The following is a 112,421-nucleotide window of genomic DNA, read 5'->3' as shown; positions in this document are numbered from 1 at the left end:
GACTTCAACTATGACGGTGTGACGTTCGCGACGGAAGGGACGCTCGACCCGCGCGGCTTCCAAGGCGTCGAAGGGGTCCGGACTTATTTCGAGAACGTGCACGTCAACATCGTGCTCGACACGACCGAGTCGGATGAACGGATCGAGGCGCTACAAAAAGGCGTCGAGGCCCGGTGCCCGATCCATAACTTGATGCATGCGGCCGACGTCGACATCACGGCGACATGGACACGAAAATAATGAGAGGATGGGGCAACCCATCCTTTTTCTTTGGTCAGAGACAGGGAAACACCAACTGTGGCACGAACAAGAACAGATGCGAGAAAGGGGGGAGGTTATGCACATTCGACCGATGACACGAGAAAACGCCCGCGCAATCCAAGCGTGGACGTATGAAGCACCCTATGATTTTTATAATCAGGACCCTTCGGCTGAAGGGTTAGACGAGTTAATGACTTATCATGCGATTCACGACGATGAAGGGTTGTTCGGTTTTTATTGCCTCGGACCGTACGCGCAAGTTCCGAACCCGACATACGCGTACGATGCCATCCATCTCGATATCGGATTGGGCATGCGCCCGGACCGCACCGGTAAAGGACAAGGTCGTTCGTTCGTCGAGACGGTGCTTGGCGCAGCAGAGCGCGAGGAGAAACCGCTGCGCTTGACCGTGGCCGCATTCAACGAGCGGGCCATCCATTTGTATGAACAGGTCGGGTTCCGTCAAGTCGCCGCGTTCGTCAAAGGGCAGACGAACTTCATCGTCATGGTCCGTTGATTAGCCAAATTGTTTTTGATGGGCTTTCTTTCGCTTCAAATAATCCTTGTCCGCTCGGATCTGGTCCCAGCGCTCTTTGAAGATGCGGGCCGACTCGGCTTTCTCTTCATCGATTTGGCGGTCATGGATGTCCCCGTCGTCTTTATACTTGCGGCCACCTTTATAGTTGGCGTAACGACGGGCCCGGGTATGACCCATCTGGATGAACTTCCGCGCCATGTCCATGCCGACGAAATCGTCGTTTGCCCGATACGCTTCAAACAGCTCCATGATCTCATCGGCGGACTGTTTGGCGATGGCAGGTGTCTTAAAGCGCCAGTGCGGTAAAATCTCACTCTTATACGGTTCGACGAGCAGGACGCCTTGTTCACCTCGTCCGACGCGATACAGCTCGGGCTGCTCGCGAAAATCAATCGTTTCAAAATCTAAGTCGTAATCAAACGGCATCGTCATCCCTCCTCTGTTCCGTTGTTCCCGGAACGGAGGCGAGGGAAACGAGCGAAGGAGCAGCTGACATGATTCAATTAGACACAGAACGGCTACGGCTCAGAGCGTTTCAGCTCGATGACGCCGAAGCGATGCATCGCTATGCGAAGAATAAGCGGGTCGGACCGATGGCGGGCTGGGCCCCGCACGAGTCCGTCGACGAGACGCGGGACGTCATCCGTATGTTCCAGCAAGATCAAGACGTCTGGGCGATCACGTTGAAAGCGACCGGCGAACTGATCGGCAGCATCGGTTTGCACGACCGGCGACCAGACCCGGATATCCAACACGACAACCAGCGCGAAATCGGCTACGTGCTCAGTCCGGATCATTGGGGGAGAGGCTACGTCCCGGAAGCGGTGCGTGAGCTGCTTCGTCACGGATTTGTCGACCTAGGCCTCGAACGAATTTGGTGCGGTTATTTCGATTTCAATGACCGGTCGCGTCGTGTCGTCGAGAAGTGCGGTTTCACGTATGCGTTCACGACGACGCAAGAGCTGACCCGGTTGGACGGGCGGACCGTTCGAAGTTTGGTCTATGTCATCACGCGTGATGATTATGACAACCGTTCATCTCTTAATGGAGGAATCTGAAAAACGTAAAATGACCAGGAGAACAGGAGCGTCTTCCTTGATGGGAGGGCGCTCCTGTTCTCATAATTCTTAGCTGATACAGATTAATTTTAAAAAATAGTTGATATGTAACCGGTTACACATTATGCTTGTTTTGTAAGCGTTACCAAAAAGGAGGTTCGAGATGGCGACAATCAAACAAGTGGCCAAACGAGCGAACGTTTCTGTCGCGACCGTGTCCCGTGTCATGAACAATAACGGATACGTAAGTGCAGAAGCGCGGGAAGCCGTCGAGCGGGCCATCGCCGAACTTGACTATGCCCCGAACCGAGTCGCGCGTTCATTATTTAAAAAGACATCGGGCTTGATCGGCTTGATTATGCCGGATATTACAAATCCGTTCTTTCCACAATTAGCCCGAGCGATTGAAGACGTGGCCAACCAGCACGGCTATCAGGTCGTACTTTGCAACACGGATGAGCAACTTTCAAAAGAGCAGACGTATTTGGTCGCTCTTCAGACGATGCATGTCGATGGACTGATTATTACGACGAACCATTCGGATAACCCGAACTATGAAAAGTTAGAACTACCGATGGTGGCGTTAGATCGTATCGTCAAGCCGGGGATTGATGCCGTCATCTCGAACGGGTATGAAGGTGGACGCCTCGCAGCGGAGACGCTGTTGAGCTGTGGGGCAACAAAGCTTGCTCACATCGCTGGGCCTAAGCACCTCCTAACGGTGAGACGACGGACAGATGGTTTTCTCGACGTGGCGGGTGACCGGCTCGTCGGGATGACACATTCTAGTTTTGCATTCAAAGAGGCGCTCACGGCGGCACAAACATTATTTGACGAGTATTGGCCGTTCGATGGTGTGTTTGCCGCCAATGACGTCATCGCCGCCGCAGTATTGCAGGAAGCGGTGCGTCGCAACGTCCGGGTGCCTGAAGACTTACAAGTCATCGGGTATGATGGCATCGAGTTAGGTGAGATGACGTCTCCGCCACTCACGACGATTGCTCAACCGATCTATGAGATGGGGCGACTAGCGACCGAGCGGCTTCTTGATTTGATTGAAAAGAAAGAGACCGCTGCAAAAGAAATTTTATTGCCTGTCACACTGACAGAGCGACAGACGACGAAACGAAAGGGGCATGACGCATGAACCGAATTGTTGTCATCGGGAGTGTATCTATGGATTTGGTTGTCACGACAAATAAACGTCCGCAGGCTGGAGAGACGGTCATCGGGAATACATTTCAGACGGTACCCGGGGGAAAAGGCGCCAACCAAGCAGTGGCTGCCGCTCGACTAGGTGGTCAGGTCGAGATGGTCGGTTGCGTCGGATCCGATGAATTTGGGAATATAATCCGTCAAAATTTTAAACAGAACCAGGTCGGGACGCGTCATCTGCGAACGATTGGCGAAGAAGTGACAGGGACGGCGCATATCGTATTAGCAGACGGCGATAACTCAATCGTCGTCGTTCAATCCGCGAACAAGCATGTACGCTTCACCGACGTGGAGTTGGAGCAACTGCTTGATGACCAGACGCTCGTCTTGTTGCAACTAGAAATTCCGATTGAAACCGTCGAACAAGTGAGTACGTACTGTCATCAGCGAAACATTCCAGTCCTGTTAAATCCGGCGCCGTCTCAAGCGCTCACGAGTGAGTTACTTGAAAAGGTGACCTACGTGACGCCGAACGAGCACGAATGCCGCGATCTATTCGGCGACTTGCCGATTGAAGACGTATTGCGCCGTTACCCAAACAAATTGATTGTGACAGAAGGAGTAAGAGGTGTTCGTTTCTTCGACGGGAAGACGATTCAACATATCCCAGCCATCCTGGCGAATGTCGTCGATACGACCGGGGCGGGAGATACATTCAATGGCGCTCTCGCCGTTTCCCTCGTGGAAGGAAACAATTTAGAAGAAGCCGCGCGTTTTGCCGTCGTAGCTTCGGGCATGAGCGTGGAAGGATTCGGGGCTCAAGGCGGGATGCCGAACCGAGCCGACGTGATGAGACGATTGGAGCGAGTGTGATGAAAAAACATGGGATTCTCAATAGTCATTTGGCAAAAGTCTTTGCTGACCTGGGACATACGGATACAGTCGTCATCGCCGATTGCGGACTGCCGATCCCTAAAGGAGTAAAGCGAGTCGATTTAGCACTACGTCTAGGCGAACCGTCATTTCTTGATGTGTTGAATGCGGTTGAGGCTGACATGGTCATCGAACAGATTACGGTGGCGGACGAAGTGTTCACCGAGAACGAGCCGATTGCCAAAGCGTTGACCGAACGATTCGAAACGGTCAAGACATGCTCGCATGAAGCGTTCAAGCGTGAAGTCGAGCAGGCGAAAGTCGTCATTCGTACAGGTGAAGCGACACCGTATGCGAACGTCATTTTACACGCCGGCGTTTTATTTTAAGGAGGGGTTCGATGCACATCCAGTTGAAACGCATCCATAAGTCTTTCGGTCCGGTGAGTGTATTGAGAGGTGTGGACTTTGAATTGTTGCCTGGTGAAATTCACGCGTTGATGGGTGAGAACGGGGCCGGCAAATCAACGCTTATGAAAGTGATGACCGGACTTCACGCGCAAGACGAAGGGGAGGTCCAAATCGATGGTGCCGTGCGGCAGTTCAAACATCCGAAAGAAGCCGAACGAGCCGGCATCGCCTTCATCCATCAAGAGTTGAATATTTTGCCAGAATTGACGGTGATGGAAAACTTGTTCCTCGGTCGGGAGTTGACCGGTCCGTTCGGTGTCATCAAGCAACAAGAGATGAAGCGTCGCGCCCGAGAATATTTGGCCGAGCTGAACGTATTCATGGAAGTCGATGAGCTTGCTAAAAACTTGTCCGTCGGTCAACAACAGATGATTGAGATCGCGAAAGCGCTCATGACAGACGCGAAAGTCATCGTCATGGACGAACCGACGGCCGCCTTGACCGACCGTGAGATTCGGGCGTTGTTCTCGGTATCGCGTGCATTACGTGACCAAGGCGTGTCCATCATTTATATCTCCCATCGGATGGAAGAAATTTTTGAACTGTGTGACCGCATCACCGTTCTCCGTGATGGGGTGTCGATCGGGACGCATCCTATCGCCGAGACGTCATTTGAAGAAATCGTCAAAGAGATGGTCGGACGCGAGATCGGGGAACGTTACCCGGACCGGACCGCCACGATTGGCGACGTCGTCCTCGAAGTTGATAGTTTGATAGGTAACCGGTTCCACAACGTCTCGTTCGATGTACGGGCGGGTGAAATCGTCGGTTTCTCAGGATTGATGGGAGCCGGTCGGACCGAGGTGATGCGCGCCTTGTTCGGCGCCGACCGCACAAGAGGCGGTGTCGTCAAACTGAATGGAAAAGAAATAAAGATCAGACGGCCGGCTGATGCGATTCGTCACGGTATCGCGTTTTTGACAGAAGACCGAAAAGGCGAAGGGTTGCTCCTCGACTTCTCGTTACGAGAAAACTTGTCGCTACCAACGCTCGATAAACGGGCGAAGGGAACAATCATCTCGAGACAAGACGAGGAGCGCTTCGCGGACGGATATTTGAAGAAGCTCCGTGTCAAACATCATTCGATGGAACAAAAAGTGAAGTCGCTTTCTGGCGGGAACCAACAAAAAGTCGTTCTAGGAAAGTGGCTTGGCGTCGAACCAGATGTGCTCATCCTCGACGAACCGACACGAGGAGTCGATGTCGGGGCGAAAAAAGAAATTTACACGATTATGAGTGAGTTGGCAGAGGCAGGTGTCGCAATCATCATGGTATCTTCGGATTTACCCGAGGTGCTCGGGATGAGTGATCGAATCGTCGTCATGCGAGAAGGCGTCGTCACAGGGACGTTAGCAAAAGACGAGGCGACGCAAGAAAAAGTCATGACATATGCGACAGGAGGACAATGATATGGAATTGAAAGCAACGGCTGCGCTAGGGCGACCGCAAAAGCTCGGATGGGGGCAAAAACTCGGTCCACTGTTCGGATTACTTGCTATCATCGTTGTGGTGACGGCTCTCGAACCAGGATTTCTCTCGTTGAACAACATCTTTAACGTCTTGCGGCAAGTTTCCATCAACGCCTTGATTGCGTTCGGGATGACGTTCGTCATTTTGACAGGCGGAATTGATTTATCAGTCGGGTCGATTCTCGCGCTCTCTTCGGCATTCGTCGCCGGGATGATGGTCGATGGTCAACACGCTGTCATGGCGATCGCGCTCGGATTGATTGCAGGTGCCGTGCTCGGTGCGTTTAACGGAGCCGTCATCACATACGGAAAAGTCGCGCCGTTCATTGCGACGCTGGCGACAATGACCATCTACCGAGGGCTGACGCTCGTATACACGGATGGCCGGCCGATCACCGGTTTAGGGGACTCAACTTGGTTTGAAATGTTAGGGCGTGGCTACTTATGGATTATTCCGGTGCCGGCGGTCACGATGTTGATTGCGTTCGGCATACTCTACTTCATCTTGAAAAAAACGACGTTCGGACGCCATACGTATGCGATTGGCGGTAATGAGGAAGCCTCTAAACTGATGGGGATTGGCGTTAATAAAGTCAAAGTGATGATTTACTCGTTGTCAGGCATGTTGGCAGCGTTAGCAGGAATCATTTTAACGTCACGTCTCAATTCGGCTCAGCCGACGGCAGGTACTTCATACGAGCTTGATGCGATTGCGGCTGTTGTTCTCGGGGGAACAAGTTTAGCCGGGGGACGTGGTTGGATTGTCGGAACATTGATTGGCGCTCTAATTATCGGCACGTTGAATAACGGCTTGAATCTTCTCGGCGTCTCGTCGTTCTTCCAACTCGTCGTCAAAGGGGCCGTCATCTTATTCGCGGTGCTACTTGATCGCAAACAAAACGCGTAATCATCGAAAGGGGAAACAGAAGATGAAAAAATGGACAGCTTGGCTACTCGTACTGACAATGGTCATGATGGCGGCTTGTTCGACGGAACAACCGGGAACAAGTTCGGAACAAGAACCAAAAGATGGGGACTTTAAGATCGGACTCTCCATCTCTACATTGAACAACCCGTTCTTCGTTGCTTTGAAAGATGGAGCTGAAGAAGAGGCGAAGCAACTCGATGCGACACTCACTGTGGCTGACGCACAAAACGATGCGGCGAAACAAGTGAGCGACGTCGAAGATATGATTCAAAAAGGCATGGATTTGATTTTGATTAACCCGACGGATTCCGAAGCGGTCGGAGCCGCTGTTCAAAGCGCGAACGATGCTGGTATCCCTGTCATCACGGTCGACCGGAACGCAGAATCGGGAGAAGTCGTCGCCCACGTCGCGTCAGACAACGCAGCTGGCGGGAAGCTCGCTGGTGAGTACATGGTTGAACTCGTCGGGGAAGGCGGGAAAGTCGTTGAATTAGAAGGTATTCCAGGAGCATCGGCCACACGCGATCGCGGTCAAGGCTTCAACGAGGCAATCGATGGAAAACTCGACGTCGTGGCCAAACAATCGGCAAACTTTGACCGGGCCCAAGGCTTAACGGTCATGGAAAACATTCTCCAAGACAATAAAGATATCGTCGCGGTGTTCGCGCACAATGACGAAATGGCACTCGGTGCGGTCCAAGCGTTGAGCAGTGCCGGATTGAGCGATGTCAAAGTCATCGGTTTCGATGCGACGGATGACGCGGTCAAGGCTGTTGAAGACGGAACGATGGCCGCAACGGTGGCGCAAAAACCGACAGAGATCGGAAAACTCGGTGTCGAAGCAGCCGTCAACTACTTGAAAGGTGAGACCGTGGAAGAAAACATTCCGGTCGACCTCGAGTTGGTTAAATGAAAAAGAGTCAGCGTGTTGATCGAAAAACACGCTGACTCTTTTTCAATGTTTATTGTTAAGATGCTATTCGCATTTGTATGCGTCGAGCTAATACAAGGTAAAATCCGAATAAGATAACTCCGAAGAGTGTAAGCCCGGTCGTGAGTGTGAAGAACGGCGGACGATACGTCAACGCGACCTCGTTGCGACCTTCGTCGAGTGAAACGGCGCTCCAAGCATAGTTTGCTTGCAAGACGTCGCGTCGCTCTCCGTTCACAGTCGCCTTCCACCCTCGTTCATACGGAACAGGGAGGACGGCATATGTCCCTTCGATTGCGTCTTCAACCGTGAAGTCGATGTCAGGTCCGTCCCAAACGACCGGAATATCCGGGATAGAAGCCGATTCTTCAAGGGCGTCTTCGAGTGTCGCATAATCTTCCCACTCGATCGTCACGTCTTCAAGTACATACGTTCCTTCCGGTAGACGGAGCGGTACGTTTTTCTTGAGAGGTGTCCGGAGCGTCATCGAAGTGAGATTGGTCCGATAAATCGACGCTTCTGGTTTTCGAGTCGTCCGGTAATTCCCAAGCCGGATGAAGAAACCGTCACCTTCAAGCTTGCGAATCTTGAACGAGACGTACAAATCACCCGTCGCCGAGTCTGGGACGTCCGGAATAAAGTCGACTCCTCCTTCTTCAGCGGTGACTTGGAGTGTCTCATCTTCCCATACCGCATTGACAGACGCACTCACAAACGTAATCGTTTGCGCTGGGGACGGTGCTGCGGTTCCCTGTTCTAAGATGACACCGGACAGCATCGCTTGCTCACGCGTCAATATTGAGACATCTTTAAGCGCTTCACGACTGTACGTGTTTGATGTCGTCCGGACGAACGGCAAGCGGGTCTCGCTTTCATAAACGGCGTAACGTTCTGTTTCGGCAAGCAGTTGGAAGCCGTACGGCGCTTCGCTCGCGATTGTTTTATCACGCATCCAATAAGGAGTCGACAGCACATGATGTAAGTTCGAACGGTTGCCGAGTGTCCCGTAACGGCTGACACTTTCCCGTCTCATATCAATTTCAAGGTCGCTCCAATAGAATGTGAGCAAGTGTCCGTTCAAAATACTCGAGTATAGACTCGTCCCAAGGAATGACTGGACGATTGGTGTGTTGTTGCGAAGTGGCACCATCCAATCCATACGCTCGAGTGGACCGGCCTCTTCACGGACGACATCGATGAGTTCCCGTTGTTCAGCGCTGTTGTACTGCTCGCTCGTAACGAACGTCGCGTTCGTGTTGACGATCGCCATATCGTGAAGCACCAACTTCGTGTAACCGTTGAACACGATGAGACAAGACGCGATGATGAGGTACGGAGCCAACAATGGTTTAAGCCAAAACGATAAGACGGTTAAAATCATGAGGGCAAACATACCGAACACGATTGGCCATGGCGCGTTACCGAATAGCCCAAAACCGAGATAAGCCAAAACGGTTACGACGGCTGCCTTGAAAAATGATGTTTTTTCGAAGCGCCAATGCGTCAAGCCGACAGCAACCATGCCGCCGATCGTGAAGCTCGCCAAATACTCCCAGCGATATTGCGGTGCCGAGAAGCCGTTGAAGAAGCTACCGACATGCGGACTGAAATGGAGTAGGGTCAACAGTAGACTCATGCTCACAAATAATCGGAACGTGACGTGACGGTAGAGCGGACGATAAAGAGCGAACAGTAGGAAGACGGCCGGTAGGATCAGCAGACTGCTATCGTATAACAAATTGTCGAGCTGAATCCAACGAATCTCATGCTCAAGCGATGGTCGCTCATTTTGCAAAAAGCCATAAGTCGCCGGAATGAACGCAAACGAACTCAGAAGTAGGGCAATGACGCCAGATCCGCTATAGAGCAACCATTGCTGTTTACGACTGACCTGATCTTCGGGTAGGTGAATGAATTGTCGGAACAAGACATAGACGAGAACGAAGACTAAATTGATGTAGGCAAAGTAAAAGTTATTGATCAGCATGATGGCACTAACGATGATAAAGAAGTCGGCGCGACCGTTTCGGATGATGCGTTCGAGACCGATGACAAGGAGCGGGACCCACAAAAAGCCGTCCGCAAAAAACTCCCAAAACGTCACGTGACGGATGTACATGACCGACACACCATAAATGACGGCACCGACGAAAGCGTGGAGTGTGCGGACGTTAAACAACTGATACGCATACGTCGCGAACACGATGACGACAGCGAGCCGGATGACGCTCACAATCAAGGCGAGACGCAACCACATGTCCAAGTCAGGTGTGACGAGTCCGAGCACATCAAATAAGGAAACGACGGCGACCGAGAGCCAAAATACGACTGACGTTGAAAAGTAGTAAGCGAGTTGTGTGAGGATACCGCCGCCGAAGCCGAAGTCCTCGGCATAGACGAGATTCCCTTTATGGAACGTTTCGTAAAGGAAATGCTTGAACGGGACCATTTGCGATAAGCCGTCATTCGGTCCGGCGATGAAGCCACCCTGTGATTGATAGTAGATGAAAAAAGCGTGGGCGATGGTCGACACGAGCAACGCAACACTGATGAGTTTGAACTGTCTCATATTGTCGATTGCTCACGTTTCAAAATTTTACTCGTGACGATGAACGTCGCCGGCACAGCGATAAAGATGGCGAACAACGGGGCCAACGTCGTCGAGACGTTCAGTTGTTCGACGAGCAAATAAATACACACCGTCGTGACTGTGAAGTTGACGACTTGCGTCAACGGAAACTGCAAAAATTTCCGTAGCGTCGGTTTGACTTTGAACGTGAAATAACTGTTCAAAAAGAAAGAGGCGATCATGCTGAGCGTGAATGCCACCACATGAGAGACCCCATAGCCGGTGTTCCATAGATGATGAAACAACATATAAATCAAATAGTAGTTAAGAGTATTAATTCCCCCAATGGCGACGAATCTTATAAACTCGGCCTTTCTCTTGTTCATTCGCACTCTTCCTTTGTATGTTAGTTTCTTGAATCAAGTAGGCCGGACGGCGTTTCGTCTCAAAATAGATGCGACCGACGTACTCACCGATGATCCCGAGGCTGACGAGCTGGATTCCACCAAGTAACAGGATGGCTGAGATGAGCGTGAAATAGCCTGGTGTGTCGATACCGTCTTGAATGATGTCAAACAGTGTCAACAGAATATAGAGCATCGACAGTAGTAAAATCAATACGCCTGAGTAAAAGCAAAAGCGCAGCGGTTTCGAATTGAAAGAGATCAACCCATCGACACCGTAATTGAATAGTTGGCTAAACGACCATTTTGTCTCGCCGTTTTGACGGAGTACATTTTGATAAGTAATCGTCTTTTGTTCCATGCCAATCCACGAGAATAAGCCTTTTGAGAACCGTTGATGCTCGTTCATTCGTAAGAGAGCGTCGACAGCCTCGCGGCTTAGCAGACGGAAGTCACCGACACCGTCCTCGAGTTCGACGTCGACGATTTTGTTGATAAGCTTGTAATACGTCCGAGAGGCCAGTTTTCGAGTCCTGCTTTCGCCGGCTCGGTCGCGCTTGGCGATGACTTGATCAAATCCTTGCTCGAAACCGGCAACCATGTCCGGAATCAGGGACGGCGGATGCTGTAAATCGGTATCCATCAAGATTGTCGCATCCCCCGTCGCGTGTTGTAACCCGGCCAGGATGGCTGCTTCCTTCCCGAAATTTCGCGAGAATGAGATGTAACGCACTTCAGGATGACGCTTAGCCAAATATTTAATTACATCAAGTGTACGATCCGAACTTGCATCATTCACGAATAAGATTTCATAAGAATAAGGAGTGCCGTCAAACTGTTCATGGATGGCGTCGAAGATGAGAGGAATGTTTTTTTCTTCGTTATAGGCAGGTAATACCATAGAAATCGTCTTCATAAAAAACACTCCTTTCTACACACTTCCGATGATTATCCATTCCCGAACAGTTGCAAACTCAAGCGTCAATGGTTCCTTTCACATAAAACAAAAACATCCACACCGTCAAAATGGAGTGGATGTAAGATCAGTTAGTCAATCGAGCGAAGCAATGCGCGCACCGGGCTACCGTCACCTTCCACGATTGGAAGCGGGACGGCGTTCAATTCGTAATCTCCGGGCGCGATCGCATCGAGGACGAGCCCTTCGAGGATGTGGACGCCGTTCCGCGCGAGCGCGTGGTGGGCGTCCATGTCTTTACTGTCGATGGCGTCGACCGATGGCAGGTCGAGACCGATCAAATAAATACCGAGCTGTCCCAACCGCTCGGCGAGGGATGGCGTAAGTTCCGGGATCTGGCTTGGAAATTCAGCTTTGTTCGGCCATCCGTCCGTCTTCAGGATGAGGCGCTCGACACCGGTCAAGTCGAATCCGTCCAAATCACTTGCTTCAATCTTTTGTCGCCCGGGCAAATGAATGACCCGGACCGGTCCGATGTAGAGCCCGGGGTCGAGGTCGATCACCCGCTTGCCGGCAGCGTCGAAATGGAACGGGGCGTCGATATGTGTGCCTGTATGTAGACTCATCGTCACTTTGCCGACGTTGACGGAGCCACTGTCCGCCATCGGCCAAGCGATCTCGTAGTTGAACTTTGTGTCGCCCGGCCATGTCGTGATCGAGTCGTCGAGCGGCTGTGATACGTCAATCCATTGTGTCATCGTTATGTCTCCTCACAATTTTGTCCGGACGGTCCATAGTTCAGGGAAGAAACGGTGGTCGAGGACGCGGCGCAAGTAGTTCACGCCGGACGATCCACCCGTGCCCATTTTTTGACCGATGATCCGTTCGACCGTGCTCATATGATTGAAACGCCACATCTGTTGTTGGTTGCCGATGTCGAGCAACTTCTCTCCGAGTTCATACAAGTCCCAGTACGTGTTGACGTCCCGGTACACGGCGGCCCAAGCGTTCTCGACGCTCTCGTTCCACTCCCAGTCCTGCGTCACGTCCCGGTCGAGCACGTCCGCGTCGATATGCAGTCCGCGGCGGTGCATCTCACGGGCGGTCACGTCATAGATGCTCGGTGCTTGGAGTGATGCCTCGAGGAGCGGATAGAGTGCCTCGTCATGGGCATAGACACTGAGCGTCCGTGCGTTTTTAAAGCCGAGCGCGAATTCAATCTGGCGGTTCTGGTACGATTGGAAACCAGATGACGAGCCGAGCTCGTCACGGAACTCTAAATATTCGGCCGGTGTGAGCGTCGCGAGGACGCTCCACGATTGGATGAGCTGTTGTTGGATTTTCGAGACGCGGGCGAGCATTTTGAACGATCGTTCGAGCTCACCCGTTTCAATGGCGGTCACGGCCGCAGTCAACTCATGCAAGATCAACTTCATCCACAGCTCACTCGTCTGGTGGATGATGATGAACAGCATCTCGTCGTGGTGGTCCGACAGGCGATGTTGACTCGATAAGATCGGGTCGAGCTGTAAATAGTCGCCATACGACATGTCTTTTGAAAAGTCAGTTTGAATCGATTGCTCGACTTTATGTTCGATACGTTCACTCATCGTTAATCTCCTTAAGCTACGACTTCACGGACGTTCTCGAACGCCTCGTATTCTTTATTGTCCATTATTTCTTTCAAGATCATGACGACGTCGTACACGTCGGTGAACGTGTTGTAGAGCGCGACCGGTGCGAGGCGGATGATGTTCGGCGCTCGGAAATCAGGAATGACACGGTGTTGTTTGAGCGCTTTACAGATACGAGCCGCTTCCGGATGCTCGAGGCTCAAGTGGGCACCGCGACGTTTTTCATCGCGCGGGCTGCCGATGACGAAGCCGTGCGGTGCGAGCAGTTCATCGATCAATTCGGTCATATACGTCGTTAAAGCGAGCGACTTCTCACGAATCGCTTCCATGCCGACCTCATTGAACATCTCGAGCGCGCCGAGTTGTGGCGCGAGGCTCATGACGTGCGGTGTCCCGATTTGGAACGCACCGGCATGTTCAGCCGGTGTCATCGTGTGGTCCATGTCGAACTGCTTGTCTTTTCGTGATCCGAACCAACCGGCAAGACCTGGCGTCGTCCCGAAATGACGCTCGTGGACGAACAGCCCACCGACACTTCCCGGTCCGCCGTTCAAATGCTTGTAGTTGCACCAGTAGGCGAAGTCGACGCCCCAATCATGAAACGCGTGCGGGATGGCGCCGACCGAGTGGCATGCATCAAAGCCGATCAATATGTCGCGTTCGTGTGCGGCTTTGGCGAGACGGGCCATATCAAGAATCTGACCGCTCCGGTATAACACCGTCGGCAAGACGATGAGCGCGATATCGTCGGTCATGGCGGCGATGATGTCATCCTCATTTAAATAACGACCGTCACGACTCGGCACTTGGACGAGATGTTCGGCCGGATCGAGGTCGCGTAGCAAGAGTTGGCTTTGGAGTGCGTAAATGTCCGACGGGAACGTCAGCGCATCGGCGAGAATCTTCGTCCGTTTGCCGACCGGTTTAAAGAACGTGGCGGCGAGCTGATGCAAGTTGACGGTCGTCGATCCGGTGACCATGACTTCATTGGTGCTCGCACCGATGAGCGGCGCGTTGAGTGCGGCCAGCTCTTCTGACAGATTGAACCACGGATGGCGCCCCGACATCCAGCCGTCGATTCCGAGTTCTTTCCAATCACTGAGCGATTCGAGCAACGTCTTCTCGGCTCGTTTCGATAACAGACCGAGCGAATTCCCGTCCATGTAGATCCCGTCCTGCGGCAAGTAAAACTCTCCCCGGTAGCGTGCGAGTGGGTCGCTTGCGTCTCGCGTCTCCGCATAACCGCGTGTGAAATCTTGAACCATATCATTTCCCCCTTTGACTATCGTGCCATGCTGACAAAAGCGTAGCAATCGGACGCATACGTGTCAACACGGACCGACGCATCGAGACAGCAATAGAGCCGCCATGAAATCGGCGGCTCAGACAAACTCATTTGATTTTTTTGATGTTCTCTTGACGCAACAAGCTGAACAGCGTGTACACCATCAAGATTAGAATGATCGTGAACGGCAGGGCCGAGATCAAGGAAGCGGTCTGTAGCCCCTCGAGTCCGCTCGCGATGAGCAGGACAGCGGCGATGCCACCGAGCAAGATACCCCAGACGATGCGGACGGAAAGCGGCGGGTTCAAGCTTCCGTTCGTTGTCATACTGCTGATGATGTACGTCGCCGAGTCGGCCGACGTGATCAAGAACGTGAGAATCAATAAAATCGACAAGATAGACAGGATGAAACTGAACGGTAGCTCGGCAAACGTGACGAACAAGGCGCTCGTGACGTCGGCATCGACTGCCTGGGCGATCGATGTCCCTTCAAACAAGTCGAGATGAAGGGCGGTTCCGCCGAACACAGCGATCCACATGAGCGCGATGAACGGTGGTACGACGAGCACACCGACGATGAATTCGCGAATCGTACGGCCTCGTGAGACACGAGCGACGAACGCTCCGACGAATGGCGACCAGGCGATGGCCCATGCCCAGTAGAAAATCGTCCAGTCCCGTACCCACGTCCCTTGTTGATAAGGTTGGAGACGGAGACTATAGCGGATAAAGTTTTGCAAATAGTCGCCAAGCCCGAGCGTGAACGTCTCTAAGATGAAGATGGTCGGACCGGCGAAGAAGACGAACACCATCAATACGAGTGCCGTTCCAAGGTTGATGTTACTGAGCCATTTGATCCCGCGATCGAGACCGGTCGTCGTCGACGTCAAGAACAAAGCGGTCAATACGACGATGATGAGGACTTGGACGAGTGCCGTGTTTGGCAACCCGAAGACGCTATTCAGTCCGCCATTGATTTGCAGGACGCCGAGCCCGAGCGACGTCGCGACACCCATGACCGTCGCGATGACGGCAAAAATGTCGATTGTTTGGTTGAGCGGTTGTTTGTAAGGCCGCTCTTTGATGAGCGGAGATAAACTTGTCGAAATCCGTCCATCTGTATTCCGGCGAAACTGGAAGTAGGCGATGATCAATCCGACGATGGCGAAGACGGACCATTGACTGACGCCCCAGTGAAAGAACGAATAGGCCATGGCGAGTCGGGCTCCCTCGACTGTCAGTTCAGTCGTATCCGCATATGGGGGCGTGATGAAGTGACTCATCGGTTCAGCAACGCCCCAAAAGACGAGCCCGACCCCAAAACCAGCTGAAAATAACATTCCGATCCAAGTGAAGAACGGGTATTGTGGTCGGTCGCTGTCTGCCCCGAGACGAATCTTTCCGTACTTGCTGAAAGCGAGGAAGATTAAGAAGAGGACGAAAAAGAAGACGGCTAGTAAGTAGAACCAACCGAACGACCGGGTCGTGAAGTTGAAGATACTGCCGGCGATGTCAGCAAATAATGTCGGGCGAATCGCACCGAATAAGACGAGCAGGGCAATGATGCTCGCAGAGATGTAAAACACACGATTCAAACGCGGCTTTCCAGGTGAGATGTTCATAAAGAACTCCTTTCCGAACGGACAAATATTATTGAGAACTAATAATAAATTCCCTATTTTTGAAAGTGGGAAACCGGAGTTTTCATTTACTGTGCAATCTGACAGTTGAGACTGAGCAAATCAGGGAATTAGAATGGAGACAAACATGCTGAAAGGAGAGAATTAAATGAAATTGATTGCCATCGACTTAGACGGGACGTTATTGTCGCGCACCGGTGTCATCACGGAAGCGAACCAACAAGCAATCCGGCGACGCCAGGAGCGCGGTGATTTGGTCGCCATCTCGTCAGGACGCTCAATCCATGATATCGAGGAAATTTTGAAGCGGAGCGAGTTGACGTGCCCGATCCTTTCCGGGAACGGGGCGATCGCATTTTATGAAAATGAACGTATTTACTATCACGCCCTCCCGAAACAAGTCGTTCAGGAGTTATGGGACGTGGCGCATGAGCATGATACGTACGTCGAGTTTTATACGAACGCCGGTGTCAAAGTGTTGCGCACGGGTACCGACTTGTTAAAAGGCGAATTAGATGAGGTGTTGCCGCACGACCAGTCGTTCACCCGAGAGTGGGGCGAGCGGGAGATCGAGATTCAAAATGAACAGTTCGGCCTGACGTACGTCGATACGATTGATGAGATTGATTTTGAAGCCGATGAAGTGTACAAAGTGTTCATCTATTCGTTCGATCGTCGTAAGCTGCATAAGCTACGGAAGCTTTACGAGCCGCGGACTGATATTTTGATCACGACGGCGGGATGGACGAAGATTGAAATTGGACATCCGAAGGCGAGTAAAGGCATGGCGCTGAAGCAGCTCGCCGAGCATCATCAGATCCCGCAAGAAGAGATCGTTGCGATCGGGGACAACTTGAATGATATCTCGATGTTCGAGGTGGCGGAGACGAGAATTGCGATGGGCAACGCGGTCGATCCGCTAAAAGACATCAGTACCCATATTACGAAAGACGCCGAGGCGGATGGAGTCGCGTATGCGCTTGATCGTTATGTATGAGCTGAAATTTTGAAGAAATGGTGAACTAGGGTTCGTCGCTGGGCAGAACGGCTATTGTATTAATGTAGTCCTCATTCAACGTGTTGAGCTGAAAGGGGACAACGAATGAAACAAAGATTCAGTCGTTGTTTGGCCGAGGCCGGCTCGGTGAAACGAGAGACAGCATGTCAGAAAAATCGACCTGTGTGACCGTCCTTCATATCCGATCTGTCGTCCACCTTGCGTATGTTAAAATGGCAAGGGGCAGACAAACATGATGCTTTGGGGAAGCAGACGTCAACAGGTATCGATTTTTCTGGAAACAGAGGTGAGCAGGACGAGGTTCGTGACAGATTTCATTTTTCACAGTCGAAGTGTCGCTAACATGCCAATCCGGAACCGATTTTTTGCTTCTGTGCCAGGCTATATCGACCTCTAGACGAACGTACGCTCAGAAATCATTGCGTGAATCGCGTCGATTTTCTAGCACGTATTTGACCAATCCGCTGGGACGGTCGATCGAGATGTTTCTCGATCGGGTGAAAGTCCGCTTTTTTAGAAAATGCTCACCGTTAAGCGCCACACGTGTGGCGCTTTTTCTTAGGTGATGAATGAAGGGGTGAATCTATGCCGAAATTGTACTGGCTCGGCACATTCGTGAGCGGACTGCTGCTCATGTCAATCGGAGAGGCGAGCGCGGTGCCGCGCGTCGTCCCGTATTTTTTGATGGCGGTCGGTGTGACCGGCTTTTTAGTCCAATCCTGGTTCGAACAAAAACGACGCCGTTGACACGGCGTCGTTCGTCGTTAAATCGATTCAAGCAACTGATTGAGCAGCGTATCGATGTCAGCTTGGAGCGCATCGGCTTGTCGTTGCAGCGTCATCAGTTCCTCGACGTCGTTCGTGTCGTTCATTTGAGTGAGTAGACTCTGATGATCATCTTCGAGCTGGTTCAATCGTGCCTCGTCGGCCGCGGTATCGACGGGCCGTTGCGGTTTGGCTATTTTGGCTTTCGGTTGCGAGACGGGTTCAGCGATGTGAGGTTCAACCCGTTTTTCAAGCGCGTAGGCGACATTTCCCGGGAAACGGGTGATTGTTCCATCGAGCCAATACGTGATTGGGAACAGTTTGTTCAAGAAGTACCGGTCATGGGAAACGACGACGAGCGTTCCGGTGAAGCGGTCGAGTGCTTCTTCGAGCGCCTCGCGCGCTTCGATGTCGAGATGGTTCGTCGGTTCGTCGAGAACGAGCACGTTCATGTCCTCGTGCATGAGGACCGCGAGCATGAGCCGCATCTTTTCACCGCCGCTCAAATTGCCGACCGGTTTGAACACGCTCGCTCCATAAAACAAGAACTGGGCGAGCAACTGTCGTGCCTTGCCCTCGTCGACGGCGATCCGGTCTCGGAACGCCTCGATCAATCGATGCCCGTCGTCGAACTGGACGTGCTGGGACAAGTAGCCGATTCGGGCCCGTTCCGCCCGGCGAACATCTCCGGAAGTCGGCTCGAGCTCGCCTAGCAATAGCTTCAAGAGCGTCGACTTGCCGCTGCCATTCGGTCCAACGATGGCAATCCGTTCCCCGTGACCGGCGTAGAACGAGACGTTTTGAAACACGGTCTGATCATACGTGACAGAAGCGTCTGTCACTTCAAACACATCACGCCCGGTTCGCCCGCTCGCGGAGAACGTGATGTCGGGCTGAATCGCCTCGAGTCGCGGTTTTTTGATCGTCTCGATCCGAGCGAGCGCCTTTTCCATCGATTTGGCGCGGCGGTAGAACTTTTCGTTCGGGGGATTGCCCTCGTTCGCCCATTGCCGCAACTGCCGGATCGTCTCTTTCATCTTCTTGATTTTCTTTTGTTGCTCGGTGTAGGCATGGAATTGGTCGAGCAACAGCTTCTCTTTTTGAGCGACGAACGAGCTGTAATTGCCGTCAAAACTCGTCAACTCACCGTCCTCGCATTCGACGATTCGTGTGGCGACGGCATCGAGGAAGACCCGGTCGTGCGAGACGAGCAGGAGCGTCGACGGGCTGTCCCGTAAGAACGACTCGAGCCAAGCCATCGCTTCTAAGTCTAAGTGGTTCGTCGGCTCATCGAGGATGAGCAGTTCCGGTTCTTGCAGCAGTGCCAAAGCGAGCCCGACCTTCGTCCGCTCGCCGCCGCTTAACGTGTCGAACGGGCGGTCGACAAACCGCGTGAGGCGGAGCCCGTCGATCATAGCGTTCACTTTTGAGTCGATTACATAGCCGCCGCTCTGCTCGTATCGGGTTTGGAGCGCTCCGTACTTATCTAATAACAGTTCAAGTTTATCGCTTGACGCCATCTCTGCCTCGAGCGCATGCATCGCCTCGCCGAGCCGAATCAGTTCGGCGAACGCGGTGTAGAGCACGTCGCGCCCGCTCTTGTCCGGATAGGCGGGCAATTGTGCCAAATAACCGATGTTGAGCCGTTGTTTTCGATAAATCGTGCCATCGTCCGGCGCCTCGGTGCCGACGATCAAATGGAGCAACGTCGTTTTACCGCTGCCGTTCCGTCCGACGAGTCCGATCCGCTCGCCTGCGTTCACGTGAAGATTGGCATCAACTAAGACGGCGTGGCCACCGAATTGTTTTTGAATATGTTGCATGTCGATCAACATGTAAGTTCCTCCTAAAGTCGAGGCCTATCAAAAAAACCGAGCGCAAACAAGCGCTCGGTAAGGAAGAGAGGCGCTTCGTCGTATTTTCAACAATGTCTAAAACAGGACAGACGGGTCCTATGGTTAAGCAACATCGTGAAAAATCGCACGCAAAATGTACAAATGTTCAGTTGACCAGTGCGTACGTCCGACAAAGTTCACCTTTCTCCCTCCTTTCAATCATCGATACAACTAGTGTAAGCGATTTCTTGAATTTCGACAACGGTTGAAAAACAGGAGTTCATTCGATGGACGTCGTATTAGTTAGGAATCAAAGGAGGGATGAAGATGCGCAAGGAATGGCTCGGTGCCATCAGTTTGGCGCTCGCCGCTAGCATTTGGGGCGGGATGTACGTCGTCAGTAAGTATGCGCTCGGGTTCATCGAGCCGTTCACGCTCGTCTGGATGCGCTACGCCGTAGCGTTCATCGTCTTGTTCGCGGCATGGTCGTTGTTCGGTCGTGAACAAGTGAGGCGCGAGGATTTGAAATGGATCACGCTCGTCGGTGTGATCGGTTACGTCGCCTCGATCTCATTCCAATTCATCGGCACGAAGCTGTCCGATGCCCACACCGGTTCACTCGTGACAGCAGCGACGCCGGCGTTCATGGTGTTGTTCGCCCGGTTGATTTTGAAAGAGCAGCTCACACCTGTCAAAATTGGGTCACTCGTCTTAGCGACGCTCGGCGTCATCATCGTCGTCGGCTGGCACGTCGATGGGACGTATTTGCTTGGCAGCCTCGTCTTGGTCGGTGCCGCCATCACCTGGGCGCTCATGTCCGTGTATGTCAAAGTCGCCTCGCAAACGGTCTCGTCTCTGACGATCACGACGTTCGCGATTGGGATCGCCTTCGTCTTGATGACACCACTCATGGGGCTAGAAGTCGTGCAGTCTGGCGTTCCAGACATGACGAGCGTCCTTTGGCTCAGCGTTTTATACGTCGGCATCATCTCGACGGCCGGGGCGTTCTTCTTTTGGAACAAAGGACTCGAACTGATGGATGCGAGCGTCGGGTCGTTGTTCTTCTTCTTTCAGCCGCTCGTCGGAGGTTATCTCGGTTGGCTCGTTCTCGGCGAACAGCTCGACCGAAACTTTTTCATCGGCGCTGCCTGTATCGTCACGGCCGTCACCTGGTCGACACTCGTCGAACGGCGCCAAAAGCGTCGCCTCGACGTGACGGCTTCATACGAACGAAACATTTTATAACACGAACGGTCGGCCCAATGAAGGGTCGACCGTCTTTTTAAAATCCGTGGTCATCCAATTTGTCCTGGTCGCGCTTCATCTCGAGTTCGAGCCGCTGGATTGCCAGCTTTTCTTGCTCGACTTTGAGCCGCAGCTCCTCGATGCGGGCTTTGCGCGTCTTGATGATTGTGTCCGAGGCGATGGCGATGACGGCGATGATCATGATGTAGAAAAAGAAATCCATCTGATTTTTCCTCCTCTCAGCGTCTGCTGAACAAGTCTGTGACTAGTTGTTGCGTGAGCAACGCCTCGCGTCCGTCCGTCAAAATCGGGGTATCGTCAGTCAGCGCCGTGATGAAGTGATCGATTGCTCCTTGGAAGCCGCGTTGCGTGAGCAACGTATCCCACGAACCGAACGTCTCGGTCGAATGCGAGCCGTGTTCGAAGCGATGGAGCGTCACCATTTCATCGACCGTCAACCGAAGTCCGTCCTTGATGGCGACGAGTCCTTCGTGATTGACGCCCGCCTTGCGGTGCATCGACGTCGTATGCAGGCCGTTTTCATCTTGCCAGACGTGACGTGCGAAATGGAGTCCGTTCGATGCGGTCGTCTCGATTTGTCCCGTCACGAGCCGTAAGTCGCTTCCGGCAAAATAGCGGAGCGTATCGACGACGTGCAAGTAATCGTCGAGTAACGTGAACCGGTAATCGTGTCCGCGCAATCCGTCCCCCCGGTGCTTGACGAAGTCGAGCGAGTGGAACGGGGCCGCTGCCTTCACTTGATTATACATCGGGGCGAAGCGACGGTTAAAGCCGACCATCAGCTTGCGGTTCGTACGTTCTGCCGTTTCGACGAGCCGTTCGGCCTGTTCGACGGTTGCGGCGAGCGGCTTGTCGACGTACACGTCGACGCCTTGCGCGAGTAAGTAGGAAACGATCTCGTAATGCGTCTCGGTCGAACTATGGACGAACGCTGCATCGACGGACGAGGCGAGCGAATCGAGTCCCGTGAACGATTCCATCCGATATGCCCGACAAATTTCATCCCGTTTAGCCTGTGTCGGAGAGTAGGCGCCGACGAGTTCGAACGAGGTGCTGTTCGTCAAGATGGGCAAATACGCTTTTTGGGCGATGCCGCCGAGGCCGACGACACCGATTTTCGGTTTTCTCATATGTACCACTCCTTTCTCTCATCATAACGAAAAAAGAACCGGATGACACCTACGCTTCACGCGTAAAGTCATCCGGTTCTATGTCAGAGACTGGCACTTAACACGATGTCGCCCTCGGGTGTTTGATTGCCCCGTTCAGGCTCTTTCGTGACGGCGACCGTGTCCCAATCTGTCGCTGACTCGGTCGAGTCGAGCGTATAGATGACGGTACCGTTGCCTTTATCGTCTGTGACGAACGCACCGGTCGGAATCGGAGATTCGTCCTTGAGCAACCAGACTTGATACACTTCGTTCGCCTCGAGCGGTGCGAGGCCGTTCGTCTGGACGATGAGTTGGCGATCGCCGTCTTGTTCGGCCAAGTAGGCGACCCCTTCTGATTCGCCTTCGAGTGGCACCGTATCGGTCAAGGTAATCGCGGTCGGCTCGTCTTGATTCATCAACAGATAGCCGTTACCGACGAGTGAGAGGACGAGTGCGGCCGCGAGTGCGAGCGCTCCCCACGAAGACTTCTGCTTCTTACGGGTTTCCGTGAACGGTGTGACGGGAGCCGGTTCGGCTTTGACGAGCTTCGGTTCAGTTGTGTCTTCGGCAAAGACGTTGTCGAGGATGCGAGCCTTCATGCCGCTCGGTGGTTCGGTCGGCTCAGAGAGGAACGCGACGCCTCCGACGAGTGCCTCGAGTTGTTCGAGTTCTTCTTGGCACGTTTGGCATGTTGCTAAATGTGCCTCGAAGCGAATCCGTTCGTCTTCCGTTAAATGTTGGTTGAAATAGTCGATCAATTGGTCACAGGCGTTCATCGTTCCACCTCCTTATCTATATCGTCATGGGATAGATGTTTTCGTAACTGTTTCAGCGCTAATCGAATCCTTCCTTTTACGGTACCGAGCGGGATGTCGCACGCATCGGCAATTTTCTGCTGGCTGAGACCTTGGAAATACATGAGCCGGACGACTTTTTGTTGCTCGACCGGCAACTCGGCCATCGCCGTCTCGATTTGGGCCCGTTCTTCTTGCCACTCGACCTCGGTCTCGACAGAAGGGGACGGGGAAGGAATCGCTTCAGCATATGATTCATCGAGCTGTAAATCGGGTTTGCGTTTTCGAATCAAGTCGATCGTGACGTGTCGGCTCATCGTGAACAGCCACGATTTGAACTTGCCTTTCGACTCGTCGTACACACCGCCGCCGCGCCACAGCTTGATGAAGACTTCTTGCATCGCTTCTTCGGCGAGATCGCGGTCTTTCGTCAGTTGCATGACGAACGCGTACAAGATTCGTTCGTAGCGGTCATATAGTGTTTCGAGCGCTTGCTTGTCTTTTTTCCTGACGCGCTCATACAATTCAATATCAGTCATGGCGTTCTCCTTTACAGAATTTGCGAACGGGAAAGCCCAATCCTTTAGTGGTGGGATGAACGTGAGCTTGATTTCGGAGTCCCGCTAGTCGGAATTTCAGAAATCAACAAGTATGATCTTATCCCAAGAAAATGTATCACTCTAATAAAATTAATGATACGATAAACGTATGAACAATTACAGAAGAACCAAAACCACCGTGTCGATGATCCAATATCATTTCGTGTTCTGCCCGAGGTATCGCCGAAAATTATTCGATGACGATACGTTCGAGCAACGATTCAAAGAGATCGTCCGTGACGTCTGCGAAGAGCTCGACATTCGACTCATCGCCATCGCGTGTGATCGGGACCACACACATCTATTCTTGTCGGCGTTGCCATCCCTCAGCCCGTCTGACATCATGGCGCGCATCAAAGGCGTCTCGTCGAAGCGACTACGAGAGGAATTTCCCCATCTCACACATCTCACAAGCCTTTGGACGAGATCTTTCTTCGTGTCGACGGAGGGAAGCGTCTCCAGTGAGACCATCAAGCGTTATGTCGAGGAACAAAAAACAAGGGGGTGACACCGTGTCGCAGACATTGACGGTGAACATCAAACTTCGTCCGACAAAAGAGCAACAATCGATCTTAAAGCGGATGATGCGCACCTACATCGGCACGACGAACCAGCTCGTCTCGGACATGGTGCAGGCTCGAGAAAACTTAAAGCTGACGAGCAAAAACGTGAGTTCCGATCTGCCGAGCGCCGTCAAGAATCAGGCCATCCAGGATGCGAAGAGCATGTTCAAAAAGGCGAAGAAGAAGGGCTTCCAGGTCGTCCCTGTCCTCAAGAAGCCGTACTGCACCTGGAACAACCAAAACTACTCGTTCGACTTCGAGTCGATCTCCTTCCCGGTCATGATCGACGGAAAGGTCAAGAAGACGGCGATCCGCGCCGAGATGGTCGACCCGGACAACCGGAACGCCACGCTCCTCGCCAACAAGCTCGGGACGCTCCGCATCATCAAGAAGTCGAACAAGTGGATCGCCCAGATCGCCGTCACGATCCCCACGACGGAGAAGGGGGGCACCAACGTGCTCGGGGTCGACCTCGGCCTGAAAGTCCCCGCCGTCGCATCGACAGATCGTGACAAGGCGCGGTTCTTCGGGAACGGGCGTGAGAACAAGTATATGAAGCGCAAGTTTCGTGCGAAACGGAAAGAGCTCGGTCAACAGAAGAAACTGGATGCGATCAAGAAGCTGAACAACAAAGAACAGCGCTGGATGAAAGACAAAGATCACAAGGTGAGCCGTGAGATCGTCGACTTCGCGAAAGAGAACAAGATTTCTGTCATCCGCCTCGAAAGATTGGCGAACATCCGACAGACGGCAAGAACAAGCCGTAAACACAACAAGAACCTGCACACCTGGTCGTTCTATCGCTTGGCATTGTTCATCGAGTACAAGGCAAAGCTCGAAGGGATCAAGGTCGAATATGTCAATCCGGCCTATACCTCTCAAACCTGTCCTTCCTGCGGCGAACGAAACAAAGCGAAAGACCGGACGTACGCCTGTCCGTGTGGATTCAAAAAACACAGAGATCTAGTCGGTGCGATGAACATCCGATACGCACCTGTGGTCGATGGTGACAGTCGACCAGCCTGAGAACCTATAGGGTCTGTCTCAGGAGGGGTGATGGCACACCCTCATCTGAAGGCTCGGACAAAACAGAAATGGACTGCGTTCGCACAAGCACTTCGGAATCCCACTCATCCTGAAGGGATGGGCTTGCGGCTTTAGCCGTGGGAGTGTCAATCATGAAGGGAGTCCCTTGTATTGATCTAACGGATGAAACCGTAAAATGGATGCCTATTTGATATGACTATTTTGTGAACAGTCGTATGTAACCATCGTGTTCAACGTGAACACGTGGAAGTTGCATCCCCGATTTGACGGAAGAGTCGTAAATTCAAGTAGGTGAGCAGCTGATGTGTCGCGTAGCTGAAGAGCGCCGCCGTGACGAGTGTCATGACAAGCGCGGGCCCGTTTGACAGCGACTGATGCCAGAACGGATACGTCCGCACGCCGGACAAAAAGGCGAAGACGAGGGCGAAACCGATCAGGATTCCGCTATACTGACAGTAGTACCGACTTAATCGATTTTTCATGTCGCTCATTCCTTTCGTCCTTTTACTATACGAGATGGGGTATGACGACACAAGGAGGATGACCATGAAACGATTTACGAACGAGGGGCGGACGCTCGTCTGTTTTGATTTCGACGAGACGTATTTCCCGCATGCGTGTACGGCTGAACAGCTCGAGCACTTGCGGCGGCTTGAAGATTTTCTCGAGCAGCACTCCCATCGGTTTTCGACGATGTGGGTGACGGGGAGCTCGCTTGAGACGATTGCTGAGAAGGTGAGGCGGGCCGACATGCGCTACTTTCCGCATCGGATCGCCTCGAGCCTCGGGACAGAGTTATACCATGTCACAACTGCAGGAGAACTCGAGCTAGACTCGAACTTCCAGTCACTGTTCCCGTCTGATTTCTCTCGCCGTGTCGAACAGGTCGTGACTCACCATGCGCTCACGATTGAGCCGCAGACGAACATGGGGACGAACGCGTGGATGCACAACTATTATTACTTCGGTGAAGATGAAGTCGAGCTAGAGCGTATCCAAACGGCCGCTCGTGATTTTGGGATCGCGGTCAACGTCAGTCGCTGCAATCCGCTCGCCGGAGATCCCATCGGGGCGTATGATATCGACTTCATCCCACGCGGAGCCGGGAAGACCGCCGCGGTCGATTACGTCTGTACCCGCTGTGCATTTCAAGTAGGCGAAGCGTATGCGTTCGGTGACAGTGGGAACGACTTGGCGATGTTGAAGCACGTCGGTAACGGATACGTCCTCGGCAACGGGACGGAGCAAGCCATGTCTGAGCACGATCGTGTGACCGCGGGAAGTTATGCGGAAGGAATACTAGAGGTGTTGATGCGGTTTGTGCAGGAGACACGGTCGCACTAGTTCACTTCATGCACTTTAAGCGAAACGGAGTGCCGATTGTTGCGCGCTCGCGAGCAAATGGGACCGAACCGTTCTCGTGGAAAAATCAAATGAGACGTGACTGTGCCAAAGTTCGGTGAACACGGTCACGAGGGCGGCTTCCGCCAAGTCAGGGCGTGTAGTCAAACGCAGTGTGACGGCGTATAATATGCGTTCGTAACGGTCGTATAGGAGTTCTAAAGCGAGGGCGTCTTTTTGTTGGATGCGTTCGTACAATTCGCGGTCGGTAATAAATGACATTGTAAACTCCTTCAGAGGGTCCAGTTCTCTCATGTTTTGGTCGCGGTGGTCAATCGGCTAAATAAGTAATGGTTATATTTCACTAATCACCGTGCCGTAAACGGTTACTTTGACCGCGGAGCACATTCAAAAACACCCGAAGAACCGTTTGTGCGGGTCTTCGGGTGTTTTAGGTCAAAATGAATGATAGCAGTGGGGGCAAGTTTGGCTACTGCCCGGTGCCCGTTTGAACGTCTGTTTACAGTTCGGGCACGTGACGGTCTTGCTCTCTTGACCGAACAAGCTTCCGCGGTTGAATAAGACGTCTTTCAAGTTCGGCAACGCCTTGGCGGCAAAAATCATGGAAATAAATAAGAAGATGGCCAAAACGGCCAACATGACGTATGTCATGACGGGCGTACCCCTTTCACAAAAGATTCGTTTCTTCTAGCATACGGGAAATTACTCAAACGTACACCTTTAGATTAGAAATAAGAACAAACGTTCTGTATAATGAATGTAACAAAGGAGGGGGCAGGATGAAGGATGAAGTGACGCGTTGGATGCGGATGGGCCGGGTCGTCGAATTGATGTATGTGGATCGTCACGGGATCATCTCGAAGCGACGGGTCAAGTTGATGAAGCTACAAGGGGAACAAGTAATCGCATGGGACATCATGAAGCAAGCCCGGCGGACGTTTTGCATCGAGCGCATCCTCGCCTGCCTCCCGATGGTCGACCGGAAATTTGGAGGAGAAGAGGGAGTCGGATGACGCCACTCCCCAAATGTTCGGCGCCGGCAGAACGCGCACTGCCGCCTCTACTGATACGCTCGAACAACTCACGGCTTATCCGAGAATGAAGATCGCCGTGATGCATGGTGTCGGACCGAGTGTGTTTCGATTGTTAAAGAGTGCTTTCGCTGAACAAGGACTTCGGTTCACGGATAGCGAAATGAATTCCTAGTCCCGTTATGGGCTAGGAATTTTCTAGTTAGACGTATGTTTTCCTATGAAAGAGGGAAGTAATATATTTGTCATCTCTATTTCAGCCTAAAATCTAGTACCATGACGATAAGGTTTGTTAACCTAGCGACACCCATGAGAAAGGAAGTACACAGCATGAGGACGAAACATTTATCCGCCATTCTAGGAAATGAGATGGATGATATCGAATGTGATCCATGGGTGACCGGAATTGAAACAGATTCCAGAAAGGTCAGTCCAGGGAATTTGTTTATATGCATCCGTGGTTATACGGTGGACGGACATGAATTCGCCGAAGACGCTGTCTCTAAAGGAGCAAGCGCGGTGATTTCTGAATCTCCGCTTGACCTCGAGGTGCCAAACATTGTCGTTGCCGATACGAAACGAACGGCCGGAGTGGTGGCGAGCGCGTTTTACGACCACCCGTCCCATCGGATGCGAATTTACGGCGTCACCGGTACGAACGGGAAGACGACGACTGCTACGTTAACATATGATTTATTTCGTTTATCAGGACGTCCGGTCGGGATTGTCAGTACGATTGGAGCCCGTTATAAAGATAAGAAGTTAAAGACGCCTAACACGACGCCAGAAGCCGTCGTCTTGCACCGCATCTTGGCCGAAATGGCAGATGCCGGGGTGACCGACTGTGTCGTCGAAGTATCGTCGCACGCCATGATGGAAGGGCGCGTCGAAGGAGTCCGCTTCCATGCGGCGGCGTTTACGAACTTGACGCACGACCACCTCGACTACCACCGTTCAATGGATGAATACGCACGGGCGAAAGCGCGTCTATTCGAACAAGTTGAAACGACGGACGGCGACGCCATCATCTTGAACGCGGAAGACCCGGCGAGCGAGACGATGGCCGCATTCGCACCGACGCGGCGGAAAGTCATGTACAGTACGCACGCAGACGTCCCGGCCGATATTCAAGTCATCTGGCTAGGTCACACCGTCCGCATCAAAATGAACGCGATGACAATCGAAGCACCTGTTCACTTTATGGGATCGTTCAACGCTGCCAACTTGGCCGCGGCCATCGGTCTCGTCTCGACGTCGGAGCTCATGCTTCGCGCGATTATCGATAATGTTCCAGGGCTCACACTTCCGAAAGGTCGTCTCGAGCGGCTTGACACGGAAGATGCGGAGATTTATATCGACTACGCCCATACACCGGACGGGCTTGAAAAATGTCTGTCCACTTTACAAAAAGGGGAGCGGCAGCTCGTCGTCGTCTTGAGCGCGGCCGGAGACCGTGACCCGACGAAACGGGCTGAGATGGGACGCATCGCGAGCCGCTATTCGGACGATTTGATTGTGACGGTACACGATGTCCGAACCGAAAATCCGAAGCAGATCATCGACGGGCTGCTCGAAGGGGTCGACGCGGACACGCATTATGTGACGTTTGAAGCACGAAGAGACGCGTTGCACCACGCGGCCGTGCAAGCGCTCGACGGCAAGCGCATCGTCGTCGTCGGAAAAGGGCACGACCATGTCGAACGTGTCGGCAGCGAAGCGATCCCGTTCAATGAATCGGATATCTTGTTAGAAGAACTGAAAAAATTAAAAGGCCAAGAACCGGCCGTTTGAATTTCATTACCAAGCATACAGAAGAAGGGCTGAATCGTTGGATTCAGCCCTTCTTTGACGTTTAGTCGTTCATGCGGACGACGGTCCGGCCACTCAGCTCACCGCGCATCATCGCCTCGGCTTGACGCGGGACGTCATGGAGCGGGATCTCGTGCACCATCTGGTTGAGTACGTGCGGTTCGATCAGCTCGTGTAGACGCTCCCACGCCGTCACTCGTCTTGCGATCGGCTGCATGACCGAATCGATGCCGACGAGACGGACGCCTCGCAGGATGAACGGGTAGACGGTCGCAGGAAGTTCGTGCCCTCCAACTAGTCCACAAGCGGCGACGGTTCCTTCGTATCGGGTTTGGCTTAAAATATTTGCGAGTGTGTTACCACCGATCGAGTCGATCGCAGCATCGAACCGTTGGCGAGCGAGTGGTCGGGGGGTTCCTTCCAATTCACTGCGTGGTATTGTCTGTTCAGCACCGAGATCAGTTAAATAAGATGAATCTGTTTTTCCAGTCGAGGCAATGGCGTGATAGCCGAGTTTATGGAGCAAGGCAATCGAGAAACTTCCAACTCCTCCGGATGCTCCCGTGACGAGCACTTCTTGACCGGGATGAACGCCTTCGTGTTCGAGTGCCTCAATCGCGAACATGGCGGTCAGTCCGGGTGTCCCGATCGTGATGGCATCTCGCATGTTCATGCCTTTCGGTAATTTCACGAGCCAATTTCCTGGAACTTGTGCAAACTGGCTGAAGCCACCGAAATGACGCTCACCAATGCCAAAGCCGGTCGCGATGACTTCGTCCCCAGGCTTGAAATCAAGATGATCAGATTCGGTGACTTTCCCGACAAATTCGCAGCCTGGGATGAACGGATAATGGCTGACGATTTTGCCCGATCCGGTCAATCCAAGGGCGTCTTTGTAGTTGAGTGCCGAATAATGGACCTCGACGAGGACGTTGCCGTCCTCTTCTTTAGGTAGTGAGTCGAGCTCGACCTCAGTCACCTCGGAATGGAGTCGGTCGTCACGCTTGTCGAGCACGAGTGCTTGAAATGAGTCGTTCATTGTAAATTGGCCCCTTTCTGTATGGCAAATCTGTTCCCTTTGTATCATTACCCACTCTGGAAAATATATACGCGAATGTTTCGTTATAACGAGGTGTGGAATGGTACAATGTAGTAGATTCAATTAGAGTGAGGAGGAATGAAGCATGCGGCACGACGACTATGAGTTTGATGAAGAAGTAGAAGTAGAAGAAGGCGAATTGTTCAACGTATACGACATTCTGCCACCAGATGGAACTATTCTCGAAATGGCGACTGCCGAAGAGATGGTCCGCGCGGCGGAGCTTGAAGCGACACATAACGCGCTCGAGCGAATCCAAGAATCAAACTTCCAGTTGTCAGGAGTAACGTTTAAAGAGTTACTGACAGAGTTCGAACGATACGAGCAAGAATCGATGGAATTCTGGACGGGCGTATATAGCCGACTGCGCATTCCATGGGCATGGACGATTCGAATCGATGTGGCCAATGGCCCGATTCACGTCGTCAATGATCGTGACATCTTTATCGATGAGGCAGACTTCGAAGAGTACGATTTTGAAGAGTTTGCCGATGATGACTTTGAAGATGAGACCGATAACCAAAACTGAATCCAAAACGTCTTTCCCTTATTCAGAAGGGAAAGACGTTTTTTTGACTTCGCTCATGTCCATACGCATACGCATCACTTCCGTGGCACCGAACCAGAGTCCGACGCTACACAGCAGGGACACACCGCTCACCAACGCTCCGACGATCGCGATATCTCCAATCATCGTGAACGATAGCACGAGGCTGAATATCCCGAAAAACAGCAATCCTCCCGCTATAGTCTTCATACATCACGCCACCCTTTCTCATTTGATTTGACTCTAGTGTAGCCGGTCAAACGAGACAGGGTTGGTCTATTTTTATACCTGGTTGAAAATTAGATGAGGTCGTGGATGGTATACGTTTTTCCATTGACAAACGGCTTGTCGATCAACTGCTCGACGAGGACGCGGCCGACCGTCTCAGGCGAGCGGAGTTTTCCTTCCGTCTCGTAAGCTTGAAACTGTTCGACATCTTGAAACGCTTCTCGTGAAGACGCGCGGATCGTCTGTTGCATGGATGTGTCCATCACGCCCGGGTTGAACAAGGCGAGGCGATGTCTCGTTCCTTCTAGTTCGAGCGCGACGGTCTCACTAAAGTGGTCGAGTCCAGCTTTCGTGCCGCAGTAGGCGCTCCACCCCGAGATCGGACGTTTGGCGGCACCTGACGTCACGTGGATGAGCGAGACGGGCACATCGTAAGCGAGGACGGCGTTCGTGATCAGCATCGGGGCGAGCAGATTCGCCTGAACGTGAGCGGTGAGCTGCTCCGTGTCGAGGTGGCCGGCCCGATGAATCGGTTCGATCAACGCCGCATTTTGGATGATGAGTAGCGACGTGGCGTCAGCGATGTACGGATTGATTTGGTCAAGGGCTCGAAGTGTACTCGATACGTCGGATAAATCGACTTCGATATGTTTGAACGTTAAATCGCGTGATTGCGAGCGTGATAGGTTGATGACGTCGTAGTTTCGTCTCGACAGTTCTTCGGCGACAGCACGGCCGAGACCGCGTGACGCACCGGTGACAAGGGCAAGTTTCAAATAAATTCTCTCCTATTCGTGAATCGTTTTTCGAAAACCGTAGAAGGGGCGGAAGTTCAAGCGTTCATAATACGTATGCGAGGAAGCGCTCGCGAGCATCTCGAGTCGTGTCTCAGGATAGAGTGCATGGACGTGTGTCAATAACCGTTCCCCGAGGCCAAGCCGGCGGTGCGAAGCAGCGATGAGCAACTCGCACACGTAAAGGCTGACTTTTGTGTCGGTCAAACCGCGAAGATAGGCGATCACGTGTCCCGTTTCAGACTCGATGACGAAAGCGATGTTCGAGCGGCGCCATGCTTCTTTTGTCAACTCATCTTGACGAACGAGCTGGTGCCAGCTCTCAGCTTCGTTCAACGCTTGAATCTGTTCAAAATCTCGTTCATCGTAAAGACGGATGATCATCAAGACGCACCCACTTTCACTTCAATCGCTTTCATCACATCAAACGCCCCCTCTGACTCGTTCGAACAGACGACAGAAGTGACTTCTAAAGCAGGGTAATAGGCGGAATGGAAGCTGACACCGGGATCGTAGCCCATCACGTGATATTTGAATACCTCTTCGTTAGGTTCGAGTTGGATCCAGGCGCCATACCCGTAATGTCCGCCCCGGTCATTGACGGTCACGTGAGGTGTCAATAACCGCGTTGTCATCTGTTGACCGAGAAGACGATGCCTGAGCAACGCGTCCCATAGTTTGGCCATGTCGGCCACCGTCACGAACGCCCCTCCGTCCGAACCGCCTTTGACGGGAATAGAGTACTGATTTGTCCGCCATGAACCGTCCGGATTGTTGATATAGCCGAGCGCCGTATCGGCAGGCAGGGCGTCAAGCGAGAAGTAACCGGAGTCGGTCATGCCGGCCGGTGTGAAGACGAACTGTTCGATGTAATCCGAGAACGTCAATCCGCTCGCTTGTTCGACAATGAGACCGAGCAAAATGTAACCGGCGTTATTATAGTGGAATTCGCCGATTTCATGTTTCATTGACTGTTGCTGGAACATGGGCAAAAAGTCGCTCAATCGTCTTAGCTGATACATCGGACGTTGTTGCCATAACTCTTCAAAGTCGTCCATGACGGATTCATCAAAATAGTCCGGGATGCCTGACGTATGAGTGAGCAACGTTTCGACTGTCACACGTGTATCAAACTTAGGTAAATCAAGGGATAGACAGTCTCGGAGCAGCGAAGTGAACGCCAGCTTCCCTTGTTCGACGAGCTGACAGATGGCGATCGCCGTGAACAACTTACAGCCAGAGGCGATCCCGAACCGAGTCACGTCACGGTTTGGCAGTCGTTCGGAACGATTCGCATATCCTTGTTGTCGTTCAATTAATAGGTCGTGCTTTCGGACAGCGAGACATGTGCCTGAAAAAGCGGATGAGATTTCAAAATCTGACCAATTAGTATTCATGAGTGGACCTCCGACGTTTGGCTGTTCCTTTCCGTTTCTAAGTATGTAAATCATACCATTACACATTAACCTAAATAATGGAAAAATGATAGGTGTCATTCTTATGGTGAGGCGATTTTGCAGATGAAAAAACACCGTTCGAACTGATTCATTTCAGCAGGAACGGTGTTTTTGTAAAGAGGCAGGTCACCCGCCGCTCGCTTTTTCTTCGAGCTCGGTTTCGGTCGTTCCAAGGTTGTTCAAGTACACCTCGTATCTCGGGAGCCAGTACCGGTACGATACCCAGACGAGACCGCTCGTCGCGGCGAACAATGTCAGCGTCGCTGGCCAGAACCAGCCCGAGACGATCCCGTCCGCATAGGCGAGACCGATCGGAGAGAAGACGAAGTAGACGAACACCATCGAGGCGACGAGGATGATTGACGTCGAGATCGCATGACGCCAAGGTTTCACCCGACCGAGGTCGATCCGGATCGGCTTGATTTGTTGCATCGGACGCAGTTTGGCGAACAACAACATGATACTCGTCTCGATGACGAACAAGATGCCGTAGATGTGGATGAAGTTGATGCCAAGGTCAAATCCGAACCACTGTTTCATACCCCAGACTAAGAAGTAGTACGTGATGACGTGGAAGCCGATGACGATTTTAGCGGCGATCGGCGGCACGCGCTTGACGAGCATGCCAATCAAGACGACGACGAGAATCGGGATGTTGAAGAAACCGGTGAAACGGCGAATCAAGTCCCAAAGACCGTCCGGCGCGTACATCAAGTTCGGTGCGACGAAGAACGAGACGAGCGCGACGAACGTCCCGAACCATTTGCTGACCCGGATCAAATCTTTGTCCGAGGCATCGGGTTTGAACTTCGGTTTATAAATGTCGAGCACGAACAGTGTGGCGATACTGTTCAGCAATGAGTTGAACGAGCTGAACACCGCGCCGAGCAAGACGGCGAGGAAGAAGCCCATGAGCCACGTCGGTAACAAATCGGCGATCAAACTCGGATAGGCGAGGTCTGCCTTGTCCATGTTCGTGCCGTATAAGTGAAACGCGATGATGCCTGGAAGCAGCATAAAGATCGGAACGAGCAACTTCAAATAACCGGTGAAGAGGACACCTTTTTGTCCTTCGGCGAGGTTTTTAGCCCCAAGAGCCCGTTGAATGACATATTGATTCAACGCCCAGTAGAACAAGTTCGCGAAAATCATTCCGGTGAAGATGGATAGGAATGGCACCGAGTCGTTCGATGACCCGATCGCGTTCAACTTTTCAGGGTTCGACGTCGCGATCGTCTTCATCCCTTCGACGACGCTGCCGTCACCGAGTGCGATAAAGCCGAGCGTCGGGACGAGGAAGCCGATGATGATGAGCCCGATGCCGTTGAGTGTATCCGACACCGCAACGGCGCGGAGGCCGCCGAAAATGGCGTAGATAGCGCCGATGATACCGATGAACCAAATGACGAGCCAAAGTGACTGTTCAAAGCTGATTCCGAGCAGTTCGGGCACGTCGAAGAGCTGAAGGACCGCGAGGCCGCCGGAATAGAGCATCGACGGAATCGTGACGCACATGTAACCGAACAAGAACAAGAGGACGGTCAAGCGCCGGACGTCCTCGTCATAGCGTTGACTTAAAAACTCAGGAATCGTCGTGATCCCGATGCCGAGAAAGCGTGGCAGTAGGAATAGTGCCATGATGATGGCGGCAATCCCGGCCGTCACTTCCCATGCCATCGCCGACATGTTGCCGGCGAACGACTGCCCGTTCAAGCCGATCAACTGCTCGGCCGATAAGTTTGTGAGCAGGAGTGACCCGGCGATGAAGAGACCGGTCAGCCCGCGACCAGCCAAGAAATAATCATCGGCGCTGTCGACTTTTCCTTTTGTCAGGCGATAGGATACGTAAGCGACGAGTCCCATGAATAAGGCTCCGGTCACTAATATGTATATAACTTGTTGAATCGTCACTATTTATCCCTCCTTGTATTACTTCTTATCTATAAGTACTTTTCGTAATTACCCGCCTGGCACGATAATTATTTCCCATCATCGCTTTTGTAAACAAACCGTAACAAAGCTCACACGAAAAAAGACACCTGAAACGTCAGGTGTCAGAAAAAGCGAAGCAATGAAGTGGCGACAGTGAAGTAGATGATCAATCCGAGATTGTCCACGACCGTCGTGATGAATGGACCCGAGGCCACGGCCGGATCGAGTTTCAGGCGGTTGATCAAGAGCGGGACGAGTGTACCGACAATCGTGGCAACGCTCAGTGAGGCGAAAATCGACAAGCCGACGATCATGCCGATCAAGGCGCTATCGTACAGGACCGTGATGACCCCGAAAATAACGACCATACAGGCGAGTCCAAGCAGGACACCGGTTCCGAACTCCCGGCGAATCATCTTGGCGACATTTTTCCGATTGATCGTGCCGAGCGCAATCGAACGTACGGCGACGACGAGCGACTGGGTGGCGGCGTTTCCGGCCGATCCCATGACGAGTGGCATGAAGACGGCGAGCAAAACGATCGTCTCGAGCGTATCTTCAAATCCACCGATCGTCGATGCGGTGATCATCCCGAGGAACATGAGGCTGATGATCCAAGGGGCACGTTTTTTCGCTGCCTCGACCGGGCCCATGTTGATGTCAGACGAGCCTTTCGTCGCGGACAGCTCTTCAAAGTCTTCGGTCGTCTCGCGTTCGATGACGTCCATGACGTCGTCGACGGTGATGATGCCGAGCAGGTGATCATCGCTATCGATGACCGGGAGCGCGAGCAAGTCATACTTTTGGACGGTTCGGGCCAAGTCTTCTTGATCGGCCATGACGTGGGCCGAAACGACCCGCCGCCCCATGATGTCAGCGATGAGATGGTCGAGCGGGGAAACGATCAAATCACGGAGCGACACAACGCCGACGAGACGTCGGTCTACATCGATTACATATAAATAGTAAATTGTCTCAGCTTCAGGACCGAGATCACGCAACTCTTCGAGTGTCGCCCCGATCGTTTTGTCGGCCTGTAACACGATGAACTCGGTCGTCATGATGGCACCGGCCGTATCATCTGGATAGCGCATCAAGTCTTTGACCTCGGTCGCCTCGGTCTCGTCCATCTGTTCGAACAGTTCGTTCATGAAATCGTCCGGAAGTTCGGTCATGAGGTCGGCGGCATTATCCGAGAACATATCGTTTAAGACGCTGACCGCATACGGGCGTGGCATTTCTTGGATGAACTGCTGTTGTTCATCGAGCTCTAATTTTTCAAATAAATCGGTGTACTCTTCAGGTGATAAAGCGCTGTATACAAACGCTCGATCGGGTTGGTTAAGTTCGATGAAGATGTCGGCCTGTTCACCCGGGTGAAGTGTTAAAAACACGTCGCGGAAATCGACCGGATCCCCTTTTTGGATGAGCGCTGTCACTTGGGCTTCATGACGCGCGCGTTCTGTACGTTCGATGGCCATCGACTCACTTCCTTTTCTAAAGTCATTTTTCGTATCCTGTCGTTATCGTACCTTAATTTGAAAAGAAAAAATAATGGATTTTATTCACAGTTCATACATCGTGTATCCATCCCAACCGTTGCTCTCTCCTTGTTCATTGATTCACAACCGTTTGTTCATTCAGTTTGACTTATATTGTATCCATTTTTTTGTGGAATCGACCACAATCAGAACGTCGGAATTACCCGCCTCGGAATCGGGTAAGTTGATAATGTAAGGGTAGAAACACACCCGAATCACTAGGAGGAAGCGAGATGATATCGATGACGGATCAATTGACCGCACGGGATACAACGCTGAAACATCCGATTCACGTGTATTCAGAAATTGGTGAACTAAGGACTGTACTATTGAAGCGTCCAGGACGCGAACTTGAAAATTTGACGCCGGAGTATTTGGAACGACTCTTGTTCGACGACATTCCACATTTGCCGGTCATTCAAAAAGAGCACGACTACTTTGCGAGCGTGCTACAAAACCGGGGCGTCGAGGTGCTCTATTTAGAAAACTTGATGGCAGAGACACTATCGCTGCCTGGCGTACGTGAACGATTCGTCGCCGACATTCTTTCGGAATCAAAATCGAATATTAACGGTTCATACGAGACGCTCAAAGAGTATTTACTCGCTTATGATAACGAACAGTTGATCGAGACGGTCATGGCCGGTATCCGTAAAACCGAGATCAAGCGCGAAAAGCGCCGTCATCTGCACGAGATGATCGAGGACACGTATCCGTTCTTTCTCGACCCGATGCCGAACCTGTACTTCACGCGCGACCCGGCCGCGGCGATTGGGAACGGCTTGTCGATCAATCGCATGAAAGAACCGGCGCGTCGCCGCGAATCACTGTTCACGCAATATATTATGAGATACCATCCACGCTTTGCGAAGCATGATATCCCGATCTGGTCGGATCGTGACTATCGGTTCGCGATGGAAGGCGGGGACGAACTCGTCCTATCAAAAGAAGTCGTCGCCATCGGGATATCGGAACGGACGACCGCCCAAGGAATCGAGCGCGTTGCCCTCAACTTGCTCGCGAACGGGGGCACGTTCAAGAAAGTCATCGCCATCGAGATTCCGAAGTCGCGTGCGTTCATGCACCTTGATACCGTCTTCACGATGGTCGACCACGATAAGTTCACGATCCATCCGTTCATCCAAGGACCGGGCGGCAAGATGAACATCTTCGAGCTGACGTTGAACGCGGAAGGTGAGCTGCACATCACGCAACACACTGATTTGTTGAAAGTGTTGAAATCGGCTCTCGGCCTAGAGGAAATCGTGTTGATCCCATGTGGTGGGGGCGACCCGATCGCTGCGGCGCGCGAGCAATGGAACGATGGGTCGAACACGCTCGCAATCGCCCCAGGTGTCGTCGTTACGTATGACCGGAACTACGTTTCGAACGAGCTGCTCCGTTCAGAAGGGGTCGAAGTCATCGAAATCATGTCGAGTGAGTTATCACGAGGCCGTGGAGGCCCACGTTGTATGAGTTGTCCAATTATCCGTGAAGATATTTAACGAGGAGGAGACACACATGTCCACAACGTTCAACTTTGATTTGAAAGGTCGTCATTTTTTATCGCTTAACGAGTTTTCGCGGGACGAACTGAACTACTTGATCGACTTATCAGCAGCGTTCAAACGTCAAAAGAAACAAGGGATTCCCCACCGGATTTGTGAAGGCAAGAACGTGGCGCTCTTGTTTGAAAAACCGTCGACACGGACGCGCTGTGCGTTCACAGTTGCGGCAATCGACCTCGGCATGCATCCTGAATACCTCGGGAAATCGGATATCCAGTTCGGAAAAAAAGAATCGGTCCGTGATACGGCGATCGTGCTTGGACGCATGTTCGACGGCATCCAATTCCGTGGCTTCGCTCACGAAACGGTGGAAGGTCTTGCACGGGATGGCGGGGTCCCGGTTTGGAACGGTTTGACGGACTTGTATCATCCGACGCAAATTTTGGCCGACTTCTTGACCGTCAAAGAACAAAAAGGTGATTTGGCTGGCATTCGTTTCGTCTACGTTGGAGATGGACGCAACAATATGGGCAACACGCTGTTGATCGGTGGTGCCAAAGTCGGCATGGACATGCGAATCTGTGCGCCGAAATCGCTCTGGCCGTCTGACGAGGTCGTCGATTACGCGCGTTCGGTCGCGGCTGAAACAGGAGCACGCATCACCTTGACGGAGAGCATCGACGAAGCTGTCGCTGATGCGGACGTCATCTATACCGATGTGTGGGTATCGATGGGCGAAGAAGCTGAATATGAAGAACGGATCAAGCTCCTTCATCCGTACCAAGTGAATATGGACATGGTCGAGAAGACCGGAAATAAAGACGTCATGTTTCTGCATTGTCTGCCGGCGTTCCACGATTTAGAGACCGAGGTCGGGCGAGCGATTCATGAACAATATGGACTGAAAGAGATGGAAGTGACCGACGAGGTGTTCCGCAGCCGCCATTCATACGTGTTCGATCAGGCGGAAAATCGGATGCACACGATCAAAGCCGTCATGGCGGCGACACTCACCGATACGTTTGAATGGCTCGAACGCTGACGAACGAGGAGGCATGTCCTCCTCATTCGTACTAAACGGAAGGGATGAGTTATATGTCTACCAAATTAGATCATGACTCAAGTGGTTCGGCTGGTGCAAGTCCTGGCAAAAAAGATCAACGGTTAGGTCTTGGTGCACTGACAGCCCTCGTCGTCGGTTCGATGATTGGAGGGGGCGCCTTCAACTTGGCGGCCGATTTGGCCCAAGGCGCGAACGCCGGAGCTATTTTGATCGGGTGGGTCATCACCGGTATCGGGATTATCACGCTCGGTCTCAGTTTTCAGAACTTGACGATGCGTCGCCCTGATCTAGACGGCGGGGTATACAGTTACGCTCGCGCCGGATTTGGCCAGTTCGTCGGCTTCAACTCGGCGTGGGGCTATTGGTTATCCGCTTGGCTCGGTAACGTTGCCTACGCCACACTATTGTTCAGTTCGGTCGGTTACTTCTTCCCGATCTTTGAAGGTGGTCAAAACATCGCCTCGATTATCGGCGCCTCCATCATGTTGTGGCTCGTACACTCGTTGATTTTACGAGGCATCCACGAAGCATCGATGATCAACATCATCACGACAATCGCGAAACTCGTTCCGATTTTTGCCTTTATCACCATCACCTTGTTCTTCTTCAATATCGATAACTTCACGTTCGACTTTTGGGGCCAAGGCGGCTTCTCGTGGGGCAGTGTGAGAGACCAAGTCGTGTCGACGATGCTCGTCACGCTTTGGGTATTCATCGGTGTCGAAGGGGCGGTCGTCTTGTCGGGCCGGGCCCGTAAGCGCTCGGACGTCGGGAAAGCGACCGTCATCGGCTTACTCGGTACGCTCGTCATTTACTTGCTCATCTCGATCATGTCACTCGGATTGCTGAACCCTGAGAGCGTGGCGAACGCTTCGCAACCGGCGATGGCGTACTTGCTCGAATCGGCTGTCGGACCGTGGGGCGCGATGCTGATCAACGGGGGCCTCGTCATCTCGGTACTCGGTGCTTGGCTTGGATGGACGTTGCTTGCGGCGGAAATCCCATTTGTCGCCGGTAAAGACGGTGTCTTCCCGAAATGGTTCACGAAAGAGAATAAAAATAACGCACCGGCCAATGCACTCTGGCTCACAAACGGGTTGATTCAGTTGTTCCTCTTCACCTTCCTGTTCTCAGACGCTGCTTATAACTTTGCGTTCTCACTCGCTTCGAGCGCCATCTTGATCCCGTATGCGTTCTCGGCGTTCTACCAAGTCAAAGTCGCCAAAAACGGGATTGGCTATGATGCCGGGGAACGTCGGACGCGTGACCTTATTATCGGTGCGGTCGCCTCGATTTACGGGATCTGGTTGATCTACGCGGCCGGTATCGACTATTTACTGCTCACGACACTTCTGTATGCACCAGGGACGCTGCTCTATATTAAAGCGCAGCGTGAGAACGGAATTAAGACGTTGACGAAAACCGAATGGATCGTGGCTGGTATCTTGACCGGACTCGCGATCTTGGCAGTCGTACGGATTGTATCAGGCAACATCTCAGTCATATGATCGGGGGAATCGAGCATGCGTAACAAACGAGTAGTCATCGCCTTAGGCGGGAATGCGATTCAACAAGGAAAAGATGCGACGGCGGGCGCTCAAATTCGGGCCGTCGAGGCGACGGCCCAGTCGTTGGTCGCCCTTATCGAAGAAGGCGTCGACGTCATCATCACGCACGGGAACGGCCCTCAAGTTGGAAACTTGATTTTGCAACAGGCGGCCGCGGACAGTGCGGCGACGCCGGCGATGCCGCTCGACGTCTGTGGGGCGATGACGCAAGGGATGATTGGGTATTGGTTCGAGAACGCCCTCACGAAGGCGCTTCGGTCGCGCGGCCTCGAACGTTCCGTCGCCCCGATCGTGACGCGGTGTGTCGTCGATCCGAACGACAGTGCCTTCAGTCACCCGACGAAGCCGATCGGTCCCTTCTATTCAGAAGCGGAAGCGTCGGTGCTCGAACGGTCGACAGGTCATGTGTTCAAAGAAGATGCGGGCCGCGGTTATCGCCGCGTCGTACCAAGTCCGTACCCGACAGCGATTTGTGAGCATACGGTCATCCGTGACCTCGTCGACAACGGCCACATCGTCGTCGCGTCCGGCGGTGGCGGGATTCCCGTCATCGACACGCCAGACGGATACGTCGGGGTCGAGGCGGTCATCGATAAAGACTTTGCCGCCGCGAAGCTCGCGGAACTCGTCGAAGCGGACATGTTGCTCATCTTGACGGCCGTCGAGCACGTCTACGTCAATTTCGGGACGACCGAGGAAGCCGCGTTAACCGAAACGACAAACGAGCAACTCGAGACGTATATCGCCGAAGGTCAGTTCGCACCGGGCAGCATGTTACCGAAAGTTCGGGCCGCCTTGCAGTTTGCCGAGTCGGGAACGGGACGCGTATCCGTCATCACGTCGCTCGAGCAGGCGCACGCTGCTGTCCGAGGAGACGTTGGGACGAGAGTCCGGCTCGCTGCGACGCTCCAACAATGATCAACGCCGTAGACATCTCGTCTACGGTTTTTTTTGTGCATAACGCGGACTGGCCGTTTTTGAACCGCGAACAAGGGGAAGGGTTGTTGTATGTCAAACCTGACATTGCTATCATCATCTGTGTAAACGGTTGCAATAATATGGGGGAAGGATGTGACGAAGAGCGGCAACGCTCGAACTTATGCGTCTATTTGAACAGGAGAACGTATACACAAAGCAAATGAAGCCACTTGCAGATGAACGTGCCGTCGTCCAAGGGAGCTGCTATCGCTTCACGGTATTGACGAGCCAGTTGATCCGGATGGAGTACGCCGAGGACGGTGTGTTCGAAGATCGACCGACCCAAGTCGTTTGGAACCGGGACTATGACGTCCCTGACTTCCGGATCATCGAGGACGAGAGTGAACTGCAAATCATCACCGATCACGTTCATCTGTATTATACGAAAGGACCGTTCGCGCCGAACACGCTCTACGTCGACGTGAAAGGGAACTTTAGTACGTACTATAGCCGCTACACGTTCAACGGCCCGGAACGGACGCTGAAAGGGACGGCCCGAACGCTCGATCATGTCGATGGAGCGACCGAGCTCGGGGAGGGGATCGTCTCCAAGCAAGGCTATGCCGTCATCGACGACTCGGACTCGTTTCTCATGACAGACGACCGCTTCGTTGAGCCGAGACGAAAAGGCATCCATGATTTGTACTACTTCGGCTACGGGCACGAATACAAGCAAGCGCTTCACGATTTTTATAAGCTGACAGGTCCGACACCTATGTTGCCGCGAAAAGCACTCGGCAACTGGTGGAGCCGCTACTGGCGCTATGACGAGACCGAATACAAAGGCCTCATGCGTCGGTTCAAAGAGGAAGACATCCCGTTCTCGGTCAGCGTCATCGATATGGACTGGCACGTCACCGACGTCCCTGAAGAGTACGGGAGCGGCTGGACCGGCTACTCATGGAACAAGAATCTGTTCCCGGACCCAAAAGGCTTCTTGACGTGGTTGAAAGAAGAGAACCTGCTCGTCACGCTGAACTTGCACCCAGCCGACGGGGTCCGGGCGTTCGAAGACCAATACGTGGCGATGGCCGAAGCGATGGGGCTCGACCCGTCGAACGGGGATCGCATCCCATTCGATTTCTCTGATAAACGCTTCATCCAAGCGTATTTTGAACAGATGCATCATCCGCACGAGGTAAACGGCGTCGATTTTTGGTGGATCGACTGGCAGCAAGGGTCGACATCGAAAATGGAAGGGCTCGACCCGATGTGGATGTTAAACCATTATCATGCGGCCGATATTTCCCGGGACGGAAATCGTCCGCTGATCTTCTCGCGTTATGCCGGACCGGGAAGCCATCGCTATCCTGTCGGTTTCTCGGGAGATACGCTCATCTCTTGGGCATCGCTTGCGTTTCAGCCTTACTTCACGGCGACGGCGTCGAATATCGGTTACGGTTGGTGGAGCCACGACATCGGCGGGCATTACCGAGGGTCGAAAGACGATGAGCTCGCCGCGCGCTGGGTCGCGTTCGGGGTGTTCAGCCCGATTATGCGCTTGCATTCGACGTTCAGTATCTTTAACGGCAAAGAGCCGTGGCGCTTCGGTCTCGAGTCCGAAAGGTCGATGAAGTCGTTTTTACGACTCCGCCACCAACTCATCCCGTATTTGTACACGATGAACCGGCGTAATCATCAGGATGCGCTCCCGCTCATCCTCCCGATGTATTACGATCATCCCGACGAAGAAGCGGCGTATGGCGTGCCGAATGAATACTACTTCGGCAGTGAACTCGTCGTATCACCGATCGTCGAGCCGATGAACAAGCGGCTTCACGTCGCGGCGACGAACGTCTGGTTGCCGACAGGCGATTGGTTCGACTTCTTTACGGGTCATCGCTACGAAGGTGATAAGTCGATCCGAGTGTTCCGTGGGCTTGACGAACAGGCCGTGTTCGCGAAAGCTGGAGCGATCGTCCCGCTGGCCGCTCATCGCTCTGGACGCAACGACACCGACAACCCGACCGATCTCGAAGTCGTCGTCTTCCCAGGGGCATCGAACACGTTCACGCTGTATGAGGATAACGGGACCGACCGGGCTTATGAGACCGGAGCTTACGCCGAGACGACGTTCACCCTCGACTGGGACGAGCGCAGCCTGCACGTTCATGTTACGGGTGACACGTCCGTCTTACCGTCAGACCGGACCGTCACATTACTCGTACGCGGGGTGACCGGTTCGGGTGAGTATAAACCGGAGACGCAGACGTTACGACTCGAACTCGGTAAAATTGATGAGGAAGTGACGGTGTCGCTCCCTGTCGAGGTGACGAACAACGGTCATCGACTGGAGCGCCTGTATCGCTTCATTGACCGCGCCGAGATATCTTACGATTTGAAAGACCGCCTCTACCGGATGGCGGCGTCGAAGACGAGACTCGAAGCGTGGCTGTTTGATCTCCATGCGCTCGAACTCGAACGCGATTTGCAAGATGCGATCATGGAATTGATGCTCGACTGAGGAGAGGGGGCAACCCCTCTTTTGTCTTGTCAGAAAACTGTCGGAATTTGAAAGCGTTTTCACAAGATGGGTCTCGTATACTAAAAGAAAGATGAACAGTTCGGGAAGCGAGGGATTGATCATGAGACAGCAATGGACAGTCGACGATTTAAGACAACTCGATATCTTCAATAAATGCACGAGCCGCGAGCTAGAGAGCTTGCTACCGCACGTATACTGTCGGACGTACCGCAAAGGGCAGCTTTTATTCATGGAAGGCGACCCGCGTGAGCGCGTTTACTTTCTAATCAGTGGGTATGTGAAGCTCGAGCGGTGCAATGAAACGGCGACCCATCAATACACCGACTACTTGAAGCCGAAGCAGCTGTTTCCGTACCGGGGACTGTTGACGGAAACGTATTACCAACATTCGGCGGAAGCGCTGACCGATATTGAAGTCATTTATATGCCGACGGATCGCTTTGAAGCGCTTGTCTCAAGAAATGCGACGATGCTCTTGCATATCGTCGGTCAGATGAATCGAATCCTTGACCTTCACGAACGCCGTGTTCAGGAAATCATCACGCCGAGCGCGAGCGACCGGGTGATCAATACGATCCATTACTTGATTGAAGACCTCGGAGAAAAAGAAGCCGACGGTGTGCGCGTACGTTGTCCGTTCACGACAGTTGAAATCTCGAGACTGTCGGGGACATCGCGCGAGACCGTGTCCCACATCTTGTCGCGACTGCGAAAAGAAGACATTCTCCAGTTCGACGCCCGTCAACTCGTGACGTTGCACCCTGAGTATTTCGAACAAGCGACACACTGACGCCACGCTGCATTCGTGGCGTTTTTTTTGCACGTCTCGATAAGCGAAGCGTTCGCTATGGACACTTACATCAGTTATAATTAGTGAGAATCATCACAAAGAAAAATTGTCATGCACGTTTAGAAAGGATGAACGCAGTGAAACGACTGCAAGCTCTCGCTTTGGCCGAGAAAGGACATATCGTCGGGCTCGTCATCGCCGCGGTGATGATCGGGTTGTCCATCTTGGCTCAGGCTTATTTGATCGTCGACGTCGTCGACCGAGTATTTTTAAAAAACGAATCGTTCCAAAGTGTCATCCCGTCTCTAGGTTGGCTCGTGCTCGCGTTGCTCGCACGTGCCTTGTTCGGGTATGTCTCGGGACGTATCGGTGCCAACTTGTCGGAACGGGCGAAGCGGACGCTTCGACGTCAACTGCTCGACCGCTACACATCGAATCCAATCGAGACGTCTCTATCCGGACAGTCCGGGAAGAAAGTCAGTGTCTATATGGATGCGGTCGATGAGGTCGATGCTTACTTTAGCCAGTACTGGCCCCAAGTCATCCAGACATCGATCATCCCGCTGCTCATTCTCGTCGTCGTCTTCAGTCAGCACTGGATCTCAGGTGTCATCATGATGGTGACCGCGCCGTTCATTCCAATCTTTTTCATCATCATCGGTATCGCGACCCAGAAGAAGTCTGAAGAGCAGATGGAGAAAATGAACCAGTTCTCGGGGAAATTTTTAGACGTCCTTCAAGGATTGACGACACTCAAGCTATACGGACGTGCCGAGCAAGAAGCGCAAGCAATCGAGAAGAGCAGTCTCGACTTCCGGGACGCGACGATGGTCGTCTTAAAGACCGCTTTCTTGTCAGGGCTCATGCTCGAGTTCATCTCGATGCTCAGCACCGGCGTCGTCGCTTTAGAAGTGGCGCTCCAGATGGTCGTTTGGCAAAACTTGACGTTTTTCGCCGGCTTCTTGATTCTCGTCTTGGCCCCGGAATACTATTTAGCGATCAAAGACCTCGGCAGCGCCTTCCATACGGGGCGTGGCAGCATGGGTGCGGCCGATCGCATCTTCGAGGCGCTCGACGCCCCGGACGATCGTATCGAATGGGGAGACAGACCGCTAACAAACCGGACGCCCGAACTCGTGCTCGATGCGGTCTCGTTCCAATATGAAGGGGGTCGCTTCACGCTCCACCCGCTGAGCGGGGTCATCCCGGCACGGTCACACGTCGCCTTGGTCGGCGCGAGCGGATCAGGCAAGACGACCGTGTTGAACGTGCTGTCCGGTCTTGTGAAACCGGACAGCGGCCGCGTCCTCGTCGACGGGGAGCCGCTCGAATCGTTCACCGATACGTCTTGGTACGGGACAATCGGGTATATTTCGCAAAACCCGTATTTGTTCGCCGGGAGTCTCGCCGCTAATATCGCCCTCGGTGAGACGGCGGACGAGACTGACATCATGCGGGCGGCTGAAGCCGCCGGCCTCGTCGAGGTCATCGCCAATTTGCCGGACGGGTTGAATACCGAGCTCGGAGAAGGCGGTTACGGATTGTCCGGTGGTGAGCGGCAACGCCTCGCTCTGGCTCGTGCCTTCTTGAAGCGTCCAGGTATCATCTTGTTCGATGAACCGACGACCGGTCTCGATTTGGTGACCGAGAGAATCGTTCGGCGCTCGATCGAGGAGTTGTCGCGTGACGCGACGCTTGTCACGGTCGCGCACCGTCTCCATACGATCAAGCAAGCGGACGCGATTTGGTTCATGGACGAGGGGAACCTCGTCGCGAACGGCACACATGAACAGTTACTCGCTGTCCCGGCCTACGCCGACTTGTTCACGTTACAGAAAGGGGTGAGAGGATGAACTCACTTTGGACGATCACAAAATGGATGATGAAAGAGAAAAAGGATATCATCCTCTCGATCTTCTTCGGTTATACGGCAGGCCTCGCGGCTGTCGCCTTGTTCGCGGCGAGTGGATATCTCGTGTCGCGGGCCGGCCTTGTGCCGCCCCTCTATGCGCTCATGGTACCGGTCGTCCTGATCAAGCTGTTCGGCGTCATTCGGGCGGGGAGCCGCTACCGCGAACGCTTGGCGTCACACCGGGCGACGTTCACGATTTTAAGCGAACTGCGCGTCCGGTTTTATCGCCAGCTCGAACCGCTCGTGCCGAACATCTTCGCCAAATACCGGAGCGGGGACTTGCTCGCCCGTGTCGTCGGAGACGTCGAAAGCCTTCAAAACTACTTTTTGCGGGTGTTTTATCCGCCAATCATCTTAGTGCTCGTCTTCTTGAGCACGATCTTCTTCGTCACGTTCTTCTCGATGACGGTCAGCCTTTGGCTCGTGTTCGGGGTGTTCGTGACCGGCTTTTTGATTCCGATCTTGTTTGCCGGCATCCGAGCGAAGCATGACCAGGAAATTAGGGCCTTGCGCGGCGACTTGTCGAGCGGGGTGACCGAGATGATGTACGGGTACCGCGATTTATTGTTGCACGACCAGCTCGGCCAGACCCGTGACGACTTGCTCGCTCGAAGCGATCGTTACGCCGCCGCACAGCGCCAAGACGTGACGAACCAGTTCTTCAACTCGTCGCTCGTCGTCGCCGCGTCACTGCTCGTGTCGTGGGGCGTGCTCGCGATCGGTGCCTACCTCGTCGTCGATGGCGAACTGGACGGCCTGTTCTTGGCCATGCTCGTCATGATGTCATTGACCGCGTTTGAGAACGTGACACCGATGGCGGTCTTCCCGGGTCACTACGCCGATAGTAAACAAGCGGCAAACCGCTTGCTCGAGGTCGTCGAACCAAGTGATCACCTCGTGGCGGCAGAAGCGGCCCGTGACGACATAGCGCTTCAGACGGCACCTGACATTTCGTTTGAACGCGTAAGTTACCGCTATCCGGATACGTTCCGTGCCGTCCTAGACACAGTTGATGTGACGTTACCTCGCGGATCGAAGACCGTGATCGTCGGTCCGAGCGGGTCTGGTAAGTCGACGCTCCTGCAACTGTTGCTCGCGTTTGTAAGGCCAGAGACAGGCGAAGTACGAATCGAGGGTCAGCGCTTGAATGAGGTCACACAAACATCGGTCTGGTCTCAAGCGAGTGTCGTCATGCAAGAGAACCACTTCTTTTTCGGTACCGTCCGAGACAACTTGGCCCTTGCCGGAGACTTCTCCGATGACGAGATGGAGCTGGCGCTGCGAAGCGTCCGCCTCGGTTTCGCGCTCGATGAGCCAATGCTCGAGAAAGGGGCGAACTTGTCCGGAGGGGAACGGCAACGGCTCGCCATCGCCCGGGCGTTGTTGAAGAACGGGTTGCTCTGGATTTTAGATGAAGCGACGTCGGCGTTAGACGCGCGGACCGAATCCGATGTGTTCGCTGAAATCTTCCGGAAGGCGGACGAGGCGACACTCGTCATGGTCAGCCATCGTCTGACCGGGCTCGAACGGTTCGACCAAATCATCGTCATGGAAGCAGGTCGCATCATCGAGTCAGGGTCATACGACGACTTGATGCGCGCCCGCGGCATGTTTTATGAGTTGAAACAAATTGAACAAGATGTGTTCGCCTGAACGAAAAAAACGAGCGGCTCCGTCGGAGAGCCGCTCGTTTTTATATGGCAAATCTGGGTGCAACAAATGGGGGTTGTCGCAATGCTTTCAAAAAGAGTGTCGTGGAGGGGAATCCACGGGCCGTAACAAGTTTGGGGAACGGTTACGTCCAGCTGTGGCAGCTACAACTCGAGTATAAGTGATAACGATTCTCATTGTCAATTAGAAAAATAAAAATAAACCGCAGACGGGATGTCTGCGGTCGAGGTCATACGAGTCGAGTCAGTTTGACGGGACGCCTTTACTGAGTGTAAAGCGGATCAAGCTGAACAAATAACGGATGTAGAACAAGGCGAACGCGTAAAATACAGCGACTGCCGGTGCGTTCAATTCGACACCCGGGATGTTCATGAGAAACTCCAAGATGAGAATCGACAGCAAGAAGACGTAGAGTCCAGCATCGAGATAGAGCGGCATCAGCTTGCCGCGTTGATGCCAAAACGTCCGGACGAGCGGGGCGACGATCATCCCGATGATGCGCTCGGCGAAGCCGATGCTAAGCACGGCGATCATAAAGGCGGCTACCGTCTCGAACGTCACAAGTTTTGAGAAGGCAAACATGGACATAAGCAGGAGCGGCCCGATGAAAATCATCATCGAAAGGGACGTGCGTAAAAAGATGAGTAGGTTCTGTTTGATTGTGTCGACTCCCCCAAAGAGCGACTGTCGGAACGTCTTGCCACGTTGATAGTCGAGGACGAACGATCCCACGAACATCAATCCGAATAGCGATAACAATATTGTCATGAAATGTGTTTCCCCTTTTTCTAGTCAAATCTATGATTAATTATGTTTATTCTAACCAAAGTCTAGCCTAGTGTACCGATTCGCTAGTTGAAAGTAAAGCGGGAAAACTGTCAAAGTTAGTAAAGTTTTGAGAACGTTATCGGCTTCATCAAGCCAAAATGAAACGGTTTCGTCCAGATTCTTTTGCGTGGTATAACGCTTCGTCGGCATGCTTCAAAACGCTATCGACTTCGATATCGTTCGAATGGCAGGCTCCGAGCGAGACCGTGATGTGAAGCGTGCCTGCACTCGTCTCGAATGGGAACGTCGAGACTTTTTCTCGTATAGATTCGGCGAGACGGGTCACTTCGTCCTTTTTGGCGTTCGGCATGACGATCAGAAATTCTTCACCACCGAAGCGACCGACGAGATGTCGGTCGTCACTTTCGGTGACGAGCAACATGCCGAGCTCGCGTAGTACGTCGTCCCCGACATCATGACCGTACGTGTCGTTGACGCGTTTGAAGTGATCGATATCGACGAGGATGAGGGCGTACGCTTCCGCCTCGACGGTCAAGTTGGCCATCGCCTCATTCAACAGACGGCGGTTGGCGATGCCGGTCAAAGCGTCGGTACGGGCGAGTTGCTGCTGATGCTGAACGTTCTCAAAGTGGCGTCTCAGCTCTTGGAGCAAGCGATAAGCGGCACAAGCCCCGGCGTAGATCATAACGATATAGACGAATAAAATGGGATAGAACAGCTCGAGCGGGAGGGCATAGTAGAGCGCCGAACCGAACGCGGCGACGCTGATCGTCGTGAAGACAAGGAGCGTGTTACGGGTGTTGTCGAGCTTGAGCCGCAACAGACTTGTCGGCAGGACGAGTGCGACCATCGTCGCGATAGCTAAGTAAAATCCGACGTATTCGCCATCCGTTATCATGAAAAAACGACCGATGAGAAACAACATACCGGCGACGACACCGCTCATCCATCCGCCGAACAAGACGGCGAGCATAATCGGGATGGAACGAAGGTCGATCAATATTTTTTCGAGATGAAGCGCGTTCGCGAGCAAAATCAAGGCGATGAGACCGCTCTGGATACCGAGCAGGATACGCAACTTTAAAGGTGACTGCGGCGTAATTCGAGGCCGGTTACGAAACGGCAAGAATGAGATGGTGAACAGGGTGAACAGAATACAAAGGTTGATGAAAAAAGAGTTGATGATGGTGAGCATACACGTGTCCCCTTGTGCGAGATAGAAATCATTAATTCAAGTATGACAACTGTGAATCGCGATGAATCGTCAAACTGTTACCATTCACGCCATTCCTCCGTGACGTCTTCATCGGTTTCATACCCGGCGATGGCTGCACCGGCTCGGATGAAGTCGTACAGCTCTTCACGCTCGAGCGTCTCGATAAAATGGTCGTGCTCTTCGTCGAGGCCGTTCAAACGCAGGACGACATCGCGGACTGCCGATAGGATCGAGGATTCTGTGCCGTCGGAATGTACCAACGCGCTCGTATAACGCCGGAGCGCGGCGTCGACAGCGAGGATCGCCGACAGCGTATAGACGTCGTCGCCTTCGTTCAGCCGGTCTTCCCACAACAAAGTCGGGCGGTTCGCCCACAACTGGTCAAAATCCATGGATGGGTCCTCCTTCTGGCCGTGATTGTATCTTCCTCTCTATAATAGCAAAAAAGTTTGGTATGATAGATGAAAAGGGGGACTGTCCGTGCGTTATTGGGATCATTTTAAACGAGCGTTCATTCCGATCGCGCTCATCTTAATCGGTTTAGCCATCTTTTACACATTATCGGCAAGAAACAACCTGGTGTTGACCATACTCGGGGCAGCGATCGTCGGTGTGATTTTATTTTTAGTGATGCGCCATATGAACCGGGTCGAAGACTGAAGACGAGAACACGTTTGGGGTTCTCGTTTTTTGTTGTCGGCGTGCTTTTTTGGGTACACTACATAGTAAGGAGGGATTCATTATGGCAAAAGCTACATTTGCGGGAGGCTGTTTTTGGTGCATGGTCAAACCGTTTCATAAATACGAAGGTGTCGAACGAGTCGTGTCCGGTTACACAGGCGGACACGTCGACAATCCGACATACCAACAAGTCTGTTCGGAGACGACGGGTCATCTAGAGGCGATCGAGGTGACGTTCGACCCGGAGGTCATCTCATACGATGAGCTGCTTCGGATTTACTGGCGACAAATCGATCCGACAGACGGGGGCGGACAGTTCAACGACCGCGGCGAATCGTATCGACCGGCCATCTTCTATCATTCGGAAGAACAACGGGACGCGGCCGAACGCTCGAAGCAAGAAGTCGAGAATTCGGGACGGTTCGAACGTCCGATCGAAGTCGAGATCCGTCCGGCCAAGACGTTTTGGGAAGCCGAGGACTATCATCAAGACTACTATAAGAAAAATCCGTTCCGCTACGAGATGTACCGGGTCGGCTCGGGTCGCGCCAAGTTTGTGAAAGAGGCGTGGAGCGATAAGAAACAAAAACAGGAACTGAAAGACCGTCTGACACCGATGCAGTTCAAAGTCACGCAAGAGAACGGGACCGAACCGCCGTTTCAAAACGAGTATTGGGATGAGGAACGGGAAGGGCTGTACGTCGATGTGATCGATGGTACGCCGCTCTTCACGTCCCGTGACAAATTCCAGTCGAACTGTGGCTGGCCAAGCTTCGCGCGACCGATCGAAGAGAAGCGGCTCGATGTGAACATGGACACGACGCACCACATGGTCCGGACGGAAGTGCGTTCGAAGCATGCCGACAGTCACCTCGGTCATCTATTTGACGATGGTCCGAAAGAACTCGGCGGCTTACGCTACTGTATCAATTCGGCTTCGCTCCGATTCATCCCGAAAGAAGAGCTCGAGTCTGCGGGATACGGGGAATACAAACATCTATTCGACGCATGAAGGGGAGACAGCCATGTTCACATCCGTCAAACAACAAATTCGCCGTGATACGATCGCGACGGTTCTAGATTATTACGATCATTCGATCCGGAACCTGACCGAAACGGCGCGGCGTGAAAAGTACGACAAGATGAGTACGAGCCCGTTCTCGTTCTTTCGCGGAAGCTCGCATTTGTTCTATTACGATTTTGCGAAAGTACCGCTTGCTTTCGACACGAGCGAGGCCTATCCGACGTTCATTCAAGGGGATCTTCACTTTGAAAACTTTGGGGTGTTCGGAGACGGGGTTGGGACGATCCTTTATGATGTGAACGACTTTGATGAGGCGTACCTCGGTTCGTATTTGTTCGATGTGCTCAGAATGGCCATTTCTGTCGACTTGTTCGCCGCCGAATCGGGCTTCGATTCCAACGAAGCGATTGAAGTATACGCCGAGACGTATGCGCTCGCCATCAGACGGTACGCGAAAGGGAAAGACGAAGACGTGCAGTTCACGAAAGCGAATACGTCTAAAGCCATCAAAAAAGTGATCAAGAAGGCAGAGAAGAAGCAAGACGCGTTCATGTCGGAACGGACCGAAGTCCGGGACGAAGAACGTTACTTCGCGACGAGCGATGACTTAATACCGGTCAGCGAGAAGACGGCGACGAAAATCAAACAGGCTTGGCCTGAGTATTTGAACTCGTTGTCGGGAGAGCATCGCCATCACGCCGATCATTACGACATCAAAGACATCGCCATTAAACGCGAGAGCGGGACGGCCTCGATCGGGCTCGAACGTTACTATATCTTGATCGAAGGGGCCGACGAGGAACATGACGAGGACGTCATCTTAGAGATGAAGCAAGCGCAATCGGCCGTCCCGTCCTTGTTTTTGCCGACCCATCCGTTGTTCGAGGACGGCCTGTCCCATGAAGGTGCGCGGGTCATCGCTGCCCAACGTGCCATGGTGCATAGCCAAGACCCGTATCTCGGTTACTTCACGATCGACGGCAACGAGTATTATGTGCGGCAACGTTCGCCCTACAAACGGAAAGTGAAAGCGAAGCACATCAAGAACGAATCGTCGCTGATCGAAACGTTAAAAGTCCAAGCCGAGATCACGGCGAAAATCCATGCCCGGGCCGATGCGGACGCGAACGTTCTCGAGTATGAGGCGAGCGAACAGATTGCGGAAGCCATCGGGGACGCGCTGCCGTTGTTCGTGCGTCAAATCTCACGCTGGGCTCGTTTTTATGCCAATCAAGTCCGTTTCGATTTCGAGGCGTTCACATCATGGGTCGAGACACGGTCTGAATCCGACTGAGCCGAGCAAGACACTTGCGGCGAGGGACAGGTTTGCTTCAAAATGAGAGGGAAAAGGATGTGTTCGACCTATGATCACTGAGCAACAAGTCATCGCGCAAATGAAACACGTGATGAGTCAAATCGAACAGTCGAGTGGAGAGACGCAAAAGCGCCATCTGGCCAAGTTGATGGGTTACTGTGAGCTCATGTTGGCGGAGACGACACCCGCCGCACCGGTCGCACAGGCACCTGTCGTCTCGGCGGAGCCGAAGCAACCGTTAGACCGGCAAATGGCCGCATTCCTCGGCATCCCTCTAGAGGATGAAGACGAACCTAAAACCGATTCGCTGCTCGATTTCTAAGCTGTGCCCTCGTGGCATGGCTTTTTTTATGAGGCGTCCACATTGACTTATATACCATAGGGGGTATAATGGGGATACTAAAACTTTTAAACAACGGAGGCGTGCCCATGCTTGATTTTTTGTTTGTCGCAGTGGTGATCGGATTGATTTATTTTTGGTGGACGAAGCGAAACAGCACGAAAACAGTATCGACGGACGAGTTGAAGCGAAAGATTGCGGAAGAGCGCAACATTCAACTGCTCGATGTGCGGGAGCCGCACGAATATAAAGGCGGGCACATTAAACAAGCGAAAAACGTACCGCTCTCAGGGTTCGGTAACGCGGCAGCACAATACCCAAAAGATAAAGAACGTCCCGTTTACGTCATCTGTCAAAGCGGGATGCGGAGCCAACGGGCAGCGGCGATGCTGAAGAGTGCGGGCTATACAGACGTCTACTCGGTCAAAGGCGGCATGAGCTTCTGGCGCGGCTGAGCAACAACCGGTTGAACGATTTCGTTCAGCCGTTTTTTTGTGGGCTGATGTTTCTACTTTTGATTTGGAAGCGAGTCTGCTACGGTAGGAGAATAGGAAAGAGAGAGGGGGTACCGACATGGCAGTCATTTTATTCGATATCGATGGGACGCTCGTTGACACGACCGTTCCGATGACGAAAGCGATTCACGAGGCGCTCGAACAGCTTCCGCATCTTGAAAAGCCGAGCGAGGACGCGGTCCGGTCTGGCTACGGTTTGGCTGGGGACGCCTTTTGGGAGCACGTCATCCCGGAGGCGACGCGTGAAGAGATCCGTCTCATCCGCAAACTTCGTCACGAGACGCTCGAGCAGGCGATGGCGGGGCAAAACGTCTTGTTTGACGGCATCTACGACATGCTTGAGACGCTTCGCGCGAACGGGCATACGTTGACGACGGCAAGCAACTGTGGCGTTCACTATATGAATTTGATTCTCGATACGCAAGGCATCCGTCAGTTCATGACGGCACCTGAATGTCTCGAATCGGTTGGTGGCGAGAAGAAGGCCGATATTTTGACGGCGCACCGCCTGCGCCACGGAGATGCACATTATGTCATGGTCGGTGACCGCAAGTCGGACGTCGAAGCGGGCCGGGCCCATGATTTCCCGGTCGTCTTGACCGGATTCGGCTTCGGGAACGAGGACGAGTGGGCGCTCGCCGATTATGTGATCGCGACGCCAAACGATTTGGTGACGTGGCTCGACAACTGAAAAAACGCCTGTTGAAAAAATTCAACAGGCGTTTTTTTTATAGTCCAAGCGAAATATATTTCACTTCTAAAAACTCTTCGATGCCGTGATGACCGCCTTCACGGCCGAGACCGCTCTGTTTCCATCCGCCGAACGGCGCTTGCGGGGTCGAAGGCAGGCCATCGTTGACGCCGACAATCCCGTATTCGAGCGATTCAGCCAAGTAAAGGGCCTCGTTAATATCTTGTGTGAAGATATAAGACGCGAGGCCGAACGGCGTGGCGTTCGCCCGCTCGATGACTTCGTCGAGCGTGTTGAACGAAGCGATCGGGGCGACGGGCCCGAACGTCTCCTCGTTCATGCAGAGCATATCTTCGTTCGCATAGCGGACGACGGCCGGGCGGACGAACAAGCCGTCAAGCTGTTCGCCGCCCGTGATCTCACCCCCACGGATTTGGGCGTCCTCGAGGTGCTTCATCACTTTCTCGACCGCAGCCTCGTCGATGAGCGGACCGATGTCGATGCCGTCGTCGAGCCCGTTCCCGACCTTGAGCGCTTGCACGGCCTCGATGAACCGCTCCGAGAATTCGTCGACGATCGAACTCTCGACGTAAATCCGATTGGCGCAGACGCATGTCTGTCCACCGTTACGGAACTTGGTCGCGATCGCTTGCGGGACGGCCTTGTCGAGGTCCGCTTTCGCCGTGACGATGAGCGGGGCATGGCCACCGAGCTCGAGCGAGATCTTCTTCATCGTGTCGGCGGCACCGCGCATGAGCGTCTTGCCGACTTCGGTCGACCCGGTGAACGTCAGCTTGCGCACACGTGAATCGTGCTGCCAAACGTTGACGATACGAGCGGCACTGCCGGTCACGAGATTGATGACACCTTTCGGGAAACCGGCCTTCTCGGCCAATTTGACGAGTTCAATCGCTGTGAGCGGTGTCGCCGAGGCCGGTTTCAAGACGACGGTGCAACCGGCTGCTAGAGCCGGTGCCAATTTGCGGGTGATCATCGCTGCCGGGAAGTTCCATGGCGTGATGGCAGCGATGACGCCGACCGGTTGTTTGATCGCGAAAATACGTTTCTCGTTTGAAGAAGCAGGGATCGTCTCACCATAGACGCGTCGTCCTTCCGCGGCATACCACTCGATGAATCCGTTGGCGTAACGGATTTCGCCGATCGCTTCTTTCAGCGGTTTGCCTTGTTCTTCGACCATCGTTCGCGCGAGCGCTTCCGTCTCTTCATCGATCAAGCGATGCCATTCGAGCAGTAGGGCGCCCCGGTCTTCGGCTGTCCGCTGCTGCCAGTCTTTTAAAGCGGCCTGGGCCGCGTCGACAGCGAGGCCAGCCTCGGTCTCGTCACTCTTTGTCACGGTTGCTATTACGTTACCGGTCGCCGGATTTCGGACCTCGATCGTCTCATTCGTCTCGATCCAGTCACCGTTAATGAAGTTGTTCTCAGCTCGCATCTTGATTTCCCCTTTCATTTAAGTCACATTGTAAAAGTACCCGATTTCAAAAAACATACACAATTTTACAAAAGGGAGAGGTAAACATGTGGATTGTCGTCGTAGGCTATCTCGTTGGTAGCATGCTCGGCGGGCGATTATACGGGATGGTGAGTGGTCAAGATTTGGCTTCGAGCGGATCGGGGAATGTGGGAGCCCGGAACGCGTTACGGAGTGGCGGTATTTGGGCGTTTCTTCTCGTCTATGGCTTTGATGTCTTGAAGACAGTACTCGTTCTATCATTGAGTGGTTCCTTTTTTTTTGAGACGGCGCTAGCGCTGACGCTCGGACACATTTATCCGATTTGGCATATCCGAACTGGTGGGAAAGGATACGCTGTGTTTTCTGGAATTATTTTAGCGTATAACCCGATTTGGTTCGTGGGAGGGCTTTTGCTTTTATTACTTCTCATTAAAATAACGCGCAACTCGCGCGAAACAGGGCTCGTCATGTTGTTTCTGCTACCTCTTGCCGCTTGGGGAGATACGACGGATTTCGTATTGGCGGTCATGGCTCTTGCAGTCATCTTGTATCATCACATAAGGGGGACATCACATGGTTGAATTTCGAAAAGCGATGCCGAATGATGAGGAAGCGATTCACCGTTTGAATTATGAGACGTTCGTGGAAGAAATCCCGCAACATCAAGTTAACTTGGAGCGTCGTCTCGTCGATCGTTTCCATAATACGAATACATACTGGATTGGAGAAGCGGACGGGAAACTCGTTGCGATGTGTTCTATTCGTGACGAGCACCCGTTTTCGCTAGAACAGAAAGGAGTTACTCTACCACCGGGCGAGTGGATCGAGGTCCGGCTATTGGCCATAATTCCAGCCTACCGTAACACTCGGACGTTTGCCGGACTCATGCGGGCTATGCTCGCTGAGGCGATTGAACGTAATGTGGAAGGGATTGTGATTAGTGGAACGATCCGCGAACAGAAATTGTATCGACGGTTCGGATTTATCCCTTTCGCAGATCCGGTCGGGCCTGAGGAGGCACTATACATTCCAATGAAGCTGACGCGCGCGGCATTCATGGGGTCTGAGACCGCTCGAACGCTGCGTCCGAAGTTGCTCCTCGCTGGACCTGTCGAACTATCGAACGCGGTGCGCGCAGCTCTTGCCACCCAACCGTTATCACATCGTTCGGCCGAAGCAATTCGTGTACTTCGTTCGGTCGAGACAAAACTGAGTACACGCATCAATCTACCGCACATATACACATTGTCAGGGAGTGGGACAGTCGCAAACGATGCAGTCGCGGCGCAATTGACCGGCCGTGGCTTGATTTTTGATACGGGTGAGTTCGGGCGACGACTTATCGATCATGCCAGACGAGCGCGTCTCGAGTTTGATGTCCTGACACTCGAAACCGGTAAACGTCTCCCGGTGCAACAGATCGAGCGATACAAACCGGACTGGATTTGGACGGTCCATTGCGAGACGTCTACTGGAAAGTTAGTTGATGTGGAAGGATTGCGTCAGTACGTACACCGGCGCAAAACCATACTCGCAATTGATGCGATTAGCACGGTCGGGACGTTTGAGACGGACTATGCTTTCGCAAACATGGTGACGTTTGTATCAGGAAAAGCACTTCGTAATGCGCCTGGGCTAGCCTTTGTCGCGATGCGGGATCGCCCCATCCCGAACTCGTCGATTCCACGTTATCTCGATTTGGCGAGCTATAATCCAATCGCCTTCACACAATCCGTCCCACTCATTCAAGCTATGGATATTGCGTTGGACGAATTGACTGAAAAAGAGGTGAGTACCCATCAATCCAAGATGGATGTTTGCCTGAAGGAACTGCTAGGTCGGGGCGTAGCAATCGAAACTGGGGACGATCAATCGCCTGGTATTTTATCGATTATGTTACCGGAAGATCGGTCCTCGATCGAATTGGGACGACAATTAGCATATTACGGTTATCACATTCAGTACGAAAGTATGTATTTACAACAGTTGAACTGTGTCCAGGTCTCGACGATGGGATGGACGACCGAACGGGACATGCAACAAGTCGCTGCGTATATCGGGAGGTGGCTCCAGAAAAAAACCGTCACTCAAATGAGTGACGGGATCAGACACGAAAATCTTGACGGGCCAAATGGCGAATCTTTCGACCGAGGCGTCTTGAATTAAAGTAGGCGACGACGGCGACGACACCACCCGACCAAAATAGCCATTCGTCAGGTCGGATGTAGCCGAACAGACCGACGAGCAATCCGAGAACAATGACACCCGAGTTGAACGTCTGGCGATGGAGCAATTCTTTCGATTCGAGCTCGCGTTGGAACATCGCCTGCTCAGACAACCGTTTCCGGGTCGGCTCTTTCAAATAGTTCTCGAGCAACGGCGGTACGTTCAACAGTTTCTTGCCGTAGTTGAGCGCCGTCATGACGTAGCGGTTTTGGATTGTCGTCCCGTCTGATTCGAGCCATTGAATCACGATTGGTTTACCGAGCGTGAACAAATCGATTTTCGGGTCGAGAATCTGTAAAATCCCGAGCAACGTCGAGGCGGCACGACCGAAGAAGGCGAACTCGGCCGGCAGTTGAATCGGCTCGTTCTTCACGAGCAGTTGGATATCTTGGAGTACTTTTTCGATCAATTTCGTATCGACCGTATTAATGTCGGTCTCTAAATAGAATGTGACCGCTTTTTCGATCGCTTGGCGGATGTTATGTTTATTCGCTGTCGGCAACAAGAAGCGCAAGTCTTCGAGGGCATCGACGACACCGTCGTAATCGAGCGAGATGAACGCCTGCAAGATCTTCCGTATCGTCGCCATATCTTGCGCGGTCGACGAGCCGACCATGCCGAAGTCGAGCAGGATGATCGTTCCGTCGGCCCGGATCTGGACGTTCCCAGGGTGAGGGTCGGCGTGGAACTGTCCGCCGAATAATAGTTGTTCCGCGGCCATCGTAAATAGTCGTTCGGCGAGAGCGGAGCGGTCGATATTGTTTTCTTTTAAGAACGCAATATCGGTGATGCGACGGGCGTCGACCCAATCCATCGTCAATACCCGATTCGTACATAAATGGTCGTAGTAGCCCGGGATATAAACATCTGGATTTTCAGCATATTTCGCTTTGAAATACAGCGCGTTTTTTAATTCGGTTTGGAAATTTAGTTCATCCCCGATGACAAAAATCATTTGGCGATATAAGCTATCTAAGTCGGTCGATTTGGCGAGCGGTGTCCGTTTGAGCATCGTCGTGACGATTCGCATCGCTTTGAAGTCGGTACGGATGATTTTTTCGATGTCCGGGCGCTGGATTTTGAGCGCGACCCGTTTCCCGTTTTCAAGAAGCGTGGCCCCGTAGACCTCGCCGATCGAGGCGGAGGCGACGGCGTCGATGCCGACGTCTTTCACGACTTGGGTGTACGGTACGCCCCATTCGGCTTCGAGGATGGCACGAGACTTGTCCCAACCTGACGTCGGTACGCGGTCGACGAGCTCTGACAACTCATTAAGGACGGACGGCGGCAGCAAGTCGGCCCGGATCGACAAAAATTGACCGAGCTTGATCAACAGTCCCTCTAGGCGGAGCGCGTTACGTTTATACTCGCGGGCGAGCTGCAACATGAGCGCCTCGTACTCTTCCGGAGAGGCGAGACCCTGCTGCTGTTTGCGAGAGAATGAATAAATCTTAATGATGAATCGGGCGAACATTGTGACGATGATCCATATGCGGAACAAGGCGATTCGTTTCATAAAAATATCGACATCCTTTACAAGCAGTCGCTCGACTGATCTGATTTTTTGTATCTTTACTTTACCATATAATGCTTTCGAGAAAGGGCAAGGGATGTTTATGGAGTGGGAATTATTGAACGTCGTCGGAACGATTGCGTTCGCGGCGAGTGGAGCCATCATCGCGATGGACGAAAAATACGATATTTTTGGAGTTTGGTTGCTCGCCTTCACGACTGCTTTCGGCGGCGGGGCAATCCGCAACGTCTTGCTCGGCAACCCCGTCAGTTTGATTTGGCAACAAAACGATTTATTTATTCTCTGTTTTCTCGTCGCGCTCCTCATCTTCCTGCTCCCGAGCGTCGTCTTGCCGCATTGGGAAAGATGGGGCGTCATCGTCGATGCGATCGGCTTGGTCGCATTCTCTTTCCAAGGGGCGCAAGTGGCCATCAAATTGGATTTGCCGTTGTCAGCAGCGATTGCGGCAGCCGTCCTGACCGGAGTCGGCGGTGGTGTCGTCCGCGACTTGCTCGCGGGGCGCAAGCCGCTCGTCTTGCAGGCGGAAGTGTACGCGATTTGGGCAATCATCATCGCGGTCGTCACGTACTACTTCCGGCTCGAAGGCGGACTTCCGGTGTATGCGTTATTGATTGTCGTCGCGGCGCTTCGAGTGATATCCTACTATCGGAAGTGGAATTTACCAGCACGAAAAGTGAGATAAGGGGGAAACCATATGAAATTATTACTCATTACCGGTGCTGCCTTGATGGCACTCGGTGTCGCGCTCGGCGCGTTCGGGGCCCACGCATTGAAAGAGCGTCTGGCACCGAACATGCTCGCGAACTGGCAGACGGGGGTCTTGTACCACATGATCCATGCGATCGGCATCATTGCGCTCGCTAGTATTTTGACGAAAGTGAGCATCAGTCAATTCAACACAGCCGGTTGGCTCATGTTTGCCGGCATCCTGTTCTTCTCGGGCAGCTTGTATGTCATGGCACTTACAGGTATCACGAAACTTGGTGCGGTCACACCAATCGGTGGTGTTCTTTTCATCGCGGCGTGGGTGTTCGTCATCATCGGTGCGTTCAAACTTTAACGAAATGTCCATCGAGCGTTAACACTTCGTCTGTATGATTAGACGTGTGAGCCCCCTCGATTTCACACCCGCAACGAACATTCGGTCAGTCCTGTCATCTTCGCCTTGAGCGAGAAGTCAGACTGACCTTTTTTACGTTTTTTGGAAATGGATGAGTTTAGAAAAAATGCTGGAATATGCTTTTTTGAAATAAGGTAAATGATTTGCTATTTTCAGCTACTATGACAGAAACGTTTCAAGCCATAAAAAATCGAAAAAACGTTGAAATACAAAGAAGAGGGAATGCCAACGGCTTTCCCTCTTCTTTGTCGTAATCAAAGTGAAATATAACTTTAACAGGAAAACATTCGAGACTTCGATATAATTAGCCGTGTTGAAACTGAAAAATTAATCGTTTTTGTTACATAGCAAAACGACCGACTTAAATAGAGTATGTAAAACTAGACCGTCAAATTAGAAAGGATGTCTGCATTGATCAATTGGAAACGTACTGTCTCGACACTTACGCTAAGCGCCTTGCTTCTCGGCACGCACTCGGTAGCCGATGCCTCGACGACAATCAAAGAAAAACAAGAGCAACAGAAAAAAGTTAAAGAACAACGCAATAGCGTCAAACAGAATCAATCGAATACGTCTTCGAAAATCGAACAGAACACTAAAGAAATCTCGAAGGTACAAGAAGAAGTCAATAAGATGGACGCTCAGCTTCAAGACATCATCTACGACGTAGCGGCGAAACGCCAAGAAATCAAGCGTACCGAGATGAAGATTGAAGATCTCGAAGCGGACATTAAAGGTTACGAGAAAAAGATGATCGCTCAAGAAAAAATGATGAAAGAGCGGATGGCCACGATGCAAACGAACGGTGGCGGTTCAATCAACTGGGCAGAATTTATCTTTGGATCAAAAAACTTCTCTGACTTGATCACACGCATGATTACGGCTGGTACGATCCAACGTAGCGACCAAGAGTTGTTCAACGACTACGAAGCGACACGTCTGTCTCTTCAAGAAGCACAAGCCGCACTCAAAGCAGAGCGGGCCTCACTTCTAGAGCAACAGAAAGCACTCGAAGTGCGTCAAGCCGAACTCGAGAAGAAGATGAAACAGCGTGAAGCTCGCATCAAAGAACTCGAAGAGAAAAATATCGAATTTGAAACGCAAATCTTCGACCTACAAGAAATCGAAGCGACGTTGATCGCTCAAGAAGAAGCGATTGCAGCTGAAATCGAAGCACAGCGCCGTGAAGAAGAAGAAGCGCGTCGTCGTGCGGAAGAGGCAGCACGTCAAGAAGCGGCTCGTAAAGCTGAAGAGGCACGCCAAGCTGAGGCTGCCAAAGCAGCGGCCGCGCAACAAGCCGAAGAAGCGAGAGCTGAAGCTGCACGTCAAGAAGAAGCGGCTAAAGCTGCTGCTGCACAAGCTGCTGCTCAGAAAAAGCAGAACAGTAATACTAATTCCCAGTCATCGTCGTCTTCAAACCAAACGACACAAAATAATGTGACAGCTTCTAAACCGGCTGCACCACCGGCACCTAAGCCTAAGCCAGCACCAAAGCCGACACCAAAACCGGCACCGGCTCCTAAACCGGTACCGACTACGCCGACAGCTTCGGCACCGGCACCATCGAGCGCGAAATTCATTCAACCGACGACTGGTCGTTTCTCGCAAGGTTTCGGACCGGCAAGCGGACAGTTCGGCTATTCGTTCCATAACGGTGTCGATATCGCCGGACCAGTCGGTACACCGATCCGGGCTTCGGCAACAGGAACGGTCATTCGGGCTGGATGGGGTGGCGCTTATGGGAACCACGTCATGATCGCCCACGTCATTGGCGGTCAAGTTTGGACGACTGTCTATGCGCACATGAACTCGGTATCAGTTAGCGCTGGTCAGCGTGTGACGCAAGGATCAAACATTGGAACGCTCGGGAACACTGGAAACTCTTCAGGCCCGCACCTTCACTTTGAAATCCACCAAGGCAGCTACTCATACTCGTCTTCGAGCGCCGGTAGCACCGTCAACCCACGTCAGTTCTTCTAATCCTAAACAAACGAGCACTCGTCAATCGCGACGGGTGCTCGTTTTTGCGAAAAAATAGTGCCCATCCATTGCGGATAGGCACTATTTTTAATTAGCTTGCTCGATGTCGTCTTGTTTTGTGTCAGTCTTACGGAATCGCTCGCGAACGAGATAGATGATCGTTAAGCCGACCAACCATGGGATCCCGAACTTGAGTAAGATGTTGAAATCGGTAAACCATGTCGTGATCATTAAGCTGAGCAGCAGACCGGCACCTAGGAGCGGTAAGAACGGATAGCCAATCATACGGACAGGGAGTTTACGTCCCGTCCATTTTTTGCGGAAGAATAAGTGTGAGACGAAGACCATGAACCATGTGAAGATCGCTCCGAACATCGAGATGCCCATGAGGAACGGATACGACGTCTCCATGAATACTTGAAGCAGTGCCGCGAGGACGATCCCGCCTGTCGAAACGAACAAGGCAGGCATCGGAATCCCGCTGGTGCTTACTTTTTTGAAGATACGCGGTGCGTCGCCGGCTTCGGCGAGCGAGTACATCATGCGCGTCGAGGCATACAATTGCGCGTTCATCGCCGACAAGGCGGCGACCAAGATGACGAAGTTCAAAATGCTAGCCGCGCCAGGCACGTCAAACTGCTGCATGACGAGGACGAACGGGCTTTGATCGATACCAGCCTGCTGCCATGGGATGAGCATGAGCATGATGGCGATCGTGATCAAATAGAAGAACGTCAAGCGGAAAACGGTCGCCCGCAGCGCCTTCGGTACGGCGCGGTCCGGGTCTTTCGCCTCGCCGGCCGTGACGGCGACGAGCTCTGTCCCGAGGAAACTGAAGAGCGAGATGAAAATTGTCACCCACATGCCGTAAAATCCGAAAGCGAAGAACCCTTCATTTCCGGTCGTGATCGATTCGATTGGTGAGCCCGGTTGGCCGAACAGTGCGGCCGCACCGAGGACGATGAAAAGAATGATGGCAGTGACTTTGATGAATGATAACCAGTATTCGGTTGTCCCGAACGTATGGACGTGCCGAGCGTTGACGTAGATGAGCAATCCGCCGAACACGGCGACCCAGACGAATCCGTTCACATCCGGGAACCAGTAGCGCATGTAAATCGCGATTGCGCTCACTTCGACCCCGATTGCGAGGACGTTGGCGATCCAGTACGAGTAACGGACCAAGAAGCCGGCGAGCGGATGGACATAACGCTCGGCGATTGTGCCGAACGAGCCTGAAGTCGGATGAGCGACGGTCATCTCGGCGAGACAACCCATGAGCAAGAGGACGATAAACGCCCCGATGGCGTAACTGACGAGCACGCTCGGTCCTGCCGTTTGGATGGCGAGGCCGCTTCCGAGGAAGAGGCCCGTTCCGATGGCGCTGCCAAGCGAGATCATCGTGAGCTGTCGGGTCGACAGTTCACGTTTTAGTTTACTAGTTTCCAAAGTCAAATCTCCTTTAGTTGAGTGAAGTGTTGTTGGGGACGACTATAGCAGACAAAAAAATCACGTGTCAACTTGCGACGTTCTGAAACATGCGGTCGATTCGTCCGCACTTATAGAAGCAAAGTTTTTTTGCACACTTTTGTTTGACAGGATGAATCGGGAACGGTATAGTACGAGTTAACTTAACTGAAACGAACAAAGGCGTCGACGAAGAGAAGTAACGACGGTCCCCGCATGACAGAGAGCTGATGGTTGGTGTGAATCAGTATGTGGGACGTCGCGAATGGACTTCCGAGCTCTAAACCGAAATTTTTAGTAGGCTTTAGCGGGTTACCCACCGTTATCACGGGGAAGCGGATGATTGTCCGTGAAGCGGGTTCTATATGAACCAACGAAGGTGGCACCACGGGGTTACTCGTCCTTCTCATAGCGTGAGCTGTGAGTTGGACCGAGTGACCCTTTTTTGTTTTTTAAATTGAATCTTAAATCGATGATTGAGAAGAGTAGCGTGAAGAAGTCTCGTACAGAGAGTCAGGGGTGGTGGGATCCTGACCGAGACCGTCACGTGAATGGGCTCATGAGAGCACGGCTGAATGTTAGTAGGCCGTGACGGCTTCCACCGTTATCAGGATACGATGTGATAGCATCGGAAAGTGGGATCGATTGATCCAACGAGAGGTGGCACCGCGGTCCATACCGTCCTCCATACGACAGACGTCGTATGGAGTTTTTTTATACCCAAATCGCTTAAGGAGGAACGGACATGTTAACACGACTACTGACGAACCAAGTGACGACGACCGAGATGAAACAGGCGGCTTCCGAGTTGTTTCAAGCGGATGAAACGCAAATCACCGAGGTGCTTCTCGCATTGAAAGCACGCGGCGAGACGGCCGAAGAGATGGCGGGGCTGGCCGATTATATCCGTGAAGCGGCGACGTTCCCGGAGACGACGCTCCCTGTGCTCGACGTTTGTGGGACCGGCGGTGACGGAGCGAACACGTTCAACATTAGTTCGACCGTCGCGTTCGTTCTCGCCGGACTTGGTATCCCGGTCGCGAAACATGGGAATCGGAGCGTGTCGAGCCGGTCGGGTAGCGCCGATGTGCTCGAGGCGTTGAATATCCCGATTGTCCAAAGTGCTGACGACGTGTTAGCTGAACTTGAGCGGACGAACTTGAGCTTCTTGTTCGCCCAACATGTCCACCCGATTATGAAACATGTCATGCCGGTGCGAAAACGGCTCGGGACGGCGACGATCTTCAATCAAATCGGTCCGCTGACGAACCCGCTCAAGCCGAGACGGCAATTGATCGGCGTCTACCATCCAGACTTGATTGAGAAGATGGCTACGGCGATGCGCCATCTCGGAGTCGAACGGGGCATGGTCGTCCATGGGGCCGGCGGACTCGATGAGGCGAGCCTCGTTGGTGCGAACGAGGTACTCTTCTTTGACGGAGAGCAGACGGCACGATATCAAGTCGACCCGCGAGACGTCGGGTTGATGCGGGCACCGCTGTCGGCGCTACAAGGTGGTACACCCGAAGAGAATGCGAAGACGCTCGTCGCCGTTTTGAACGGCGCGGCAGGACCGGCGCGGGACGTCGTCTTGTTGAATGCGGCACTCGCATTATGCACATACGGCGCCGTCAAGACGTTACGTGAAGGTGTGGCCGAGGCGAGCCGAAGCATCGACGAGGGCCACGCCGTCCGCGTCCTTAAGCAACTACAAAAAACGGAGGTGGGCGCATGAGCTACTTGACGAAAATTATTGGGACGAAAATCGAAGAGGTCAATCAGATGCAAGACGTCACGGTCACGGCGACAGAGCCGATCTCGTTACAGAGGCTGGTCGCGGACGGGTTTCATATCATCGCGGAAATTAAGCGGGCGTCCCCATCAAAAGGCGTGATTCGAGCCGAACTGGATGTGGCCGAACGGGCTCAGGTTTACGAACGGGCCGGTGCGACGATGATTTCGGTGCTGACGGATACGACGTACTTTAATGGGTCGTTCGATGACTTACGCCAAGTCGCTGACGCCGTCGATATCCCGGTCCTGTGTAAAGACTTCATCATCGATGAACGGCAGCTCGATCGGGCGAAAGCGGCCGGCGCGAGCGCGGCGTTGTTGATCGTCGCGGCGCTGCATCCGACTCGCCTGCACGCGTTGAAGCAACACGCACGCCTGATCGGCCTCGACGTGCTCGTCGAAGTGCACGATGAAGCCGAGCTCCAGACGGCGCTCGAACTTGAGGACGTGCTGATCGGCATCAACAACCGGAACTTGAAGACGTTCGACGTATCGCTTGAGACATCGATTGAATTGATGAAGCGTTATCCGAACGTGGCGTTCGTCAGTGAGAGCGGAGTCAGCACCGGCGAATCAGCGAGCCGACTGCGAGACGCGGGAGCCAAAGCCATTCTCGTCGGAGAGGCGCTTATGCGACAGGATGACCCGACGGCGTTGATTGAGGAGCTGAAGACGTGTTCGTTAAAATATGTGGATTAAAAACAGAAGCAAGCGTGACGGCGGCGGTTGAAGCCGGGGCCGATGCGATCGGCTTCGTGTTCGCGAACAGCTCACGCCAAGTCGATGTGACGACGGCGAAACGGCTACGGCAGTTGATCCCGAATCACGTCCGTGTCGTCGGAGTGTTCCTCGACCCGACGCTTGAGGAGGTCGAGACGGCGATCACGTGTGGATTGACGGATATCCAACTGCACCGGCGCACGTTGCCGTTTGAATCGTTCCGGCAGTTCAATCTGCCGATCATCGAAGCGAGTAGCAAGACAGAGGCAGATATCGTCTTACTGGATGCACCGACGCCCGGAAGCGGGGAGACGCTCGACTGGTCACAGTTGGAACGCCCCAAGCGAACGTTCTGGCTCGCCGGTGGTTTGACGGCCGATAACGTGAGACAAGCGATGCATGACGTACGGCCTGACGGGGTCGACGTCTCAAGCGGTGTCGAGACAGATGGAGAGAAAGATATCGATAAAATTCGCACGTTCATCAGACGTGCCAAGGAGGAAACACCATGTACACACAACCAGTGAACGGAAAGTTTGGCCCGTACGGAGGAAAGTATATACCGGAAACACTCATGCAAGCAGTTGAAGAACTCGAGGTGGCTTATGAGGAAGCGAAGTTAGATCCTGAATTTCAAGAACGCTTCGACGAGTTGCTCAGCGAATACGTCGGACGGGAGACGCCGCTCTACTATGCGGAGAACATGAGTCGACGCCTCGGGACGAACGTCTACTTGAAACGTGAGGATTTGAACCATACCGGTGCCCACAAGATCAACAACACGATCGGGCAGGCGCTTCTCGCCAAGCGGATGGGGAAACAGAAAATTGTCGCTGAGACCGGTGCCGGACAACATGGTGTGGCGACGGCGACGGTGTGCGCGCTGCTCAACTTAGAATGTACGATTTTCATGGGTGAGGTCGATGTCGAGCGGCAAGAGTTGAACGTGTTTCGGATGGAACTGCTCGGGGCGACGGTCATTCCGGTCAAGTCAGGCAGCCGAACATTGAAAGATGCGGTCAACGAGGCGTTACGCTACTGGGTCAAACACGTTGACGATACGCACTACGTCATGGGCTCTGTACTTGGACCACACCCATTCCCGACGATGGTACGTGACTTCCAAAGTGTGATCGGAACAGAGACGCGGCGTCAAATTTTAGATAAGACCGGACGCTTGCCGGATGCCGTCATCGCTTGCGTCGGTGGTGGCAGCAACGCCATGGGGATGTTCTACCCGTTCTTGAATGACGAGGATGTCGCCTTGTACGGTGTCGAGGCAGCAGGAAGCGGCGTCGATACGGACAAGCATGCGGCGACGCTCACGAAAGGTGAGGTCGGCGTGCTCCACGGCTCGCTCATGTACGTGCTCCAAGATGGGGCCGGGCAAATCCAAGAAGCGCACTCGATCTCGGCCGGCCTCGATTATCCTGGGGTCGGACCAGAACATAGTTTCTTGAAAGACATCGAGCGTGTCCGTTACGCGGCGGTCACCGATGAGGCAGCGTTAGAGGCATGTATGTCACTCAGTCGACATGAGGGCATCATTCCGGCACTCGAGTCGTCACATGCGCTCGCCTATGCCGAGACGCTCGCCGCGACGATGGACGAGGACGATTTGCTCGTCATCTGTCTGTCAGGCCGAGGCGATAAAGATGTGCATACGATTCGAGAAAGGGTGGGACGGAAATGAGCTTAGAGACAGCGATTCGAAATAGAGACGGGGCAGCGTTCGTCCCTTACATCATGGCCGGAGACGGCGGACTCGATCAACTCATTCCGACGATCGAACGGCTTGAAGCGATGGGCGCGACGGCGATCGAGCTCGGGATCCCGTTCTCAGATCCGGTAGCGGACGGGCCGATCATCGAGGCGGCGGGGATGCGTGCTCTCGCGAACGGCGTGACGCTCTCTAGTGTGTTGGATTATTTAATAGAAGGAACTGAGCGTTTCTCAGTCCCGATCGTCCTCATGACATACTTGAATCCGGTGTTCCGGTTCGGAATCCAACCGTTCTTCGACCGTGCGGCCGCATGCGGCGTCAGCGGTGTCATCATCCCCGATTTGCCGTTCGAAGAGAGCCTCGAACTATTCGCAGGGATCGAACGGAACGGGGTCGCGGTCGTCCCGCTCGTCACATTGACGAGTAACAAACAACGAATCGACACGATCTTAAGTCAGGCCGAGGGGTTCGTCTACGCGGTGACGCTCAAAGGGACGACCGGAAAAGTCGACGCGTTCCCGGACGAACTGCTCGCCCATTTGCGCTCGTTGACAGAACGGTCTCCGGTCCCGGTACTCGCCGGATTCGGTGTCCATCGGGAAGACCAAGTACAAGCGCTCGGTGAGGCGTGTGACGGGGTCGTCGTCGGCAGTTTCATCGTCGAGGCGCTCCACGCCGGACGCGAGCAAGACGTCGCCGATTTGATCGCAGCGGCGCGTCGAGTCAAAGCATAAAACAAGGACCGTGCCTCGGGCACGGTCCTTGTTCGTTCATAGCTCGACGCGTTCAAGCCCGTCTTCGCCGAACTTGCGATCGAGTTGGTCGTGACGATACGTCGAGGCGAGGACGTACAATAAGTCGCCCGGCTCAATTTTCGTTTGACCCGTAGGCGGGATGAGGTAGTCTTTGCGGACGATCGCATTGACGACCGTGTTCGGCGGTAACGTGATGTCGGCGAGCGTGCGTCCGATCATCGATGACGTTTCTGTCGCCACGTACGGAACGAGCTGATGCTGCGACTGTTTACTCGACACGAGCGCGATCGTATACGGTGAGCGAATCTTATCCGGCCCGAGCAGGTTCAGTCTGGCCGCGAGCGGTGTGAGCGTCGTTCCTTGAATCAACGCGCTCGTCACGACGACGAAGAAGACGGCGTTGAAGATGAGTTGGCTGTTGTCGATCCCGGCGATGAGCGGAAACGTCGCTAGCACGATCGGGACCGCTCCTTTTAGGCCGGCCCAGGAGATGAACAGTTTTTCCTTATGCGTGAACGGCATCGCGATCGTCGATAAGTAAACGGCGATCGGACGGGCGACGAACATGAGGAAAAATGAAATCAACAGCCCTTTCCAAATGAGTTCTGGGTCGAACAGTTGTTTCGGATAGACGAGAAGGCCGAGGATGACGAACATGATAATTTGCATGATCCAAGCGAGCGCCTCCGAAAATTGGACGATGGTCACTTCGTGGGCGGTGTGGGCGTTCCCGACGATCATCGCGGCAAGATAGACGGCAAGCAAGCCGCTGCCGGCGAAATAGGCGGCCACTCCATACGTCATGAACGCCATCGAAATCATGAGGACGGCGTGCAGGCCGCTCGACTCAAGGCGCAAGTGATTGAGCATGAGCCGTGACAGGTTCCCGAGCATGTACCCGGCGAACGCCCCGACGATGATCTGGAGGATGAACATCCCAATGCCGTCCCAAATCGTCGTGTCCGGTTTCAACATGAAGTCGAGAGCGAGGATCGTTAAAAACATCGCCATCGGGTCATTCGTGCCGGACTCGGCTTCGAGTGTCGCGCCGACTTTCGGTGCGATATTCTTTCCTTTAAAGGCGGCGAATACGGCGGCAGCATCGGTCGAGCCGATGATGGCACCGAATAGGAAAGACTCAATCCAGTCGAAACCGAATACGAAACGAACGGCTACGGCGACGAATCCGGCCGTCAATAAGACGCCGATCGTCGCGAGCGAGGCGGACGGAGCGAGGACACTCCGAATCGAGGCCCATTTCGTCTGCAGACCACCTTCGAACAAAATAACGATCAGAGCGGAGATTCCAATCATCTGGGCAAGGTTCGAGTCATCGAAGAAGATTAAGCCGGTGACGTCACTGCCCATGACCATGCCGATCCCCATGAACAGAATCAACGCAGGAAGGCCAAAACGGGTGGACACGCGCGTGGCCAAAACTCCCGCGACGAGGAGGAGACCGAACAAGAGGATTGAAACGTCTGTACTTAAAATAGGTGCAGTCAAACACATCACTTCCCTTTGAAATTGTCACTTTTCACATAGATTATTAAGTTCATTATACCATGAAACCGTTATGAAATAAGAATGAACGTATCGTCAATTATGCTAATTGGAATAGTCGGATATCGGTGTGGTACATTAGGAGTATCAAAGGGGGATTCATATGGCTAAAATTCACGTCTTGCATGAAAACAATGAGTGGACGGACCATCTCGTCAAACGGCTCGAGGAGTTATCGCTTCCATATGAACTGTGGCATTTAGATGAAGGAATCATCGATATTGAAGCGACGCCGCCAGATGGTGTGTTCTATAACCGGATGAGTGCGTCGTCACATACGCGCGGGCATCGCTACGCGCCAGAGCTGACGGAAGGGGTACTTGCCTGGCTCGAGGCGAACGGACGGACCGTCTTCAACGGGACACGGGCGATTCGCCTCGAAGTGAGCAAGGTCAACCAGTATACGGCGCTTCGTCAAGAAGGGATCCGTGTGCCGAGGACGATCGCTGCCGTCGGAAAAAAACAAATCATCGAGGCGGCCGAGAAGCTTGGCATGAGCCCGTTCATCACGAAGCATAACCGGGCTGGTAAAGGGCTTGGCGTGCAGCTGTTCCATTCGATTGAGGCGTTGAAAGGGTATGTGTACGGACCGGCGTTCGAGGACTCGGTCGATGGCATCACGCTCATCCAACAATATATCGAAGCGCCGAAACCGTTCATCACGCGCTGTGAATTTATCGGCGGAAAGTTCCTCTACGCGGTACGGGTCGACACGTCGGAAGGGTTCGAACTATGCCCGGCGGATGCGTGCTCGATTGAAGACCAATTCTGCCCGGTCGGCGAGACGCCGCCGGCCAAATTTGAAATCGTCGACGGGTTTGCCGATCCGATCATCGATCAACTAGAAGCGTTCTTGGTAAAAAATAATATCGCAGTCGCGGGGATCGAGATTATCGAAGACCGTGACGGTAACGTCTATGCGTACGACGTCAACACGAATACGAACTATAACTCGGACGCGGAAGCGAAGGCAGGTCAATACGGCATGCTAGAACTCGCGACGTTCCTTGGCGACGCGCTTCACGCGAAGACAAAATAAGGGTCAGGCTTTCGCCTGACCCTTTCGCTGTGTATGTTGTAATTGTTGTTCAAATCGAATTTGGACTAGCTCTGCTGTCGGGGTCATTCGTTCAATGAACGAATCTAAACGTTTTGCAGTGTCTCGATCTGATTCCTTGAACACGCGCATCGTTGTTCACCTCATTGATCATTGTTGTAAGTGCCTCTACAACGATGTTTCCCGAGGGGGTCGATGCGTAAACCTCAATCAACCGAGGAATGTGCCGAGTTCTTCTTTTGGAAGGATGTTTCCGACGTAGAAGTCACCAAACTCCCCATATTTGGCGCTGACTTCATCGAAACGCATCTCGTAAACAATCTTCTTAAATTGGAGCGAGTCTTCCGCGAAGAGCGTGACGCCCCATTCCCAGCCGTCAAATCCGGTCGATCCGCCGATGAACTGCTGGATCTTGCCGGCATAGCTGCGGCCGATCATGCTGTGACGGTACATGAGGTCTTTCCGCTCGTCCATCGACAGCGTATACCAGTTGTCCTCGTCACGGCGCGCCTTGCTCATCGGATAGAAGCAGATGTGGGCTGCTTTCGGCAACGTCGGGTACAAGCGCGAGCGGATGTGCGGGTTCTCGTATGGATCTCCGTCACCAGAGCCACGGTACATGCCGAGCTCGATGACCGAGACGTAAGAGTACGATGGGATCATATAGTCGTACAGTTTCGTCTTACGAAGGGCGAGTTCGACTTGCTCGAGCTCTTTGAACGTCGGACGAAGGACCATGAGGACGACGTCCGCTTTTTGACCGAGGATTGAATAGAAGGCGTGACTGCCTTCTCCGCGTGTTTCGACGTCTTCAAGCGAGGCGAGGAAGGCGACGAACTCCTCAATCATTTCTTGACGCGCCTCTTTGTCGACTGCTTTTAGGCGTGTCCAATCGATCGAGCGGAAATCATGGAGCGTATACCAACCGTCTAATGTGGCGGCTGCGTGCTGTGTTTCGGTTGTCGGTGCTGGACGTTCTGACATGAAAAAACTCCTTTCAAGACTTGGCTTCGCTGTTTATTTTACCACAGACACTTTACCGCCTGGCAAATTTGGCGCTGTCTGTGAGGGTAATCACAATCGAGACCGGGGAAAGGAAAAAGCGGACACAGAAATGTAAACGGCTTCACAGCAACCTGTATCAGTCATAAATACATAACTGTTCTATTCATATAATGACTGATTTCAAGCGATTTATGACGATATGGGCAGAATAGTTTATTTTAAAAAAAGGACTGTGTATAATAAAACACGCATACGGACAATTGTGTCCTAAAGAGAAAACATAGATATCTTCCAATCGAAAAGGAGTTCACTTACCATGAAATTATTTGACACGTTGAAGCAAAAAGTCAGCCCGATTCGTCCGACCATCGTCTTAGCAGAAGGCGTCGATGAGCGCGTCCTTGGAGCTGCAGTCCGTTTAAAAAATGACGGCATGGTCAACCCAATCGTCGTCGGTCCGAAAGCGGACATCGATGCAGTCGCAGCGAAACACGGCTTTGATATCTCGAACTTGACACAGTACGACCCAGCGACATACGAAGATATCGACACGCTCGTCGAATCGTTCGTCGAACGCCGTAAAGGCAAAGCGACGGCTGAACAAGCTCGTGAATTGTTGTCGTCAGATGTGAACTACTTCGGTACGATGCTCGTCCACACGGGCAAAGCGGAAGGTCTCGTCTCGGGTGCGATGCATGCGACGGCCGACACGGTCCGTCCGGCACTTCAAATCATCAAGATGCAAGAAGGCATCAAAAAGACGTCAGGTGTATTCATCATGGTACGTGACGATGAGCAATACGTCTTCTCGGACTGTGCGATCAACATCGCACCGGATGCGGCCGACCTTGCCGAGAACGCCTACTTGTCAGCGTTGACGGCGAAGACGTTCGGCATCGAGCCGCAAGTCGCGCTCCTCAGCTTCTCGACGAAAGGTTCGGCGAAGTCGCCTGAAACCGAGAAAGTCATCGAAGCGACGCGTCTCGCCAAAGAGAAAGCGCCAAACCTTCCAATCGATGGTGAGCTTCAGTTCGACGCAGCGTTCGTCCCGAGCGTGGCAGCGAAGAAAGCACCGGGCTCTGACGTCGCCGGTAACGCCAACGTGTTCGTCTTCCCGAGCCTCGAAGCCGGGAACATTGGCTACAAGATGGTTCAACGTTTCGGCGGATTCGAAGCGATCGGACCAATCTTGCAAGGTCTCAACAAGCCAGTCAACGACTTGTCGCGTGGCTGTAATGAAGAAGACGTCTATAAATTGACGCTCATCACAGCGGCACAAGCGATTGACGAGCGCAACGAAGCGTAAGTCAGAAGCATCTTCCCACAGCGGAGGATGCTTTTTTTGATGCGTAGTTGTAAACTATTGGAAAAGGAGGCGGTCACATGGAGGAGATTGAGGGAGCCATCACTTTACCGGAAGGACATCGCTACGCCATGTTCGGCGGTGGAGATGATTTTCCGATTAAAACTTACTATGAGGGCGTGTTTGAAGAAGTGTTCGTCGCGTACCATCCGTTTCTCGGACCGATAGAAGATCCTAAAGCAATTGACCGATATGTCGAGATGAACAAAAACGAAGTGGAACAGCATTTTCGTGCCGTCGCATGGGAAGATATGCGCCGCCAACTTGGTTTTGAAGACGTCAAACGTATCGATCACGCACTCCGAACGATGATTGGGGCGTTGAAACCGCATGCCGAAGATAAAGAAGGCGCAAATCGAATCATCGAATTTTGCGAGCGCGAGAATTTACTCCCACCTGGCGAAGGCGAGCTGTCTGATTTCTTAAAGAATCGGGTATTAAGGGCGCTTCTGGAGACGGGAGAAGAATGGATATGGAGCGGCGACGAATTTTGTACGGAGCGCCATCTTATCAACATTCGAGAAGTTCTTGCAGCCGATACATGGGACATGAATCATCGCACGTTTTTCGGCTATCAGCATGATTGGCTCATCGTACCGCCATGGGATAGCCACTTCACTTTATTTTGCGGCAGTCAGTCTTGGGTAAGTGACATGGTCGAACGTTGTGGTCTGAAAGGTTTCTACTGCGATGACGAGACGACCATCAATTGGAGTTTGTCCGACACGAAACTGAGGTAAACTAGTAGGGGATAACAATTTAAGGGGGAAACAGCATGCAAAGCATCCATGCAACCGAATTACGTGAAAAGCTTGAGAACGGGGAGTCGCTCCACATCATCGACGTGCGCGAACAAGACGAGTACGACGCGGGCCATATCCCGAACGTGCCGCTCTATCCGCTGTCTGAATTCCCGGGCGTGACCGAGAAGCTCGCGCAAGACAACGTCTATCACGTCATCTGTCGCTCGGGCGGACGCAGCCAGACGGCGTGCGACTATTTGGAATCGGAAGGGTTCAAAGTCGTCAACGTCGAGGGCGGCATGCTCGCTTGGGACGGTGACGTCGAAGCGTGATGCTCGACAATCCGTGGGTCGTCATTCCGCTCTTGATCGTCCTCTATTTGACGGTGTACGCGTTCGTGAAGCGTCTCGACTGGAACAGATGGCGCACCATCTGGGCGGTGTGGATCGTCCTGATCGTCCTTTTGTTGACGATCCGCCTCATACAAAGTGTGTAAAAAAACGAGTGAAGCCAAGTACATGGCTTCACTCGTTTTTAGTTGTCACGTTTATCGAACGTGATTGACGCGATCGCGTCGTGCTGGTGGATCGACTCTTCGTTTCGGCATTCGACGAAGAAGTTGACGACTTGTTTCATCTCGTACAAGTCGGCTGCAATCAAGCGGACCATATCTTCTACGAAACGTGGGTTTTCGTAAGCGATTTCTGTAGCCCGTTTCTCATCCGGACGTTTTAAGACCGGGTGAAGTGGTGCCGATGCGTTCGACTCCGCCGCATCGAGCAATGCGAGTCTCCAGTCGAAGCCGTCGAGCGACGCTTCGTCAAGACCGGCTTCGATTGTGATGTAGCCGCGCTGGTTATGGGCGCTGTATTCGCTGATCTCTTTTGAACATGGGCATAGCGTCGTCACGTTGATGACGAGACCGACCGTCACGCTCGCCATACCCGTCTCGAGGTTGTACGTCACGTTGTGCATGACGTCAGCGTTCATAAGACCGCTGAGGCCCGTCGCCGGTGCTTTCCGGCTGAAGAACCATGGGTAGCGGACCGTCAATTGACCTTCCGTTTGTTCCATACGCTCGGCGAGTTCTTGGGCGAACTCGATGAGCGAGCGGTTTGATAACGTCCAGCCTTGCGTATGGTACGCGTCGAGCTGTTCCGTCAAGCGGGACATGTTGATGCCTTTACGATCTTGGACGAGTGATGTCGTTAATTCAAACGTTGCGACCGTCGCTTGGATGCCGTCTGGAGTTTCGATGTTGACGGGATGTTTGACGTTCGAGATCCCGACGCTGTCGAGTGCGAACAAGAAGTTCTTAGGTGTATTTTGAAGATCGACCATTTTATCTTTTTCTGTCGGTTTCGTACCTTTGACCGGCGGGACCGAGCCGAATAGTTTATGTCGTTCTGCTTTAGTAGGTAAAGCGACATGGCTTGTAGACATAATCGGATTCTCCTTTTTTAAGAGGGCAAATGACCGCCACTCGTTCTTGTTAGGATTTTATCACGAAATGGATACAAACTGGGTATCATTTTGCTTCGCGAACGTGCTTTGAACCTGCTCCGCGGAAAAAACTTCAGACATTGAATAAAAGAAGATTGATTTAATTTGCGCACGGGAATAAAATGTTCCTGTGAACTTAAAAATAGATCACTGTTAAATATGAAGGAACACAAACAAAAAGGGGATGTTTTAATGGATTGGCAGTTAATCCTGCAGTACGCCTGGATCATCGTCGTACTCGTCGGTCTTGAAGGGCTACTATCTGCAGACAACGCGCTCGTGTTGGCCGTCATGGTCAAGCACTTGCCGCGGACAGAACAGAAGAAAGCGCTATTCTACGGTTTATTAGGAGCGTTCGTCTTCCGCTTCATCGCATTATTCTTAATCTCGTTCTTAATCAACGTCTGGCAAGTCCAAGCACTCGGTGCCCTTTACTTGATCGGGATGAGCGCGCGACATCTATATATGACGTATAAGGCGCGCAAGATGGATCCAAGACAAGACCTCGCTGCCGAGGCGAAAGAAGAGACGGCAATTACCGAGAAGCCGGTCACGAAAAAAGAGTTTTGGTGGACGGTCGTAAAAGTCGAGTTCGCCGACATCGCTTTCGCGGTCGACTCGATCTTGGCAGCGGTCGCACTCGCAGTCAGCTTGCCGCCGCTCGGTCTTGGAGAGATCGGTGGAATCGACTCAGGTCAATTCTTCGTCGTCTTGACGGGTGGACTCATCGGGGTCATCTTGATGCGATTCGCGGCCCGCGTCTTCGTGAAGTTGCTGCATCAACGTCCGACACTGGAGACGGCCGCCTTCCTCATCGTCGGCTGGGTCGGTGTGAAGTTGACGGTACTCGTCCTCGAACACCCTGGCTTCAAGGAATTGATTGCCGGTACACCGTTCGCGTTCATGGGTCTTCCAGACGGTTTCGTCCACTCGTTAGGTTGGACACTGTTCTTCTGGTCGGTCATGGTTGGGATTGCTGTTTGGGGTTGGTTCTCTTCCAAACCGACAGCGGTCAAGCATTAAAAAAAATCCTGTCTTTCGCGTATGCGGAAGGCAGGATTTTTTGTTAGGCAGTCACGTCTTGCTTCTCGTAGATCGGCACCCAGCCTTCTGTTGTCACGAAGATGCGGACGGCGACGACTTGGCGGTCGTCTTGGAGCGTGAAGTAGTGGCGCGTGTTCACCGGGACCGAAATCAAATCGCCCGGATTGAGTTCGATGTTGAAGTAGCCACGTTCGGCGTCGTCGATGGCGAAGATGCCGTGCCCGCTGACGATGAAGCGGACCTCGTCGTCCGTATGATGGTGTTCCTTTTGGAAGTTGACAAGCAGTTCGTCCAAGTTCGGTGTCGCGTCAGACAGCGAGATGACGTCGGCCGTTTGATAGCCGCGGCGCTCCGACACGTCTTGAATCTCGTCACGGAACGTTGCGAGGATGGCTTGCTTGTCGTCGTCCGTCAGTTCGTAGTTTTCTTGAAGCGCGATCGGAAGTTTAGCGATGTCCCACTGCTCATACAGGATACCACGCGATTCTAAAAATACGTTCACTTCAGTTTGGTCGACGAGACGCTCTTCAGTTTGTTGAAAATAGACAGTTGCCATAGATAGTTCCTCCTTATGAATGGACGCCTAAGGCGCGTAGTTTTAGCGTGTAGCTGAACAAAAATTCGTATGCTTCTAAATAGCGCTTCGCCGCAGCCGGCGTCTCGCCCCAGACCGTGATGCCGTGATTACGGATGAGGACGGCACCGGCGCTTGAATGGACGTGAGGCGCGAAGGCGGCCGCGAGCGTCGGGATGTCGGCATGATTGTCGATGATTGGGACCCGGACGACCGCGTCCTCTTCCCAATACCCGAGTGCCTTGATGATCTCTTGCCCCGTGAAGACGACCTCACCGTTCACGGCATGGAGCTCGGAGATGACGTTGTTGTCGACCGTATGTACGTGGAGTGAACACGCCGCCGCGGTCTTGTTGAACACCTCGACGTGTAACAGCGTCTCAGCGGACGGTTTACCAGTTTGTTCGCCAAGTAACCTGCCGGCCGCGTCGACGAGGACGAAATCGTCCGCGGTCCGTTTTCGTTTATCGCGTCCGCTCGCCGTGACGAGGAAGGTCAGCGGGTCGTCGGAGACACGAATCGCCAAATTGCCACTCGTTCCGGGGAACCAGTCGCGCGCGGCGAGTTCGTCTTTAATGTCGGCGAGTTCAAGCCAACGTGCGGTCACGCTCATACGTGCACCTCCTTCATGTGATGGGTGATGTCGTCGAACGTCTCGAACGGGGCGTAGGCGATGCCTTCTGCTTCACAGAGCGTGATGAGTTGCCCACGGGCGTAGACGAAATCGGCCCGTTTGGCGATCTCGAAGTCGGTCACCGAGTCACCGATGACGATCAAGCGATCAACGGGATCGACGATCGTCCGGGCGATTGTCGGTTTGCAGCAACCACAATCATTCGTGCAATGCGCGTCACAGGCGTAGGGCCAGTCGACGCGTACCGTCTCGCCTGAGAAGTCGGCGACGTTACAGTAGATGTGGTCCGGCGCGACGTGGTCTTGCAAGATCGGGTGCACGAAAAAGTCCATGCCGCCGCTGACGACGTCGAACTTCCAGCCATGTTCTCGGATCTCTTCCAAAAATGCTGGGAAACCTGGGCGCAAGGTGATGCGGTCCAGCAAGTAGTCACGGTACGCCGAAGCGTCAGCGCTCGGCAACAGCTGGAACATCTGCCCGACCCCGGAGCGGATCGAGATGTCTTGAGCGAGCACATCGTCTTTGAGCGCGTGCCATTCGGGCGGTGCGAACGCCCGCATCAAAGCGATGATGTTGTCCTCGGCCGTGATCGTCCCATCGAAGTCACACAAGATGTGAATCGTCATTGTTTTGACCACGCCTTTAACGCGGCCTCGAGCTCGTTCGTCTGGCTCGCCACGCCCAATACTTGCTCAATCGCTTGTCGGAACGCCCGGGCCCCGGCGGCCGCGCCGTCTGGGTGACCGTGGATGCCGCCGCCGGCGTTGATGACGACGTCTGTGCCGAAATCACGGATGATGTCCGGGACGAGCCCCGGATGGATGCCGGCCGACGGGACCGGTAGAATCGGCTTCGCCCAGTGCGGCCGAGCACTGCTATCCCGAATCGCGAACGCCTCATCGGATGGTGTCGCAAGTGAACCGTATGGGGACGGGAACAGCGTCAAGTCGGCCCCCGCGAGGCGGATCAATTTTCCGAGCAAGAGCGAGTGGCTGATCGAGCCGGTCAAGGCGCCGGCGAACGCCGGGTGCGCCAAAATCGGGACGTTAATTGTTGGATCGCTCGCGAGTTCGCGGAGTGTGTCGAGCCCGTATGTATAGACGTTGAACAACAGTGCCGTCGCGCCCGCCTCGATCAAGCGGAGCGCTTGGTCACGCAGCCCGAACACCGGACCGCTGAGCGTGATGGCATAGAGCGAACGTTTCCCGGTCGTTTCGAACTGTTCTTGGATGACGGCCGCTCCGATTTTAGCTCGTTCAAGCGACGGAGTGAGCGGGTTGTCGTATAGGATTTCATCATCTTTGACGATGTCGATGCCGCCGGCGAGCTGGTCTCGAAGTTGCTGTTCTAAGAAGCGTAAATCACGGCCGATGATCCCTTTAAAGATGCTCATGACGAGCGGGCGATCATGGACGTCGAGCAACTCACGAACGCCTTGAACACCGAACTTTGCTCCGGGGAATTCAGATGCAAGCGTTTCGGGTAACGTTAAGTCGATCAAGCGTACCGAGTCATCGAGCGATAATTTCCCGAACGTCGTCGTCAAGATGGATGAGAAGTCGGGCGTGACGTTATGGAGCGGATAACGGATTGTGAAGCGGCTCGTCGTTTCCGTATGCGTCGTTGAGACGATCTCGCCCCGATACGCCTTTAATTGTTCTTGCTCTAGGTGAGGCAGTTCCGTCCACGTGCCGACGGTCAGTTCGAGGGCGATTTTCTCGGCGACAGTCGCGACGCGGTCCGTCCGGCTGATTTCATATGTGGCAGTAATACTCATGTTCGTTCCTCCTTCCGGTCAAACAAAAAATGACCCCATGCCGAGGCAAGAGGTCATCATAAAAAAATGAACTCTTATCTCTCAGCTTACGCTGCAAGAATTAGCACCGTGCCCAATCGGGTCGGTTGCTGCGACATCATCGGGCTTGTCCCCTCCGTCTGCTCTTGATAAGAATGTATTTTGAAGTTGTGAAATTTAATTGAATTTTGTCACACAATATCCGGTTCGTCAATTCCTTTTTTTGAGAAAAAAAGTTTGAGTTCGTTGTTACCATATATGCATAAAAAAAGTGACCGTTGCTCCAGCAAATTGCCGTTGACAAAGGTGGGGTCGAGTCCGTATTATTCATCACAACAAGTTCACACAATCGAATACGACACTCTTATCGCGAGTTGGCAGAGGGAATTGGCCCGATGACGCCGCAGCAACCGACCAGTAGGCACGGTGCTACATCCACCAGACATACGTCTGACAGATGAGAGGAACAACCGTTACGGCTGTGCCTCTTTCTCGCGGAGAAAGGGGCTTTTTTTGTGGGGAATATACCGAAAGGGGAAACAGACATGGCTTATCAACCATTTACAGAACAGACAGTCGTCGAGCACGTCAGAACGTTAGGGTTACTCGAAGATGGGGGCATCGCGCATTGCGAGGAGATCGGGGACGGCAACTTGAACCTCGTCTTCCGCATCCGTCAAGGCGAAACGAGCCTCATCGTCAAGCAGGCGCTACCGTATGCGAAAGTCGTCGGCGAGAGTTGGCCGCTCACACTTGAACGGGCGTGGATCGAGCAGCTCGCGTTGCGCGAATTCGCCAGCGTCGTCCCGCGTTTCGTCCCGGTCGTTCTCGGCAGTGACCGGACGCTCGCCTACACGATTTTAGAAGACTTGTCCGACTTTGATATCGTCCGGACGGGCTATTTGGAAGGGAAAACGTATCCTGAACTTGCCCGTCACATCGGTGAGTTTTTAGGACAGACGTTGTTTGAGACGTCCGACTATGCGGCCGGCCCGATTGAGAAGAAGCGGAAAGAACGGGATTATTACAACCCGGAACTATGCGATATCACTGAAAAACTGATCTTCACCGATCCGTACAAAGATGCCGAATCGAACAACATCGAAACCGCGCTCCGTCAGGACGTCGAAGCGCTTTGGCGTGACCAGAAATTGAAAGTGGAGGTCACGAAACTGAAAGTCGGTTTCGTCACGAAACACGACGCGCTCTTGCACGGGGACTTACATACAGGCAGCATCTTCGCGACGCAACAAGAGACGAAAGTCATCGATCCGGAGTTCGCTTTTTATGGACCGTTCGGCTTTGACATCGGGCAAATCGTCGCCCATTTGACGCTATCGACGTTCCATGACCCACTCAAACGGTTCGAACGGTTCACGGACGTATTGACGGTATGGGAGACGTTTGAGAAGACGTTCCGGACGAAGTTTGAGACGGCGGTCGAACCGTTCAACACGGACGGATTCGTCGATGAGCTACTTCAAACCATCTTTAGCGACACGATCGGCTATGCCGGATGCGAACTGATTCGCCGCGCCATCGGCCTCGCAGGAGTCAATGACCTCGAGACGTTACCGGAAACGGTCCGGCTCGAGCGGAAACGGGAAGCGCTCACGCTCGGCACGACGCTCATTAAACAGCGCCACGATATCCGTTCGATCGATGATTTAGTGACGCTGTTAGCGGGGGTACGCGTATGACAGTCCAAAACATTCGCTTCGACCCGAACCGGGACGAGCTCGTCATTTTAGACCAAACGTTACTGCCCCATGAGGAGCGGTACGTGACGATCGCGACGCTCGAACAGGCGGAGCACGCCATCGAGACGTTACAAGTCCGAGGCGCGCCGGCCATCGCCTATTTCGGCGCATTCGTGCTCGCGAAAGAAGCGGTCCGGCTTCAAGATGACCCGGACTTCACACGCCGGCTCGACCTCGTCGGCCGTCGGTTGATCGCGACCCGTCCGACGGCGGTCAATCTGCAAAACGTGATCGAGTCGCTTCTCGGATTCAACGTCGGAGACGACTTTGAAAGGATCGCGACTGACATCAAACATCGGGCCATCGCGCTGTTCGAGCGAGACGTCGACACGTATCGGGCCATCGGGGAGCATGCGCTCACGGTGCTGCCAGCAGGGGGGAACGTCTTAACGATCTGTAACGCCGGGGCGATCGCGACGTCGCGTTACGGGACTGCGCTCGCTCCGTTTTACGTCGGGAAAGAGCGAGGTATCGCGTTTAACGTCTTCGCTTGTGAGACGCGGCCGCTCCTCCAAGGGGCACGCCTGACCGTCTGGGAACTCGACCAGGCCGACATCGACGTCACGCTCATCACCGACAATATGGCCGCTTGGACGATTCAGGCGAAAGGGGTCGACGCCATCATCGTCGGCGCTGACCGCATCACACGGACGGGTCACGTCGCCAATAAGATTGGCACGCTTCAGCTCGCCGTCCTGGCTAAACATTACGGGATCCCGTTTTACGTCGCGGCCCCGCATTCGACGTTCGATTTGACGGCGGACGATGTGATTCAAATCGAGGAGCGGAGCGCGCTAGAAGTGACCCATATCGGCGGACAACCTACGGCGCCGGTCGGGATCACCGTCTTTAACCCGGCGTTTGACGTCACACCGCCTGAACTGATCACCGGACTCATCACCGAAGCGGGCGTGTTCGAGCCGAATGAAGCAGCGATCACACACCATGTAGGGGGAACGGTTCACGTGTGAAACAGCAGCTCCGTGCTTGCCCGAACGATGAAGTGTGACCGTCTTGGTATGAGACGGGAATGGCCAGATTTACTTAGTCGACAAAGGCACCGGGCAGCAGAAAAGCCCTCAGAATCTATCCTGAGGGCGCTTTTTGCGTTCTAATGCGATGAAGTCGAACGTACTCCCGTTCGTGTCTTGTTGAAACGAAGCCACTTGTCGAAACCCGCAAGCTTCATACACGCGAATCGCCCGCGCGTTGAACGTGGCAACCGACAAGGTGATACGATTTGGGTCGAACGTAGATTCGATGAAATCAAGAATCGAGGTGACGAACGCTCGTCCGGTCCCGTTTCCGGTCAGACCTGGCTTCATGCCTAAACCGAGGTCAATCGTATCGGCGTCTGTTTGATGCACGCTAACGAAACCGACCAGTTCGCCATCGTTCGTGATGGCGAATACCGATTGCCCTCGTTGTTCGGTGTCTAAAAACTCGGCCAAGTCGTCTTCGTCAGCCTCCATATCGTAAAAAGCATACTCTCCATCGTAATGCCAACTGAAGGCGATTGTTTCGGCCTGCGCTTGTGTCATCAAAGCGAACTTATACGTCATAGTGATTTCCTCGTTTCAAAAGGATAGATAGGTGCTACACTTTCGATAGTACCATCAATTCAAGAAGTGAGGTGACCACATGGGAATCAAACTAGATATGGTCGGCATCGTCGTCGAGGATATGAAGCGAGCGCTCGACTTCTATCGGCTGCTCGGACTGTCGATTCCAGTATCAATGAACGGGGAAGCGCACGTTGAAGTTGACGAAGGCGGCGTCCGGCTCGCCTTTGACACAGTCGAGGTGGCGGAGTCGGTGTATGGGGAATGGAAACCGGCATCGGGGCATCGGGTCGAGCTCGCTTTCCTGTGCGACAGCCGTGAAGCGCTCGATACACTGTTTGAAGCTATCTTCAAACAAGGATACGTGATTCATCGTGAGCCGTGGGACGCGTTTTGGGGACAACGTTACGCCATCGTCGTCGATCCGGACGGGAACCTCATCAGCCTATTCGCGTCATGACAAAACCCTCGCCGGAAAACTTGGCGAGGGTTTATTCGTCTCGGGTTTCGCCCCAAGAGCAGAGCGCCTTCATCGCTGGTTGCAGGCTAAACGCCTCCTCGGTGAGGGAGTATTCGACGTGGAGCTGTTTGTCGGTCGAATAGTCGTCGCGTCGGACCATGCCGAGCTGTTCGAGTTCGCGCAGTTGGTCGGTCAACACTTTGCGGCTGACGTCGGGGATGGCGCGCTGAATCTCCGAGAAGCGGCGCGGGCCGGTCTCGAGCGTGCAGTACACTTGTGGACGCCATTTACCGCCGATGATGTCGAGCGCCTTGTTGACGGGGAACGGGGTCGTCATGTTCAGTTCGCCTCGCTTTCGGGTAGTTACTTCAATGTGCGTACTTTTTTTCTTGCTACGATGAAGGTATCTTATCGTTATCGACCCAAATGAGCAACCAAAAAGGAGCGGATCAATTTGACTTATCCACGTACATTCTCACATATCGGGCTATCAGTCCCCAGTGTGACGGAAGCAGTGAAATTTTATGAAGACGTGATGGGCTGGTACACGATTATGCAACCGTCGGACGTCGTTGAGGATGACTCACCGATCGGCGTCATGTGCACCGACGTGTTCGGCCCGGGCTGGGGCAAGTTCCGCATCGCCCACATGTCGACCGGTGACAAGATCGGCATCGAGCTGTTCGAGTTCCCTAACAACGAGAAACCGGAGAATAATTTTGAGTTTTGGAAAACAGGCATCTTCCACTATTGCGTCCAAGACCCAGACATCGAAGGGCTCGTCGAGAAGATTGTCGCCCACGGTGGCAAACAACGGATGCCGATCCGCGAGTATTACCCGGGCGATAAGCCGTACCGGATGGTGTACTGTGAAGATCCGTTCGGCAACCTCGTCGAGATCTACTCGCATTCGTATGAACTGACATATTCGGAAGGAGCGTACTAATCATGAAAGCATGGCTACTTGAACAACCTGGCTTAGAAAATATGCACCTCGGGGACATCGAACGACCGACCCCGGGCGCGGGCGAACTGCTCATCAAAGTCGAAGCGGTCGCCTTGAACCCGGTCGACTATAAAGTCGGCACGAACGGCAACCCGAACTGGGCATACCCGCACATCCTCGGCGTCGACCTCGTCGGCGAAGTCGTCGAAGTCGGCTCGAGCATCGCCAACATCATCACCGGCTCACGCATCGCCGTCCATACGAGTCTCGCGAACAACGGAGGTTTCGCCGAGTACGCTGTCGTCGACGCGCGTGCTTGTGCCGTCGTACCGCAAGACGTGAGCGACGAAGCGGCAGCAGCCATCCTCTGTGCCGGCATGACGGCGTATGAAGCGGTCATGCAGAAGCTGAACACGCGCGATAAAGAGACGATTCTCGTCCACGCCGGAGCGGGCGGGGTCGGCGGCTACGCGATTCAGCTCGCGAAAAAGCTCGGTCTCAAAGTATTCACGACGGCATCGCCGGAAAACTTTGAATGGGTCACATCACTCGGCGCCGACGTCGCAATCGACTACAACGTCGAGGACGTGACGGAACGAATCATGGAACTGACGGACGGCCGTGGTGTCGATCTGATTTTGAACACGGTCGGCCGCGACGTGGCGACAGCCGATCTCGATCGCCTCGCGTTCAGCGGACAGCTCGCTCATATCGCCGGTCCGCCTGACATGTCGAACATGAAAGGGTTCACGCTGTCACCATCGATCCATGAAGTCGCCCTCGGTGCGGCCCATGCGAGCGAAGACGAGCGCGCGATTCGCAACTTGGCGTATATGGCTGAGGAGTTGATGAAACTGCTCGAAACGGGTGAACTGAACGACCTCGTCACCGACGTATTGCCGTTCGACCGCTTGAAAGACGGACTCGAACAGCTTCAGACGCGGAAAGTACGAGGCAAGTTGATCGTCCGCGTACGCGACTAAATCTTGGCCTCTTGTCTCGTGACAAGGGGCTTCTTTTGGAGGGGATGACATGGATTTACGGACGTCATATCAACAGACGACGCATCAACTGAGCGGGCACGGGAAACGGAACGTCGGCGTCTTACAGCGCGCGTTCGAGCAAGCCGACCCGGAGCAAACGAGCGACCATTATGGGACGGGTGAGGTCATCGAACAATTCGAACAAAAGCTCGCCACGCGGCTCGGGACGGAAGCCGCTGTTTTCTTTCCGAGCGGCACGATGGCACAACAGATTGCCTTACGCATCTGGTCAGACGAGACGGCTAATCGAAGCGTCGCCTATCATCCGCTCTGTCACTTGGAGATTCATGAACAAGACGGGTTGAGACAGCTGCATCACCTCGAGCCGCTTTTGATCGGGGGAGCGGACCGATTGATGACGCTTGAAGAAGTGAAGGCATTACCGGACGTCGCTTGCCTGTTGGTCGAGTTGCCGCAACGTGAGCTCGGCGGTTATTTGCCACCGTTTGATGAGCTTGAAGCGATCAGCCGGCACTGCCGGGATCGGGGGATTCATCTGCATCTCGATGGGGCCCGCCTGTTCGAGACGTTACCATATTATGAGAAGACGGCCGAAGAAGTATGCGCCTTGTTCGATAGCGTCTACGTCTCGTTCTACAAAGGGATCGGCGGTGTCGCCGGGGCGATTTTGGGCGGACCGAAAGCGTTCTGTGACGAGGCAAGAATCTGGAAACGGCGCTATGGCGGCGACTTGATCGGCTTATACCCGTACATCACCCCGGCCGACTACTACTATGAGCTCAGGAAAGACCGAATGGGAACGTACTACGAACATGCCAAAGCGCTCGCAACCCGGTTCAATGCGCTCGACGGTGTCTGGACGACGCCGGATGTGCCGGTGACGAACATGTTCCACCTTCATATGAATGGGGACGCAGAAACCGTCTCGAATTGGATCGAGCGTGTCCAAACGGAGACAGGCATCGGCATCACCGGGTACGTCGTGCCGCATGACGGTCATTGTTCGACCGAGATCAGTGTCGGGGATGCGTTTTTAGACATCGATACGTCTCGGCTCGACAAGTTGTTCGAGGTACTCTCCCATCAACAATAACAAAAGCCCTGAAGAAACAATCGTTTCGACAGGGCTTTTGTTGAGGAACGATGCTTACGCGGCCTCAAGTTTGGATACGTTTTTTCGTAGTGAAAGGTGTTTGACCGACAGTGTGATGAGCCATTGGATCGTCTTCGCTTGGACGAATACGAGCGGTGACAAGATGACGTAGTGCATCAGACTATGCGCTGTGATGAAGTCGTTTTGAACGAGTCCCCAGTGGACGAAGAACATACCGAGGACAACGTAGGCGACACCTGGGCAGATGAGGCCGAAGCTCGCCGCGCCATCAGGCTGTTCGTTGAAATAGTCGAGACGACGCAATACACGGAATCCGATCAAGCCGACGGCAGTGCTCGCCATGAACAGGAAGCCGAGTACGACGAACAGTAGCGCCGTGTTGACATGTGTCTCGAGTAGCCGGTGCGACACCATCGAATAGATTCGAACGAACGTGATTCCAGTGAGCGTGAAGATCGGAATCAGTAACCAGACGGTCGGTGCGCCAGGTTTGGCCAGACCTTTCGCCAATACGGCACGTAAACTCATACCGCCGAAGAAGAGGAGGATACCGCTGACGAGCGCTAAGAACAAGAGGGAGGCGACCGTCGATGTGACATAGACCCATGGTGTCGTCGACATCGCGGCAGGGCTCGCTAAACCGACAGCGACCATGACAAACGCGAACGCTCCTAAAAATTGTCCGAATTGATTCAAGTTGTCGACCGGGAATTTACCGTTCGCCATAACGTTGGAGATGTACTGAACATAAAGCACGAGCGCGTAGACGCCGATTGCCAAGAATGCGAGCAAGGCGAACGGGAAGAGTGATTGGACGTTGGCCCATAGTCCAGGGACGAACAAGGCGCCGAGAATGAACACGACGTTGACGCTCATCGCGTATGTAAGCGGTTCGGCCATGACCGCCACTTCACCCGGAGTGCCTTTGAGAGCCTGATAAGCCGACGTTCGCTTGTACGTGTGGAACGAGCGGACGTTCCAAATGAGCAGGCGGAAATGGTTCACCGCGAGCGCCAAGATGATGAGGGAGACAGCGACAACGAGAATTTGCGCAGTTCCTCCTTTCTCAAACGTGGCCCGCAAATGATCGAAATGGGGGAGTGGTGAATCCGGATGCGGAATCAAAAACATGAAATACATAAAGAACGAGACGGCGAGCCCGCCGTTACCGAGTGCTGATAAGAAGTAGAGCGGATGATAAGGTCGTTGTGTCATTGTGAAAAAGTCCTCCTAAAAAATTAGATAACCAATTTATACCCCCTATGGTATAATGGAGTCAATACTTTCCTCGTCAAATGAGGGGAATCCCCTATGCCGTTTTGATGAGGAAATCACGTCGGGTGAAGTGATTTAACTCACAGATTGACCCAGGAAAACAACTGGGGCACTTCATGACTAGATGACGACGATCATAGTTGCGTCCTATAGTCCGGGAGAAATTGAGGGACTTCCCCTATATAAGTTGTATGCGCTTTCAACTATGCTGAAGGCGTGGGTAAGTTCACTGAATTGACATAATTTTGTCGGTCATCTACGGAAACGAAAGGGGAATTGCTTTATGCGTACTCATTATCGAGTTGTCATCGTCGGAGCCGGTACCGGAGGGATTAGCGTCGCTGCTCGCCTGCTTCGTGAAAAACATCATTTAGCCGATGAGGTTTTGCTGATCGACCCTGAAGAGAAACACTACTATCAACCACTTTGGACGCTCGTCGGAGCCGGTGCCGCGAAAAAAGAAGAGTCGGAGCGAGACATGGCGACACTCATCCCAAAAGGTGCAAAATGGCTTCAGGACAAGGTGATCAGCTTCGACCCAGAAGCCAATCAAGTCGAGACGGCTGTCAACGGGACGATTTATTACGACTACTTGGTCGTCGCGTCGGGGATTGAAATCGATTGGGGTCGGATCAAAGGGTTAGAAGCAGCGCTTGGGACGAAACAAGTATGTAGCAACTACTCGTATCAACACGTCGACTACACGTGGGATACCCTTAGGGGTTTTGAGGGCGGGACCGCGTTGTTCACGCACCCGGCATCACCTGTGAAGTGTGGCGGGGCCCCGCAAAAAATTATGTATATGGCAGAAGATTACTTTGTGAAAACAGGTGTCCGCGATAATAGTAAGATCGTCTTCGGATCGGCCAACCCGGCTATCTTTGACGTTGCCAAATATCGGACGGCGCTCGAAAAAGTACTCGAACGAAAACGGATCGACACACATTTCCGTGTCAATTTAATCGAAATTAAAGCAGATGACAAAGTCGCTGTCTTTGAACAGTTAGATAGCGGTGAAACGTTCGAGATGCGCTATGACATGATTCACGTCACGCCACCGATGCAAGCACCGACATTCATTCGAGAAAGCAAGCTTGCGGACGCGGGTGGATGGGTCGATGTCGATATGTACACGCTTCAACATAAACAGTATAAAAACGTCTTCGGACTCGGTGACTGCACGAATTTACCAACGTCGAAGACCGGGGCCGCGATTCGGAAACAAGCGCCCGTCGTCGCTAAAAATGTGGGTGACCTCATGTATGGTCAAGTCCCGGTCGCGTCGTATGACGGCTACTCGTCTTGCCCGATCGTCACAGGTTACAACAAACTCATCTTGGCCGAATTTGATTACGAGAAAGTTCCACAAGAGTCGATGCCGTTCAATCAAGCGAAAGAACGCCACAGCATGTACATCTTGAAAAAAGACTTTCTTCCAGTCATGTATTGGAACGGGATGTTGAAAGGGACGATGTGAGAAAGGGGGAGAAGACGATGGAACGTACACCAACGAAAGAACAGACATTAGAATCTGTGTTGACGCGGCCGGACGTCGAGCAAGCGCTCGTCTCCCTCGTCGAACGATTGCCCGAGATTGAGAAGTCGCTTCGCCGCCTCGAAGACGCCGTCGATTTCGGGATGGCGACGTTGAACGACCAGCAAGTGAGACAAAAAGTCGACACGCTCCTCGACTCATCGAATTTACAGGTCGAGACGCTCGAGGCGGCGGTCAAGCTCGCCGAGAAGTTGCCGATGTTGCTCCAGGTGACGAACCAGCTTGAACAAGTGCTCGCCTTCGCACAAGACGTCTACGCGGACGAGCAGACACGAGAACTGATCGGTCAACGGGTCGATGAATATGTCGCACCGGTAAAAGAAAAAGCCGACGCCACGCGCACGATGCTCACCGAAATCCGAGCACGGGCCGAACGCGACGACCGCAACATCACGTTGTTCTCGCTCGTTCGTTGGCTGAAAGAGCCATCGGTCCAGCACGGCCTCAAGTATATGCAGGCGACGGTCGAAGTATTGTCCGAACAAACAAAAAAATAATGAACCGGTCCGGACGTGAATGCATCACGTCCGGTTTTTGTATGCTCAAATAGTTGGCAACAATTACCCGCGGGGGTATGATGGGGGAAACGAGAAGGCAGACAGAAAGGAGGGGGCGGATTGGCACTTCAAGATTTTGAACGCCAGATCTTAAATGTCCTAAAAGACGGGGTCATCGTGATGGACCATGATCGAAACATCATCACGATGAACGAGGCAGCCGAACAATTGACCGGGTGGCGGCTAGGAGAACCTGTCCCGTACTGTTCATTTTGTCAACGACGTGAAATCGGTCCGGACGAAGATCGATGCTACTTGATCCAACATGAGCGCTCCCCGTACTTCACGTCAGAGATGCCGACATATTCGGGAAAGATGGTCGACGTGGAGATGAATACGGCGCGAATTTTGAACGATCCGATATCGGGTGCGACGTACTATTTGCTCGTGCTTCGCGATTTTACGGAACGCAAGCGCCGGGAAGCGCATGCGCTTCGCGAACAGATGGTGCGGGAATTGATTCGAGCCCGGGAGGAAGAGCACGAACGGCTCGCCCAAGAACTCCACGACGGGGTCGGTCAATCGTTGTTCAGCATCGCCCTCGCCCTCGGTGCGCTCCAGTCCGATGTATCCGACCCAGACAAAAAAGACTACATCGAATCCGTACTCGCCGAAGTGGGCCGACTGATCGATAACGTGCGCGGCTATTCGAAACAACTGCGCCCGATCGAGCTGGATCAATTCGGACTCGGCTCGGCGTTGAACGTGTTAGTTGATAGTTTTGCCACCAGATACCCGCTCGTCACGTTTCGGACCGACATTCGTTTAGCTGACCGCTATGAGCGCGTCATCGAAATCAACGTGTATCGCATCGTCCAAGAGGCGCTCGTCAATAGCATGAAGTATGCACAGGCGAGTACGATCGATTGCCGCATCGTCGAGCATGACGGACAAATCGATGTGCTGTTTAAAGATGACGGGAACGGGTTCGATCAACAACGAGTGGCGAAAGGATTAGGGCTTCGTCATATGGAAGAACGGACGAAAACGATTCACGGTACGTTTACACTCGAATCAGTCATCGGACAAGGCACTGAAATTTCAGTGTCCGTTCCGATTGAGCGAGGTCGCTATGACACCGATTGATGTGCTGATTGTCGATGACCACGAACTCGTCCGGCGTGGATTGAAGTTGATGTTTCGTCCCTATAAAGACATCAACGTTGTCGGGGAAGCGGCCGAAGGGACGACAGCCATCCAGGAAGCGATGCGGACGATACCGGACGTCGTCTTGCTCGACATCACGATGCCGAACGGACTCGACGGATTTATGACGGCAAAAGCGTTAGCGCAAGAAGTACCGACCGCCAAAGTCATCCTGCTCACGATGCACGATGAGGAGCTTTACATCAAACGCGCGCTCGAGCTCGGTGTGCCCGGCTATTTATCCAAAAATAGTGATCCGGCCCAGCTCGTCGACGGCATCAAGCAAGTGATGGAAGGGAAGCGTTACTATGCAACGTCTCTGTCGGAAGCGTTTATCGAGAAAGCAGCATCGCAAAAGACAGAGTCGGTGCTGACGCGGCGTGAGTCGGAAATTGTACGTTTGACAACGCTCGGTTACGGAAATATCGAGATTGGAGAGAAACTCGGCATCAGTCCGAAGACGGTCGAGAACCATAAAGGACGCGTCATGCAGAAACTTCAAATCAAGCATCGACACGAGCTCGTCCAGTTCGCGTTGAAAAATCGGTTGATCGACTACGACGGCTAGAAAGAGGGGAAGTTATGAAACTAGATTTAGAGAAGACGGTCGATTCACAGTACATTCAACAGCACCTCGCCAACGAGCGGACGTTCCTCGCCTGGATCCGGACGGCCATCACCGTCATCGGGATCGGCTTCCTCGTGACGAACTTTCATTACTATCGAAGTGAGAACTTGAGCGGGGCCGAGCATCAACTGATCACGGCGATCGGCATTTTGTCGATCATCTTCGGTATCGCGACGATCCTCGTCGGGACACGGTCGTACTTGAAGAAAGTGCACACGATCAACTCGCAGCAGTTCAAGTCGGCGAAGATGAGCCTCGTCGCGCTCGCCATCGGGATGGTGTTCATCTTCACGCTCATCTTGATTGTCAGTTATTTTCTGTTTTAACAAAAAACCGCCCGCATCTCAACCGAGGTGCGGGCGGTTTTGGTTATCTCGAGACGATGGCGTTGAGACGATCGAGTTGTGACGAGAAGCCTTCGACGGCGCCCATTTCGACGACCTGTTTGAGAGCAGCATCGTCTGTGAACTCGGAGCGGCTGACGAGCAACGTCCCGTCCGGAATGTCGATAAATTCGTTCGTGATCGTCATGACCGGGAAGTCGGGATTGACGTTCCCCGCCTCGTCTGCAAAAGCATCAAGGTAGACAATCCGGGAATGGGGATCGATTTCAAGGAACGTCGCCTTGCCCCATGACTCCATCCCGACATAATCGACTTGGTCCTCATCGACACAGGTCATGCAATAATGCCATGTCCCACCCGGTTCAAACTCAAACGTGCGGATGTCTGTTTTCCATCCCGCAGGTCCCCACCACGCCTCTAAGTGAGCCGGGCTTGAGAATGCCTCGAACACGAGCTCACGTGGCGCTTTGAAACTCCGCTCAACAACCAACGTCTTACCTTCGACGTGCGATTTGACCGTTCCCATTTGAAAGACTCCTCTCTAGAGAAAGTACGGTACACCGACTTGAAACGATGTAGTCCTTATTCCCGAATTGAGCGTCCTTCCAACCTGATCAGTCAAACAACAAATCGAGCACCGTCTCGCCGATGGGACGTTCTTTCCCTTCGTACGGGAAGGAATGGATATGGATGGCCGGGTTGAAGTTCAATTCGATGATGCCGTAGTCATTTTCTGCGTCAAGCGACGGGATCATCATATCGACGCCGCAAATCGTGGCACCGATTGCTTTCGCCGAATCGACCGCGACCTGTTTATAAAAGTCAGAGATTTGGTCCGTATAGTCGATGCTGTCGCCACCTGTGCTAATGTTCGAGTTCTCGCGCAAGAAGACGCGTTCGCCGTCAGCGAGGACGCTGTCAGGAGTTTTGCCTTGCGGACGCAGGAACGATACGACGATGTCGTCGATCTCGATCTTCTCGAGCGGTGTCTTATAGCCTTTGCCGCGGAGCGGATCCTCATTTTTCTTCGCAACGAGCTCGCGGATCGTCGAGACACCGTCCCCGGTCACATTCGCCGGGACGCGGTGCAAGATGCCGGCGACCTTATCACCGATGACGAGGAAACGATATTCTTTCCCCGGTAAAAACGTCTCGAGCAAGACGACGTCGTCGAACGTGTTGGCATGGCGGAACGCCTCGAGCGCCTCGTCGAGCGTCGTCCCGTCTTTGAAGATGTGGATGCCGATCCCGAAGTTCGTCGATTTCGGCTTCAGGACGATCGGCTGAGCGGAAAACTCGGACCAGACGTTACGCAAGTCGTCTTCACTGCGCAACTCGACACCCCCAGGGACGTGGATGCCGTGTTCGGCGAGCACATGTTTTGTCACCGTCTTGTTTTCCATCATCAGCACCGACACGTAGTTATCTTTCGACGTTTTCGTCGCTTGTCTGACGTACTCGACCCGATTGCCGTGACGAAGACGGATGAATTGGTCGTCCCGGTCGACGACATCGACCGCGTAACCTCGTTTTAAGGCCGACTTCATCAAAATTTGCGTCGACAGTTCCATGTCCGTATAGCCGTGCATCCGGAACCGGTTGGCGAACGCATCTTCATAATACGTCTCGGCTTGGCGGAGTGACCAGGTCGTATAGCCTTCGTCGGTCATGACTTTTGTCAGCCGGGCCGAGTAGGTCGCTTCGACGTTGTTAATCCGTTCCCGGACGGACGCGAAGACGTCAGCAAAACCGAGGTCGTGTTGCGCGTTGAACGACTCGATGTCAGCGACGAGATCACGAGCGAACGTTTGCAGCGCGACCGGCTCGCCATCACGTTCGAGGACGAGTGACGGCGATAGTCCCTCTTTGGCGACGAGCTGTTGGTTACGGAACGCCTCGGCTTGCCAGTCCGCAAAGTCAGTCTCGTCTTTCAACGCTAAATAGAGCAAGAAGACGTGCAGGAATCGCAAATCATCGAGTGCGATACCGGTCTTCTCGAACGGATTGAGGTCGATGTTGCGAATCTCGATATAATCGATGCCGTTCTTCTCGAGCCGGTCGAGGTCATTTCCGCCGCGTGACGTCTTCAGTCGAATCGGCGAGTACAGCTCGTTCGGGTTGGCGATGTCACCGTTCGCGATCAACCGGCGGACGCTACTCGCATAGTCTGGGAGCGTCGCATAGTTCGGATAGAGCGGTTCGACGTTCGTATAACCGCAGTCACTATTTCGGTACGACAGCGCCGTCGTATTCGAGTAGACGTCCTCGTTCAACGCCTGCATTTGGCTGACGCAGCGTTCCTCGTAGCTCGTATGGACGGCAGGCGTTCCGCCGAGCAAGTAGACAGCGAGCCAGCGCAGGCGCAAATAGTTGCGGACGAGCTTCAAATAGAGCTCGTTTTTGAAGCGGTCATATTGCTCGGGAGACCCTTCATATAACGCGGCGATCAACTCGTCCGAGAACGAGAAGTTGAAATGGATCCCGGAGATGAGCTGTTTTTTCGCCCCGTACTTTTGAAGCAGATGTTCACGGTAACGGCCGGCCTCAATACCGGAACTGCCGAAGTCGGCGAGCGGGATGACGCCGCCGTCCGGCAACGGGCACGGCATCGACTGTGGCCAAAGCCGCTCGTCGCCGATATTTAGCGCCGTGATGTCATAAAGCGTCTCTAAAAAGTTATGTGCCGCTTCGACGGTCGGGAACGTCGGCGTGATCAGTTCGATCTGGCTCTCAGAAAAATCGGTCGTAATATACGGGTGCGTCGCTTTGTCACCGAGACTTGACGGATGTTTCGTCACGGCGAGCGTCCCGTCTGTTGTCACACGTAGCATTTCGCGTTCGATCGCGAACCGTCCGCTCGTGAGAAGTTGCTTGGATAATTGCTTAAATCGCTTCTGCAAGTGAAGTCACTTCCTTTTTCTTTAGTCGAACAAACAGTGCCGAGACGAGCCCTTTGACGATGCTCGAGATGGCGATGCTCCACCAGATGGCGTCGATGCCGAGATACGGCTCGAGGAGGATGGCAAGCGGGATCCTCGCGACGGTGAAGACGATAGAGATCATCGCCGGGATCTTCGGCAGCCCGAGTCCTGAGAAATAACCGTTCCCGATCATCTCGAGCGAGGCGAAGATGAGGGAGACGCTGATGATACGTAAATAGCTGGCCCCGATCTCGATCGTAGTCGGATCATCGACGAAGGCGCGGATGAGCACGTCCGGGAAGAAGAGGAATACGAGCGTGATTAGCCCGGTATAGAGCATACCGAGGTGCGTCGTCACGCGATACCCTTCGTGCACGCGTTCAATCTGTCGGGCGCCGATATTTTGGCCGGTATAGCTCGCAATCGCCCCGTTCAGTCCGCCGATCATCATGTAGGCAATCGACTCGATCTGTAGGCCGATGCGCTGGGCGGCGATCGCTTCCGTCCCGTACGATCCGATCATGCGGGCGAGAAGAATGCTGATGACGGTAAAGAGGACGCGTTGGGTCGCCATCGGGAAGCCGAGGCGAACGATCTCTGTATAGTCGGCGCGAACGGGTTCGACCGTCTCGTCCCAGTCAAAGAGCGCGCGAGCCCGATGCCAGAAGAAGCCGAACATGACGGCGTTGGCGACGAGTGTCGCCAGACCGGCCCCGAGCACGCCGAGACCGAGCGGATAGATGAAGAGCGGCGACAAGATCATGTTGAGCGTGACCCCGGTCGCATTGATCCGCATCGCCGCCGTCGTATTGCCGAAAGCGCTGAATATGCGGGCGTACAGCAAGTTGAAGAACGAGAACAACAGCATCGGTGCGCTTACGAGCAAGTAGCTGTAAGCGAGCCGCTCGACGGTTGGTGCGTTCATATTCAAAAAGCCAATCAGCGTCTGACCAAAGGCGACGAGGAGCGTCAAGAAGAACAGGCCGAGGACGAGGTTACCTCGTTTTCCGGCCTTGACGTAACGTTGAATCAACTGTTGGTCCCGCCTGCCAACGGCTTGCGACACTTTGATGCCGGCGCCGACGACAAGTAACGATTGAATCGCCTGGCCGAGCATAATATAAAAACTGGCCGCACCGATACTGGCGACGGCGTCGCTACCGAGCGCACCGACCCAAAACATATCGACGAGACTATACGTGAACTGTAAGAGCGAGCTGCCGACGAGCGGAAGGGCGAGCGCCAAGATGACGCTCTGCACACGTCCGGTCGTCAAATCGACGGTTTTCACAAGACAAGACTCCTTCAACGAATTAGTATATAACCATTTAGTTATATATAAGCACGACGAGCCAAAATTGGCAATCACGACGCCCGACTCGACGAAAAATCGACACAAAAAAAGGAATTCGAGGTGAATTCCTTACTGTCTGTAAGCGCGGATCCATGTCGTCATATACACGAGCGTCGCGATGACGAGCGTCGAAGCGAGCGCGAATACCGGATACGTCGGCCAGGATTCCTGGAAGACCGGATAAAAGAAAAATGTGAGCATGAACAACGGTACCGAGATGTTGAACGAGACGTAGGCCGCTTTCGTCGCTTTCGCCGTGATCAACGCCTCGCGTTCGTCGACTTCGCTGAACTCGGTCATGCGGACCGACCATTGGCCGAAACTCATCTTTTGGTTCGGGCGTGTCTGGAACGAGTATACCGTCCAAACGATAAAGAAAATGATCAATAATAAGAACGGTAAAAAATTGAACTCTAGCTTGAACACTCCGGCTTCAAAGGACGCCATCGACTGTGTGACTCCTGAAGCGAATGACACGATAGCGAACGCCATCAGTATATACAAGATGATGCTCGATATTGATTGAACGATGATGTGTTTCATTCTGTTTCCTCCTCAATCGTAAAAATCGATTCGACCGGTTCCTCGAACACGCTGGCAATGTGCATCGCCAGTAGGAGCGACGGGGTGTAGCTCCCTTTCTCGAGCGAGATGATCGTCTGTCTCGTCACGCCGACCTTGGCCGCAAGGTCGCCTTGAGTCAATTGATGCCGGGCCCGCAACTCTTTGACGCGATTGACTAATGGCATAGCGCCACCTCATTTCTTGTTTCTATTCACAGTGTAAAGCAAACTTTACTTAATGTAAAGCTGACTTTACTTATTTACGGGTGGTACAATAGAATCAAATGTGAAAGGGGAGAGGTCGATGAAGGCGATTTTAGGACATCATCACGTCTCGGCGATGACGGGGAATGCCAAGAAAAATTTACGATTCTACACGGAGATTCTCGGGATGCGGCTCGTCAAAAAGACAGTCAATCAGGACGATCCGTCGATGTACCACTTGTTTTATGCGGACGAGACGGGCGCACCGGGGACGGATTTGACGTTTTTTGAGCTACCGTTTCTCGGGCAGACGTATCGAGGAAGCAGCAGTATCTCACGGACGGCGCTCCGGGTGCCAGCAGGGGCGTTGCCGTACTGGCTTGAGCGGTTTGCTGCGTTCGGTGTGCTGCATGACGAAGTGACGGACGTGCTGGGCCGGCCGACGCTCTACTTTGAGGATGAGGAGGGGCAACGGCTCTGTCTCGTGGAAGGTGGTACGGGTACGCCATGGAGACAGGGACCAGTCCCTGTTGACGCTGCCGTCTTCGGTCTCGGATTTAGCGAATGGACGGTTCGGCGGCCGGAGAAGACGGAACGGGTGTTGACGGAAGTGCTCGGCTATCGCTTCTCGACCGAGTTCGAACGTGACGGTCAAGCGGTGCGTGTCTTTGAGACGGGCGACGGAGGTGTGGCGACGGAGATTCATCTCGTCGGTCGTCCCGATCTACCGTCGGAACGGCCAGGACGGGGCAGCGTCCACCACGTCGCGATTCGCATCGAGGACGATGGCGAGATGGGGCGTTGGGTTGAGCGACTCGATGCGTTCGGCATTAGCCATTCCGGGCTGATTGATCGCTATTATTTCAAGTCGATTTACTTCCGCGAGCCGAGTGGCATCTTAGTCGAGCTCGCGACCGATGGACCGGGGTTTGCGACCGACGAGCCGGTCGAGACGCTCGGGGAACGGCTGGCGTTGCCACCGTTCTTAGAGCCGAAACGAGCGGAGATTGAGAGAAAACTGAAGCCGCTATAAAATGCTGTGAGGCGAATAAAGGTGAGAGGATGAACAGGTTGGACGATTTTATCGAGCTGACATCCCATGAGCTATATGCTCAAAAAATCTTGAAGCGATGGTGGTAACCACTATACAAAGCGCAGTCACGTTTGAGAGTCACCTGTACAACAAAAGCCGGCGGACTAAATGTCCGTCGGCTTTTGTACGCCAAGTAACAGCGCTAGTTCATTCGTTCGGTTCGCCATCAGGTCGGCGATCGTGTAACGGTCGAGCACGCGCAGGAAAGCGAGCATCGCCTCGTTCAAGACGCTCCGCAGGTCACAAGCCGGTGCGATGACACAGCGGCCTTCGCCGAAGCATTCGACGAGCTCGAACGGTTCCATCGTCCGGACGACGTCGCCGACGTTGATGTCTTCCATGGGGCGGGCGAGCCGGAAACCGCCGCCGCGACCTCGTACCGATTCAAGATAGCCGTGCTTCCCGAGCTCATAGACGACTTTCATGACGTGGTTCTTTGAGATTTGATATTGGTCAGCCACTTCTTGGATCGTCACGAGACGATGGGAGAACGTGGCGCTGTACATTAATGTTCGGAGTGCGTAGTCGCACGTTTGCGTGAGCCGCATGATCGTTCACCTCTTATTTGTCCATTGTACAAGACATTTCTTGAAAGCGCGATGTCCGGAGATGTGAAAAAAGCGTGGCGGAATCAAGGCTAAAAGTTGAACTTCGTTTTAAACAAGTATTTTATATATTGCTTTTACCGTGACGAAGCTCACATAATGTATGTGTACTTTCAAAAAGGGGGAAATATTTATGTTAGATCAACAAACGATTGAAATTGTCAAAGCGACGGCACCGGTCTTGAAAGACCACGGTGTCGCCATCACGAGTCATTTCTATAAGCGCATGTTCGCAAACAATCCAGAAGTTCGTCAGTTCTTCAACCATACGAACCAACAACGCGGCCGCCAGCCAGAAGCGCTCGCCAACGCCGTCTACGCGGCCGCCGTCCATATCGACCGTCTCGAAGCGATCTTACCGGCGATCCAACCGGCGCTTCATAAACATCAAAGCTTGAACATCCGCCCGGAACATTATCCGATCGTCGGCGCTAACTTGCTCGGCGCAATTCAAGACGTTCTCGGTGAAGCAGCGACGCCTGAGATCATCGAAGCTTGGGCAAAAGCGTACGGTGTCATCGCCGACGTCTTCATCTCGCTCGAGAAACAAATGTACGCCGATGCACCATGGATCGGCTTCAAGCCGTTCACGATCGCTGAAGTCATCGAAGACACGCCGGAAGTGAAACGGTTCCGTCTTGTCGCGAACGACGGTGTCGTCGGTGTGGCTATTCCGGGCCAGTACATCTCAGTCCAAGCCCGCATCGAGGGTGAAGATATTCTACACCACCGTCAATACAGCGTCGTCGAGACGACAGAAGACGGCTACTGGATTGCGCCGAAAGCGGAAGGGCTCGTCTCGAACTGGCTTCACGAGCAAACAGTCGGTACAGAGATTCCGATGAGCGCGCCAGCAGGCGAGTTCACGATGGAAGACACGAACCGTCCGCTCACGCTCGTCGCTGGCGGGATCGGTATCACACCGCTGTTCAATATGGCGAAGACAGCGCTCCGTCAAGGTCGCTCGGTCACACTGTTACACGCCGTCCGCAGCACGAACCTCCGTCCGCTCGGTGAAGAGCTCGACGAACTCGTGAACGAGGGACTTCAGCTCATCACACACATCGACGAGGTGTCTGGCTGCATGAGCGCGACGCAGCTTACAGCACTCGATGTCGACGGTCATGACGTCTATACGTGTGGCCCGACCGCGATGATGGAGACGGTCGTCCAAACGATTCCACAAGCACGTTACGAGTTCTTCGGTCCATCGGCCGTGCTCGCCAAAGCATAAGAAAAGACGATTGCGAAAACAGTCGTCACATCACCGCGAACCGGTCATCGGTTTGCGGTTTTATAATTCTTCCGCGTGCATCACATTTCTGTCGCCGTCAAGCGTCTCAAGTGTCTTGAATCTACCCCGTTGTGATTCATCGAGCGTGATCAAGTAAGACATGACGTATCCTTCGTCTCGAGGGTCGTTCACGGTGTATGTCTCGCTCCAATCCGAACCGCTTAGTCGCACGTAAGCCACATCTTCCGGTTTTTCGTTGAAGCGAATACCGATGTATTCATCAGTCGTATTGCCAAAGTGAATCGAATCGAACGGTTTTTCTTCAATCGTGTCCCATGTCGACGCGCTGAAGCCTCCATCTGAATTCATGATACCGAGACCGAGAATCGTCTCGTCTTCATTCGTAAATAAGACGACGGTGCTGCCTTCTACGTATGTGTACCAGCCTTGGGCGGTCATGTGCTCATGCAGTTTTTGTTGCGCCTGTGCCAAAGGTTGTTTTCGTTGCTCGTCCTGATAATACCCGACGCCGGCCGTGACTGAAATGGCGATGATGATGATCATACCTGTAAGGAATAACGCGAGTCCTCGTTTTGACATCTTGCCCCTCCTTGTTCAGTTTTTCATAAGTCGATGGAGTCAAGTACTTGCTCATTTTGATCTAACGTTTGAAGGATCCAGTCGGATGTTGGACGGTTTCGCAACTCGATGATGTGTGTGTCAGCATAGTCACTATCTTCGGTACGATTGAGGATGTGTTGTTCTTGTATACGATCTCCGATGATACGGAGATAGGCAACGTTCTGAGGTTGTTTGTTAAGGCGGATGCCTAAATAGTTATTGGACTCGTCACTCGAATAGATATAGTCAAACGGATCCACGTCGAGGGTCTCTATAGTTCCGTAACCGTAGCCGTCCACACTCATTTCAGCGAGGCCGAGCATGGTCCCATCTTTATTTGTGAAGAGGGCAAGTGTCGCGTCATCTGTTTTGTGATATTCGTATGCGTGAAAATCATTGTCTGCCAGGTAACGTTTCAATTGGTGTCTCTCATAAAAATAACTACCGATTCCTGAAAAAATGACGACAATCGCGATGCAAATCACTAAAGACCAAATTAGTTTTCGTTTGAACATCCAATTCTTCCTTTCTATATGAAACAGCCCATGTCGCTACCTGAGCGCATGGGCTGTTTGTTTAGTACGTCAAACTCGCGGCGACGATGATGCCGACGACGAGCGAGGCCGAGAACAGGCTGACACCGACGGCGAGGTTGCCGTTTTCGACTTCTTTCTCCAAGTTTACGCCAGGCGTGAGCACGTACTCAAACGTCCAAAAAGCGAGCACTTGGGCGAGGATCCCGACGAGTCCCCAGATGAAGGCGTCGAGCAGGTTGACGCTGTTCGCCCAAACTGTGTAGATGACGATGGCGAGGCCGAGCGCTTTGCCCCAAAGTTTGAGGGCGACGGCGACGTTGCCAGCTTTGATGAGTTTTCGTTCCGAATATTTTGTCGTCAGGGCGAACACGACGAGTCCTGCTAAAATAAGTCCGAACCCGGTACCGAGGTGAGCCAGGAAGCTCAAGATTGAATCGAGCGTGATAAATGTCATGTGTTAATCTCCTTCGTGAGTTGGTGTGCCGATGGCTAGGTAGTAGGACTGGTTGTTCGTGATCATGCTTCCGGCCCGGGCGCCGAGCGCCGACGGGTGGCCGTTCAGACAAAAGCAGCCGATCATGTAGTGCGTCGCAAGCGGACCGTTGACCGTGTTCGTCGTTCGTGTCGGCAGCTCGTTGAATTGTTGATATACCGCGGTCTCTTCGGCATATGTCTGCAGCACTTCTTTATGGAACGGGACGCCGTCTTCGGCATACAAAATGACCGAGTCACCTTCACGTCCGAAGGCCGGTTTTTGCACGTAAGCGCTCTGACCTAAAAATGGGTCCGCCTCGAGATAAGTCGGTAACAAGTGAGTCCGGATGACCTGGCGCTCCGCTTCGTCAAAATATGTATCCGTCTCATACAGTTCCCAAATGAGCGCTTGGACGCCTTTGGACTGCATGAGAAACGCGGACAACGGGTTGAGGAGCGACACGTGCTTCGCTTGGTTCAACTCGAGCAGCCGGATGCCGATCAAGTCGCCGTTCGGCGTCCGGTCGTCGACCAAGTGCTCGATCGGATACGTCTGGCGGTACAAGACGTCGACCCGTTCGCCCGACGGGGTATAGACGCCGTCCACGTCGACGAGCAACCGGTCGAGCGGGACGAATTCTGACGGCAAGTCGAGCGTCTCTTGGAGGAAGCGGGTCGTCCATTTGTCCTCGATGTTGTCGTCGTGTGACGTGAAGACGATTTTTGGTGTCCCGTCGCGATTTAATCGTTGCCACGCCGCGATGACGGCTTTACGGAGTTCGGTCTTCAGCTCGGCTGTCGCGTTCGCGTTCGGGTCGTTGAGTCCGAACGCGGTCGTAACATACCGGTTCACATCGAACAGTTCTTTGATGAACGTCGGCGTGTCGGCGTTGAACTCCATCAGTTTGATAACACCGTCTTTGACGATCCAGTCATAACGGCCGATGATCGTCTCTTGCGGGAGCGCTTTGTCACGCAAGAACGGCAAGCTCGCCTCCGGATAACCGAGCAGACGGAGCGTCTCGTCTGGGAGCGTCCGCAACAATCGATTGGCTTTCCGGAAGATGGCATCGACGGCGCGCGTCGCTTCCCGGATGCGGTCGACCTCGTCTTGCGTGTAGACGAGGCAATCGTAGAGTGCATATTCTTCGTCGTTCAAGTCGGGCCAAAAGTAAGGGATTTGGCCGAACAAGTCGTGCCGATTCATCCCCCGAAGCCGCCTTTTGAGCCGCTGCCGAGTCCTGAGTTTGACCCTGAGTTCGATCGGTTCGGCGTGATGCTGCTCGCGCCACCGTTCGAGCGGTAGTTTTTATAAGCGGACGAGTTTTTTAGCGAACTCTTTGAATTGAACAGACTGCCGAGTAAGAAGAAGCTCCCGAAGTGCGGGGACCGTCTGTCGTCGCAGTAATATGATTCCGTTTCATCGTCCCATTCCCAGTCGTCACACTCATAGCCGGTTGGCTCTTCCGGTAACGTCGCTTGTTGCGTTTCGTCCGTACCGCACGCCGCGAGTGACGCTGTCAAGACGGCGGCCGAGAGACCGCTTAAAATCTTCTTGCTTGTTTTCATGTTGTTTCCTCCAGTGTATAGCCAGTCGGGGTGACATAGATGACGTAGACGCCACGGTCCTCGTCCGTCTCGGCCGAGTCGCGCGCATATTCGTTTCCGGCGACGTATAAATACTCGCTGCCGAGCATGGCGAGCGCGTCAAGGTGGCGGTCGACGAAGTACGCTTCGAGCAGCGGGTTGTCGAACCGGTCGTCGAGCGTACGAATCTCGACTTTGATGTCGTCAGTTGCTTTCTTGTCAACAGGTCCTTCCGTGTACCGGTCGACGTAAATCAAGAAATATTGGTCGCCTTCGAGCGCGGACGAGCGTTGTTTGTACGTCATGCCGTCTTTGACGAAAAATTCGCATTCGCGTCTAGCAAGTACTTCATCAAGCCCGAGCGATGTATAATGGTAGAGTGGCTCGAACGAGATCTCATTTTTATAAAGTCGGTATTCTAAAACGATGGAGTCCATAAGTCAGTCCTTTCTTTTTTCTTTCTATACGGAACCGAACGCAAACGGGTTTCGTAAATCAATTGAGTTGTCTCTAGTATATAGGAGAAAGGGAGTGATTTCAGTGCATATCTTTTTTCGAGTGTGGCGCGGGTTATCGAAATTATCGTTTCTGAACGTCGTGTTGGCATCACTCGTCATTATTTTGACCGGTACCGTCCTCGGTTACTGGCTCGAGCCGGAGACGTTCCCGTCGATGTTCGATTCGTTCTGGTGGACGATGACGACGCTGACGACGGTCGGTTACGGTGATTTCTTCCCGTCAACGGTTGCCGGGCGCTGGCTCGGCATTTTCCTGTTCCTGTTCGGGATCGGGATTATCGGGGCTTTGATCGGAAAACTCGTTGAGGTCGGTGCGACGTTTCAACGTTTAAAACGGGAGGGAAAGCTAGTGTATCGAGGAGAAGGGCATTACGTCTATATCGGTTGGTCGCCGAAGACGAAGAAAGCGATCGACGAGGTGCTCAGCTATGAGCCGAAGGCAGAGATCGTGTTGATCGACCAACTGAAAGAAGAACCGTACGATCATGACAACGTCCATTTTGTCCACGGTGACCCGTCCGATGAGGCGGTGCTCCTGCAGGCGAACATTTTGAAAGCACGCCGGGTCGCCATCTTCGCGGATGCGCAGATCAGCGAGACGTTGCTCGCCGACGGGAAGTCGCTATTGATCGCGTCAGCCGTCGAGGCGCTGTCGTCGGAACGGGGGGTTGACCTACATACGGTCGTCGAAGTATGCGAAGAGCGGAACATCTCGAAGTTCAAACACGTGCGCATCGACGACTTTATATTGGCGAACGATTCGGTGTCGCTCCTCATGGCGAAAGCGACGTTACAGCCGGGCACGACATCGATTTTCCGGCAACTGCTCAGCAAGCAGTCCGGTGGTAACATTCAAGCGCTCGCGCCGAGACCCGAGTGGGCGACGGTCCGGGACGCTGTCGAAAACTTGTTGCGCCAGGGCGTCACCTTGATTGCCGTCAACGACCGTCTCGATTTCGCGACGGCGCTCGACACAACGCTTGAGCCGAGTGACACGCTCTACATCGTCTGTCATGACGATGCGTGGGAACGTCTAAAGCAAGGAGGAATTTGATGCATAACGGAACGTTTATCCGCAAGATGACACGTATGCAAAACGTGCAACGGTGGGACGAATACGCGCCGCACTATCACGATAACGCGGCGAGCCATAGTTTCCGTGTCGCCGTGTTCAGCTTGATTGCGGCTTATTACGAAGAGAACAACGGACGGGACGTCAACTTGCTCGATGTGCTCGGCAAGGCGTTGTTCCACGATATGAACGAGGTGCAGACCGGCCCGATCATGCACCGGACGAAAAAAGAACCGACTTTAAAAGAACATATCGAACGGATGGAGCGGACGGCGAGCCTCGGGTTGGTCGATTTGTTGTCACAGTCGCTCCGGCCGCACTTTTATCGTTTTCTCGTCGAGGCAGAAGACGACTCGTTCGAAGGCCGGATTGTCGACGGCATCGACTCGTTCGATGCGATGCTGTTCGTGCGGCGTGAAGTCGCACACGGGTCGCCGCACTTCGTCGAGAAGCTCAAAGAGATGAAGGCGGTGCTCCGCGACCATCCGCTCGAGTCAGTCCGCTGGCTCTATGAACAAGTCGAAGCGGAGACGGACGTCGCGACGTTCATCGAGAACGTCATGCGGATGGATAGCGTCCGGCGCTGGAAAGGCCGCTTCAACACGATTGACGACAACGACGCCATCCACGGCTTTCGGGCGGCGGGCCTCGGTCTGTTCAGCGGCTTGCTCGAGCGTGAGAAGTACGGGGTCGAGGTCGATGTCGCCGAACTGACGGCGCGCTTGCTCTGTCACGACCTCGTCGAAGGCGTGACCGGGGACGTGCTCGGTCCGGTGAAGCACTCGACGGCCGAGACGGGTGCTGCGTTCGAAGCGTATGAACGGGCCGAGAGCGAGGCGTTATTGTCGCTCCTCCCGGAATACATGCAACCGGCGTTCCGGCGTTACATGGCCGATTCGAAAGACGCGACGTACGAAGGGCTGCTCGTCGATATGATGGACAAGCTCGACGCGTTGATCAAGATGAACATGGAGCGGAAGATGAACGGGGCCGAGTACGAAGTCACGTACCGGGAACAACTCCGGAAAGTCCAGTCGCGCTATGAGAATCCGAGTATGATTTTCTTTCTTGCCTATATTTTGCACGATCTCGATTATGTAACGAGTTAAACGAGTCGCAGACGAATTGTCTGCGGCTTTTTTTATATCATTCATTGACATATATCATTCAACGATATATATTGAGAGTAAGAAGTATATCGTTAAATGATAGAGGAGGCGAGAAGATGCCACGGAACGATACGATCGGGCTCGGAGAGTTGACCGATAGCACCTTTTACATCTTGCTTGCGTTGACCGAGCCAAGACATGGGTATTTGATTATGCAGTTCGTCGAAGAGTTGACGAACGGGCGGATGCAGATCGGTCCGGCGTCGATGTACACGATCATCAAAAAACTCGTCAACGCGTCGCTGATCGAGCCGCTCGACGGGGACGGCAAGAAGAAGAGTTATATCATCACGGACATCGGGCGCGCATTGTTACACGAAGACGTGAAACGGCGCCAAGCGATGGTCGACGACGCACGTTTTATTTTGGAAGGGGAGGGCCACAGATGAACCGAAAATATATGGCGAGTTGGGGCCTCGCGTTCGCTGAAGAGCGTGAGATGGAGAAGTTGGGACGAATGGCCGCGCAGGGCTGGCATTTAGAGAAGTTCGCACCGCTTGGCTATACGCTCGTCGAAGGAGAACCGGCGGACGTCCAGTATAGTCTCGATTATCGTAAACGACCGGACGAGGATTATTTCGAGCTGTTCCGCGCGAGCGGCTGGGAACACGTCACGTCGAGTGGGGACGAGATTCACGTGTTCAAAGGTAGTCCGGACGCGCGACCGATCTACTCGGATCGTGAGACGACACACGAGAAATACGCTCAAGTCGAAGGACAGATGGGAAAAGTAGCGTTGGTACTGCTCATCTTATGGATCGGCCTGTTTATGTTGCTTGAACTGGATTGGTCGGGACTCGTTGAGACGGGACTGATCATGGTCCAGTTGCTCGTCACGATCGGACTCGTCTTCACAGGTCTCCCGTATTTAGGCTATCTCGTGAAGCGAAAACGGCTCGATCGCAAAGGATGACTAGGCGGATGGCACAAGCCATCCGTTTTTGTTTTGGACGACTGAACTATTCAAGAAAAAAATAGTTAGGTGCAGAGAACTGTTTTTCGGAAATCCTCTGTTCAACTAAAACGGAATCGTTCATGATAATTAATGAAAGCGCTTGCATTTAATTCGATAGGAGGAAAACGCATGATGAAGAGACGACAAGGGTTTGCGGTCATCGCTGGAGTCACGGCGATTGCGCTGCTTGCCGGGCAACCGGTCGCACAAGCGGCGACACCACAAAACGGCACGATGATGCAGTATTTTGAATGGTACGTCCCGAACGACGGCTTGCATTGGAATCGGTTATCGAACGACTCGCAGAACCTGAAAGATATCGGTGTGACGACGGTGTGGATCCCGCCGGCGTATAAAGGGACGTCGCAAAACGATGTCGGTTACGGGGCGTACGACTTGTATGACCTCGGTGAGTTCAACCAGAAAGGGACCATCCGGACGAAGTACGGTACGAAAGCGCAGCTCCAATCGGCGATCTCGAACTTGCGTGGTAAAGGTATCGGTGTCTACGGCGATGTCGTCATGAACCATAAGGGCGGCGCCGACTACACCGAGTCCGTCCAAGCGATCGAGGTCAACCCGTCGAACCGGAACCAAGAGACGTCAGGGGAATACGGCATCTCGGCCTGGACCGGCTTCAACTTCGCGGGCCGCAACAATACATACTCGCCGTTCAAGTGGCGCTGGTATCACTTTGACGGGACCGACTGGGATCAGTCACGCAGCTTGAGCCGGATCTACAAGTTCAAGAGTACGGGCAAGGCGTGGGACACGGACGTCTCGAATGAGAATGGCAACTACGACTATCTCATGTATGCCGACGTCGACTTCGAGCATCCGGAAGTCCGTCAAGAGATGAAGAACTGGGGCAAATGGTACGCCGACTCGCTCGGGCTCGACGGGTTCCGCTTGGACGCGGTCAAACATATTAGTCACGCGTACTTGCGTGAATGGGTGACGAGCGTCCGGCAGACGACCGGCAAACAGATGTTCACCGTCGCCGAGTATTGGAAGAACGACCTCGGCGCCATCAACGACTACCTCGCGAAGACCGGTTACACGCATTCGGTGTTCGATGTGCCGCTGCACTATAACTTCCAGGCGGCCGGCAACGGCGGCGGCTTCTATGACATGCGCAACATCTTGAAAGGCACCGTCACCGAGCAGCATCCGACGCTCGCCGTGACGATCGTTGACAACCATGACTCACAACCTGGGCAGTCGCTCGAGTCGACGGTCGCCAACTGGTTCAAACCGCTCGCCTACGCGACGATCATGACGCGCAGCCAAGGTTACCCGACGCTCTTCTACGGAGACTACTACGGGACGAAAGGGACGACGAACCGGGAGATCCCGAATATGTCGGCCTCGCTCCGACCGATCATGAAAGCACGTAAAGACTTCGCCTACGGGACACAGCACGACTATCTCGATCATCAAGACGTCGTCGGTTGGACACGCGAAGGCGTGAGTGACCGGGCCAAGTCGGGTCTCGCGACGATTTTGTCTGACGGACCGGGCGGCTCGAAATGGATGTACGTCGGCAAGCAGAACGCCGGTGAAGTGTGGAAAGATATGACGAACAACAACAATCGTCTCGTCACGATCAATAGCGACGGCTGGGGCCAGTTCTTCGTCAACGGGGGCTCGGTGTCGATTTACACTCAACAATAACGAATTCGAACAGAGGGACGCCATCCGTAATGGATGATGCCCCTCTGTTTTCATGTTTGCAGTAGACGTTGCACGAGCTTCGTATTCCACATCCCGCGGGGCAAGGGTAACAAACGAAAGTTCGCCATTTCTTCAGGTTCGTCGGCCCCTTGTGCGGGTATCGGATGATAAAGGATGATGATCACGACACCGACCGCCATGGAGGGTAACAACGAACACCACGACGTCTTCCACAAGCTGACGAGACGCATCTCGTTGACGAGAACCAAGTCATTATCGTGGAGACGCTGAAGTTGATTCAGGACGCCGGATGGGGCGAGCTTGGTCCATAACCGTTGCTAACAAGAGCGCGGTCTTCCCAAGCAGCGCCGACTTCAGGTTGCGCTTCAAATAAGTGGTGAGTAGTTCACAAGCGTATACTTTTCTGGTGTAATACATGGTATAATTACCTGGTATTAGTTTAGGTGGGGAAAATAATCATATGGATACTATGAATTCACCTTCACGCACGTCGGTTGTCGGTTTCATTTCATATCATCAATTTAGAAGCGTCGTGAACGCTGTCGAATTCAAGGAGGCTCACATATGAGTAAAGAAAAGATTGCCCAGCTACGTAAACACGTCTCGCCCTTTGAAAAGGCAGATGTCAAAGTCAGTGTCCGGCAGATGATCAACACGATCCTGCCGTTCTTCGTCGCCTGGTTCCTTGCGTACCAAGCGCTCGAAGTGTCGGTGTGGCTCACGATCCCGCTCGCGATCATCGCAGCCGGGTTCGTCGTCCGCATGTTTATCATCTTCCATGATTGTACGCACGGTTCGTTCTTCAAAAACAAGAAAGCGAACGCCGTCGTCGGAACGATCATGGGTGTGTTGACGCTGTTCCCGTACGAGAAGTGGAAGCGGGAGCATTCGATTCACCACGCGTCGAGCGGTAACCTCGATAAGCGCGGTGTCGGTGACATTTGGGTCATGACGATCGAGGAATATGTCGAGGCCTCGAAATGGACGCGTCTTCAGTACCGCCTCTATCGCAACCCGCTCGTCATGTTCGGTATCGGACCGTTGTTCTTGATTCTCGTCACGAGCCGGTTTAACCGCAAGGACGCTCGGAAAAAAGAGCGGATGAACACGCATGTCATCAACCTCTCGCTCGTCGTGCTGTACAGTCTGATGATTTATTTGGTCGGCTGGCAGGCGTTCTTGATCATTCAAGGGACGACGATGTTCACGGCCGGTGTCCTCGGGATTTGGCTGTTTTATGTCCAACATACGTTCGAAGACTCGTATTTTGAAGATGAGAGCGAATGGGATTACGTCAAAGCGGCGATCGAAGGCAGTTCGTATTACGAATTGCCGAAAGTGTTGCAGTGGGTGACAGGCAACATCGGCTTCCACCACGTCCACCACTTGAGCCCGCGCGTGCCGAACTATAACCTCGAAAAAGCGCATACGGCGACGCCGCCGCTACAAAAAGCGACGACGATCGGATTGTTCTCTAGTTTAAAATCGCTTCGTTACAAATTGTACGATGCGAACAATATGACGTTCGTCACGTTCCGCGACATTAAGCATCTGTTGCGCGACCCGAAGACGACTTTATAAAAAATGTCCCGCTGAAGCGCTTCAGCGGGACATTTTTAGTTCACATATTTTAGCGTTTCCAGACCCAGTCGTCACTCTCATACTTTTCAACTAAACGCGCAATCTCATCTCGTTGCGTCGCCGTGAACACGAGCGGCTCGAACGTCAGTTGAAACGCGTCGCGGAACCCTTCCTCGAACGCCACGGCGACTTCGTCGAACGTCACGAAGCGGCCGAGCGTCTCGTTCAAAGCGACCGCTTTGCTGCTGAACCGTGCTTTCGCGTATACTTTCTCGTCTGCTTCCATATTGAAGCAGTCGAAC

General features: G+C 53.3%; 119 protein-coding genes, 2 riboswitches and 2 other annotated features (2 of these 123 running past the window's edge). Of the genes, 67 read left to right on the top strand and 52 right to left on the bottom strand.

Annotated features, from left to right (window positions below; all coding sequences use genetic code 11):
* Positions 1-240: the 3' portion of an OsmC family protein gene (locus tag EVJ21_RS08185; protein ID WP_016509231.1), read on the top strand. It extends 210 nt beyond the left edge of the window; the window shows 240 of its 450 coding nt (coding positions 211-450); its start codon lies beyond the left edge, outside the window; it ends in the stop codon at positions 238-240.
* A gap of 97 nt (positions 241-337) precedes the next feature.
* Positions 338-778 (top strand): GNAT family N-acetyltransferase, encoded by a 441-nt coding sequence (locus EVJ21_RS08180; RefSeq protein WP_236633485.1) that lies wholly within the window; start codon positions 338-340, stop codon positions 776-778.
* Here EVJ21_RS08180 and EVJ21_RS08175 read toward each other — a convergent pair whose 3' ends face one another.
* Positions 779-1,225 (bottom strand): DUF4385 domain-containing protein, encoded by a 447-nt coding sequence (locus EVJ21_RS08175; protein ID WP_131464793.1) that lies wholly within the window; start codon positions 1,223-1,225, stop codon positions 779-781.
* A gap of 68 nt (positions 1,226-1,293) precedes the next feature.
* On the opposite strand from EVJ21_RS08175, the gene EVJ21_RS08170 reads away from it, so the two are divergent.
* The 7 genes from EVJ21_RS08170 to rbsB all read left to right on the top strand — a co-directional run bounded on the left by EVJ21_RS08170 (position 1,294) and on the right by rbsB (position 7,665).
* Positions 1,294-1,857 (top strand): GNAT family N-acetyltransferase, encoded by a 564-nt coding sequence (locus EVJ21_RS08170; RefSeq protein ID WP_131464791.1) that lies wholly within the window; start codon positions 1,294-1,296, stop codon positions 1,855-1,857.
* 163 nt (positions 1,858-2,020) lie between these two features.
* Positions 2,021-3,004 carry a LacI family DNA-binding transcriptional regulator gene (locus tag EVJ21_RS08165; RefSeq protein WP_131464789.1) on the top strand — a complete coding sequence of 328 codons (984 nt, stop codon included), beginning with the start codon at positions 2,021-2,023 and terminating at the stop codon, positions 3,002-3,004.
* A complete protein-coding gene (rbsK, locus tag EVJ21_RS08160) occupies positions 3,001-3,885 on the top strand; it encodes a ribokinase (protein WP_070329457.1) in 885 nt (294 codons plus the stop codon). Before EVJ21_RS08165 ends, rbsK begins: the two co-directional genes overlap by 4 nt.
* Positions 3,885-4,274, top strand: a complete 390-nt coding sequence (gene rbsD, locus EVJ21_RS08155) for a D-ribose pyranase (RefSeq protein ID WP_070329456.1) — start codon at positions 3,885-3,887, stop codon at positions 4,272-4,274. The genes rbsK and rbsD overlap by 1 nt, the downstream gene beginning before the upstream one ends.
* An 11-nt stretch (positions 4,275-4,285) precedes the next feature.
* Positions 4,286-5,764, top strand: a complete 1,479-nt coding sequence (locus EVJ21_RS08150) for a sugar ABC transporter ATP-binding protein (RefSeq protein WP_070329455.1) — start codon at positions 4,286-4,288, stop codon at positions 5,762-5,764.
* 1 nt (position 5,765) lies between these two features.
* Complete coding sequence (locus EVJ21_RS08145; protein WP_070329454.1) at positions 5,766-6,731, top strand: ABC transporter permease subunit; 966 nt, start codon at positions 5,766-5,768, stop codon at positions 6,729-6,731.
* A 22-nt stretch (positions 6,732-6,753) separates the two neighbouring features.
* On the top strand, positions 6,754-7,665 hold the full coding sequence (rbsB, locus tag EVJ21_RS08140) for a ribose ABC transporter substrate-binding protein RbsB (protein WP_131490303.1): 912 nt from the start codon (positions 6,754-6,756) through the stop codon (positions 7,663-7,665).
* Between the two features lie 55 nt (positions 7,666-7,720).
* Here the strand turns inward: rbsB and EVJ21_RS08135 are convergent, their stop codons facing one another.
* The 7 genes from EVJ21_RS08135 to EVJ21_RS08105 all read right to left on the bottom strand — a co-directional run bounded on the left by EVJ21_RS08135 (position 7,721) and on the right by EVJ21_RS08105 (position 16,113).
* A complete protein-coding gene (locus EVJ21_RS08135; RefSeq protein WP_131490302.1) occupies positions 7,721-10,252 on the bottom strand; it encodes a YfhO family protein in 2,532 nt (843 codons plus the stop codon).
* The gene (locus tag EVJ21_RS08130; protein WP_330857366.1) at positions 10,249-10,560 is read right to left on the bottom strand and encodes a GtrA family protein; all 312 of its coding nucleotides are present in this window, start codon (positions 10,558-10,560) and stop codon (positions 10,249-10,251) included. The genes EVJ21_RS08135 and EVJ21_RS08130 overlap by 4 nt, the downstream gene beginning before the upstream one ends.
* Positions 10,561-10,585: 25 nt before the next feature.
* A complete protein-coding gene (locus EVJ21_RS08125; RefSeq protein WP_131439439.1) occupies positions 10,586-11,572 on the bottom strand; it encodes a glycosyltransferase family 2 protein in 987 nt (328 codons plus the stop codon).
* Between the two features lie 131 nt (positions 11,573-11,703).
* Entirely contained in the window at positions 11,704-12,330 is a 627-nt protein-coding gene (gene kynB / locus EVJ21_RS08120; protein WP_131490301.1) for an arylformamidase, read from the bottom strand.
* 12 nt (positions 12,331-12,342) lie between these two features.
* A complete protein-coding gene (kynA, locus tag EVJ21_RS08115) occupies positions 12,343-13,182 on the bottom strand; it encodes a tryptophan 2,3-dioxygenase (RefSeq protein ID WP_131464779.1) in 840 nt (279 codons plus the stop codon).
* Between the two features lie 11 nt (positions 13,183-13,193).
* Positions 13,194-14,471 (bottom strand): kynureninase, encoded by a 1,278-nt coding sequence (kynU, locus tag EVJ21_RS08110; protein ID WP_131490300.1) that lies wholly within the window; start codon positions 14,469-14,471, stop codon positions 13,194-13,196.
* A gap of 127 nt (positions 14,472-14,598) precedes the next feature.
* Positions 14,599-16,113 carry a BCCT family transporter gene (locus EVJ21_RS08105; protein WP_131490299.1) on the bottom strand — a complete coding sequence of 505 codons (1,515 nt, stop codon included), beginning with the start codon at positions 16,111-16,113 and terminating at the stop codon, positions 14,599-14,601.
* Between the two features lie 166 nt (positions 16,114-16,279).
* On the opposite strand from EVJ21_RS08105, the gene EVJ21_RS08100 reads away from it, so the two are divergent.
* Positions 16,280-17,128 carry a Cof-type HAD-IIB family hydrolase gene (locus EVJ21_RS08100; RefSeq protein ID WP_070329442.1) on the top strand — a complete coding sequence of 283 codons (849 nt, stop codon included), beginning with the start codon at positions 16,280-16,282 and terminating at the stop codon, positions 17,126-17,128.
* Positions 17,129-17,734: 606 nt separating this feature from the next.
* Positions 17,735-17,896 (top strand): hypothetical protein, encoded by a 162-nt coding sequence (locus tag EVJ21_RS15440; RefSeq protein ID WP_167615757.1) that lies wholly within the window; start codon positions 17,735-17,737, stop codon positions 17,894-17,896.
* Positions 17,897-17,913: 17 nt separating this feature from the next.
* Here the strand turns inward: EVJ21_RS15440 and abc-f are convergent, their stop codons facing one another.
* Entirely contained in the window at positions 17,914-19,749 is a 1,836-nt protein-coding gene (gene abc-f, locus EVJ21_RS08095; protein WP_131490298.1) for a ribosomal protection-like ABC-F family protein, read from the bottom strand.
* A 327-nt stretch (positions 19,750-20,076) separates the two neighbouring features.
* Between abc-f and EVJ21_RS08090 the strand changes: the two genes are divergently transcribed.
* Entirely contained in the window at positions 20,077-20,994 is a 918-nt protein-coding gene (locus tag EVJ21_RS08090; RefSeq protein ID WP_070329172.1) for a DMT family transporter, read from the top strand.
* Positions 20,995-21,031: 37 nt separating this feature from the next.
* Here the strand turns inward: EVJ21_RS08090 and EVJ21_RS08085 are convergent, their stop codons facing one another.
* The 4 genes from EVJ21_RS08085 to EVJ21_RS08070 all read right to left on the bottom strand — a co-directional run bounded on the left by EVJ21_RS08085 (position 21,032) and on the right by EVJ21_RS08070 (position 23,499).
* Positions 21,032-21,217 (bottom strand): hypothetical protein, encoded by a 186-nt coding sequence (locus EVJ21_RS08085; protein ID WP_070329171.1) that lies wholly within the window; start codon positions 21,215-21,217, stop codon positions 21,032-21,034.
* Positions 21,218-21,233: 16 nt separating this feature from the next.
* Positions 21,234-22,145 carry a Gfo/Idh/MocA family protein gene (locus EVJ21_RS08080; protein ID WP_131490297.1) on the bottom strand — a complete coding sequence of 304 codons (912 nt, stop codon included), beginning with the start codon at positions 22,143-22,145 and terminating at the stop codon, positions 21,234-21,236.
* An 83-nt stretch (positions 22,146-22,228) separates the two neighbouring features.
* On the bottom strand, positions 22,229-22,942 hold the full coding sequence (locus EVJ21_RS08075; RefSeq protein ID WP_070329169.1) for an anti-sigma factor: 714 nt from the start codon (positions 22,940-22,942) through the stop codon (positions 22,229-22,231).
* Positions 22,939-23,499: an RNA polymerase sigma factor gene (locus EVJ21_RS08070; protein WP_070329168.1), complete on the bottom strand. Its 561-nt coding sequence runs from the start codon at positions 23,497-23,499 to the stop codon at positions 22,939-22,941. The genes EVJ21_RS08075 and EVJ21_RS08070 overlap by 4 nt, the downstream gene beginning before the upstream one ends.
* A 169-nt stretch (positions 23,500-23,668) precedes the next feature.
* Here EVJ21_RS08070 and tnpA point away from each other — a divergent pair, with 169 nt between their 5' ends.
* Both tnpA and EVJ21_RS08060 read left to right on the top strand, forming a co-directional pair.
* Positions 23,669-24,067: an IS200/IS605 family transposase gene (gene tnpA / locus EVJ21_RS08065; protein ID WP_083274143.1), complete on the top strand. Its 399-nt coding sequence runs from the start codon at positions 23,669-23,671 to the stop codon at positions 24,065-24,067.
* 4 nt (positions 24,068-24,071) lie between these two features.
* A complete protein-coding gene (locus EVJ21_RS08060; RefSeq protein WP_131490296.1) occupies positions 24,072-25,148 on the top strand; it encodes an RNA-guided endonuclease InsQ/TnpB family protein in 1,077 nt (358 codons plus the stop codon).
* A gap of 251 nt (positions 25,149-25,399) precedes the next feature.
* Here EVJ21_RS08060 and EVJ21_RS08055 read toward each other — a convergent pair whose 3' ends face one another.
* The gene (locus EVJ21_RS08055; RefSeq protein WP_070329166.1) at positions 25,400-25,651 is read right to left on the bottom strand and encodes a hypothetical protein; all 252 of its coding nucleotides are present in this window, start codon (positions 25,649-25,651) and stop codon (positions 25,400-25,402) included.
* Positions 25,652-25,715: 64 nt separating this feature from the next.
* Here EVJ21_RS08055 and EVJ21_RS08050 point away from each other — a divergent pair, with 64 nt between their 5' ends.
* Positions 25,716-26,513 carry an HAD-IIB family hydrolase gene (locus EVJ21_RS08050; protein WP_161568955.1) on the top strand — a complete coding sequence of 266 codons (798 nt, stop codon included), beginning with the start codon at positions 25,716-25,718 and terminating at the stop codon, positions 26,511-26,513.
* 15 nt (positions 26,514-26,528) lie between these two features.
* On the opposite strand, the gene EVJ21_RS08045 is transcribed toward EVJ21_RS08050, so the two are convergent.
* The gene (locus tag EVJ21_RS08045; RefSeq protein ID WP_131464765.1) at positions 26,529-26,792 is read right to left on the bottom strand and encodes a hypothetical protein; all 264 of its coding nucleotides are present in this window, start codon (positions 26,790-26,792) and stop codon (positions 26,529-26,531) included.
* A 174-nt stretch (positions 26,793-26,966) separates the two neighbouring features.
* On the bottom strand, positions 26,967-27,182 hold the full coding sequence (locus tag EVJ21_RS08040) for a zinc-ribbon domain-containing protein (protein ID WP_236636574.1): 216 nt from the start codon (positions 27,180-27,182) through the stop codon (positions 26,967-26,969).
* A gap of 128 nt (positions 27,183-27,310) precedes the next feature.
* Between EVJ21_RS08040 and EVJ21_RS08035 the strand changes: the two genes are divergently transcribed.
* Entirely contained in the window at positions 27,311-27,544 is a 234-nt protein-coding gene (locus tag EVJ21_RS08035; protein WP_070329164.1) for a hypothetical protein, read from the top strand.
* Positions 27,545-27,838: 294 nt separating this feature from the next.
* Entirely contained in the window at positions 27,839-29,353 is a 1,515-nt protein-coding gene (locus EVJ21_RS08030; RefSeq protein WP_328591040.1) for a UDP-N-acetylmuramoyl-L-alanyl-D-glutamate--2,6-diaminopimelate ligase, read from the top strand.
* A gap of 61 nt (positions 29,354-29,414) precedes the next feature.
* Here the strand turns inward: EVJ21_RS08030 and EVJ21_RS08025 are convergent, their stop codons facing one another.
* A complete protein-coding gene (locus EVJ21_RS08025; protein ID WP_131490294.1) occupies positions 29,415-30,410 on the bottom strand; it encodes an MDR family oxidoreductase in 996 nt (331 codons plus the stop codon).
* Positions 30,411-30,555: 145 nt separating this feature from the next.
* On the opposite strand from EVJ21_RS08025, the gene EVJ21_RS08020 reads away from it, so the two are divergent.
* Positions 30,556-30,999 carry a hypothetical protein gene (locus EVJ21_RS08020; protein ID WP_070329160.1) on the top strand — a complete coding sequence of 148 codons (444 nt, stop codon included), beginning with the start codon at positions 30,556-30,558 and terminating at the stop codon, positions 30,997-30,999.
* An 18-nt stretch (positions 31,000-31,017) separates the two neighbouring features.
* On the opposite strand, the gene EVJ21_RS08015 is transcribed toward EVJ21_RS08020, so the two are convergent.
* From EVJ21_RS08015 to mgtE, 6 genes are all read right to left on the bottom strand, one after another.
* Entirely contained in the window at positions 31,018-31,227 is a 210-nt protein-coding gene (locus tag EVJ21_RS08015) for a hypothetical protein (RefSeq protein ID WP_070329159.1), read from the bottom strand.
* 89 nt (positions 31,228-31,316) lie between these two features.
* Positions 31,317-32,021 (bottom strand): SDR family NAD(P)-dependent oxidoreductase, encoded by a 705-nt coding sequence (locus tag EVJ21_RS08010; protein ID WP_131490293.1) that lies wholly within the window; start codon positions 32,019-32,021, stop codon positions 31,317-31,319.
* A gap of 12 nt (positions 32,022-32,033) precedes the next feature.
* Entirely contained in the window at positions 32,034-32,423 is a 390-nt protein-coding gene (locus EVJ21_RS08005) for a GNAT family N-acetyltransferase (protein ID WP_131490352.1), read from the bottom strand.
* Positions 32,423-33,436 carry a serine hydrolase domain-containing protein gene (locus EVJ21_RS08000; RefSeq protein ID WP_131490292.1) on the bottom strand — a complete coding sequence of 338 codons (1,014 nt, stop codon included), beginning with the start codon at positions 33,434-33,436 and terminating at the stop codon, positions 32,423-32,425. Before EVJ21_RS08000 ends, EVJ21_RS08005 begins: the two co-directional genes overlap by 1 nt.
* A gap of 186 nt (positions 33,437-33,622) precedes the next feature.
* A complete protein-coding gene (locus tag EVJ21_RS07995) occupies positions 33,623-35,407 on the bottom strand; it encodes a solute:sodium symporter family transporter (protein ID WP_131439401.1) in 1,785 nt (594 codons plus the stop codon).
* A 143-nt stretch (positions 35,408-35,550) separates the two neighbouring features.
* Positions 35,551-36,909 carry a magnesium transporter gene (mgtE, locus tag EVJ21_RS07990; protein WP_131490291.1) on the bottom strand — a complete coding sequence of 453 codons (1,359 nt, stop codon included), beginning with the start codon at positions 36,907-36,909 and terminating at the stop codon, positions 35,551-35,553.
* Positions 36,910-37,244: 335 nt separating this feature from the next.
* Here mgtE and arcA point away from each other — a divergent pair, with 335 nt between their 5' ends.
* The 8 genes from arcA (at position 37,245) to cydC (ending at position 48,926) form a co-directional block, all read left to right on the top strand.
* Entirely contained in the window at positions 37,245-38,474 is a 1,230-nt protein-coding gene (gene arcA, locus EVJ21_RS07985; protein ID WP_131464961.1) for an arginine deiminase, read from the top strand.
* A 16-nt stretch (positions 38,475-38,490) separates the two neighbouring features.
* Positions 38,491-39,519, top strand: a complete 1,029-nt coding sequence (argF, locus tag EVJ21_RS07980) for an ornithine carbamoyltransferase (RefSeq protein WP_070329153.1) — start codon at positions 38,491-38,493, stop codon at positions 39,517-39,519.
* Positions 39,520-39,572: 53 nt separating this feature from the next.
* The gene (gene arcD / locus EVJ21_RS07975) at positions 39,573-41,048 is read left to right on the top strand and encodes an arginine-ornithine antiporter (protein WP_131439395.1); all 1,476 of its coding nucleotides are present in this window, start codon (positions 39,573-39,575) and stop codon (positions 41,046-41,048) included.
* 15 nt (positions 41,049-41,063) lie between these two features.
* Positions 41,064-42,026, top strand: a complete 963-nt coding sequence (arcC, locus tag EVJ21_RS07970; RefSeq protein ID WP_070329152.1) for a carbamate kinase — start codon at positions 41,064-41,066, stop codon at positions 42,024-42,026.
* 181 nt (positions 42,027-42,207) lie between these two features.
* On the top strand, positions 42,208-44,550 hold the full coding sequence (locus EVJ21_RS07965) for a glycoside hydrolase family 31 protein (protein WP_131490290.1): 2,343 nt from the start codon (positions 42,208-42,210) through the stop codon (positions 44,548-44,550).
* Between the two features lie 121 nt (positions 44,551-44,671).
* Entirely contained in the window at positions 44,672-45,361 is a 690-nt protein-coding gene (locus EVJ21_RS07960) for a Crp/Fnr family transcriptional regulator (protein ID WP_131464751.1), read from the top strand.
* 128 nt (positions 45,362-45,489) lie between these two features.
* On the top strand, positions 45,490-47,214 hold the full coding sequence (cydD, locus tag EVJ21_RS07955) for a thiol reductant ABC exporter subunit CydD (RefSeq protein WP_131458991.1): 1,725 nt from the start codon (positions 45,490-45,492) through the stop codon (positions 47,212-47,214).
* Positions 47,211-48,926: a thiol reductant ABC exporter subunit CydC gene (gene cydC / locus EVJ21_RS07950; protein ID WP_131490289.1), complete on the top strand. Its 1,716-nt coding sequence runs from the start codon at positions 47,211-47,213 to the stop codon at positions 48,924-48,926. Before cydD ends, cydC begins: the two co-directional genes overlap by 4 nt.
* A 261-nt stretch (positions 48,927-49,187) precedes the next feature.
* Here cydC and EVJ21_RS07945 read toward each other — a convergent pair whose 3' ends face one another.
* The 3 genes from EVJ21_RS07945 to EVJ21_RS07935 form a co-directional block, all read right to left on the bottom strand.
* On the bottom strand, positions 49,188-49,712 hold the full coding sequence (locus EVJ21_RS07945; protein WP_070329148.1) for a hypothetical protein: 525 nt from the start codon (positions 49,710-49,712) through the stop codon (positions 49,188-49,190).
* Positions 49,713-49,860: 148 nt separating this feature from the next.
* Complete coding sequence (locus EVJ21_RS07940; RefSeq protein WP_131464749.1) at positions 49,861-50,928, bottom strand: diguanylate cyclase; 1,068 nt, start codon at positions 50,926-50,928, stop codon at positions 49,861-49,863.
* 77 nt (positions 50,929-51,005) lie between these two features.
* Positions 51,006-51,341: a hypothetical protein gene (locus tag EVJ21_RS07935; protein ID WP_131464747.1), complete on the bottom strand. Its 336-nt coding sequence runs from the start codon at positions 51,339-51,341 to the stop codon at positions 51,006-51,008.
* A gap of 88 nt (positions 51,342-51,429) precedes the next feature.
* Between EVJ21_RS07935 and EVJ21_RS07930 the strand changes: the two genes are divergently transcribed.
* The 6 genes from EVJ21_RS07930 to EVJ21_RS07905 all read left to right on the top strand — a co-directional run bounded on the left by EVJ21_RS07930 (position 51,430) and on the right by EVJ21_RS07905 (position 55,515).
* Positions 51,430-51,609: a hypothetical protein gene (locus EVJ21_RS07930; protein ID WP_016510109.1), complete on the top strand. Its 180-nt coding sequence runs from the start codon at positions 51,430-51,432 to the stop codon at positions 51,607-51,609.
* Between the two features lie 82 nt (positions 51,610-51,691).
* Positions 51,692-52,642 carry a peptide-methionine (S)-S-oxide reductase MsrA gene (gene msrA / locus EVJ21_RS07925; protein ID WP_131464745.1) on the top strand — a complete coding sequence of 317 codons (951 nt, stop codon included), beginning with the start codon at positions 51,692-51,694 and terminating at the stop codon, positions 52,640-52,642.
* Positions 52,643-52,655: 13 nt separating this feature from the next.
* Positions 52,656-53,948 (top strand): DUF2252 domain-containing protein, encoded by a 1,293-nt coding sequence (locus EVJ21_RS07920; protein WP_131490288.1) that lies wholly within the window; start codon positions 52,656-52,658, stop codon positions 53,946-53,948.
* A gap of 70 nt (positions 53,949-54,018) precedes the next feature.
* Positions 54,019-54,291, top strand: a complete 273-nt coding sequence (locus EVJ21_RS07915) for a DUF5327 family protein (RefSeq protein ID WP_131439374.1) — start codon at positions 54,019-54,021, stop codon at positions 54,289-54,291.
* Between the two features lie 107 nt (positions 54,292-54,398).
* Positions 54,399-54,764, top strand: a complete 366-nt coding sequence (locus EVJ21_RS07910; RefSeq protein WP_070329175.1) for a rhodanese-like domain-containing protein — start codon at positions 54,399-54,401, stop codon at positions 54,762-54,764.
* 118 nt (positions 54,765-54,882) lie between these two features.
* Positions 54,883-55,515, top strand: a complete 633-nt coding sequence (locus EVJ21_RS07905; protein WP_131464741.1) for an HAD family hydrolase — start codon at positions 54,883-54,885, stop codon at positions 55,513-55,515.
* 37 nt (positions 55,516-55,552) lie between these two features.
* Here EVJ21_RS07905 and EVJ21_RS07900 read toward each other — a convergent pair whose 3' ends face one another.
* Complete coding sequence (locus tag EVJ21_RS07900; RefSeq protein ID WP_131464738.1) at positions 55,553-56,965, bottom strand: NAD-dependent succinate-semialdehyde dehydrogenase; 1,413 nt, start codon at positions 56,963-56,965, stop codon at positions 55,553-55,555.
* A gap of 86 nt (positions 56,966-57,051) precedes the next feature.
* Here EVJ21_RS07900 and EVJ21_RS07895 point away from each other — a divergent pair, with 86 nt between their 5' ends.
* Both EVJ21_RS07895 and EVJ21_RS07890 read left to right on the top strand, forming a co-directional pair.
* On the top strand, positions 57,052-57,567 hold the full coding sequence (locus tag EVJ21_RS07895) for a glycerol-3-phosphate acyltransferase (RefSeq protein ID WP_131490287.1): 516 nt from the start codon (positions 57,052-57,054) through the stop codon (positions 57,565-57,567).
* Positions 57,560-59,152 (top strand): GNAT family N-acetyltransferase, encoded by a 1,593-nt coding sequence (locus tag EVJ21_RS07890; RefSeq protein ID WP_131490286.1) that lies wholly within the window; start codon positions 57,560-57,562, stop codon positions 59,150-59,152. Before EVJ21_RS07895 ends, EVJ21_RS07890 begins: the two co-directional genes overlap by 8 nt.
* Here EVJ21_RS07890 and EVJ21_RS07885 read toward each other — a convergent pair.
* Positions 59,091-60,728, bottom strand: coding sequence for an ABC1 kinase family protein (locus tag EVJ21_RS07885; RefSeq protein WP_016510103.1), 1,638 nt, complete (start codon positions 60,726-60,728; stop codon positions 59,091-59,093). The two genes, EVJ21_RS07890 and EVJ21_RS07885, sit on opposite strands and share 62 nt — an antisense overlap.
* Before the next feature lie 94 nt (positions 60,729-60,822).
* Here EVJ21_RS07885 and EVJ21_RS07880 point away from each other — a divergent pair, with 94 nt between their 5' ends.
* The 3 genes from EVJ21_RS07880 (at position 60,823) to EVJ21_RS07870 (ending at position 63,846) form a co-directional block, all read left to right on the top strand.
* On the top strand, positions 60,823-61,428 hold the full coding sequence (locus tag EVJ21_RS07880) for a trimeric intracellular cation channel family protein (RefSeq protein ID WP_131490285.1): 606 nt from the start codon (positions 60,823-60,825) through the stop codon (positions 61,426-61,428).
* A 12-nt stretch (positions 61,429-61,440) separates the two neighbouring features.
* Entirely contained in the window at positions 61,441-61,806 is a 366-nt protein-coding gene (locus EVJ21_RS07875; protein ID WP_016510107.1) for a DUF423 domain-containing protein, read from the top strand.
* Positions 61,807-62,268: 462 nt separating this feature from the next.
* The gene (locus EVJ21_RS07870; protein ID WP_131490284.1) at positions 62,269-63,846 is read left to right on the top strand and encodes a murein hydrolase activator EnvC family protein; all 1,578 of its coding nucleotides are present in this window, start codon (positions 62,269-62,271) and stop codon (positions 63,844-63,846) included.
* A gap of 87 nt (positions 63,847-63,933) precedes the next feature.
* Here EVJ21_RS07870 and EVJ21_RS07865 read toward each other — a convergent pair whose 3' ends face one another.
* Positions 63,934-65,301 (bottom strand): amino acid permease, encoded by a 1,368-nt coding sequence (locus EVJ21_RS07865; RefSeq protein ID WP_370252057.1) that lies wholly within the window; start codon positions 65,299-65,301, stop codon positions 63,934-63,936.
* Positions 65,302-65,490: 189 nt separating this feature from the next.
* Positions 65,491-65,721, top strand: a binding site (T-box leader).
* Between the two features lie 55 nt (positions 65,722-65,776).
* Positions 65,777-66,002: a binding site (T-box leader), on the top strand.
* Between the two features lie 56 nt (positions 66,003-66,058).
* On the opposite strand from EVJ21_RS07865, the gene trpD reads away from it, so the two are divergent.
* Genes trpD through trpA form a run of 5 tightly spaced genes read left to right on the top strand, consistent with a single transcriptional unit; the run spans position 66,059 to position 70,284 of the window.
* On the top strand, positions 66,059-67,048 hold the full coding sequence (gene trpD / locus EVJ21_RS07860; RefSeq protein ID WP_131458837.1) for an anthranilate phosphoribosyltransferase: 990 nt from the start codon (positions 66,059-66,061) through the stop codon (positions 67,046-67,048).
* Positions 67,045-67,806, top strand: a complete 762-nt coding sequence (gene trpC / locus EVJ21_RS07855) for an indole-3-glycerol phosphate synthase TrpC (RefSeq protein WP_131464734.1) — start codon at positions 67,045-67,047, stop codon at positions 67,804-67,806. The genes trpD and trpC overlap by 4 nt, the downstream gene beginning before the upstream one ends.
* Positions 67,782-68,354 carry a phosphoribosylanthranilate isomerase gene (locus EVJ21_RS07850; RefSeq protein ID WP_131464732.1) on the top strand — a complete coding sequence of 191 codons (573 nt, stop codon included), beginning with the start codon at positions 67,782-67,784 and terminating at the stop codon, positions 68,352-68,354. The genes trpC and EVJ21_RS07850 overlap by 25 nt, the downstream gene beginning before the upstream one ends.
* Entirely contained in the window at positions 68,336-69,520 is a 1,185-nt protein-coding gene (gene trpB / locus EVJ21_RS07845) for a tryptophan synthase subunit beta (RefSeq protein ID WP_016508329.1), read from the top strand. The genes EVJ21_RS07850 and trpB overlap by 19 nt, the downstream gene beginning before the upstream one ends.
* Entirely contained in the window at positions 69,517-70,284 is a 768-nt protein-coding gene (trpA, locus tag EVJ21_RS07840; RefSeq protein ID WP_131439350.1) for a tryptophan synthase subunit alpha, read from the top strand. The genes trpB and trpA overlap by 4 nt, the downstream gene beginning before the upstream one ends.
* 36 nt (positions 70,285-70,320) lie before the next feature.
* Here trpA and EVJ21_RS07835 read toward each other — a convergent pair whose 3' ends face one another.
* The gene (locus EVJ21_RS07835; RefSeq protein ID WP_131464728.1) at positions 70,321-71,817 is read right to left on the bottom strand and encodes a potassium/proton antiporter; all 1,497 of its coding nucleotides are present in this window, start codon (positions 71,815-71,817) and stop codon (positions 70,321-70,323) included.
* Positions 71,818-71,971: 154 nt separating this feature from the next.
* Here EVJ21_RS07835 and EVJ21_RS07830 point away from each other — a divergent pair, with 154 nt between their 5' ends.
* Positions 71,972-72,907: an ATP-grasp domain-containing protein gene (locus tag EVJ21_RS07830; RefSeq protein WP_131490283.1), complete on the top strand. Its 936-nt coding sequence runs from the start codon at positions 71,972-71,974 to the stop codon at positions 72,905-72,907.
* Between the two features lie 228 nt (positions 72,908-73,135).
* Here the strand turns inward: EVJ21_RS07830 and hemQ are convergent, their stop codons facing one another.
* A complete protein-coding gene (hemQ, locus tag EVJ21_RS07825; protein ID WP_131490282.1) occupies positions 73,136-73,909 on the bottom strand; it encodes a hydrogen peroxide-dependent heme synthase in 774 nt (257 codons plus the stop codon).
* Positions 73,910-74,246: 337 nt separating this feature from the next.
* Between hemQ and pta the strand changes: the two genes are divergently transcribed.
* The 4 genes from pta (at position 74,247) to EVJ21_RS15365 (ending at position 76,532) form a co-directional block, all read left to right on the top strand.
* Positions 74,247-75,236: a phosphate acetyltransferase gene (gene pta, locus EVJ21_RS07820; RefSeq protein ID WP_070329128.1), complete on the top strand. Its 990-nt coding sequence runs from the start codon at positions 74,247-74,249 to the stop codon at positions 75,234-75,236.
* A gap of 77 nt (positions 75,237-75,313) precedes the next feature.
* A complete protein-coding gene (locus tag EVJ21_RS07815; RefSeq protein ID WP_131490281.1) occupies positions 75,314-76,033 on the top strand; it encodes a DUF2711 family protein in 720 nt (239 codons plus the stop codon).
* Between the two features lie 35 nt (positions 76,034-76,068).
* On the top strand, positions 76,069-76,368 hold the full coding sequence (locus EVJ21_RS07810) for a rhodanese-like domain-containing protein (RefSeq protein WP_016508292.1): 300 nt from the start codon (positions 76,069-76,071) through the stop codon (positions 76,366-76,368).
* Positions 76,365-76,532 carry a hypothetical protein gene (locus EVJ21_RS15365; RefSeq protein WP_161567604.1) on the top strand — a complete coding sequence of 56 codons (168 nt, stop codon included), beginning with the start codon at positions 76,365-76,367 and terminating at the stop codon, positions 76,530-76,532. The genes EVJ21_RS07810 and EVJ21_RS15365 overlap by 4 nt, the downstream gene beginning before the upstream one ends.
* Before the next feature lie 38 nt (positions 76,533-76,570).
* On the opposite strand, the gene folE2 is transcribed toward EVJ21_RS15365, so the two are convergent.
* Entirely contained in the window at positions 76,571-77,479 is a 909-nt protein-coding gene (folE2, locus tag EVJ21_RS07805; protein WP_016508342.1) for a GTP cyclohydrolase FolE2, read from the bottom strand.
* A gap of 252 nt (positions 77,480-77,731) precedes the next feature.
* On the opposite strand from folE2, the gene EVJ21_RS07800 reads away from it, so the two are divergent.
* Positions 77,732-78,562 (top strand): TerC family protein, encoded by an 831-nt coding sequence (locus EVJ21_RS07800; RefSeq protein ID WP_131458846.1) that lies wholly within the window; start codon positions 77,732-77,734, stop codon positions 78,560-78,562.
* Positions 78,563-78,605: 43 nt separating this feature from the next.
* Here EVJ21_RS07800 and EVJ21_RS07795 read toward each other — a convergent pair whose 3' ends face one another.
* The 4 genes from EVJ21_RS07795 to EVJ21_RS07780 are packed head-to-tail and all read right to left on the bottom strand — an operon-like array spanning position 78,606 to position 81,568.
* Positions 78,606-79,139 carry a cupin domain-containing protein gene (locus EVJ21_RS07795; RefSeq protein ID WP_131490280.1) on the bottom strand — a complete coding sequence of 178 codons (534 nt, stop codon included), beginning with the start codon at positions 79,137-79,139 and terminating at the stop codon, positions 78,606-78,608.
* A 13-nt stretch (positions 79,140-79,152) separates the two neighbouring features.
* Entirely contained in the window at positions 79,153-79,770 is a 618-nt protein-coding gene (locus EVJ21_RS07790; protein ID WP_131464717.1) for a methylthioribulose 1-phosphate dehydratase, read from the bottom strand.
* Complete coding sequence (locus EVJ21_RS07785) at positions 79,767-80,417, bottom strand: 2-hydroxy-3-keto-5-methylthiopentenyl-1-phosphate phosphatase (protein WP_131464715.1); 651 nt, start codon at positions 80,415-80,417, stop codon at positions 79,767-79,769. Before EVJ21_RS07785 ends, EVJ21_RS07790 begins: the two co-directional genes overlap by 4 nt.
* A complete protein-coding gene (locus tag EVJ21_RS07780) occupies positions 80,414-81,568 on the bottom strand; it encodes a 2,3-diketo-5-methylthiopentyl-1-phosphate enolase (RefSeq protein ID WP_131490279.1) in 1,155 nt (384 codons plus the stop codon). The genes EVJ21_RS07785 and EVJ21_RS07780 overlap by 4 nt, the downstream gene beginning before the upstream one ends.
* Positions 81,569-81,639: 71 nt before the next feature.
* A riboswitch (SAM riboswitch) is annotated at positions 81,640-81,742 on the bottom strand.
* Positions 81,743-81,947: 205 nt separating this feature from the next.
* A riboswitch (SAM riboswitch) is annotated at positions 81,948-82,050 on the top strand.
* Positions 82,051-82,131: 81 nt separating this feature from the next.
* Between EVJ21_RS07780 and mtnK the strand changes: the two genes are divergently transcribed.
* Together mtnK and mtnA are read left to right on the top strand one after the other, a co-directional pair.
* On the top strand, positions 82,132-83,286 hold the full coding sequence (gene mtnK / locus EVJ21_RS07775; protein ID WP_131490278.1) for an S-methyl-5-thioribose kinase: 1,155 nt from the start codon (positions 82,132-82,134) through the stop codon (positions 83,284-83,286).
* A complete protein-coding gene (mtnA, locus tag EVJ21_RS07770; RefSeq protein ID WP_131490277.1) occupies positions 83,283-84,317 on the top strand; it encodes an S-methyl-5-thioribose-1-phosphate isomerase in 1,035 nt (344 codons plus the stop codon). The genes mtnK and mtnA overlap by 4 nt, the downstream gene beginning before the upstream one ends.
* Positions 84,318-84,425: 108 nt before the next feature.
* Here mtnA and EVJ21_RS07765 read toward each other — a convergent pair whose 3' ends face one another.
* Positions 84,426-84,908 carry a GNAT family N-acetyltransferase gene (locus EVJ21_RS07765; protein ID WP_131490276.1) on the bottom strand — a complete coding sequence of 161 codons (483 nt, stop codon included), beginning with the start codon at positions 84,906-84,908 and terminating at the stop codon, positions 84,426-84,428.
* Between the two features lie 79 nt (positions 84,909-84,987).
* Between EVJ21_RS07765 and EVJ21_RS07760 the strand changes: the two genes are divergently transcribed.
* Positions 84,988-85,368, top strand: a complete 381-nt coding sequence (locus EVJ21_RS07760) for a VOC family protein (RefSeq protein WP_071398449.1) — start codon at positions 84,988-84,990, stop codon at positions 85,366-85,368.
* Between the two features lie 31 nt (positions 85,369-85,399).
* Here EVJ21_RS07760 and EVJ21_RS07755 read toward each other — a convergent pair whose 3' ends face one another.
* Positions 85,400-85,705 carry a winged helix-turn-helix transcriptional regulator gene (locus tag EVJ21_RS07755; RefSeq protein WP_070328289.1) on the bottom strand — a complete coding sequence of 102 codons (306 nt, stop codon included), beginning with the start codon at positions 85,703-85,705 and terminating at the stop codon, positions 85,400-85,402.
* Between the two features lie 117 nt (positions 85,706-85,822).
* On the opposite strand from EVJ21_RS07755, the gene EVJ21_RS07750 reads away from it, so the two are divergent.
* From EVJ21_RS07750 to EVJ21_RS07740, 3 genes are read left to right on the top strand one after another with little or no spacing between them, the layout of a single operon-like run.
* Complete coding sequence (locus EVJ21_RS07750) at positions 85,823-86,314, top strand: lactoylglutathione lyase family protein (RefSeq protein ID WP_070328288.1); 492 nt, start codon at positions 85,823-85,825, stop codon at positions 86,312-86,314.
* 2 nt (positions 86,315-86,316) lie between these two features.
* Positions 86,317-87,297 (top strand): zinc-binding dehydrogenase, encoded by a 981-nt coding sequence (locus EVJ21_RS07745; protein ID WP_131490275.1) that lies wholly within the window; start codon positions 86,317-86,319, stop codon positions 87,295-87,297.
* Positions 87,298-87,346: 49 nt separating this feature from the next.
* Positions 87,347-88,411, top strand: coding sequence for a threonine aldolase family protein (locus tag EVJ21_RS07740; protein WP_131490274.1), 1,065 nt, complete (start codon positions 87,347-87,349; stop codon positions 88,409-88,411).
* Between the two features lie 54 nt (positions 88,412-88,465).
* Here EVJ21_RS07740 and EVJ21_RS07735 read toward each other — a convergent pair whose 3' ends face one another.
* The gene (locus tag EVJ21_RS07735) at positions 88,466-89,647 is read right to left on the bottom strand and encodes a TsoY family (seleno)protein (protein WP_070328285.1); all 1,182 of its coding nucleotides are present in this window, start codon (positions 89,645-89,647) and stop codon (positions 88,466-88,468) included.
* A 343-nt stretch (positions 89,648-89,990) separates the two neighbouring features.
* Here EVJ21_RS07735 and EVJ21_RS07730 point away from each other — a divergent pair, with 343 nt between their 5' ends.
* The 5 genes from EVJ21_RS07730 (at position 89,991) to EVJ21_RS07710 (ending at position 93,919) form a co-directional block, all read left to right on the top strand.
* A complete protein-coding gene (locus EVJ21_RS07730; protein WP_131464703.1) occupies positions 89,991-91,184 on the top strand; it encodes an FAD/NAD(P)-binding oxidoreductase in 1,194 nt (397 codons plus the stop codon).
* 17 nt (positions 91,185-91,201) lie between these two features.
* The gene (locus EVJ21_RS07725; protein WP_131464701.1) at positions 91,202-91,759 is read left to right on the top strand and encodes a hypothetical protein; all 558 of its coding nucleotides are present in this window, start codon (positions 91,202-91,204) and stop codon (positions 91,757-91,759) included.
* A gap of 120 nt (positions 91,760-91,879) precedes the next feature.
* A complete protein-coding gene (locus EVJ21_RS07720) occupies positions 91,880-92,905 on the top strand; it encodes a PAS domain-containing sensor histidine kinase (RefSeq protein WP_131490273.1) in 1,026 nt (341 codons plus the stop codon).
* Positions 92,892-93,533 (top strand): response regulator, encoded by a 642-nt coding sequence (locus EVJ21_RS07715; protein ID WP_236633471.1) that lies wholly within the window; start codon positions 92,892-92,894, stop codon positions 93,531-93,533. The genes EVJ21_RS07720 and EVJ21_RS07715 overlap by 14 nt, the downstream gene beginning before the upstream one ends.
* A 14-nt stretch (positions 93,534-93,547) precedes the next feature.
* Positions 93,548-93,919 (top strand): YidH family protein, encoded by a 372-nt coding sequence (locus EVJ21_RS07710; protein WP_021066029.1) that lies wholly within the window; start codon positions 93,548-93,550, stop codon positions 93,917-93,919.
* 43 nt (positions 93,920-93,962) lie between these two features.
* On the opposite strand, the gene EVJ21_RS07705 is transcribed toward EVJ21_RS07710, so the two are convergent.
* The 5 genes from EVJ21_RS07705 to EVJ21_RS07685 all read right to left on the bottom strand — a co-directional run bounded on the left by EVJ21_RS07705 (position 93,963) and on the right by EVJ21_RS07685 (position 98,961).
* A complete protein-coding gene (locus tag EVJ21_RS07705) occupies positions 93,963-94,463 on the bottom strand; it encodes an SRPBCC family protein (protein WP_070328281.1) in 501 nt (166 codons plus the stop codon).
* 88 nt (positions 94,464-94,551) lie between these two features.
* Positions 94,552-96,837, bottom strand: a complete 2,286-nt coding sequence (gene gshAB, locus EVJ21_RS07700) for a bifunctional glutamate--cysteine ligase GshA/glutathione synthetase GshB (RefSeq protein WP_131490272.1) — start codon at positions 96,835-96,837, stop codon at positions 94,552-94,554.
* Positions 96,821-98,149, bottom strand: a complete 1,329-nt coding sequence (locus EVJ21_RS07695; protein WP_131464693.1) for an MATE family efflux transporter — start codon at positions 98,147-98,149, stop codon at positions 96,821-96,823. The genes gshAB and EVJ21_RS07695 overlap by 17 nt, the downstream gene beginning before the upstream one ends.
* A 132-nt stretch (positions 98,150-98,281) precedes the next feature.
* Positions 98,282-98,755, bottom strand: coding sequence for a hypothetical protein (locus EVJ21_RS07690; RefSeq protein WP_131490271.1), 474 nt, complete (start codon positions 98,753-98,755; stop codon positions 98,282-98,284).
* Positions 98,752-98,961 carry a helix-turn-helix transcriptional regulator gene (locus EVJ21_RS07685; protein ID WP_131490270.1) on the bottom strand — a complete coding sequence of 70 codons (210 nt, stop codon included), beginning with the start codon at positions 98,959-98,961 and terminating at the stop codon, positions 98,752-98,754. The genes EVJ21_RS07690 and EVJ21_RS07685 overlap by 4 nt, the downstream gene beginning before the upstream one ends.
* Positions 98,962-99,079: 118 nt before the next feature.
* On the opposite strand from EVJ21_RS07685, the gene EVJ21_RS07680 reads away from it, so the two are divergent.
* Positions 99,080-100,012 (top strand): ring-cleaving dioxygenase, encoded by a 933-nt coding sequence (locus tag EVJ21_RS07680; protein WP_131490269.1) that lies wholly within the window; start codon positions 99,080-99,082, stop codon positions 100,010-100,012.
* Between the two features lie 164 nt (positions 100,013-100,176).
* On the opposite strand, the gene EVJ21_RS07675 is transcribed toward EVJ21_RS07680, so the two are convergent.
* Positions 100,177-100,620 carry an RrF2 family transcriptional regulator gene (locus EVJ21_RS07675; protein WP_131490268.1) on the bottom strand — a complete coding sequence of 148 codons (444 nt, stop codon included), beginning with the start codon at positions 100,618-100,620 and terminating at the stop codon, positions 100,177-100,179.
* Positions 100,621-100,810: 190 nt separating this feature from the next.
* On the opposite strand from EVJ21_RS07675, the gene EVJ21_RS07670 reads away from it, so the two are divergent.
* Positions 100,811-101,911, top strand: a complete 1,101-nt coding sequence (locus EVJ21_RS07670) for a globin domain-containing protein (RefSeq protein WP_131490267.1) — start codon at positions 100,811-100,813, stop codon at positions 101,909-101,911.
* Positions 101,912-101,971: 60 nt separating this feature from the next.
* Here the strand turns inward: EVJ21_RS07670 and EVJ21_RS07665 are convergent, their stop codons facing one another.
* The 6 genes from EVJ21_RS07665 to EVJ21_RS07640 all read right to left on the bottom strand — a co-directional run bounded on the left by EVJ21_RS07665 (position 101,972) and on the right by EVJ21_RS07640 (position 105,566).
* Positions 101,972-102,511, bottom strand: a complete 540-nt coding sequence (locus EVJ21_RS07665) for a hypothetical protein (protein WP_131490266.1) — start codon at positions 102,509-102,511, stop codon at positions 101,972-101,974.
* 23 nt (positions 102,512-102,534) lie between these two features.
* The gene (locus EVJ21_RS07660) at positions 102,535-103,047 is read right to left on the bottom strand and encodes a hypothetical protein (protein WP_070328269.1); all 513 of its coding nucleotides are present in this window, start codon (positions 103,045-103,047) and stop codon (positions 102,535-102,537) included.
* A 61-nt stretch (positions 103,048-103,108) separates the two neighbouring features.
* Entirely contained in the window at positions 103,109-103,522 is a 414-nt protein-coding gene (locus tag EVJ21_RS07655; RefSeq protein ID WP_016508299.1) for a DUF350 domain-containing protein, read from the bottom strand.
* 3 nt (positions 103,523-103,525) lie between these two features.
* Entirely contained in the window at positions 103,526-104,749 is a 1,224-nt protein-coding gene (locus tag EVJ21_RS07650) for a glutathionylspermidine synthase family protein (protein WP_131490265.1), read from the bottom strand.
* A complete protein-coding gene (locus tag EVJ21_RS07645; protein WP_070328267.1) occupies positions 104,746-105,111 on the bottom strand; it encodes a hypothetical protein in 366 nt (121 codons plus the stop codon). The genes EVJ21_RS07650 and EVJ21_RS07645 overlap by 4 nt, the downstream gene beginning before the upstream one ends.
* Positions 105,108-105,566, bottom strand: a complete 459-nt coding sequence (locus EVJ21_RS07640; protein WP_016508356.1) for a hypothetical protein — start codon at positions 105,564-105,566, stop codon at positions 105,108-105,110. Before EVJ21_RS07640 ends, EVJ21_RS07645 begins: the two co-directional genes overlap by 4 nt.
* 103 nt (positions 105,567-105,669) lie before the next feature.
* Here EVJ21_RS07640 and EVJ21_RS07635 point away from each other — a divergent pair, with 103 nt between their 5' ends.
* The 6 genes from EVJ21_RS07635 (at position 105,670) to desA (ending at position 112,119) form a co-directional block, all read left to right on the top strand.
* Positions 105,670-106,701, top strand: coding sequence for an ion channel (locus tag EVJ21_RS07635; RefSeq protein ID WP_070328305.1), 1,032 nt, complete (start codon positions 105,670-105,672; stop codon positions 106,699-106,701).
* The gene (locus EVJ21_RS07630; protein WP_131490264.1) at positions 106,701-107,828 is read left to right on the top strand and encodes a YfbR-like 5'-deoxynucleotidase; all 1,128 of its coding nucleotides are present in this window, start codon (positions 106,701-106,703) and stop codon (positions 107,826-107,828) included. The genes EVJ21_RS07635 and EVJ21_RS07630 overlap by 1 nt, the downstream gene beginning before the upstream one ends.
* 116 nt (positions 107,829-107,944) lie before the next feature.
* A complete protein-coding gene (locus EVJ21_RS07625; RefSeq protein WP_070328265.1) occupies positions 107,945-108,277 on the top strand; it encodes a PadR family transcriptional regulator in 333 nt (110 codons plus the stop codon).
* The gene (locus EVJ21_RS07620; protein WP_131464679.1) at positions 108,274-108,801 is read left to right on the top strand and encodes a DUF2812 domain-containing protein; all 528 of its coding nucleotides are present in this window, start codon (positions 108,274-108,276) and stop codon (positions 108,799-108,801) included. The genes EVJ21_RS07625 and EVJ21_RS07620 overlap by 4 nt, the downstream gene beginning before the upstream one ends.
* Before the next feature lie 174 nt (positions 108,802-108,975).
* On the top strand, positions 108,976-110,517 hold the full coding sequence (amyS, locus tag EVJ21_RS07615) for an alpha-amylase (protein ID WP_370259178.1): 1,542 nt from the start codon (positions 108,976-108,978) through the stop codon (positions 110,515-110,517).
* 585 nt (positions 110,518-111,102) lie between these two features.
* Complete coding sequence (desA, locus tag EVJ21_RS07610) at positions 111,103-112,119, top strand: Delta(5) desaturase DesA (RefSeq protein WP_131490262.1); 1,017 nt, start codon at positions 111,103-111,105, stop codon at positions 112,117-112,119.
* A 49-nt stretch (positions 112,120-112,168) separates the two neighbouring features.
* On the opposite strand, the gene EVJ21_RS07605 is transcribed toward desA, so the two are convergent.
* Positions 112,169-112,421 carry the final stretch of a lipoate--protein ligase family protein gene (locus EVJ21_RS07605; RefSeq protein ID WP_131490261.1) on the bottom strand. Its footprint extends 578 nt past the window's final position, so the window shows 253 of its 831 coding nt (coding positions 579-831); the start codon falls outside the window, past its right edge; it ends in the stop codon at positions 112,169-112,171.

The sequence above is a fragment of the Exiguobacterium sp. SH0S2 genome (assembly GCF_004337185.1).
GTDB lineage: Bacteria > Bacillota > Bacilli > Exiguobacteriales > Exiguobacteriaceae > Exiguobacterium > Exiguobacterium aurantiacum_A.
This window is presented reverse-complemented; position numbering and strand designations above follow the sequence as displayed.

What these genes read in the sequence shown, in the direction of transcription:
- EVJ21_RS08180 (WP_236633485.1), top strand. Translation starts at nt 338, where the DNA reads ATGCACATTCGACCGATGACACGAGAAAACGCCCGCGCAATCCAAGCG.
- EVJ21_RS08175 (WP_131464793.1), bottom strand. Translation starts at nt 1,225, where the DNA reads ATGCCGTTTGATTACGACTTAGATTTTGAAACGATTGATTTTCGCGAG.
- EVJ21_RS08170 (WP_131464791.1), top strand. Translation starts at nt 1,294, where the DNA reads ATGATTCAATTAGACACAGAACGGCTACGGCTCAGAGCGTTTCAGCTC.
- EVJ21_RS08165 (WP_131464789.1), top strand. Translation starts at nt 2,021, where the DNA reads ATGGCGACAATCAAACAAGTGGCCAAACGAGCGAACGTTTCTGTCGCG.
- rbsK (WP_070329457.1), top strand. Translation starts at nt 3,001, where the DNA reads ATGAACCGAATTGTTGTCATCGGGAGTGTATCTATGGATTTGGTTGTC.
- rbsD (WP_070329456.1), top strand. Translation starts at nt 3,885, where the DNA reads ATGAAAAAACATGGGATTCTCAATAGTCATTTGGCAAAAGTCTTTGCT.
- EVJ21_RS08150 (WP_070329455.1), top strand. Translation starts at nt 4,286, where the DNA reads ATGCACATCCAGTTGAAACGCATCCATAAGTCTTTCGGTCCGGTGAGT.
- EVJ21_RS08145 (WP_070329454.1), top strand. Translation starts at nt 5,766, where the DNA reads ATGGAATTGAAAGCAACGGCTGCGCTAGGGCGACCGCAAAAGCTCGGA.
- rbsB (WP_131490303.1), top strand. Translation starts at nt 6,754, where the DNA reads ATGAAAAAATGGACAGCTTGGCTACTCGTACTGACAATGGTCATGATG.
- EVJ21_RS08135 (WP_131490302.1), bottom strand. Translation starts at nt 10,252, where the DNA reads ATGAGACAGTTCAAACTCATCAGTGTTGCGTTGCTCGTGTCGACCATC.
- EVJ21_RS08130 (WP_330857366.1), bottom strand. Translation starts at nt 10,560, where the DNA reads ATGTTGTTTCATCATCTATGGAACACCGGCTATGGGGTCTCTCATGTG.
- EVJ21_RS08125 (WP_131439439.1), bottom strand. Translation starts at nt 11,572, where the DNA reads ATGAAGACGATTTCTATGGTATTACCTGCCTATAACGAAGAAAAAAAC.
- kynB (WP_131490301.1), bottom strand. Translation starts at nt 12,330, where the DNA reads ATGACACAATGGATTGACGTATCACAGCCGCTCGACGACTCGATCACG.
- kynA (WP_131464779.1), bottom strand. Translation starts at nt 13,182, where the DNA reads ATGAGTGAACGTATCGAACATAAAGTCGAGCAATCGATTCAAACTGAC.
- kynU (WP_131490300.1), bottom strand. Translation starts at nt 14,471, where the DNA reads ATGGTTCAAGATTTCACACGCGGTTATGCGGAGACGCGAGACGCAAGC.
- EVJ21_RS08105 (WP_131490299.1), bottom strand. Translation starts at nt 16,113, where the DNA reads ATGAACATCTCACCTGGAAAGCCGCGTTTGAATCGTGTGTTTTACATC.
- EVJ21_RS08100 (WP_070329442.1), top strand. Translation starts at nt 16,280, where the DNA reads ATGAAATTGATTGCCATCGACTTAGACGGGACGTTATTGTCGCGCACC.
- EVJ21_RS15440 (WP_167615757.1), top strand. Translation starts at nt 17,735, where the DNA reads ATGCCGAAATTGTACTGGCTCGGCACATTCGTGAGCGGACTGCTGCTC.
- abc-f (WP_131490298.1), bottom strand. Translation starts at nt 19,749, where the DNA reads ATGTTGATCGACATGCAACATATTCAAAAACAATTCGGTGGCCACGCC.
- EVJ21_RS08090 (WP_070329172.1), top strand. Translation starts at nt 20,077, where the DNA reads ATGCGCAAGGAATGGCTCGGTGCCATCAGTTTGGCGCTCGCCGCTAGC.
- EVJ21_RS08085 (WP_070329171.1), bottom strand. Translation starts at nt 21,217, where the DNA reads ATGGATTTCTTTTTCTACATCATGATCATCGCCGTCATCGCCATCGCC.
- EVJ21_RS08080 (WP_131490297.1), bottom strand. Translation starts at nt 22,145, where the DNA reads ATGAGAAAACCGAAAATCGGTGTCGTCGGCCTCGGCGGCATCGCCCAA.
- EVJ21_RS08075 (WP_070329169.1), bottom strand. Translation starts at nt 22,942, where the DNA reads ATGAACGCCTGTGACCAATTGATCGACTATTTCAACCAACATTTAACG.
- EVJ21_RS08070 (WP_070329168.1), bottom strand. Translation starts at nt 23,499, where the DNA reads ATGACTGATATTGAATTGTATGAGCGCGTCAGGAAAAAAGACAAGCAA.
- tnpA (WP_083274143.1), top strand. Translation starts at nt 23,669, where the DNA reads ATGAACAATTACAGAAGAACCAAAACCACCGTGTCGATGATCCAATAT.
- EVJ21_RS08055 (WP_070329166.1), bottom strand. Translation starts at nt 25,651, where the DNA reads ATGAAAAATCGATTAAGTCGGTACTACTGTCAGTATAGCGGAATCCTG.
- EVJ21_RS08050 (WP_161568955.1), top strand. Translation starts at nt 25,716, where the DNA reads ATGAAACGATTTACGAACGAGGGGCGGACGCTCGTCTGTTTTGATTTC.
- EVJ21_RS08045 (WP_131464765.1), bottom strand. Translation starts at nt 26,792, where the DNA reads ATGTCATTTATTACCGACCGCGAATTGTACGAACGCATCCAACAAAAA.
- EVJ21_RS08040 (WP_236636574.1), bottom strand. Translation starts at nt 27,182, where the DNA reads ATGACATACGTCATGTTGGCCGTTTTGGCCATCTTCTTATTTATTTCC.
- EVJ21_RS08035 (WP_070329164.1), top strand. Translation starts at nt 27,311, where the DNA reads ATGAAGGATGAAGTGACGCGTTGGATGCGGATGGGCCGGGTCGTCGAA.
- EVJ21_RS08030 (WP_328591040.1), top strand. Translation starts at nt 27,839, where the DNA reads ATGACGATAAGGTTTGTTAACCTAGCGACACCCATGAGAAAGGAAGTA.
- EVJ21_RS08025 (WP_131490294.1), bottom strand. Translation starts at nt 30,410, where the DNA reads ATGAACGACTCATTTCAAGCACTCGTGCTCGACAAGCGTGACGACCGA.
- EVJ21_RS08020 (WP_070329160.1), top strand. Translation starts at nt 30,556, where the DNA reads ATGCGGCACGACGACTATGAGTTTGATGAAGAAGTAGAAGTAGAAGAA.
- EVJ21_RS08015 (WP_070329159.1), bottom strand. Translation starts at nt 31,227, where the DNA reads ATGAAGACTATAGCGGGAGGATTGCTGTTTTTCGGGATATTCAGCCTC.
- EVJ21_RS08005 (WP_131490352.1), bottom strand. Translation starts at nt 32,423, where the DNA reads ATGATCATCCGTCTTTACGATGAACGAGATTTTGAACAGATTCAAGCG.
- EVJ21_RS08000 (WP_131490292.1), bottom strand. Translation starts at nt 33,436, where the DNA reads ATGAATACTAATTGGTCAGATTTTGAAATCTCATCCGCTTTTTCAGGC.
- mgtE (WP_131490291.1), bottom strand. Translation starts at nt 36,909, where the DNA reads ATGGCCATCGAACGTACAGAACGCGCGCGTCATGAAGCCCAAGTGACA.
- argF (WP_070329153.1), top strand. Translation starts at nt 38,491, where the DNA reads ATGTCCACAACGTTCAACTTTGATTTGAAAGGTCGTCATTTTTTATCG.
- arcD (WP_131439395.1), top strand. Translation starts at nt 39,573, where the DNA reads ATGTCTACCAAATTAGATCATGACTCAAGTGGTTCGGCTGGTGCAAGT.
- arcC (WP_070329152.1), top strand. Translation starts at nt 41,064, where the DNA reads ATGCGTAACAAACGAGTAGTCATCGCCTTAGGCGGGAATGCGATTCAA.
- EVJ21_RS07965 (WP_131490290.1), top strand. Translation starts at nt 42,208, where the DNA reads ATGCGTCTATTTGAACAGGAGAACGTATACACAAAGCAAATGAAGCCA.
- EVJ21_RS07960 (WP_131464751.1), top strand. Translation starts at nt 44,672, where the DNA reads ATGAGACAGCAATGGACAGTCGACGATTTAAGACAACTCGATATCTTC.
- cydD (WP_131458991.1), top strand. Translation starts at nt 45,490, where the DNA reads ATGAACGCAGTGAAACGACTGCAAGCTCTCGCTTTGGCCGAGAAAGGA.
- cydC (WP_131490289.1), top strand. Translation starts at nt 47,211, where the DNA reads ATGAACTCACTTTGGACGATCACAAAATGGATGATGAAAGAGAAAAAG.
- EVJ21_RS07945 (WP_070329148.1), bottom strand. Translation starts at nt 49,712, where the DNA reads ATGACAATATTGTTATCGCTATTCGGATTGATGTTCGTGGGATCGTTC.
- EVJ21_RS07940 (WP_131464749.1), bottom strand. Translation starts at nt 50,928, where the DNA reads ATGCTCACCATCATCAACTCTTTTTTCATCAACCTTTGTATTCTGTTC.
- EVJ21_RS07935 (WP_131464747.1), bottom strand. Translation starts at nt 51,341, where the DNA reads ATGGATTTTGACCAGTTGTGGGCGAACCGCCCGACTTTGTTGTGGGAA.
- msrA (WP_131464745.1), top strand. Translation starts at nt 51,692, where the DNA reads ATGGCAAAAGCTACATTTGCGGGAGGCTGTTTTTGGTGCATGGTCAAA.
- EVJ21_RS07920 (WP_131490288.1), top strand. Translation starts at nt 52,656, where the DNA reads ATGTTCACATCCGTCAAACAACAAATTCGCCGTGATACGATCGCGACG.
- EVJ21_RS07915 (WP_131439374.1), top strand. Translation starts at nt 54,019, where the DNA reads ATGATCACTGAGCAACAAGTCATCGCGCAAATGAAACACGTGATGAGT.
- EVJ21_RS07910 (WP_070329175.1), top strand. Translation starts at nt 54,399, where the DNA reads ATGCTTGATTTTTTGTTTGTCGCAGTGGTGATCGGATTGATTTATTTT.
- EVJ21_RS07905 (WP_131464741.1), top strand. Translation starts at nt 54,883, where the DNA reads ATGGCAGTCATTTTATTCGATATCGATGGGACGCTCGTTGACACGACC.
- EVJ21_RS07900 (WP_131464738.1), bottom strand. Translation starts at nt 56,965, where the DNA reads ATGCGAGCTGAGAACAACTTCATTAACGGTGACTGGATCGAGACGAAT.
- EVJ21_RS07895 (WP_131490287.1), top strand. Translation starts at nt 57,052, where the DNA reads ATGTGGATTGTCGTCGTAGGCTATCTCGTTGGTAGCATGCTCGGCGGG.
- EVJ21_RS07890 (WP_131490286.1), top strand. Translation starts at nt 57,560, where the DNA reads ATGGTTGAATTTCGAAAAGCGATGCCGAATGATGAGGAAGCGATTCAC.
- EVJ21_RS07885 (WP_016510103.1), bottom strand. Translation starts at nt 60,728, where the DNA reads ATGAAACGAATCGCCTTGTTCCGCATATGGATCATCGTCACAATGTTC.
- EVJ21_RS07880 (WP_131490285.1), top strand. Translation starts at nt 60,823, where the DNA reads ATGTTTATGGAGTGGGAATTATTGAACGTCGTCGGAACGATTGCGTTC.
- EVJ21_RS07875 (WP_016510107.1), top strand. Translation starts at nt 61,441, where the DNA reads ATGAAATTATTACTCATTACCGGTGCTGCCTTGATGGCACTCGGTGTC.
- EVJ21_RS07870 (WP_131490284.1), top strand. Translation starts at nt 62,269, where the DNA reads ATGTCTGCATTGATCAATTGGAAACGTACTGTCTCGACACTTACGCTA.
- trpD (WP_131458837.1), top strand. Translation starts at nt 66,059, where the DNA reads ATGTTAACACGACTACTGACGAACCAAGTGACGACGACCGAGATGAAA.
- trpC (WP_131464734.1), top strand. Translation starts at nt 67,045, where the DNA reads ATGAGCTACTTGACGAAAATTATTGGGACGAAAATCGAAGAGGTCAAT.
- trpB (WP_016508329.1), top strand. Translation starts at nt 68,336, where the DNA reads ATGTACACACAACCAGTGAACGGAAAGTTTGGCCCGTACGGAGGAAAG.
- trpA (WP_131439350.1), top strand. Translation starts at nt 69,517, where the DNA reads ATGAGCTTAGAGACAGCGATTCGAAATAGAGACGGGGCAGCGTTCGTC.
- EVJ21_RS07835 (WP_131464728.1), bottom strand. Translation starts at nt 71,817, where the DNA reads ATGTGTTTGACTGCACCTATTTTAAGTACAGACGTTTCAATCCTCTTG.
- EVJ21_RS07830 (WP_131490283.1), top strand. Translation starts at nt 71,972, where the DNA reads ATGGCTAAAATTCACGTCTTGCATGAAAACAATGAGTGGACGGACCAT.
- hemQ (WP_131490282.1), bottom strand. Translation starts at nt 73,909, where the DNA reads ATGTCAGAACGTCCAGCACCGACAACCGAAACACAGCACGCAGCCGCC.
- pta (WP_070329128.1), top strand. Translation starts at nt 74,247, where the DNA reads ATGAAATTATTTGACACGTTGAAGCAAAAAGTCAGCCCGATTCGTCCG.
- EVJ21_RS07815 (WP_131490281.1), top strand. Translation starts at nt 75,314, where the DNA reads ATGGAGGAGATTGAGGGAGCCATCACTTTACCGGAAGGACATCGCTAC.
- EVJ21_RS07810 (WP_016508292.1), top strand. Translation starts at nt 76,069, where the DNA reads ATGCAAAGCATCCATGCAACCGAATTACGTGAAAAGCTTGAGAACGGG.
- folE2 (WP_016508342.1), bottom strand. Translation starts at nt 77,479, where the DNA reads ATGTCTACAAGCCATGTCGCTTTACCTACTAAAGCAGAACGACATAAA.
- EVJ21_RS07800 (WP_131458846.1), top strand. Translation starts at nt 77,732, where the DNA reads ATGGATTGGCAGTTAATCCTGCAGTACGCCTGGATCATCGTCGTACTC.
- EVJ21_RS07795 (WP_131490280.1), bottom strand. Translation starts at nt 79,139, where the DNA reads ATGGCAACTGTCTATTTTCAACAAACTGAAGAGCGTCTCGTCGACCAA.
- EVJ21_RS07790 (WP_131464717.1), bottom strand. Translation starts at nt 79,770, where the DNA reads ATGAGCGTGACCGCACGTTGGCTTGAACTCGCCGACATTAAAGACGAA.
- EVJ21_RS07785 (WP_131464715.1), bottom strand. Translation starts at nt 80,417, where the DNA reads ATGACGATTCACATCTTGTGTGACTTCGATGGGACGATCACGGCCGAG.
- EVJ21_RS07780 (WP_131490279.1), bottom strand. Translation starts at nt 81,568, where the DNA reads ATGAGTATTACTGCCACATATGAAATCAGCCGGACGGACCGCGTCGCG.
- mtnK (WP_131490278.1), top strand. Translation starts at nt 82,132, where the DNA reads ATGGCTTATCAACCATTTACAGAACAGACAGTCGTCGAGCACGTCAGA.
- mtnA (WP_131490277.1), top strand. Translation starts at nt 83,283, where the DNA reads ATGACAGTCCAAAACATTCGCTTCGACCCGAACCGGGACGAGCTCGTC.
- EVJ21_RS07765 (WP_131490276.1), bottom strand. Translation starts at nt 84,908, where the DNA reads ATGACGTATAAGTTCGCTTTGATGACACAAGCGCAGGCCGAAACAATC.
- EVJ21_RS07760 (WP_071398449.1), top strand. Translation starts at nt 84,988, where the DNA reads ATGGGAATCAAACTAGATATGGTCGGCATCGTCGTCGAGGATATGAAG.
- EVJ21_RS07755 (WP_070328289.1), bottom strand. Translation starts at nt 85,705, where the DNA reads ATGACGACCCCGTTCCCCGTCAACAAGGCGCTCGACATCATCGGCGGT.
- EVJ21_RS07745 (WP_131490275.1), top strand. Translation starts at nt 86,317, where the DNA reads ATGAAAGCATGGCTACTTGAACAACCTGGCTTAGAAAATATGCACCTC.
- EVJ21_RS07740 (WP_131490274.1), top strand. Translation starts at nt 87,347, where the DNA reads ATGGATTTACGGACGTCATATCAACAGACGACGCATCAACTGAGCGGG.
- EVJ21_RS07735 (WP_070328285.1), bottom strand. Translation starts at nt 89,647, where the DNA reads ATGACACAACGACCTTATCATCCGCTCTACTTCTTATCAGCACTCGGT.
- EVJ21_RS07730 (WP_131464703.1), top strand. Translation starts at nt 89,991, where the DNA reads ATGCGTACTCATTATCGAGTTGTCATCGTCGGAGCCGGTACCGGAGGG.
- EVJ21_RS07725 (WP_131464701.1), top strand. Translation starts at nt 91,202, where the DNA reads ATGGAACGTACACCAACGAAAGAACAGACATTAGAATCTGTGTTGACG.
- EVJ21_RS07715 (WP_236633471.1), top strand. Translation starts at nt 92,892, where the DNA reads ATGACACCGATTGATGTGCTGATTGTCGATGACCACGAACTCGTCCGG.
- EVJ21_RS07710 (WP_021066029.1), top strand. Translation starts at nt 93,548, where the DNA reads ATGAAACTAGATTTAGAGAAGACGGTCGATTCACAGTACATTCAACAG.
- EVJ21_RS07705 (WP_070328281.1), bottom strand. Translation starts at nt 94,463, where the DNA reads ATGGGAACGGTCAAATCGCACGTCGAAGGTAAGACGTTGGTTGTTGAG.
- EVJ21_RS07690 (WP_131490271.1), bottom strand. Translation starts at nt 98,755, where the DNA reads ATGAAACACATCATCGTTCAATCAATATCGAGCATCATCTTGTATATA.
- EVJ21_RS07685 (WP_131490270.1), bottom strand. Translation starts at nt 98,961, where the DNA reads ATGCCATTAGTCAATCGCGTCAAAGAGTTGCGGGCCCGGCATCAATTG.
- EVJ21_RS07680 (WP_131490269.1), top strand. Translation starts at nt 99,080, where the DNA reads ATGAAGGCGATTTTAGGACATCATCACGTCTCGGCGATGACGGGGAAT.
- EVJ21_RS07675 (WP_131490268.1), bottom strand. Translation starts at nt 100,620, where the DNA reads ATGCGGCTCACGCAAACGTGCGACTACGCACTCCGAACATTAATGTAC.
- EVJ21_RS07670 (WP_131490267.1), top strand. Translation starts at nt 100,811, where the DNA reads ATGTTAGATCAACAAACGATTGAAATTGTCAAAGCGACGGCACCGGTC.
- EVJ21_RS07665 (WP_131490266.1), bottom strand. Translation starts at nt 102,511, where the DNA reads ATGTCAAAACGAGGACTCGCGTTATTCCTTACAGGTATGATCATCATC.
- EVJ21_RS07660 (WP_070328269.1), bottom strand. Translation starts at nt 103,047, where the DNA reads ATGTTCAAACGAAAACTAATTTGGTCTTTAGTGATTTGCATCGCGATT.
- EVJ21_RS07655 (WP_016508299.1), bottom strand. Translation starts at nt 103,522, where the DNA reads ATGACATTTATCACGCTCGATTCAATCTTGAGCTTCCTGGCTCACCTC.
- EVJ21_RS07650 (WP_131490265.1), bottom strand. Translation starts at nt 104,749, where the DNA reads ATGAATCGGCACGACTTGTTCGGCCAAATCCCTTACTTTTGGCCCGAC.
- EVJ21_RS07645 (WP_070328267.1), bottom strand. Translation starts at nt 105,111, where the DNA reads ATGAAAACAAGCAAGAAGATTTTAAGCGGTCTCTCGGCCGCCGTCTTG.
- EVJ21_RS07640 (WP_016508356.1), bottom strand. Translation starts at nt 105,566, where the DNA reads ATGGACTCCATCGTTTTAGAATACCGACTTTATAAAAATGAGATCTCG.
- EVJ21_RS07630 (WP_131490264.1), top strand. Translation starts at nt 106,701, where the DNA reads ATGCATAACGGAACGTTTATCCGCAAGATGACACGTATGCAAAACGTG.
- EVJ21_RS07625 (WP_070328265.1), top strand. Translation starts at nt 107,945, where the DNA reads ATGCCACGGAACGATACGATCGGGCTCGGAGAGTTGACCGATAGCACC.
- EVJ21_RS07620 (WP_131464679.1), top strand. Translation starts at nt 108,274, where the DNA reads ATGAACCGAAAATATATGGCGAGTTGGGGCCTCGCGTTCGCTGAAGAG.
- amyS (WP_370259178.1), top strand. Translation starts at nt 108,976, where the DNA reads ATGAAGAGACGACAAGGGTTTGCGGTCATCGCTGGAGTCACGGCGATT.
- desA (WP_131490262.1), top strand. Translation starts at nt 111,103, where the DNA reads ATGAGTAAAGAAAAGATTGCCCAGCTACGTAAACACGTCTCGCCCTTT.